The organism is Paenibacillus sp. NPDC057934, assembly GCF_042887565.1.
GTDB lineage: Bacteria > Bacillota > Bacilli > Paenibacillales > Paenibacillaceae > Paenibacillus_AQ.
Genome location: NZ_JBHVPB010000001.1, coordinates 1 through 115,343, shown reverse-complemented (window position 1 = coordinate 115,343; position 115,343 = coordinate 1). Strand labels below are relative to the sequence as shown.

The window sequence follows — 115,343 nt, the reverse complement described above, 5'->3', positions numbered from 1 at the left end:
TAATGCCAGTCGGCCTCGCCTTCGGTTCACTTCTGCAGCCGTAACCCTGAATGTCCATTGCTCGTGATGCCAGCAAATATCAGCCAGCGTCACTTCGGAAATTTGTTGTCCATCCATATATGTGCCGCTGGCGTTAATCCGCAACACTTTTAGCAGCCCCCGCCGATTCACTTCATTCTTCCAATAATCCGCGGTCAGGGAATTCCTCAGTTTGCTTGACTCTCCTGGTCCGGTCCATCTCCCCAAATCTCTGTCGTTCAGTGTAAAGATGATGTCAGTCGGCCATTTCTCGTTCACATGCGACGCCTCGGAGCCGATTTCCATGGAGATTTCAATCTCCTGCACCGCGATGTCCCTGAAAAGATAATTGGGCACTTTGTATTCCACATATCCCTTATCCAGCCACAGGACGCTAATATCAGCATGGCCGGGGTCTCTGAATCTTCGTGTATCATCATCACAGTAGCCTACCACTTTATCAGTGCCCATAATTCCGCAGCCAGGAGCGGCTTGCAAATCGGTGTAATGCCCGACAGGAACGGATACCTCGACGACTTTTCGAGCAACCGCACTTGCCCCCGTCAGTTTCACCAGAAAGTAGTTCGCAGACAGCGAACAATACTTATAGGTACCTCCGTCGATTCGTCTCATTTTGGAGCTGACTATGCCCGCTTTCTGCAGTTTGACTACATGAGAGCTGACAATTGCACTGCTAAGATGAAGCTCTGCAGCAAGCTCCTTGATATGCATTTCCCGCTCACCCAGCAAATCTACAATCCGCAGACGGACTTCGCTGGCAAGTGCTTCATACACCCGTAGGGATTGGGTATCTGTCGTTAAGTACATGTGAACACCTCCATAATCATGATGGTCATGAAATTATATATCAAGGAACAGAATAAATACATAATTTTGGATAAAGATTGGGAAGTCTCATAAAAAAAACAGGCACGGAGTGCTCCGGCCTGTTCTTGATATCACTTCTTACACCCACTGGATTACCTGACCAGCGTCTTGCCGTATCTTCACACGCGGATCGTTAAGCCGATAGCCAAACGCCACCATACAGGAAATGCCAAAGTGATCGGCATCCATAATCCCTTCTGCGGACAGGATTTCTTCAATCTTACGTTTGTGAAAGCCCTCAATGGGACAGGAGTCCACTCCGATTTGCGCTGCAGCCGTCATCATATTGCCTAGCGCAATATAGGATTGCCGGCACCCCCATTCAAATAACGCCCGTTCATTATCTGCCAGTTCAAAATCATTTTTCAGGAACGAGGCGTACTTGTGTTTCCTTCCCTCGAAGACCTCAGGTGGCAGGCTTTGAACATTTTGCATGAGTTCACTGAGATAATCGGAGTCAGACCGCAGATCTTTAGGCAGTCTGGACAAAATAAGTACGAAATGGCTCGCCGTCCGCAGCTGTTTCTGCGCTCCCCAGGCATTGTCATATAATTTCTCACGGATCTCTGGGTTCTGAACCACAACAAATTTCCATGGTTCAAAGCCAAAAGAGCTTGGGGACAATCGTCCAGTCTCCAATATAAATTCAAAATCCTCATCGCTTATCTTTTGATTGCTATCAAATTCTTTGGTCGCATGTCTGAAGTTGTAAGCTGACAGGATTTCTTTTATCACAGATGTTGTTTCCATTAATGATCCCTCTCTTCTTCTCATTGAATTGACGTATAACCGGTCACAGTTTTAATATTAAGTTATATACTTCGTTTTTATAAGTACGCACATTAATGTGGTGTAGTATATAAAATGATACCAAGGGGAGAATATCTCATGCCTAATCGAAAAAGCCGCTTTAGCGACGATATCTCACTGGACACAGGGCAGGCTTGTCCTGTAGAACATACACTGAATGTCATCGGTGGAAAATGGAAGGGAATTTTGTTGTATCATCTAATGGATGGGACCAAACGATTCAGCGAATTCCGCCGGATCTGTCCGGGAATTACCCAGCGGATGCTGACCTTGCAACTTCGTGAGTTAGAAGAAGACGGTGTAGTGCACCGTGAAGTGTACCATCAGGTTCCTCCCAAAGTGGAGTATTCGTTGACCGAATTTGGAAGAACCTTAACTCCGATCATCATGCTTATGAAGGATTGGGGCGAGGAATATAAAATAAAACAGCTTTCTACAGAAAGCTGTGGCATAGACACAGAAGCCGGCCAATAAGGCCGGCCTTTGTATATAGAAACTCAGGTTATTAAAAGCTTTGGGTTTCTTTTTTCTTTTTAGGCAAGAGCTAGAATGACCTCTACTAATTGCCGAATTAATTGCTGTAGCTCACTCGAGTTTTTTGCAACGATTTTGAACCCGCGCAAAGAGCTTGTTAAAAGGTAGGCCAACTGCTGTGGATCCAGCCCTTCACGTTCCTCATGGCGTTCGAAGTGTTCTTGTATCAGTGAAGCCAATACACCTTCAAATTTCTTATAGCTCATGTCTAACGCTTCGCGGGCAAATTCATAGGAGCTGTCCGAAATTTCCCTGATTTCTGGTGAATGCAGCGCCTGATCGAATATGTTGATCGCCCAAACCTCAAAAGCATAATAGATTTTTTCTTTGGGTGTCTCCCTCTGCATCAGCCCTTTTTGTATTTCCTCTATAAGGTTTTCCCCATTGAAAAGTATCGCGGAGTTAAAAACCTCCTCTTTACTCTTGAAAAATAAGTAAAGGCCCGCCCGTGAAATTCCAGCTGCCTGAGAAATATCATTCATTGATACACGCTTATACCCATATTTGTAAAATACCTCAAGTGCGGTCGAAATAATGTGAAGCCTCTTTTGATCGTCCATTCAACAATACCCCAGTCTTGATTTTCTTTAAGTTTATTATATAGACACTTTACAATATCTGTCCACTCGTTTATTATATACACATAGACATTTACCATATTTTGTCTAATAGTTTAGAGCTAGAGGTGTTAACTGGATAAATATTTTGGCAATATCCTTGTATTGAATACCTGCCAATCCTGCAAAATATATGATTTAAAAAGGAGAATACTAACAACATGAGTACAGAACAAAAGCCGCTGCAATCAGGTTTTGGATTTCATACTACTGCACAGGAAGCTTTAGCCGGGCGCGATCTCCACGGGAAAATTGCCATAGTAACAGGTGGCCACGGCGGGATTGGACTTGAAACGACAAGAGTACTCTCGAAAGCCGGGGCTACAGTTATTGTCGGGGCCCGTAATGTAGAGCAGGCACAACAGAATGTAAGTCAATTCAACAATGTAGATGTCCTTCAATTAGATCTTTCCAATCCAACATCCATTGATGCTTTTGCCGCCGAATTTCTAAAGTCGGATCGTCAGCTTGATATTCTAATTAATAATGCCGGTGTTACAGCTCCCCCAGAAATTAAAGATTTTCGTGGATATGACACTCAGCTGGCGACCAATTATTTAGGTCATTTCCAATTGACCGTTAGACTTTGGGAAGCATTGAAAAAATCAGGGAACGCTCGAGTAGTCTCTCTTTCCTCCATCGGTCATATGGATGGTCAGGTTGATTTGAGCGATCTTAACTTTAATACCAGACCCTATAACACAGACATTTCGTACGGACAATCTAAAACTGCAAGCTCGCTGTTTTCCATTGAACTTGATAAAAGGGGCAAGGAGCATGGCATCCGGGCATTTGCTGTCCATCCTGGAGGCATATTGACGGGTCTGACCCGCCATTTATCTGATGAGGTGCTCGCACTTTGGGGCGTTCATCGTGATGCTGCTGGTAACTTCATTTCACCTGAAGGGTTTAAAACCGTTGAGGAAGGTGCCGCCACAACTATCTTTTGCGCAGCAAATTCGATATTAGAAGGAAAAGGTGGCGTGTACTGCGAAGACTGTGATATAGCGGAGTTCGTCTCTGATGATTACAGTGAGCGTAAAGGCGTTCGCAATTGGGCAATTGATCCCGCCCTAGCCGAGTCGCTGTGGGAACAAAGTGAGGAGTTGCTTAACATCCCTCACGGCACGATCCCACAGGCTTGACATTAACTAAATATAGTTAACAAGGTACTCGGTCCCTTCTCATAGAAGGAGCTGAGTACCTTTTCTTGTGACATTCACTTAGGCTCCACCAAACACCCCCATAGATAACCACTGTACTGTATGAATATCCTCCTTCGTGCGAACACTAGGAACTCCATGCGGGATTTCACTCCAGCCACTGAATTATTCCCGTCGTCGGTATACACCAGGGGATACCCCGTAGCGCTCCCGGAACACCTTATGGAAATATGTATAACTGCCAAATCCGCATTCTTCTGCGATACGTTCCAGGGTGTAGTTGCTGTTATCCATAAGGCTCAGGGCCATGGCCAGACGGATTTGCTTGGCATATTGGATCACGGAATAACCAAACTGGGCCTTGAACAGATGTACGGCTCTTGTCGGACTGATCCCGGCATGGGAGGCTACATCTTCCAGACGAATGACGGAGGTAGCATGCTCTTCGATGTAACCTTTCATCTTGAGGGCAAGCAGTAGCGACGCGGACGAGGTCACAGGTGCCTCCTCAATGGCTCGGTCGAGCAGCAGACATAAAGCCTTGAATAAGGCCTCAAGGATTTCTGCGTTACCTCCGTCCAACCTTCTTTGTTCAAGGATAAGCTGCTGCCATACACTGTGTATTTTGCCGACATCAGCAATTCTGATCTTCTTCGGACGCTCGCGTTTGTTCCACCAGTAATCTACCCAGTCACCGGTACACATGACAAAATAATCGCCGCTGTGGCCCAACGGACTTTGTTTCTCTCCGATCCGCAGATCGTAGACCTCCCCCGGAGGGAATAAAAGCATGTCCCCAGGGAGGACCGTCACCATCTTGCCGTTGATCAGCGCTTCGGACTCCCCTTCTACCTGGAGCCGGATGATATAGGTTTCGAGACCGTTTCGGAATAACTGCCGAAAGGGCTGATCATGGCTAACGTAGGCGCTGAGCTGTATGTTTACGCCAATTTTTTCCATAGTCACTCCTCCTTTCTTCACACATTCATGACCAGATTGATGAGGTTATTAGCCATATTGTTTCTTCAAAGGAGGCCGGAATTCCTCCTATAATAAATTTATGAAATTACCTAGGAGGTTATCGTCACTATGAGCCAAGGAACTATTCGCGTCATCCAGACCGCTAAAGATACCGCAGATCGACTGACAGAAAAGCAAGCGCTTACGTTCATTCCTGACACCGAGGAAAAAGAAAACACGCTGATCAACATTTATGATGATCTTGAATATCAAGAAATTGAAGGCTTTGGCGGTGCACTTACCGAAGCTTCGGCAGTAACGCTGGCGAAGCTTAGCGAAGAGAACCAGAAGAAAGTCATTGATGCTTATTTCGATCGGGAGCAAGGCATTGGCTACACTCTGTGCCGCTCGCATATTCAAAGCTGTGACTTCTCACTAGGCAACTACACTTATGTAGAAGAGCAAGATGCCGAATTGACAACTTTCGATATTTCCCGTGACCACACGTCCATTATTCCGCTGATTAAGCGCGCTTCCAATGCTGTAGGTTCAGACTTCCGTCTCTTCTCCTCACCATGGAGCCCTCCAGCCTTCATGAAGACGAATGGCGAAATGAACAATGGCGGCAAGCTCAAACCGGAATACAGAGAAGCCTGGGCCAACCTTTTCGTTAAATACATCCAAGCTTATGCCGAAGAAGGCATCGATATCTGGGGAGTCAGCGTACAGAATGAAGCCAAAGCACAACAAATTTGGGATTCCTGTATCTACACCGCTGAAGAAGAAAAGGATTTTGTCCGCGATTATCTCGGACCTGCACTGGAAAAAGCCGGCTTGTCCCACGTTAAGGTATTGATCTGGGATCACAACAAGGAACGTGTCTATGATCGTGCCAAGGTTGCTTTTGAAGACCAAGCCGCATCCAAGTACATCTGGGGCATCTGCTTCCACTGGTACTCCGGAGATCACTTTGAAGCGTTGTCTGCGGTACATGACCGCTTCCCGGATAAGAAACTCTTCTTCAGCGAAGGTTGTCAAGAAGGTGGCGTTCACCTCGGTTCCTGGAAGACAGGCGAGCGTTATGGCCATGACATCATCGGTAACCTGAACAATTGGATGTCCACTTGGACCGACTGGAATATCCTGCTCGACGAGCAAGGTGGTCCTAACCATGTAGGCAACTTCTGCGACGCCCCGATTATTGGCGACACCGTACAGGATGAACTCATCTTTGAGAGCTCCTACTACTACATCGGGCATTTCAGTAAATATATTCGTCCAGGCGCCAAGCGCATTGGAAGCTCCAAGTACACCGATCATCTGGAGACAACGGCGTTCCGCAACCCAGACGGAACCATTGCCGTTGTCGTCTTGAACCGGACGGACAATGAGCTGCCGTTCACCCTCCGTTGCCGTGAACAGCTGGCTGAGACCTCCATTCCGGGTCATGCGATCCAGACTCTATTGTTCAAATAGTGAACAAGAAAACGGGTACCCTCCTTATGATTAGGACGGTACCCGTTTTCTATGTCGCTAGTGATACAGCAGCCAGGCCACCAGTGGAGCAGTGAAGGAACCTGCAATGGCGCATACGGTCATCGCTACCGAGCTCATGGACAAGGACTGTTCTCCATACTCCAGCGCCTTAGCCGTTCCCAGTGCATGAGAGGCCGTTCCTAGACCAATCCCAATTCCAATCTCGCTACGGACTCTGAACAGCTTCAGGATGTACGGACCGGCAATGGCACCGGTAAATCCAGCAATCATAACAAAGACAGACGTCAGGGACGACTCCCCACCCAAGCTGCCAGAGATCTGGATCGCTACTGGAGTCGTGATGGACTTAGGCAGAAGGGACAGAATATACTGCTTCGGAAAGCCCATTAGCAGAGCAAGCAGGATTCCACTGAACATGCCTACTAAGAGTCCAGTTAGCGTGCCTCCCAGAACCGCTGGAAGGTTACGACGCAGCACATGACGCTGGTTATAGAGCGGATAAGCTAAAGACACCACTGCGGGACCCAGCAGCTTGTTAATCCACTGTCCGCCGATCATGTAGGTATCGTAGGGAATTTCAAAGTACAACAGCAGGACGACGACCATGAACGTCGCCGTTAAGGCTGGCATTAGAACAGGGATGCGAAATCTTTTATAGATCAAGGCCATCACTACATATATGCTTACATTGAAAAATACAATTGCAATCGCAGTCAGAATCATCAAGCTTCCTTCCCTTTCTCTTCCGTACCTGGCAGGTTCCTTGGTACATCCATGCTCCATCTGGCAAACCATCTGCTGGAATGCGCCGCCGCACCGATTGTGACGGCCGTACTCAAGATCAGCACTACAATCAGCAGCAGCCCTTTTCCACTAAACAGACTCAAGTGATTGACAATGCCAGCTGTAGCGGGAATAAAAAACAAAGGAAGATATGCCAGGATCGCCGCAGACCCGTGCTCAATCCAGCGGACAGGCACAACCCGGCACAACAACAGAATAAATAGAAGCAACAGGCCGATAATACTTCCCGGTATGGGAAGATGCAAAAGCTGCTTCACAGCCTCGCCAGCCAGGGAGAATAAGTACAGCAGTACCACCTGAGCAATAATTCGCACAATCTTCATCAGACAAAAGTCCCTTCACAGTGTAAACTATCCTTATGTTATTGTAAAAAATGGACTCTATCAGACTAACAGAGATTTCATGATTTTTTCAATGTATAATATGAAACTCTGATGTATTTTCACTAAGTGCCGATTTTTGTTATAATCAATTCAATTCGTACTTATGAATTGAGACATAGAAGAAGGGGACGTTTGCATTGTCAAAAATAATCAAGACTTTAACCATTGCCGGTAGTGACTCCAGCGGGGGCGCTGGCATTCAGGCTGACCTGAAAACTTTTGAGGAATATGGAACGTACGGCTTCAGCGCGCTGACCACCATTGTAACAATGGACCCGGACAACGGCTGGCACCATAATGTCTATCCGGTGGATGCCGCTATCGTTGCCGAGCAGCTCAAAACCATTTTCGCTGGCGGTCCAGTTCATGCCATGAAGACCGGCATGCTGGGCAGTGTAGAAATCGTTAAGGTAGCCGAGCAAGCGATCCGTGAGAATCTGCAGAGCAATGTTGTCATTGATCCTGTTATGGTCTGCAAAGGTGAAGACGAGGTACTGAACCCGGAGAGCGCGCAAGCGATCCGCGATTTGCTGCTGCCTCTGGCCACCGTAGTTACACCTAACCTGTTTGAAGCAGGTGTATTGTCTGGTCTCGGCAAACTCACTACTATCGAAGATATGAAAGAAGCTGCACGATTGATCCACGGACTAGGTGCCCGCAATGTTGTAGTCAAGGGCGGTAAGGCGCTGGATGGCTCCAAAGCGATCGACGTCTTCTTTAACGGTACAGACTACACCGTCTTCGAAGCAGATAAAATCGAACCGGCGCATAACCACGGCGCAGGCTGCACCTTTGCGGCTGCGATTACCGGTGGACTGGCGAACGGCCTGACCGTAGACGAAGCGGTTGCCACAGCGAAAGACTTCGTCTCTGCGGCCATTCGCAACGGATTCGCGTTCAACCAGTACGTAGGACCAGTCTTCCACGGCGGCCACCGCCTGGAACAATAGGTCTCGCCCATCTGGCGAATAATCCTGTCATCCAAAAGAGCAGAGCCGACATCCTCGGCTCTGCTCTTTTTATACGGCTATAGCAAGCTGTTCAGCAGCTTTTAACTTGTTAACGAGATTGTAGACACCCTATCCGGCTAAATGTGCCCTACAGGCTATTTTCCTCAGGCTACCGTCCCCTCAGTTCTCCCTGACAGTCGTCTCGGCACCTTCACGTTCATTTACGAAGCTGAGATGGCTTCTCCCCCAACCACACATACTGTCCAACACCACAGCAATCGTCCTGCCATGCTCAGAAAGGCTGTATTCCACGCGTGGAGGCATCTCCTGATAAAAGATCCGGTCAATGAGCCCGTCCTCCTCCAGCTCCCGTAGCTGCTTTGTGAGCGTGCCTTGGGACACGTCCGGTATCCTCCGCCGCAGTTCCCCGAACCGCTGCGTCCCGTCCACCAGCAGCATGAACAGGATCAGCGGCTTCCATTTGCCCCCAATGACATCCAAGGTTGCCAGAACGCCTGTCAGTCTGGGTTCCTGCGAATTTCGTTTCATCATCATCACCTCTCCTGTTCTCTTCATCATACCTGTGACGCCCCTCCATTGCACGTCTCTCCTAAATAGTACGAATTTTCGTACCGGGTACGAATAAAGTGCGTACTGTGCAGCGCCGTTATTTTACCCAATAATAGAATAGAAACTAACATACGAATAAAGGAGAACAACCTATCATGTCAACTCTTACTTTACAAAATCAACGGGTCGTTATTATAGGAGGAAGCTCCGGGATTGGCCTCGCAACGGCCAAGCAAGCGGTGGAGCAAGGTGCATTCGTCGTTCTGGCAGGTCGGTCCTTGGACAAACTGGAACTAGCCAAGGAGAGACTGGGCGCAGACTCCGTGGAAATATACACATTGGATAACAAAGATGAGGAACAGCTGAAATCCTTTTTCGAGCAAGTGGGTCCGTTCGATCATCTGTTCACGCCTGGTGCCAGCTATGTCAGAGGGCCGATTACGTCAAGTGCGGAGGTTGCCCGCAGTTGTTTTGACGCCAAATTCTGGCCACAATACAATACTGTAAAATATGCTGCCCCGCAGATGCGCCCGAATGGATCGGTCGTACTGATGTCCGGTGCCTTTGGGCAAAGACCGCTCACAGATGGCGCTTCCTACGCTGCCTGCAATGGAGCCATCGAAAGTCTGGGTAAAGCACTGGCGGTGGAGCTGGCCCCTATTCGGGTCAATGTCATTTCCCCGGGAACGATCCACACAGAATTTAACTGGGATGGCGCCGAACAGGCAGTTCGGGATGAATCCTATAACGCCTATGCCAAAATCAACCTGCTCGGCCGGATCGGCACAGCCGCAGAAGCCGCACATACTGTCGTATATCTGATGACGAACGGATATACCACCGGCAGCACCCTGTTCCCAGACGGCGGCTATATTTTACGCTAATCTCCTAGCATACTCTCAAAATAAAAGGTGCCCCGAACAGCCAGAAAGCTAGCTAATTCGGGGCACCTTTTATGTATTTCCTGGATTACTTCTGTCCAGTCATGGCCAGATAGCTTGTCTCACTCACGACACGGCGTGCGGTAACATAACGATCAGCATAATACGATTCCGACAATTTGCTGATGCGAACGCCCTTGCTGCTGGAGGAATGAGCGAACTCACCATCACCGATATAAATACCCGCATGAGAAATTCCGTTACCGAGGGTATTAAAGAATACTAAATCTCCGACACGAAGATCTTCTTTAGCTACAGCTGTTCCAGCTTTAGCTTGGGACTGCGAGGTACGCGGAAGATCTCCGGCATTGAACTTATTGAATATGTATAAAATAAATCCGGAACAATCAAAACCCGCTGCTGTTGTGCCTCCCCATACATAAGGAGTACCAAGGAGTTGGTTCACTTCATTCTCGATCTTAACGTCACTGGCAAAGGCGGCTGGTGCTGCTGCAGTTAATAGAATAGCGGCTCCAAGTACAGAAACAATAAACTTCTTCAGACCGTGATTCTCCCTTCAAATGCCTACGGAGTTAGCTGAGGGTTCGGTTAAAGGTTTCCCTATATTCCCTTGCTTTCAGGAATAATTCACCCAGATGTGGTTCCCCCGTTTTCAACGATTGAAATTCGGCAACATTGATTAATATTTTGTAACTATTTGTATAGTAGTATAGATGTCCCCCTTCTGTCAATGCTATTTGATAGATTCATAACTTTATTTGCTCCCACATTCTTTCTACATATTTATAGATTATACTGCTATTTACCGGTTATTTTTCGCGGAATCGGGCCTGATATTTCTATCAATTCTTCCTCTATCGGTCCCGCAGGCGTACATGAATATGAAAGTAAAAGACTGGTAACATTCTTGTAATCACTGCGGGTAACTGTGGTTTGAGATTAATTAGATTATAATATCAGTTATTTTGTCACAACTATCTTCATTTCCAGGTTTTATAGGTGGCGACCTCTGATTCAGGGTACATTTTCGGAATAGCAAAAAGACGCTACAAGCACCAAAGAATTGGAATGATAGCGTCTTTTAATTACAAGTATAATCAATAACAGAAAGTTAGAAATCTTAAATCGCTATTACCAAGGCAGTTGCTGGTCTTGGTGATAGAACCCGCCTGTTGGACCATCGGCTGGCAGTGTAGCAAACTTAATACTGGTCAGACTTCCTTCTCTTTCATCCAAAGAGGCTTTCTCTCCTCCAAGTCCAGTGCGGACCCAACCCGGATGAACGGAATTCACCTTGATCGGCGTGTCCTTCAGTTCGTGTGCTAAATGAACAGTAAATGCATTCAAGGCTGTTTTAGAAGCATTATATGCAAATGTCTTCATTGAATAAATTGGAGCAGCAGGATCTGAATGGACAGTCAGAGAACCGAGAACACTGGACAGATTTACAATACGCCCTGCTTCAGATTTACGGATAAGCGGCAGTAACGTTTGTGTCAGCTGGATCAGTGAGAAAAAGTTAACATTAAACGTTTCTCTAAGTAGTTCAATTGGAAGTGTACTTGTACGGTTAACAACTTCGACTGATACACTTTCTTCATCCAGTAAGATCCCCGCATTATTAATTAATATATCTAGTTTCCCAAAGTTTTTCTCAATGTAGTCATACACGGTAGCATGATCTGAAATGGTATTCACGTCAATTTTTACGCTCACTACATCTAATCCTTCTTGTTTCAGTTCCGCTGCAACAGCTTGTCCTTTATCCGCATCGCGGGCGCCGATAATTACGGTAGCTCCCAATTTGCCAAGCCCACGAGCAGTTTCCACACCAATTCCACGAGTAGCGCCTGTAATCAATGCCACTTTTCCCTTTTGATCTTGTGTTGTCATATTGAATCCATCTCCTTTTATTTTCGAGAATGATCATTCTCAATATTATTAAAAAAATATCTATCTCACTTACGATCTGACATGCTAATGTTCCCGTCTCAAATGCATCATACCATATTGAGAACGATCGGTAAAGTATGAGAGTTCCGCCAATAGTCAATACGAAATAGCTAGAGCGGATCATGGGTTTTATCTCAGATTATATTGGGGTTCAATATGCATACTATCTGGCAGAACCTCTAGAACTGTAATTCACCCCACATGCGGCTATCCTTCCGCGAACGCTCCATATATCCGCTGGACAGCGCAATCCCCTACTCCCCTTCTCCCGCTTTTACTCTCCCCGGGTTATGAATCCTCTCTTTTCCGCGCATACTACTCTTACACATTCGATATGAATCACTGCGAGAGGAGAATGCTGTATGACGCAATTATTCCGTAATTCTCTGCCCGCTGGGGCGAGTCAGCCTGCGCCCGTGCTGCCTGTTCCTCTTTCTTTCAACCGGAACTGGCTACAGGATTTGGAGTCAAAGCTCGATAAAGGCGGACCCTGGGGCGACTGGCGACTATCTCAGCTGGCCGTGCAGGGCGAAGAAGCCGGTCTGGTAAGTAGCTTCGACGAGTTGCAATGTATGAAGCACTTGTCCGGACTGTCCCCGCTTCCCCACCAAATCGATACTGCCCATAAGGTGCTATTCCAAATGTCGGGACGAGCCATTCTCGCCGATGAGGTTGGACTTGGTAAAACAATCGAAGCCGGGCTGATCCTCAAAGAGTATCTCGTACGTGGACTCGTGTCCAAGGTACTGATTCTCGTTCCGGCCTCCTTAGTGCTGCAATGGGTTCGGGAGTTGAATGCCAAATTCGGCATTTCTGCCATTGCCCAGAAGAAAGCTTATTCCTGGGGCAACGACATTGTTGTCGCTTCACTGGATACCGCCAAACGTGATCCGCATAAAGAAGTGCTGATGAATAACGAGTACGACATGCTGATTATTGACGAGGCCCATAAGCTCAAGAATAAGAAGTCAACCAATTACCAGTTCGTACAACAGCTGCGTAAAAAATACTGTCTCCTGCTTACCGCTACCCCCGTGCAGAACGACCTCGGCGAGCTGTTCAATCTCATTACTTTGCTGAAACCGGGACAGCTCGGGAATCAGGGCGATTTTGCCACCAACTTCGTTGTCGATAAGCGCCAGCCTAAGAACGAAGAGCAGCTCCGCGGGGAGCTGTCTAAACTAATGATCCGCAACCGCCGCGGAGAAGGTCCAGTCAATTTTACCAAACGCAAAGTCCGTAATATCCCCCTGACACTGTCCGAAGAAGAGAAGCGACTCTATGACGGGGTCACTGCTTTTGTCAAAGACCAGTATCAAGAGGCTGGCGGCAATCTCAGTAGCATGCTCTCTCTTGTCACTCTACAGCGGGAGGTATGCAGCAGCCGGGATGCCGTCTTTATCACCTTGGTGAACCTGATCAAGAAATTGCCTGAGGATTCGCCTAAGCGTGATCGGATGATGGAGCTGCTCCAAACGATTCGTACAGTAAAAGCAAATACCAAGGCGGAAAAGACTCTGTCGCTGATCCGTGAAATGAACGAAAAGGTCATTGTGTTCACCGAATATCGGGCCACTCAGGAGTATCTGCTGCAATACTTCCGTGAGGGCGGGCTGCAATGCGTCACCTATTCCGGGGGTATGAACCGTGGCAAAAAAGACTGGATGATGGATCTGTTTCGTGGCCGCGCCCAGGTGATGATTGCCACCGAAGCTGGCGGCGAGGGCATCAATCTGCAATTCTGCCACCATATGATCAACTTCGATCTGCCATGGAACCCCATGCGGGTAGAGCAGCGGATCGGGCGTGTCCACAGACTGGGACAACAAAATGACGTGATGATCTATAACCTGTCGACCCAAGGGACCATTGAAGAGCATATCCTGCATCTGCTGCATGAGAAGATTAATATGTTCGAGATGGTCATCGGCGGACTTGACGTCATTCTGGAAAAGTTCGAGAAGAAAGAATCACTGGAGAAGAGTCTGTACAAGATTATGCTGGAATCGCAAGACGAGAATCAGCTTCGCAGTGGTCTTAACCATATTGGTGAGTCGCTAAGTCAATTGAATACCAGCATCAAGAAGGAAAGTGAGACAACCATATGACCCTCTCCCCACATCAAGTGCGCAAGCAGGTTATGGATTATCTTGAGGCCACAGACTGCTCGATTATTGAGACCTCTCCCCTGCATGTAACAGTCAAGCTCTCTCCCCGTGCAGATCAGATGCTCACGGATCGTCCCTATTATTGGGGCTTCGTAGAACGCACCGGGGTAGCACCCGAGACGCTGTCATTCACGTTCGTGTTCAATCCTGAACAATATGACAGTCAGGCTGAAGTCGCCTTGGCACCTCGAAGTCATGGATTAGGTAATCCGGGCTTAGTGAGAGCCGACATAGGTAATGGAATAACCAGCAAGCTTGGGGAAATAGAAGCGGCCACAGAACCTGCGGGCACTATTTCCGCAGGTTCTGTAGGATCTCCCGCACCTCCCGGCAATCCGCAGGACAGCATTTTGTCCCGCTACTTCGGCGTTGTACCCGCACTGCCCCGGATTGGCCCCGGCATGATCAGGCGCGAGGATGTTATCTATGGCAGCAAACGGCTGCGCCAGATCTGGAACGCTGCCCGCGAGGAAGGCAAATGCCTCTACCTGTTCGAAGACCCTGGGAGTCGCCAGCGAACAACCCTGTTCTCAGCGGCCTATGAGCCGTGGCTTGGAGTCTATTACAAAGTGGAGATGTCATGCGACCTGAAGCGTGAGGAGCTGCATTTTATGGGAATCTCTTTAGTCACAGGTGTCATCACTTATGAATTTGCCAGTAAGCTGTCACCACTCAAGCTGACCCCACGCCTCCCTGAGAATGTCCATGTTCAGCCGCTTGAAATGTCGGTGACGGCAGGCGCGGAACAGCTCGAGGCTAGTCTTACCGCTCGTCTTGCAGAGCTGGATTATAGCTGGGCGGAAGAAGCTCGTGAACGATTGCGGCTAGAGCTGGCTATCATCGACGTCTATTACGAAGAATTGCTCAAGGAACCGGATGAAGAGAAGCGTAAAGAGATCGAGGAGCAATATGCCCGGCGCCGGCAGGAAACCTCATGGCAATATGAACCTCAAATTGCAGTTTCTGCGGTGACCTATGGACTGTTTCATTTGCGGAAGACATAGAATGTGACCCAGCTCGCTAAAAGCAGGCAAAAAAACAGTGGAATTCCCGCAGCCGGCCGCGACAGCTTGCAACACTCTTTTTACAGCTTGTCCTTTACAATATCAGTAAGCCCATGGAGAAGAAAGGTGATCGGTGATATGAAAACATTCGTCCAGCGGGAACGCCGCCATAAGCTCCCCGCTCCCCTCCTGCTGCTGTTATGCCTGGGACTGGTAGCAGCAAGCTTTGGTTTCCCGTCGCAGCTCGCTGCGACCGGTAGCCGCATAAGCGTTGTGCAGGCTGTCTCCCAGGAGGTACCGCCCATCTTCCGGTTTCAGGAGTCTTCCGCTCCTGTAACTCTCGAAGATTTCGCCCAATCAAACATCATAAAGCTGGCAGAGCAAGCCCCCTTCAAGGAGTGGGCGGGTGCAAAGCCTCAATATTACCCACTGGGTCCCGGAACACATGGCTGGCTGGTCAATGTGATGAACGGTAAGCAGCGAATCGGTTATATGATTATCTCCGCCGCAGAGGACGGAGGCTATGTACTGAGTGAATACGGAGCCGGAACCTATGGTCTCCCTTACAGCTTGAGTGAACTGCACCGGTTATTGGTGCAGCAAGGACTTATTTCTTCTACTTATTCGGGTAAGCTGGAACTTACAGCATTGTATGCCCCCCTTCTACCAGTATGGAAGCTAAAGATCGACGGTAAGCTTGTCTTTATTGACGCCGCTACGCCGCAGGTCCTGCCCTGGACCCTGAGCCAGGCAGATAACGCACTCAAGAATACAACAGTCAGCGTAGAGGATGTGACCAGTAAAAAGGCCGCTGTCCCCCATATTCCTTACCGGAGCGGCGGAACGGATGATCCTTATGCAGATTTGCTATGGCTGACATCGCCCAAGCTGGACGTCAAGGATGCGGATAGTTTTACTGCCGAAATCTCTCCTGGCGTAAGCCTTGTCTTTCAGGCAGCGGGCCGCAATAACCTGTTCGGAGCTCCCTTTACGATTACAGGCTACCAGAACTGGCTGCCGACAGAGAAAACTACAGACGACAAGGCGGCTCTATACGCTGCTACCGGAGCAGGAGGCAAACGTTACTTGCCCTTGTCTGTATTGATTCAGAGCGGCACGCTTCATAAGTTACCCGGTAATAGTGCGGCGTCATTCAATTAGCAGCACGATGAAAATGTGAACATGAGAATATGGCAAATAACCTTCCAGCGCCTTTACTGGCACAAGGAAGGTTATTTTCTGTAGTATAGGCGTTGTATCAGAACTAGGCTAAGCATCATGCCCGTTAAGGGAGGATACGGATTCTTTTTCCTTTCGTGGCAAGCTGCCTCGCCAGATAGACCAACCCATAGGGATCATACCGAACCACTTCTCAGACCACGGCTGCTTCGCCATTTCTTTGTGAGAACGGATACTGCTGCGTGGGTCCTCGATAAATACGACTATTTTCTCGGTGATATACTTCACCAGTTCATCGCCGCCTGAAGCCATATTCGCCACCTCCTGCACTGTATTTCCTTGATCTAAGGGACACTACATTATAGCTATAGTGTGCTCCGCCGTCATAAAATCTAAACCCTGAGGAAGAGGGTCGTATAGCTTTGCCTTTAGCGGCACAATCTAACAGTGTAACCACTCCCAGATCTTTTTCCCATTTCAGAGTAAGGAGGCGTGTTTAGATGAAGTTGACCATCGGGCCGAGTCCCTCCAGGCTCCTACGCCGGATCAGTCTCTGCTGGGCGGCTGGAATACTGCTGCTGGCCCAAGGCTATGTGGGAGCCGAACCCGTGCATTCCACGCAGGAGCAGCATAATGATGAGCGGCACCACATGCTAGGTCATGGCCAGCGGATGATCCTGATCGATGCCGGGCACGGGGGCGTGGACGGCGGTACATCCCATGGAAAAATTCTCGAAAAAGATATTACACTGGATATCTCCCGCAAGCTGTTCTTGCTGCTGCGCAGCGATGGCTTCGATGCGATTCTGAACCGTAGCGGCGACTATGCGCCCAGTGATGAGAACCGCTGGCTACGCAGCTCCTCCCGTCATCTGCGTGATCTCGCCCAGCGCAAGGAATTGGCCGAGACGCTGCCTGCCAACGTTGTCGTCAGCATCCATATCAACTGGGCTTCTTCCCCTTCCAAGCATGGACCGCTAGTGCTGTATCGCCAGGAAGGGCGCAGCTTCATGCTCGCCAAGTCGATCCAGAGCCAGTTGAACCATCTGTATGGCACACAGACAGATTCAAGACCCGGCAAGCCCTTTTATCTGCTCAATAAAATAACCGCCACAACGGTAATCGTCGAGGCGGGTTTTATCAGCAGTCCAACGGACCGGGCGAAATTATGCAGCCCTGCGGGGCAGCAGGAGATTGCCGAAGCTGTAGCGAACGGCATTGCCGCTTATCTTATGGAAGTGTAGGCCGGGGAGCCCACTTCCATTCTTCTTTTACAAGATCGGAGATCCCAATAAAGTCGACCGTGTTCTTCATGTCTTCAATGCCGCCGCGAATCCCCGCTGCGGTATTTTTGCCTTGCACACCGACGTGCCCAATAGTTACACAGTAACGCTGATTCAGCGCCCGCTCCTGCACAAGATGCATCTGCTTTCGCACATGGCTGGCGGTATGAACATCATCCAGGAAAATATGGTTCTCCACACGAGGCAAACCGATCTCTTGTGCAACCTGGCCCACCACAGAACGGTAATTAGTCTTGCTGTCCACGAAGAATAATCCACGCTCCTTGCAGACAGCCAATATAATACCCATGATCCGGGGATCTCCCGTCACTTTTGAACCCATATGATTGTTGATACCGATAGCATAAGGAACATTTTCCAGTGCCGCCTCTACCTTCTGACGCACCTCCGCGTCGGTCATCTTCGCCAGCACTGCTCCTGGGCCCAGCCACTCCGGTCTGCCGCTCTTTGGCTCCATCGGCAGATGAACCAGCACATCATCTCCCCGCTTATGAGCACGCTTTGCGTCCTTCTGAGAGGTCGGCAGGAACGGCATCACCGCCACGGTGAGCTTAATCGGCAGGGAAAAGATCTCGTCCGTTCCCTTCATGCCGTTGCCGAAATCATCAATAATAATGGCTACCCGGCTGCGGGTCTGACGGGAACCCTTCGCCTCATTGCCCGTGGGTACAGTGCTTTTTGGACCGTTCACCGAAGCCTTCGGTTGTTGTCCATTGACCTCAGCAGCCGTACTATCCATAGTCTGTATTGCCTTAACGTTTAGCGCTTCGGCTGCTGATGCAGCATAGCTCCCAGATATCGTCAGGCATCCGGCGGACAGCAGCACAGCTATGTTTCTCCCCCCGGTCATGAGCCGATGACGCCATTGGTATTTCCTCATGCCCTCATCTCCTTCTCACTTTGAATTGTGTTCTCATTGTTTGAAGTTTGGAGGGCAATTATGTAGAAGTGACAATACGCAATAATTAACATTCGCTTTGCAAGGGTCACGGTCGAGCTTAAGTCAGAGTTGGATAACAGGAAAACATACCGTTAATTGCAGCCTCTCACCTTATTTGTAATAAATAAAGGGAATTTTTCCTGTTAAGAAGCCCTTTTAGCCCGTAATAGCCTAGTAATGAGGTGATTAACAGGATTTTTTCCAGTTATTTTTATAAAAGAGGTGGTTTGAACAAAATAACTGGAGCTATTCCCGTTATTCCAATGCCCTAACGAATGAAGTTGAACCTTAGGGTAAAAGTACGCTGTTATTTTAAACGTCTGAGTCATTTGCGAGGAATTTACGTTGTGTTGGTTTAATGTCTTATATAATACAATTGAATTCGATTGTTTTTTACCTTAATATTGAAAAAAATACCAAAATGAATCATCCTGAAAGGAATGGTCACAATCCTCGGATATCTGTTTATTTTTATAGCTAACTTCATATTCGCTTATTTTATTTATGATGATCCAAGCTTTGTTAAGCCTTTATTACATTCTATTAGTATCGTAATCATAAGTTTTATTATGGATCTAGTAAGCAAACGCAAAAGAGAAAAGCTCAATAAAGAATTATAAAACAAGTCTTAATAAAGATTAAAAGCATTTCCCCATAGATATCCATTATAATAAATACAGCTTCAAGCATACCGATCCCTTGCATTGGAGAATCTAAACCCATGGACATTGTTGCCGACATCACCAAAAGCCCGCTCAGACGGTCATTGTATCACTTCACCAGAGCCAGGAATCTGCAAGCTATCGCCCATTTCGATGCCCTGTACCCGCCATCCGTTATTGCGCCTCACCTGTCGAAAGGTAAGCGTCGCAGCGAGAAACATTCTACTCTGTTCAATGAACAAGCGGTCATCCTGAATGCTCATTTGCGCATTACCGACGAAGCAATGGACCCTGACACTACACCGGAGCAATTTAGAGCCTGTCTAGACCGTCATGTATTCCTCTGGCCTACCAAGCGCGATTGCCTGGCGATGCTCGGTATGTATTCCCGCCGGGAGCCTGACGAATCCTTTGCCATTCTCCAACTGGATGCCGCCGCACTACTGACGGATCATTTTGGCATCATTGCGCTGTCCAAATACGATTCCGGAAGTTCTCCCCGATATCCTCACCGGATGTCCTACCGGAAGTCCTGCAAAATGTTTCTCCCACTCAACCGCTTCAGGCAATCAACAGCCACTTTTGTTCCGGGTAAACCCTCCGAGATCAAAGAAGTTCTGGTCGCAGGTCCATTAACCCCACTTAGCAAATACTTGCAGACTGTTTATTGCACAGCAGAATCGCTGGTTCCACAGAGGTGGAAAGCCTTGGCGGAAACGCTAGCCGTACTGAATGAAGACAATAAATGATTCATACTACGGCGATCTCACTGCAACTAGCTCCACTTCTATGCTCAATTCGTGACACTTACCAGCAGAGCTCTGGCGACCTGAACGTCATCATCGGTCAACCACACTCTAACCGTAAAAGCAGTGCCTTGTTGTCCCATCAAAGAAACCAAATCCGCTGCAGAACCTTTCTCATATCTGGAAACCAGCTGATTTTTCACTGAACTTATATGTCTGATGAAGATTTTCGTTGCAGCATCCAGGGGGATGTCGGTATACAGCTCACTGGCCGGATTCTCCGCTTTCGAAGTTGATACCGTAGTTATATACTTAGGATTCTGATAAACTGTGATGGTACTTTGCTTAGCCGCTTTCAGATCACCGAACAGATCAGCTGTGCTCTCATCCAGTCCCGCCATAATTCCTTTGTTCTCATCTATATATTCAGCCTTCTGATTGCCGAACGGCAGGAGATTACGATCCACAATTCCAATCACCGCTATACCGCCAATTCCCGTTACAAGGAAAAAGACGACGACCGCATTCAGTATCTGCTCTCTCGAACGCGTCCTCCGCTCGATCCTTTTATACACAGCAATCCCAAGCATCCCTCCGAGTAGATTCAACAGAACATCGTCGATATCGCTGCTGCCGAGTGCCAATACATACTGAATGATCTCAAACGATACTGCCGTGGTCAGTAAGATGCCAATCTTGAATCGAAAAGAGCGCATTACACCCGTGTAAGATACAAAAACCCCCAAGGGAATAAACAGCGCAATGTTACCCAGAGTATTCGCCAGCAGTCGTTTCAACCCTATTGAATCATCGCTGAAATACGTTGTAATTATGTTATAGGGAATGAGGTTCACACTTCGCATCGACAATCCAGGCGTGCTGAAAATTGCTGTTACAGGGATCGTCTTGAATAGGATAAGGTTGATGGCTATCACAGCATACCCGGCAAATAACAGATAGAAAGCTACTTTCACTATGCTGTTTCTCCTCTGGATGTGTTCCATTTACACATTCCTCCCAAGTAAAATATGCTCCTTTTTTCACAAATACCTCTCCAACTCTTATCATAACTGCCCCTCTCTGTTTTGTAAAATATTCCATTATAAACAAAAAGAAGCGAGCCTCCTCTGAACAAGAAGTCTCGCTGCTTACTAGTACTACAGCCATTTGCCAATGGCCTCCTATTAAATTACAAATGCCGCTTCCGTATCTTTAAGATTACTTAAGAGTACTTTGACCTGGTCGGACATTTCTTTCATTTCATTGACCTGATTCATCTGGTTCTTGACGCTCTCGGAAGATAAGTATGTCTTCTCTGATGACTGCCGGGCAATCTCGGTCATCTGTACGATCGAAGCCGTCGCTTCTTCCGTTCCTGCAGAAATTTCCTGGGAGGCAGCGGATACCTCTTGAATACGGTTGAATACAGCTTCTATTTTACCCCGTATGTTCTTGAGTATGACTCCAGCTTCCTCTGTCAGTTGCATTCCGCCAGTAACTTCATCATTCACTGCCCCCATAGAATTCAGGGCGGCTTCAGATTCCGTCTGCAATGTATGAACAAGCCCGGAGATCTCCTCGGCCGACAGGCCAGTTTGCTCCGAAAGCTTGCGGATTTCTCCGGCCACTACCGCAAATCCCCGGCCAGATTCACCGGCTCTCGCTGCCTCAATGGCCGCGTTCAATGCGAGCAGATTAGTCTGGGAGGAAATTTGCCGGATAATCTGGAGGATCTCGTCAATTCTTTTGGTTTTATCAGTCAAGTTGTGCAGCACTTCGTTTAACTGGTTCACAGTAGATTTGATCCGACCCATCTGATGAACCGTCTCTTCGAGCGAAGTGTCGCCTTGCTGGGCCAGCGACGTTGCTTCTTCGCTGATTTCAGCTACACTCTGGGAAGAATCCGCAATCCGCTGAATACCCCCAGCCGCCTCCTCCATGGCATCGGCATTGTCCTGTGAGAGCTGCAATTGCAAGTTGCTGCCATCGTACAGCTCCTGAATACTGGCTGCAATCTCCTGCGCAGCGGCTTCGGTCGTTTCCGCGTTCACGACCAGCCGGTCCACCGCCCTACTGACCTGTCCGGTTCCGAAGCGTACGCTTCCAATCAGATGCGTCAAACTCTCAGTCATTTGGCCAAAAGTCTGGTACAGAAGGCCGATCTCATCCTTTCCCCGCTGCGCTGGAATTTCGATCCGCAGATTGCCGCGTGAAATCTCCGTCGCCAGCTCCATAATCCTACGGATCGGCTTCGAGATTTTCTGGTGAATAATAATATACTGGATCGATCCGAACACCGCCAGCAGGATCAGGCCAATGATCGAAGCATTGAACAATAGCTTGTCCGTTGATTCCAGTGCCCGTGTTAAGGAAAATACAACATCCACTACATAAGCGCCTTGATTATCAATATGTATTGGGGCGATATATTCGAGCTGTTCATTCTTATACAAGCTCTGCTCCTGATTATGACTTACAGTTTGCAGCACTTCTGGCGTGATATCCTGCCCCACTAGCGAAGTATCCTTGGCGGCAATGACCTTTCCACCTTCCACCGCCTCATAGATTTTCATCGATTTAATATCCGGCTGCATTCGCACCTGCTGCTCCAGATAGTTCTGCAGACTATCTTCGCTGGCCTGAATGACTGTACCGAAGGTCTGTACAATCGTCTGCGCCCGCTCCTTATTTTCATCAATAACCAGATTTCGGTTCTGTACATGCACAACAGTAATTATGATTATAACCATCAGTGCGAACATGATCAGCAGGATAAGGTTAAGTTTACGGGGCAGATTCCAGAACGGAAGCTTGATCTGGGTTGTCCCCTCAATCATTGGTTGGTTTATCTGTGTATTGTCCATCATTGTTCTCTCCCTTCCGAAATGCGGGTCAGGGGATAACGATTTTGACTTCAGTCCCTTGTCCGGGCGCGGAAGTGATCGTAACTCCGTAATTCTGCCCGTAATATAGCTTGAGACGTTCATCCACGTTGTGAATGCCGATTCCGCCCAGCTTGGATCGTACCTGTGGTACTGGCTCTTGTCCGGAAGCCCCAGTGTCGGCTTCAAGAATGGCAGGATCAAAGCCTGCTCCGTCATCCTTAATGATAAACTGTACGCTGCCTTCGACTGTCCTGCCACAGCTGATCTCAAGAGATCCCGGTCCGTTTTTCTCTCGTATGCCATGGTAAATCGCATTTTCAACCATTGGCTGCAAAATGATTTTGGGAATGATCAGATCCGACAAAGCGGGATCATACCGCAGTTCATATGACAATTTGTCGCCATACCGTTCTTTCTGGATGATCAAATACTTGGAAACATGCGCCATCTCTTTTTCAATCGTCGTGAATTCTTCACCGCCACTTAATGACAGTTGGAAGAATTCGGCGAGCGCCTTGGTCGTTGATATAACCCGCTCGGTATCCTGAAACTCCGCCATCCATACAATCGTATCCAGCGTGTTATATAGAAAGTGCGGGTTAATCTGGCTGTGCAGCACACTGAGCTCATGCAGACGCAGCGCTCTCTCCTTGGTCTCAATATCCTTTAGCAGTTGACGGATCTCTAGCACCATAGAGTTAAAATGCCGGGCGAGGCCTTGCACCTCTGTAACGCCGGTCTCAGGCACGCTGATGGCCAGCAGTCCGCTCTCTACCTGCTGCATCGCCTGCTCCAGCCGATGAATCGGCCGGGTCATGCTCTTCGCAATCCAGGGCGACGTTACCAAGATAAGGATCAGCAATGCTGCGCCGACCATAATAAACGACTTCATCAGCTGCATGCGAATCTGCTGCAAACCGTCCAAAGAACTGACGCCTACCAGGGTCCAGTCTGTCCCCTTCAGATGAGTCTGGTAGACTAGACGATTCTCCTTCAGATCATATCCCTGAGCCTGCCGACTCATGGCAATTAGCTGCTTCTGCTTGACGCCGTCCACAAAGTAAGAAACGTCCTTATGATAGACAATTTCATGATTGCTATTAATGATAAAAGCATACCCTTTGCTACCCAACTCCAAGCCGTTGAGATAGTCCTCAAGTCCCTTGTATTTGATATCCAGCAGCACGACTCCAAGATTCTGCCCACGCTCATCTTTGACCTCCTGACTCAAGGAAATCACCCAGTTATCCTTGTCCATAGAGAACTTCTGCATCCGTGCAGAGGTAAGCGCAGGAATGTTACTATGTATGGCAGCTACATACCATGGCTCTTCCATCATATCCGACGAACGCCTCATATTCAATTTTTGTTCATTAGATAGTACATAGCCATCCTTACCGATCACGATCACCGATTGAATAAATGGGTCCGAAATCAGCACATTCTGGATGAACTCAAGGACATCCCGCTCACCGGTCTTATTCTTTTCAGCCAGCGTCCGGACGGTCTCGGGATTACGGGCTAGCATCGTGGACAGTACGTTGAGACGGTCAATATACATCTCCACATACGTGCCGCCCTTGGCAATCGCCATCTGACTGGATTCCACGGACTGGTTCATCACCACCCTGGATATGCCGACATAAAGAACACTGCCAGTGATCCCGACCGTCAGAATGCTAATCAGTATGTAAATCCACAGAATACGAAATTGTAGCGAGCGAAAGAAAGGTTTCATTACTCTTTGATCCTTTCACGGTATTGCAGCGGCGACATGCCGAATTTCTTCTTGAAGGAAGAACTGAAGTAATTCGGGTTATCGAACCCTGCGTCCGCGGAAATTTCGTACACCTTTTTGTCCGAAGCCAGTAGCTGCAGCTTGGCCCGTTCCAAGCGAAGGGATACGATATAGTCCTGAAAAGACACCTTGAATAACTTTTTGAACAATGTACTCATATAGCCCGAACTGAAGCCCATTTGCTCCGCTAATGCGGTTAGTGAGAATTCCGGATTAGCGAGGTTGCTCTCAATCACCTGGGCCACATGCTGTTTTTCACCTTCTGGTTCACTGACAGGCACGGTTCCGGCCGTTCGCGACTGCATATCCTTGAGAAGGGTCAGCAGTTCAGTCTGCTGACCCTCATTCTTAAGTTTATTCACCAGTTTGCTCAGGACCTCGAACACATCTTTTCTAGAGACCGGCTTCAGCACATAATCATCGATTCCGATCTTCAAAGCAGTTACCGCATAATCATAATAATCATAGCCGGTAATCACAGCAATCTTGACGTCCGGCTTCAGCACCTTGATTCTTGTCGCAAAATCCAGCCCGTTCATACGCGGCATGTTGATATCCAGCAACACAAGATCCGGGAGCTGCTCCTCAAAAATCCGCAATCCTTCATCACCGCTCGCGGCTTCATGGATCTCCACAATATTCAGTTCGTCGAAAGGGACGAAACGCTTGATGCCGTTTCTTACCAGATCCTCGTCTTCAACGAGCAGCAGCTTATACATAACCTTTAGACTCCTTCATCCTCATTTAGCGACAACAATTAAATCTCCATACCCTTCCTTGTCCATGTCTGCCAGCGGAACGAAACGGATGGAAGCACTGTTGATGCAGAAGCGTTTGCCGCCCTTGTCTGCCGGTCCATCATCGAAGACATGGCCCAGATGAATATCGCCCGCCCGGCTCCGCACCTCTGTACGCGTCATCCCAAAACTGTGATCCTCGTCGTAGGTTACTACCTCTGGGATAATTGGCTTGGTGAAGCTCGGCCAGCCGCAGCCGGCATCGTATTTATCAGCACTGGCGAACAGCGGCTCACCTGTTGTGACATCCACATAGATGCCTGGCTCAAACTGATCCCAATATTCATTGGAGTACGCATGCTCAGTATCGGCTAGTACAGCTACTTGATACTGGATCTTGGTCAGCTTCTTTTTCAGTTCCTCATTGCTTGGTTTAGGATATTTAGAGGCATCAATGTGGATATTCACATCTTGCACCACGCTCAGATCAATGTGACAGTACCCGTTCGGATTCTTCTCCAGATAATCCTGGTGATACTCTTCTGCCAGATAGAAATTGCTTAGCGGAAGAGCTTCGGTCACGATTTTCTTGTCATATTTCAGCTGTTCCTTCGCGATTGCATCCTTAATCACGGTCAGATCCGCAGCATTGCTCGAATAAATCCCAGTCCGGTATTGAATTCCCTGATCATTGCCTTGCTTGTTGACACTTGTCGGGTCGATGACCTTGAAGAACGCCGCGATAAGCTGTTCGAGACTCACCCGCTTCGGATCATAGCTGACCTTTACCGTCTCCGCGAATCCTCTGTCTCCGCGAATCACATCTTCATAAGAAGGATTCTCTCCAGTACCGTTGGCATAACCGGATACAGCATCGCTAACCCCGTAAACCCGGGCCAGGTAAGCTTCTACACCCCAGAAGCAGCCGCCGGCAAAATAAATATCGCGCAGTTCGCTCCCCGAGTAATCCACATCCTTGTTCGGATTCGGCAGAGAAGCCGTTGTCGCTTTGCCTCCGCCTGCGGAAGCAATCCCTCCCGCTCCTTCAGTGATTAAATTATACGGCGTGCAAGCACTTAGTACCAGCAATAGCAACAGTGAACCTATCAGTCCTAGTCGTTTCATAATTCCCTCCCCTATCCTTCTGTTTTAATGTATGGATTGAAAAGTCTGGGCAATCACTTCATTGGTGTTATGTCCTGGTGCGCTTTTGACCAGAATGCCATCCGAACCGATATAATAGGAAGAGGGATATCCTCTCACACCAAATTTACGAGTCAAAGTACCCCCGTCATCCAACAGCACCTGAATATGGTCGTACCCTCGTTTAGAGAACCAATTTGTAAAATCCGCAGCCGATTGTTCTCCATTGTAACCAGGACTGACAATCGTCAGTACTTTATAGTCATGCTGTTCGCTCGACAGCTGATCCAGTTCATCCAGTCCAGCCAGACAAATAGGGCACCAGGACGCCCAGAATTTTACGTATACCTTCTGCCCTTTGAAATCAGCCAGGGACACTTCATTTCCCTGCAAATCTTTAAGCTTGAACGCTGGTGCAGGCTGCCCCTTGTTCACTGTCCCTCCGGCTACCGATGCTGAAGTGACACCCTCTCTACCATAAATACCAATTGCTCCGATCACCAGTAGGGCAGCTATCGCCACCCAAACCCATGTTTTTATCTTCCTCATGACGCCCTCCTCCTTCTACACTTGAAAATAGGTTGTAATCATGTTCAGCTTATTGCTGACGAGCAGTAGTCCCATCACAATTAATACGATGCCTGAGATGGCTTTCAATACGCGCATATGCTTGTAAAGCCGACGCACCTTTGTTAACAGCAGGCTGGAAAATATGGCCATTACCAGAAACGGTAACGCCAAGCCCAGGGTATAAATCAGCATGTACATGCCTCCCGTTCCCGCCGAGCCGCCACTTGCTGAAAGACCCAGCACAGCTGCAAGCACAGGACCGATACAAGGGGTCCAGCCGAAGCTGAACGTGAATCCAAGCAGAAAGGCGCCAGCGAATCCTTTTTTATGCTGCAAATCGGCGTCTATGCGCTTTTCCTTTTCCAGAAAAGAAAGCCTGATCACGCCCGTCTGGTAAATCCCAAACAGAATAACGACGATTCCGCAGACTGTAATGAAATACGAACTGCCCAGGACTCCGCCAAGCGCCCCTGCCCCAAAACCAAGTAGGACGAAGACTGCCGATAACCCAAGAATAAACATCAGCGTTCTACCTATAAGCAATGGAGAGACTGTCATCTTTCCCAGCTTCCAGGACCCTGCTTGGCCGCTACCCTGCTCTGAACTGCCAAGATAAGCCAGATACACAGGTAGTAACGGCAAAATACAAGGGGAAAAGAACGACAGTATACCCGCAGTAAACACACTTCCAAAATAAATTGATTCGGTCACCACTTTTGCCTCCTCACTGCAACTCCATTCTAGCCGTACTTCTAGTGTAGGTTAATCTATCCAGATATAACATCCAAGTTGATCAGCATTTTCTATAAAATAATCATGTGTTACAGTTCCAAACTTCCCCCTTCGTTCCTTCTCACTTATTGTTACTTTCTATTGTTCATCTTATATAGTGGGTTTGTACAAGCATAGCCAACGTAACATGCAAGAAGACCACTCACCGGATGAAGGATGAGCGGTCTTCTGCTGTAGCTGCTTAAGATGGAAGTCGATTACTTTAAGTCTCTTCTCCAGCGATCCCGACTTAAGATCCTTGCGCTGGCGCAGGGTGTGCCTCGACGTAGGCCAGAGCGTTGTAGACCAACTCCGCCGCTTCGGCGCGTGTGATCTTCTCCTGCGGCTTGAAATTGTTGTTCTGATCCAGCTTGGCAATCCCAAGCACAAGTGCACGCTGAACAGACCCGTCAAATGCAGTGCTGAGCTGAGCCTGATCGCCAAACTCCATCGGCTTGATTTTGATCATGGGCAGATTGCTGCTCGTCTCCATGGCCAGAATCAAATGGTGAGTAAACTCTTCCTTGGTCCATGCTGCTCCTGGGTTCAGATCTTTAGGCAGGTCAATGTTGTTGTTGGCGGCAATGATCAGAGTGTTAGCATACCACGCAGCATCATTTGCCTTAGGGAAATAATCCGTCGCATGCGGCTCTTTCACAAATCGCAACAGATCAATGTTCAAATCAAAGGCATTAACAAGAAGCTGAATTCCCTGAGCTGCAGTCAATGTCCCCTTAGGATCAAAGCGATCACTGCTGACACCCTGTATGTAGCCCTTCTGCTGCAAAGAGATAATCTTATCCTTGGCCGGTATATTCGAAAGATCGGTAAATGCCACCCCGGCAGCAAAGCTTTGTCCAGTAATCGTGAGGGTAAGTATAGCCGCAGCCCCAAGCATTGCAATTTTTTTGTTCATCATTGTTGTCACCTCGTCAGTAATTTAGAACGTTCCATCCCTACAGACGAGTGTTAGGAAATAATGTTGCAGCCGTTTAAGATAAACTGTTGAATAATATAGATAGTTTAATAGCAACCGTTAACTGAAAAACACATGTTGCAACCCTTGGCGCTGCCTATTAAAGCTGGCTTGCAGGCAATGTTTCTTTTGCATAGCGGTTGACTGGAACAGAGAGGCCCAAATGTCCCCGCAAGGTTGTGCTGTCATATTCCGTCCGGTAAATGCCCCGTTCCTGAAGAATCGGTACGACTAGCTCGACAAAGTCAGTTAGGCTGTCCGGCAGTGCAGGTGGGACGAATATAAACCCGTCGGCGGCCCCATTTTCGAACCAATACGTCAGCGTATCTGCCACTTGCTCCGGTGTTCCACGCAGGGACTCATCCGATGACACATTGCTGATTTTAGAGTAAAGCTCGCCGATCGTCAGGTCCTCTTCACGAATGATTTTTTGAATTCTATCAAAATCACTCTGGATGCTGTTCACTTCCCGCCAAGCCACCTGCGATGCAGGGGTATCCAGACTGTAGGCGGTAAGATCGACATTCCCCACATAGCCAGACAAGAATCGTAGCGCCTGCTCCTGTATAACCGTGGAGTCCAATAGCGCCGCCTTCTCGGCTGCCTCAGCTTCCGTCCGCCCGATAATCGGAGAGATGCCCTGCAGAATAAGCAGTTCATCCTCCCTCCGCCCATATTTGGACATTCGACCTTTCAATTCTTTGTAGAAATCTTTGGCTTCTTCGAACGATTTTTTGTGACTGAACACCACCTCAGCTGTTCTTGCAGCCAGTTCTTGCCCTGGTTCGGAGGAGCCTGCCTGGAACAGCACAGGATGACCCTGCGGAGTGCGTCCAATATTGAGCGGCCCCCTAACTTGGAAGAACTCACCTTCATAATTAAGCAGATGCACCTTCTCCGGATTATAAAATTCGCCAGTTTCCTTGTTACGGATAAAAGCGTCCTCTTCCCATGAATCCCATAAGCCTTTTACCACGTCGATAAATTCCTCTGCAACCTTGTAGCGGTCATCATGCAGGAGATGCTCCTTGCGGCTAAAGTTAAGTGCGGTGAGTCCTGTCGCATCAGCCGTGGTCACCACATTCCATCCTGCTCTTCCTCCACTAATGATATCGACCGAAGCGAATTGCCGGGCTAAATTATAGGGCTCGTTGTATGTAGTGGAAGCGGTGGCTACAACCCCGATATGGCTAGTCGCGCCCGCAATAGCAGTAATCAGGACAGTAGGGTCAAATCTATTTAGTATTTGTGAGTGTGAATTTTCGTCAACAGCCAAACTGTCAGCGATAAAGGCAGCATCAAACAAGCCTCTCTCCGCTTCCTGGGCGATTTTTTTATAAAAGCCTACATCAATACTGGCATCCGCTTGAGCTTGCGGCAGTCGCCACGAACCGATATGCATCCCGGTTCCGACAACATATAAACCAATTTTAATTTGTCTAGCGTCAGACATAGATTTCATCCTCTCCGTAATAGACCTGAATGATTGCAGATGGAACAAATTTCTTTAAACATAGTTTATAAATTGGTATACTCAGTTTTAATTTGAATTTATGATACATTAGTTTGTATAGGAAATCAATTCCTCTATTGAGCAACAAAGGATTGACATTCAAGGTAAAGCTGTTATGATTTTAATAATTCTCATATGTTTACTAGGAATTAATTATTATTTTCATTCAACTTTAGGAGGGTCTTTACAGATGAGTAAGAAAACAAAATGGGGTCGACTTTTATTAACAGGATCTATGGTATTGGCAGTTTTGCTGGTATCTGCATGCAGTAACAAGGGGTCAGGCTCTGCCAGCGAAGCTTCACTGAAAATAGGAACGACAGATATCCAGAGCGATTTGTGGAACTTTGTTCGAGATCAAGCCAAAGAAGAGGGATTGAAGATTGAAGTCGTCACCCTTTCTGGTCAAGTAGATATGAACCAATCCCTCGCGGATGGAGACCTCGAAGCCAACGCTTTCCAGCATATCGCTTATCTGACAAGCTGGAATGGTATTCACAATTCTTCTCTGGTGGCGGCGGATACGACGATTATTGCCCCCCTTGGCATCTACTCCAAGAAAATTAAGACTGTAGAAGAGATTAAAGACGGCGCCAAGATTGCGATCCCGAATGATCAGACCAATCTGGTCCGGGCTCTGAAGCTGCTTGAGTCGGCTAAGCTCATAAAGCTGCCTGAGAACTTCGACCTTGCCAAGGGCGGGGTGGATCAGATTGCAGAGAATCCTCATAAGCTCGACATTATTACAGCACAAAGCGGTATGCTTCCACGAGTGCTGGATGACGTTGACGCAGCCATCATTAATAACGGTGTAGCTCTTGAGGCAGGCTACAAACTGGATACCTCCCTATTCCATGAGAATGAAGAAGAGAGCGCCTATGTTAACGTGGTGGCAACGAAAGAAGACATTCTAAAAGACAAGGCAGATGCTTTCAAGAAGCTGAACACTGTGCTCCACTCTGACAAGGTCAAAGAGTATATTCAGCAAAGATATGAAGGAAACTTCATCCCCGTCACTCGCACCGTTAATGATGTTGTAGACACGTTTAATAAAGAAAACGGAAAGAAATAGCATAGTAGTTAAAGGATCAAATGTCCGATTTTCCGGATATTTTGATCCTTTTTCTTTTGTCCTCAGAGCACCCTTTCTAGAAAACAATAACTACATAACTCTGATTAAAATACAAAAAGTTCGTAAACTGCTAAAGAAGCAGATTTACGAACTTTAATGTATAGCTATGATGCGGTCGTGAGGACTCGGACCTGTTACTTCTTAGTAATCGTAAACCAATTCACATTTAAGCCGCCTATGGTTGGAAAAGCTAAAGCAATTTGCTGTTCTGTAGATGTTAGCACGACATCATGCGAGACGGTAGTCCAGTTCTGCCATCCTCCCGTAGCTGGAACTGTTATGGTACCGAATATAGCTCCTCCACCAGCCCGTTCAAATTGAATTTGACTGCCATTCGGGCTAGCTACTCTATAGCTGATCGTGTAAGTCCCGGGAGAAAGGGGCGTTGGCGTTGAATAAGTCATCCAGTCACCAGGGTCAATATATCCAACATTCTGCCCTCCACCAACGTCTGTTGTGTCTTGCTTCTGAACGCCATAACTGTCAATATAATTCTCCGCCTCAATTTTTATACTCGGTGTTTTCTCTTCGATTTTAATCCAGTTCAGATTAAACCCTCCAGAGGGAAACGATAATTTTAATAGCTGCTCTCCAGCAGGAAGACTTACATCATGGGAAATCGTGGTCCAAGTCTGCCATCCGCCTGTAGAAGGAACTTGGGCAGAACCAAATACCTGACCCGTAGTACCGTTCTCTGCTTGAATGGTCCCGCCGCCACTTAGACTAGCTACCCTGTAACTTACTTTATAGGTATTAGAAGAAGCTACATTGATGGGATAAGTCACCCAATCGCCTGGGTCGATCCATCCGACATTTAGGCCACCGCCTGTATCCGTAGTGCTCTGAGTTTGTACCCCAGACATGCTGGTATAATTCTCAGCTTCTATCGTCCCAGGCACACTAAAGGAGGTGCTAGGCTGTTGGCCGCCCCCCATCCATAAAAGAGCATTAACAATAAGTTTATTCTGCGTCTCATCAGAAAAAGTATAGGATTTCGCTGTGTTAGTTGCATAGTTCATATCATTATGACCCATATTGGCATACATCATTTTATAATTTTTATTGGACCAAACTATAGGGTAATAACCACTGTACCAAGATTGGTTGGGATCGGTGCCAAGAGGAAAACTCACAGGATCGATGGAGTATAGGATATCAATATTGGGTTTGGTACGCAAATCAACCGACCAGCTATACCATTCGCTTGCGGGGGTTTTGTATGTTGCTGGCATATTAAGAGTAGCAGGATGGGTACTGTTCTCGAGACGCAAAGTAGCTGGCGTTGGGAACCACGTGTTCGATTTAAAGGCTCCTGATCCTAAAAATTCGTTGTAGTACCAGTTCCATGACGAAGGATTCGTCGTGAAAGCGCTAACATGAAATCCCAGCCATCCTCCGCCATTTTTCATATATTGCTCAAATGCAGGTCTCTGGGCGGCCGGGGGTACATCATCTAAAAAAATAACAACCTTGTACTGAGAAAGATTCGAAGTATTAAGTTTACTCCAATCATTTGTTGACTCGTAAGAAAAATTGTACTTACTGGCAAGCTCGGGGAATCTCTGGTTTGCTTCTTTTACAAAGCTGATATGGGCTGCATCCCAAGTCCCGTTGTAAAAAGCTATGACTTTAAATTGCGGAGCGAGTTCTGCGGCCTTGATACCAGAAGCAAAAGAAGAACATATGAATATGAAAATCATACAGCTGGCAACGACCCTGGCTAACCACTTATTCTTTTTAGTTACTATGGACATTTTCCCTTCCTCCATTTCATTTTTCGTAGTACCCATTGAAGTTGTTACTCAGAGTGGCCCGTGCATAATGCACAACTTCAATTGGGTCCGCGATAAAATGATTTTATGCATTATTGAATTTATATATGATACAGAAATCACACTGAGCTTCCTAACGGGAACGAATCTTTCCCGGTGAAGCGCCGTAGTGGATTTTGAACAAATGATAGAAGTGGCTAAGATTATCAAAGCCTGCTTCATAAGAGATTTCCAGAATCGTCAAATTCGTGGTCAGCAAAAGATTTTTGGCATAACCGAGCCTCAATTGATTAATGTAAGCGGTCGGGGTCGTGTGGAGGTATTGCTTAAATACACGATTGATATGGCCAACACTATGATCGGAAATTACGTTCAAGCGGTTAAGGCCACCAGTAAAGTTCTCTTTCTTCTGCATCTCCATAAGAAGCGCGTTCAGCCACTGAGGAATCGCTTTCTGGTTCTGATCCTGATCATTGAAAAAGTAGTAGGTCAACGCATCCGTCAGAAAACTGCGCGCTAAAATCCTCGCCCTCTGCTTGTCTATACTCGTATACAGATGGATCAGCTTGCTCTTGTGGACGAGCGTCTCCATATCGAAAGTCGGCAGAACAACATAAGGCGGCATCTCCAGGCCTTTCAGCTTCCCGGCAAAGACGGAATTTTCAAAATAATGAAAAGCATCCTCCACCACTTCTTTATAAAAGTTAACATTAATAAATTGGCAGTCACTTTCCTCATAAAAGTCATACCAATGCAGGTCGTCCGGGCGGATGAACACCATCGTATTAGGCTCCAGAACCTGCGCCTCACCATTAATATGATGAACGCATTTGCCTTCTGTAATAATGAAAATTTCATAATAATCATGATAGTGCAGCGGTGTGGTGTGCTTAATCGAATATTCAATATGAAAAGTGGACTGTACCTGGGGGTCAATCAACGTTTCAGCTTTTAAAAGAGTAGCTTGCGTCACTTTTCCTCACCTCATGTTATGTTAATATAGCACAAAAAAAGATGAAACAATACAAGACTCTCGTGATATTCAGCTGATACTATATACCAATATAGCACAATAAAATTCTTAAAAAGCAGGTGGAATGCAGATGCAATTGTTAACACTTAGCGGTATATGGCAAATGAAAAAAACGAATGATGCGGAATGGATCAACGGTAATGTTCCCGGTTCTGTGTTTAATGATTTACTCCAGGCTGGCCAAATGGAAGACCCGTTCTTCAGAGATAATGAATATGACGCGCTGGAGCTGTCCAAATCCGATTTTGAATACGCCAGAGAGTTTTCAGTGGAAAAAGACCTTCTGGAGCATGATGTTGTCCTGCTGCGTTGCGAGGGGCTGGATACCCTATGTGACCTTTCTATAAATGGTACGCTTGTTTTGAAAGCGGATAACATGCATAGAACTTATGAGATTGACGTTAAGAATGTGCTGGTTCCCGGAAACAATGTGATCCATGTTCTCATTAAATCAGCAACCCTCTATGCATTGGAAAAAGAAAAGGAACAACATCTGTCCAGCTGCGCCGATGCCGTGCCGGGTATCTCCCATATCCGTAAAGCGCACAGTATGTTCGGCTGGGATTGGGGTCCGCAAATTCCCGATGCGGGGATTTGGCGGGACATCACCATTCACGGCTATGACAATGGGCGAATTGATGATGTATATGTGACCCAGACACATCACGAGAACAAGGTCAATCTGGATATTCAGGTAGATCTTCAGCATTGGTCAGACACTGAGCTTACCCTGCGGGCTACGCTAGAGTCCCCGGATGGACAAGTGTATGGACAGGAATTGCCTGTCAGCCTACCTCAAGCTTCCCTGGCACTGGACATTGCTGACCCGCAGATCTGGTGGCCGAACAATTATGGCAGTCAACCGCTTTACACTTTAAAGGTGCAGCTGTTCAAGGGGACTCAGGCTATTGATGACAAGACACTTACGATCGGTCTTCGCACACTAACCGTCAAGCAAGTCAAAGATACTTGGGGCGAGTCTTTCGAGTTTGAAGTCAACGGCCGAAGCATCTTCGCCATGGGCGCGAACTATATTCCGGAAGATAACGTCTTCGGGCGGATCAACTTCGAAAAGACAGAGAAATTGATTAAAAGCTGTGTCGAAGCTAACTACAACTGTATCCGTGTATGGGGTGGCGGCTATTATGCTGATGATTACTTCTATGATCTGTGCGACCAGTATGGCTTGATTGTGTGGCAGGATCATATGTATGCGTGTGGAAATTACGATTTTACCGACGAGTTCAAAGACAGCATCACGCTAGAAACGATCGATAATATGAAAAGAATCCGTCATCATGCCTCCCTCGGCTTGTGGAGCGGCAACAATGAACTGGAATACGCCTGGGCATATTGGGGCTGGGGCGAACGTTACGGCGATAAGCTGAAACAAGACTATCTCAAGCAATTCGAAGAGTATTTGCCAGAGTTGTCCAAATCGCTTGATCCGAACACCTTCTACTGGCGGTCCTCCCCTTCTTCCACGGGTAACTTTGATGACCCGAACAATGAGAACATTGGGGATATGCATTATTGGGATGTGTGGCACGGACGCAAGCCGATCACCGAATTCAGAACACTGTTCCCGCGCTTCATGTCAGAGTTCGGATTACAGTCGTTCCCGTCCTTAAAAACTGTGGAGTCATTCACGCTGCCTGAAGACCGGAATATTTTCTCTTATGTCATGGAGTCTCATCAGAAGAACGGTACCGGTAATGAGAAGATTCTGTACTATATCAGCGAATACTTTAAGTATCCGAAAGATTTCGACAACCTGCTGTATGTTTCCCAGCTAATACAGGCGGAAGGCATGCGCAATGGGATCGAGCATTGGAGAAGAAACCGCGGAAGATGTATGGGCGCGATTTATTGGCAGCTGAACGACATCTGGCCGGTAGCTTCCTGGTCCAGCCTGGACTATTTCGGCAGATGGAAAGCCGGTCATTATGCGGCCAAAAGATTCTTCGCGCCGATTCTGGCCTCTGCCTGCGAAGAAGGAACCACTGTCTCGCTGCATGTGACCAACGAAACCTTGAACGAAACTACAGGACACCTAAGCTGGCGTCTCCTGAATACCCGTTCCGAACTCATTCAGAGCGGTGAGCTGGCGGTATCTGTAGATGCTCTTTCCACGCAGGAGATCACCAACCTGGATTTCGGTTCTGTACTGGATACCAAGCAGAAGCTGAGAGAAAGCTACCTGGAATTCGAATATACCGTAGATGGTCAATCGGTCAGTGGAGGCACTGTACTGTTTGTTAAATCGAAGCATTTTAATTACATTGATCCACACATCAATACCTCTGTCGCTGAGACGAAAGATCAGTTCATCGTTGAAGTTAAGAGCGAGTCGCTCGCCAAATTTGTGGAACTTAGTTTAAGCGATGTGGACTCCCTTTGGAGCGATAACATCTTTGACTTGTCTGCTTCTGCCGTGAAAACCGTCACCGTCTCGAAAGACAGTCTGTCCGAGCCGTTGACGCTGGAAGCCTTTAAAGAGCAGCTTACCGTTCGTAGTTTGTTTGATACATTTGAATAACAATCATAAAGAGGCTCGTAAACGTCTGCAAAAGCAGGTTTACGAGCCTCTTGTTATGCTATGCTTCAGACGAAGCCTTTTCCCCATTGTTCGGTCTATTCGACACTAGTGATTACCGCCATAGTATATGACCATATTCATTTGGCACTTTGTATTTTCCCTGTTGAAATAAGAGTGTGGTCTGTCCGCTTTGAAACGGATAGCGTCACCTGCTTTAACTATATATTCACTTTCACCAACAAGTACCGCCATCTCCCCCTCAAATACAGTAATGTATTCTTCGGTCCCCTCCTGGTGCGGCTCGGAAATTAACTCCCCTCCCGGATCAATATCTACCGTGTAGATTTCGAATTTTCTTCCATCGTCATAAGGAAAGAACGGGTACAAGCGGTATTTTTCCTCTTCAGTAAGAGATTGAATATCCTCTTTAGCCACAACCACCGCTTCCGTTTGGGATTGATTGATCAGAGCAGTGAACGAAACCTTTAGCCCATTTGCAATCTTCCATACCGTTGTAATCGATGGATTGGACTCTCCCCGCTCGATCTGCCCCAACATCGTTTTACTTATTCCTGTCAATTCAGATACTTTGTCCAGGCTGAGCTTTCTCTGGTTGCGCAAAGCTTTCAGATTTTTAGCGAAGATCAACTGAATATTATCCAAAATACTCAACTCCCTGCTATTGTGCGTTATAACGTATATATTGTACAATCATTAAGCACAAGAGTGTTATGACGTACATTCTGTTCAATTGTAGCATATATTTGAGGAGTGGTTCCAAGCATGTCATTTATTCCGTTTTTGTCGTATGTCATCGTTACTACCTTTACACCAGGCCCCAATAATATAATGGCCATGTCCAATGCCAGCCGGATGGGCCTGAGAAAATCAATGCCTTTTATTTTAGGCGTCGGTGCAGGCTTCTTAGCCATTATGTTACTCTCCAGCTATTTCAACCTGGTATTATACCATTTTATTCCACGCGTAAAAGTTGGGATGAACATTTTGGGATGTCTATATATGCTGTACCTGGCCGTGAAAATTGTTAGAAGCAGCTTCCAGCAACGAGATGATTCTGCTCCCAATAACAACTCGTTTTTCTCTGGTTTATTGTTGCAATTCATTAATCCCAAAGTGATCCTGTATGGAATTACTGTCATCTCCACCTTTATCACACCCTACCATTACTCGAACTTCAAATTGATAGGCTTTGCTGCCTTTCTTGCTTTTGTAGGCTTTCTCGCCACCTTTAGCTGGGCACTGTTCGGCTCTCTTTTCCAAAGCTTTCTGCTAAAATATCAAAAAGCGTTTAATATTGTGATGGCTTTGCTACTAGTATATAGTGCTCTATCTGTGTTCAGGTGATGAGATGCTCCCCTGCACTTTGTGCCTTTTCGCCTCATATGCTATACTTTTGATAGGATATGTGACAGGGGGTTGTATAGACATGGCAACGCAGAATTGCTCATTAGCTAGGGTGTCCTCATGCAAAGCCTAATACTAGGGCGATACTTTGTGTGAGGTGCGATAGAACAGATTTCATCGCCCAAACTTAACATTATCGTTTCTAATAATGGGCTTTGCACCTTATATTTTCCCATTAAAAATAAGGGGCTGAAAGGCTATGAATACACCATTCATTAGAAACCACCAATATAACGTTATTAAGAAACAAAGTGAATTCCTTCAAAACACACTGCGAACCGTCGCAGACCGTAGAGTTTTGGAAACCGTAAGATTTCGTGCTGGAACAATCGTTACTGAAGCTTTTCCTTCTCTTACGCAGGAACAGCAGCAGATGCTGGAACAAATCTCGACCTTAGAGTCGGGCTATGATTTCCAGAGATATGTTAGCGCATTAGAGCCTTACCTAGAGTCATATCCGACGATTACGCTAAAACAAATTCAGAAGCTGTTCCCTAAGATTAAGAAACTAAAGACACCTGATCTGTCATCCATCGACTTTCGATTTGTGACTTATCTAAGCTGGGTAGATATCGCTACGAATAAATTATTCATTGTATATCCATTCGAAGGTCAGTTCATTGGGATTGAGGGAAGAATTACGCCGACCCATAAGAGCGGGTATTGCCTGTTCTGCAATCGGCATCAAGAACTTGCTTTCTTCTCGGTCAAGACCAAACCTGCGAACGCTTCGCCGGATAATTATTCTGCAGTTGGTCAATACGTATGTATGGACAACCATAAATGTAATGGGATCATCACCGATACAAGACCGCTGGAGAAGTTCATTCTCTCGGTTCGAAAATAACAACGAACCAAGAACCACACCGAGCATACGCTCGCATGTGGTTCTTGGTTTTTTACATATTCAGATGTTCTTGTGGGACGATCACTAGCCGCTTCCAGGCCTGCTTTCGCCATCGGTAGAACATCATTAAAGCCCTGATCCACTCATCAATCGCAAAGGCAAGCCAGATACCTACCAAGCCAAAATGCAGCACCACGCCAAATAGAAATGCCATCGGTACACTGATCCCCCACATCGAAATGATCCCGATGAGAACCGGAAACCGCACATCTCCTGCCGCATTCAAGGAACTGATCAGCACCATATTGCAGGCTCTGGCCGGCTCGAGAAGAATGGATAACAGGAATAATTTCTGGCCTAGTGAAATGATCCCGGCGTCTGAAGTAAACAATCCAAGTAGCGGACTTGAGATAAAATAGAGCAAAATACTTACAGCCGTTGTCACGAGTAGCCCGGTCTTTAAGCTTCGCAGCCCTGAACGGTAGGCATCCTCCTTGTGGTTTGAGCCGATTAAATGACCGACAATGATCTGGGTAGCCGTGCCGATAGACATTGAAAACACAAAAACGAATGAGGTTATATTCTGTGTATAGATCTTGGTCGTTAACGCTGCTACCCCTAGCACGGAAATAAAATAGGTAATCACACCCTGTGACAAATTATACGATATAGGTTCGCCTGCCGATGGAAGCCCCAGCTTAAACAATAGTCGAATATCTTCTTTCCGAAAGCTCTTTAGTGGAAGCAGCCGGACACGATGAGGCAGGCTGCGACTGCATAATATAAGCAATACTAGCAATGCGAACAACCTTGAGATCCAGGTAGAAGCAGCTACGCCTCCTACACCTAAAACCGGCATACCAAAGGGATGTTTAAGTACTATATACACCCCGATAATATTGATAACATTGCTAGCCAGGGACACCAGCATCATTTCCTTCACGATGCCGCGGCAGCGGAGCATGGTACCTAAGGTCATGTTAATGGCAACCATTAGCATCGAACTACCAACGATCGACAGAAAGACCTTGCCTTGCTCCATGATCCCGCCCGATAATTTGAACACATTAAGAAAAACACCAGGGCACAATAACAAAGTGATGCTTATGAGAAGGCCAAGAATTACATTAAGCGTAAGAGAAAGCGCACTTATTCTCTCCACATCCTGCAGCCTGCCTGCACCCAGCGATTGATTCAACACTACAGCAGTACCTACAGTCAGAAATCCAAAGAACATCCCGGCAATGGTCAACACCTGATTGGCCAATCCCACAGCCGTAACCGCTGTATCGGAGTAGCCGCTCAGCATCATCGTATCGACGATCCCAAGCAGCATTCCGAACAGGTTCTCCAGAAATATCGGCCAAGTCAGAGAAAGCAGACTATAACTCTTCAACCGATCTTTACGTTCATCCGGCAACGTTCAATTCCTTCCTTTCAAGCATTATTCTTTTATCGAACCAATCATCACGCCTTGGGCAAAATACTTTTGCAGCAGTGGATAAATCATCAGAATGGGTGTAATTACAATAATAATCGTAGCCATCTTCAAGGAAGTACCCGTAACCTGGATTTTATCAAGCATTTGCAATTGTGCAGGATTGCTCGCTTTCATTAAGGTATCTGACAGCGCCTGCTGTTTCGTCAACATCTCCTGCAGTACCGTAGAGAGTGGCTTTAAGTTGGAATCACGGACATAAAAGGCGCCTGTAAACCAATCATTCCAGTGCTCTACGGCATTAAACAATGCAATGGTGGCAAAAACAGGTTTACTGACCGGGACAATAATCCGAAAGAAAATGCCAAAGTCGCTGCAGCCGTCGATTCGTGCGGCTTCTTCCAGACCTTCCGGTGTCTGTTGAAAAAATGACCGCATAATCAACATGTTCCACACACTGTACAATGCCGGAATAATGTACACCCAGATACTATTCGTAAGCGAAAGATTCTTGAGCACAATATAATAAGGGATGATTCCGCCGCTAAACAGCATCGTGAAAAAAATCAGGAAGGTCAGCTGCTTGTGCCCCGGAAGAGTACGGCTTTTCAGCGCGTAGGCGGCCATAGATGTCAAGATCACGCTCAGAAAGGTACCTACTACCGTACGAAAGATAGAAATCATAAACCCATTCAGAATATTGGACTGGTTGAATACTTCACGGAAGTTCTCTAGTGTAAACTCTCTTGGCCAGAAATAAATGCCTCCCTTTGCCGCATCAGATCCCACGTTGAAGGCTAGCGCAAGTACATTAATAAGCGGCAATAGGATACTAAGACTCAACAATATCAATAATCCGTAATTAATCACATCTACTGTCTTTTCCATACCTGTGGAAAACATCGAAGCTTTCTTCATGCCATGTATCCCCCGTTGTCATACAGAATTAAAAGAGCAGCTGGGTTTTAGGGTCCTTACTTTTTTCCTCTAGTAGTTTGATGTAATCATCAAGCCCTGCAATCTGAAGCTGCTTCGCCGCAGCATCCAGTATCGTCTTGGCCTCTGTCATGTCCTTAGCATAATAAGCTCGAACCACACTCTCCTTGTACTTGTCGAGAGCCATGCTCAATTGATTCCCTTTGCTGAACTCTCCCAGGAAGGCAAGTGCTGAATAGCCGTCTTTCACTTTCGCTTGACTCCGTTTTTCGTCATATCCCCAGTATTTAGCGAGTTCAAGTGGTACTTTATCTTGGTCTGGAGTCTCATTGGCTCCGTAGGTTGCCTCACCAAAATCCTTGAGATCATCTACATCTGTACCCCCAAGAAACCAGCCCCAACCGTTACCGACCCCTGAAAATCCAAGCTTCTTTGCACTAACCGGGTCTTTTTGCAGCAGATCAAGCACTTGTTTCTTTGGCACCGGATTTCCTTGGGCATTCAAATCATAATCCCGGCCCTCAAGGCCATAATTCCAGAGCAGCTTACCTTCACGGGTAGCGAGGAAATCAGCCAGCTTCACAATATCCTCCGGATTTTTGGTGGCTTTAGGAATGGACCATGCACCGTATCCGCTTTTATAAGTCAGATCCATCTGATAAGGACCGTCTACCGAATTCAGCGGACCCAGCGGAACATACCGGCCATCCTTGTCTTCGTCAACGTAATTATGCATTTCCCCCACAATCGCGAAGGAATCATTAAGCACACCTTCTTTTACACGAGTCTCTTCCATTGTGTAATACTCCGGATGCATCAATCCTTCTTTTAGCAGCTTCTGCACAAATTCTACACGCTTTAGACCATAGTCTGTTTGACTCTCGTGCAAGATGTTACCGCTAGCGTCGCGCTTAAAGCCTTCACCGTTAAAGCCTGTCCATACAAGGTCGTTATATAACCCTTGTCGGTCAGAGCCTCCCCAAAAGGTCCGATTGGAAATACAGCCTTGCCGTTCTTATCTTTGAATCCGCCTGCCTTAATCTTCTCAGCCAATTCATAAAGCTGCTCAGAGGTTGTAATTTTACGCGGGTCTACACCAAGGGCATCGGCAATGTCTTTACGGATATACGGTCCCGAGATATATTTCCTAACCCCATATCCGCCTTCTCTTGGAATATTGATGTGCACACTATAAGCAGCACCGTTATATTCAGGCCGGAACATCACACCATACTTCGTATCAATAGGAAGATAGCTATCTTCAAGATATTTACTGTATACCTTTGTATTTTTCAGCATTGGAGCGACATCATAGAACATATCCTCCGAAGCTGCCTTGTTGATAAGCCCCATTTCCGGACGGCCGCTATCATTCAGATAGTAACCGATAAAGTCCGGCAGATCGCCTGAAGCCAGCCCGGCTGCCAGTGCTTTCGTAGAGTCGTCGAAGCCTACAGCCTGGATCTGCAGGTCGATACCTGTCATCTCCTTGAGCTTCTTCATAATGTCGGGGTTCATCTCTTCTGTTACATCGCTGCCCATGAAGATCAAGCCTTTGATTGTACGGTCCGCGATCCAGGTTGCAGGCTTTCCAGCCTTCTTGGCCGAATCGGTATCCGAATTAGAACTACTCTGAGAGTCATTCCCTCCGCATGCCGTTAACACCATTCCAAATACCAGTAGAAGCAGAAGCAAATTGGAGTAACTTTTCTTAATCATGGTTGATTTCTCCCTCTCCCTAGCTTGTCTATTGTGAAAGGCCAAACTGCAACGTCCGCCAGCTCACCATAATGAAGTTTCGAACCATTTACGAGATATCCGATTGACCACTAGTACTAAAATCAGACCGATAAAGCCTTGCATTAGACCCAGAGCTGTGCCGAATCCAAACTGTCCGCTCTCAAGTCCCATATGAATGAGGTACGTATCGAGAATTTCTGAAAGATTCATGTTGCCCGGTGTTCTCAGCAGGTAAATCTGATCAAATCCTGCCGATAAGATATTACCTAGAGATAGAATGAAAATAATCATGATGGTAGGACGGATACCAGGCAGCGTAATACGCCACATCTGCTGAAATCTCCCTGCGCCATCAATTTTTGCTGCTTCATACAAGGCCGGATTTATCCCCACAATAGCTGCAAAATAAATGATCGAGCTCCAGCCAATGTCCTTCCAGATATAACTCCAGAACATGACCGGATAGAACGCATTTTCCTTCATCAAAAAGAAGGTGCTCCCGTCACCGCCAAACCAAGAAATCACCTGATTAATCAGACCGGTGTCGGGTGAAAGAATCCGCTGTACCAGGCCGATTACGATAACCCAGGACAGAAAATGAGGCAGATAAGCGATACCCTGAAACACATGCAGCAGCCTCTTCCTCTTGATTTCATTGAGCATCACAGCGAGCAAAATCGGGAACGGCAGGGCCAGAAAAACCTTCATTAGACTGATAATGATTGTATTCTTAATAATTTGCAGACTAAACGGATCTTCAAAGAACATCTCAAAATATGTGAATCCAACCCATGGACTTCCGAATATTCCCTTGTTGAACTGATAGTCTTTGAAGGCCAGAACCACTCCGCCCATAGGAATATAAGAGAAAATAATGAAAAATGCGATACAAGGCAATAGCATCAGATAAAGCTGATAATGGCCAATCAACCGATTCCAGATCCGGGGCCTGCTGCCGTCAGCTCTCTCTATACCCTTACTTTTCATAGGAGCAGCCGATAGTTTCATATTCATGGTTCATTCTCCTCCTTACAGGCGCTTCTTCATTCAGAATGACCGGCGGTGATCCAAGTAATGCCTTGACGCTCCAATTCTTCCTCCCAAAGCGAAGGATAAACTTTGTCACTTACAATTACATCGATTTTCTCAAGTGAAGCCAAATGATAACTAGCCTGAATGCCTACCTTGCTGTGATCCGCCAGTACAATGATTTCTTTGGCGCTATTCATCACCATTCTAGATATCACAGAATCGTTCAAGTCATAATCGCTAATTCCAGTATCGATGGAAATCCCGCCTATAGAGATAAAAGCATGGTCCACATAGAAATTTTTAAGCATTTCCTGACACAGATACCCGCTTACGGAGCGTTGAAAAGGTGAGAGTTCTCCGCCCAGCAAGATAGCTCGGCCATGCACGAGCCCCTTGGCGATAGATTCGCAAAGCTGGTTAGCCACAGTTAATGAATTTGTAATGACGGTAATTTGCTTTTTACCTTTTAAGACTTTGGCCATTTCATAAATGGTGGTTCCTGTGTCCATAAAGATGGTATCTCCATCTTTAACCAGCTCTGCCGCCCTGCCCCCAATGATCTGTTTGGCCTCATAATTCATTATGCTGCGCTGTTGATACGGCGGCTCCCCACTTTCGTACTGTGTCTTGACACCTCCACCATAGACCCGTTTCAGCTTCCCCTCTTCCTCCAATTGGAACAGGTCCCGGCGAACAGTCTCTTGCGATACTTTAAGCTGTTCAGCGAGCACTGTTACCCTTACTTTTCCATGAGCATCGATTTGTTCGAGAATGAAGTCTCTTCGTTCCTCAGCCAACAATGACATCTGTTTCTATTCCCCTCTCCTGTACCCCTTACTCAAATGCAAATCTTGTTTTGAATGGAAGTGCCAACTCAAACTCGTCATACCGGCCGGTTAGAAACCGGTAATCCGGGTACTCTAAAGTCTCATAAACTCCCAGCGATGCTACCCATGGCGAGAAGCTTCTGAATCTAATCCTGTTATCCACCTCATCAAATTCAGCAAGCCGTAACCAACCATTTCCCCCTCTATAACGATCCTGGTAATTGACGAGGATCTGAATGACCTCTTGCCCACTGGCATTCTTACGCACCTGATGCACATTACCGTTAAAGTGTCCGTTCACGGTCATGAACACCTGATCGTAGGGATGTACGAGTTCCTTCCAGATCAAGACACCCTTCTCTGATAGTTCAGGAAGATTCATGGCCCTCAGCCGGGTCGTGTACATAATATCGTGCGAGACCAGGATGGTTGGATAATTCCGATGACTTTCGAGAATATCCCGGCACCAGTCCATGTCCTTCTCTAGATGTTCCATATCAACCATCAGCCATAAGTAGGTGTAGCTTCCTGCCGGTTTCAACCCATAAGAGCTGTAACGAGAGGGTGAAGCACCACGGTAGTAGCTTTTATCCTGAAATCGTTCAGGACCAAAATAGTGTAAATACGTATGATGCTCATCGTAATCGTGATTGCCCGCTGTCATCATGTAAGGAACCTTACCTTGATCAAGTATGGCAACGGCAGCCGAGGCACGCTTCCATTCGACTTCGACCTCACTGCGGTGTACCAGATCACCGACGAAGGCGGTCATAGCCAGCTGCAATTTATTCTCATGCTTAACAATCCAGGCTGTTTGGGCCTCAATCATCTCCGGGTTCAAATAGGTTTGCATTTGAGGATCGGGAATAAAGACAAAATGATAATTCTCTTCCCGCTGCAGCTCTGGCTCTCCCTCAAAGCTTCCTTCCAGCACTTGCTCCGCCTCCATCTTACAGAGCCAGTCGTCCGGATGGAGCGCTTCTCCTGTAACACGAATCTCTCTAATCGTCCCGGAGAAAAGGGTATCGATTCCTCCAGCCCATTCGGACGCGCCCACGTTCCAGCCTTTTCCCTTGGCCGCAGCGATTCCGGAAATGCCTTCCAAAGGGCTGTTATAATCACAGATGCCGTTCACAAATAACAGGGTACGGTGTGTATCATTGACAATCACTACATGATACCAATCTCCCGCCTCCAACTGGCGCGTCCAGTTCGTTGTCGAGGTGTGTACATTCTCCGGATGGCTGACCCACTGTATCTCCTTGCAGTTCGATACGGATAGAGTGGACAAGACCTCACGCTCACCGCTTCGCCCAAGTTCTGCTCCCTGCCCCTGGCGAGTCAATACACCCATCCAGCTGTGGTGAACTTCATCGAAAGGCTCGGGAAGACGAATAATCGCTTCGATCGTAAAGCCTTGTAACATGCTTTCCATATTCAACGGAGCCTCTTGCTCTGTCCAAAAATAATAACCGGAGCCCTTGGGAAGGCGATCATTGTGGAAAGCCAACCCTTCTGCTCCCTCTTCTGTTTCCCAGGTTAAAAGGTCAGAGGCTGTAACGGTATGCCCTGGCATCAGGTTTACAGAGGTAAGTAATAATCGATTTCCTTTACCGCTATAGTCTCGCAGAACAAGATTCTCCTTCAGCAGACTTCCATGCTCAACCCCATCAGGAGTAAACCGCCAGTGAGCAAGCGGCTCCACTGGACTTTCCCGCCGCTGCGTTCCCAAGGATCGTCCATGTCTTGTCACCGCGTCACCTCGGCTCGTTCTCCAAGCAACAGATCTTGTACCTCAAGCCAGTTATTCACCCGGGTATATCCCGTTTCAAAGATATTGTGTGCAGCACTGTAAAGGATGCCTGTCCCCTTGAATCGCTTTAGCTGCTTCACATTATCATCAATTAGATAGTCGGCATGAATAATGCTCTTATCTCCGCAGAATACAATATGATTGTCAGATATGAAGGAAAAATGCTCCTTAAGCCATTCATATTTCGCCCGGAACGACGCAGGAACTTCCATCGCCGCTGTGGCAATAAAAATCTCGTAATGTTTCTGCAATTCCCGAATAACCTCCTGACTGTCCGGTATGACACTCAACTGGCGAAAGAATTGCTCGGATTCATAGTAGCTTTCGATTTCTTCACGACGCTCTGGTCGAATGTTAACAAGGGTGGTTCCTTGCAGCTCTTCCAGTGTCACGTTATCACCGTGTTCTAGATTAAACAGCTCCAGATGTGAGATGGCGGTATCTGCCATGACTTCATCAATGTCTATTGCGATTCGCTTCATAGGTAGCTCCTTTTGTCCATGACCGTTTCTGTGTGTTTTTCTATTCAATCTCACAAATTCACAACAAATAAAAGAATATGTCACAACTTTAAAGGAGAAATATCAGCACAGAATCAACACTTCATTAAAAAAATGTAAATCAACAAAAAACAACCGCTCTCTCTTTTTACACAAAGAAAGAACGGATGTTTTCGGTTCGGTTAAAACAAAAAGCCCTTGAATCGTCGTAAGGACAATTTCAAGGGCTCATTATTAACTAACTATGATGCGGTCGAGAGGACTCGAACCTCCACAGTATTGCTACCACACGGACCTGAACCGTGCGCGTCTGCCAATTCCGCCACGACCGCATATTATGTAGTGATGATCTCAATCACCGATAAATAAGACTATACGCCTTTTTCGGATGAAATGCAAGTTTTTTTAAAAAAACTGTTGTTCTTCTGTGATAGTGTCATCCCATAACTGTTCTGAAATAATGTTACTATGAGACAGGAGACAATTACATTGAGAAGAGAAAAACTGAAAAAGATTCGTGTCGTGCAGAAAATAGTGGATGGACATATGACAAATAGCGAGGGAGCTATGACGCTGGGGATTTCCGTTAGGCAAGTCATTCGGCTAAAAAACAAATATAAAGCAGAAGGAGAACAAGGCATTGCCCACAAAAATCGGGGAAGGAAGCCATCACCGTCATTCGCAGGGCCTAAACAGCCGATCATAAAAATTAACCAATCGCTGTTGTATCACAGCGATTGGTTAATTCATCATTATCTATTTTATTTTTTCTATTGTTGCATCCAAGTTAGGAATAGTCACAGCCAATATTATATCCATATTCATCTAGATGCCAGCATTACGATTTTCTCCCCTACTAGGAGTTTGAAACCAGTCCATTTAAGATGAGCTGCCAAACGGCTTCAAATTGGGCATCAGAATCAGGCGTTCCCCACTCTGATGCATGTGAAGCATGATGAAAGCGTGTCGTAGCAATAAATACCCCCACGGCTGCCTGACGATCATCTTTACAAACAAAAGCTCCTGATAACCTACCATCCTCTATAATAGAAGTCAATTGCTCTATAAGTCTTTCATTATGAACCTCCAAAGCTCCAGGTGTCTCTACAACTAATCTCGCATACATTGCGAACAATTCAGGATCTCTTTGTGCATGATCACGTTTAAAATCCCGCAAGGTTTCCAGCCATCGATAAAGACGTTGTTCTGGAAGTATCTCCTTAGCGACGGCATCCTTTAATGGTTCAAATACACCTTGCATCCACCGTTCAACAACCGCTTTTCGTAAAGAAGCTTTACTGTCGTAATGTCTATATAAAGCCGCATGGCTTACACCAAGCGCGCGAGCAATATCGGACATATTTGCTTTGGCAAGACCAAACTTTCGAAGAACAGCCTCGGCCGCATCAAGAATTAAATCTCTAGATAACGTTTCTTCAACCAATGGGTAACACCTCCTTAAATCAGATCAGACCTCATCAAATTACATATTACGAATTACATCTATTGTAATATATAAAGATCATATCCACAATATATTGGAATAGTTGATGATATCTTATCATGAATTAAGAATACATTTCCTACGGTTTGACAACTGTGTGTTCAAACATTATATTCGTGCTTGCACAATCCGATAGTGCAGAACTAATTGTTTCTGCTACTTTAACAAGAATAGTCAAGTACGCACTAATTCCCTCAATACCGTATCAAGCGACGTTTGCCCCTTTCGGAATTCAACGGCCCCACCTTCAAAATCGATCCAACCCTCATTGAAACCATCAATCATGCGCATTCGCGGCATTGGATTCTTCATTCCCTGTGAACGGAATATTTCCTCCCAGCCCGCTCGCGGTACAGTTTCCATACGTACAGGATGGCCAAGCTCCCTACTGAAAATCGCCCCAATGTCATTCGATGAGTAGCGTTGCGGTCCCTCCAGTTCGACAATACGCGTACCGGTCCATGATTCACGAAGAAGCTCGGCTGCCACACGACTGATATCAATCGTCGCGATCATTGGAATCGGATGGTCGAGAGGGTTTAGAAATGAATGAATGAAGCCGTTCTTTGCTGCATCTACGTCCCAAGCAGCATTTTCCATGAACCAAGCCGCCCGGAGAATTGTAATTGGAATCGAAAGAGAGCGTAAACCATCTTCCATAATTTTGTGAATGTTCAAAAGATTAGGCTCCTGAACATGTCCCCCGACAGTCGACAGATAGACGACCTTACCTGGCCGAGCTACATCTATTGCAGTTCGTACCGCTTCAAGAATCTTATAGGCTTCCGGAAACTCATAGTCGTTTGATACCCCAGGCTCTGGATCATAAATCGGCGGCACCATTAAAAAGACACCCTCAGCTCCTGTGAATGCTTCAATAAGTGATTGTGCATCATCGATTGTAGCAATGGTGACTTCGCATCCTTTGTTCTCCCATGGCTCACCCTTTTCTTTGCTGCGAACAACAGCTCGAACAGGAAGACCTGCATCCATTAATGTACGAGCGACACCCCCGCCAACCTTACCTGTAATTCCCGTAATTGTATAGATAACAAACACTTCCTTTCCTTTGTATGATGGAATCATATCATATCAAAAAACAACATTCAAGTTACTTTTTTTATAATTTGTAACTTGAATGTTGTTTTTAATAATCGAATGGTATTTTGTATTTATGTACTTTAAAGGAAAACAAGTAAGCTGCTGTGAATAAAGTATTTCCATATCCGTCAATAACTACTCCTATTTTTAGTAGGCGCTTAGTCTAGTGAGGAGCCTCACGTAAATTCTTACATCCGTGAGTAAACGCTGGACAAGGCAAGCATCGCATTTATCCATCTACGGGGAAAAGCTAGGTGTGTTATGAATAACTCAGCGTCAAGTTATTGAACTATAGGCGCTTCTTTGTCAAGTTATTGAACTATAGGCGCTTCTTTGACTGTGGGTGAGCACAGTCAAAGAAGCAAGCCGTGTTATAGCGAGAAGTGAGAATCACTAGTGGTTTCCACATATCCCCACTTAAATCCATGAGGGGTTTGTAGGATTCGTCCGATTCCCGGAATGTGAGAAGCCATTAGACATGCAGACTCTGAAGCCGCACGTCCTAGCAGCCATTCCCGACTTTCTTTGGTTTGTTGCCTGTTGGCCCAAGACGCCAACCACTGACCATAGGCCACTTCGATCGGATGATGATACAGGTCACCAACAGAATACAAGGTCTCGCCTTTTGAGTGAAAGCGTACGATTTGATGCCCTTCTGTTTCTCCAGCAGCAGGATGGATACTTATCCCGGGAGCTACATCAAACTCTCCTTCAATGACTTGGAGTAAACCCAATTGTTCTAAAATCGGAAATGCGTTCGCTTCGTGCGTTCCTTTGTTTTGCATGGTCTGTTTTATATAGTACCAATCTAAGCCACTGATATAGTGTTTTGCATTTGGAAACGCAGGGATCCACTCCCCATTTTCAGACACCGTGACGCCATTAAAGTGATCCCAGTGGCGATGAGTTATAATGACATGGTCAACATCACCTGGTGAGACGCCTAGCTGTGTCATCTGGTCCGTCAAGCTTAGTGGTGGCTGGTATCCAGGTATTGCATAGATAGACTCGGGGCCAATGTCGTAAGAGCCCGCATCTACTAGCACAACCATATCGTTCATGCGAACAAGTAGATCTTGCATCGGAACTATCTTCTCGTGTGCAATGGCGGTCCGTACGTGTATCTCATCAGAGGTTCCTTTGGGACCACTCAACGACTCCCCCATCGGCAACGTTATATCACCGATATTAATAACATTCACTTCAAAATCACCTATTTTTCCCGACCACGCTGGGAAATACGAGGAACTGTCAGTCGTTTTATTCATCAATTATTACTCTCCTTTATTCAACTTAAGATTAGATGGTTCAATATTTATCCTCTCAGAAATCATTTTTTAAATACATTGTTATCATAAAAGATAAAGTGCACTTGAAGTCAAGACTTTAATAATCAACCTATATCTGTATAATTAAACTGAGAAACCCTTTGTTTTCGGCTATTTACTCATCGTTTATCTATAAAATCCAGATAACTTCGTTAGTACTATTGAAATTCTAATTAAAGTATACTTTAACATGAGAGGATGAACATTTGTTTATGATTACAATAAGAAAAGTTACTGAAATGACAGGAATAACAGCTCCTACACTTCGATATTACGAAAAGGAGGGGCTGTTTCCACATGTTAAGAGAAATGAAAATGGGAAAAGGTTATATGACGAAGAAGATTTAAGCTGGATACACTTTGTTACTGTTCTTCGAGCTACAGGAATGTCTATTGCTAAAATTCAGAGATATGTAAATTTATACAAAGATGGGGATTCAACAATTTCGGAACGAAAAATGATGATGCTCAATCATAAAAAAGATATAGAAGAAAACATGAAAGAGCTCTATTTTAACTTGGATAAAATAAATTATAAACTTGCTCTATATGATGTTTTAGAATCTCGGATTGAACGAACTATTATCAAAATTTGATCTAAAAAGAAGCATAAAATAAAACAATAGCTGCCAGATATTTGGATCTAAAATGTGGGTTTGTTAAATCATTTATAAGAACTCTTCCGAGGGTATTTCCACATATATCGCATACTTTTCGCTTTATTTCATGAACAGGCTTTGCTGCTCAAGAAAACAGAACGGCCTGAGCGAGAGCAAAAGAAAAAGGCGAGTTCTGCGTACCCACGCAAACCCGCCAACAATCATCCGTGGAAAGCCACGTATGATACCAACCTCTCTAAACGCAACACAAAACAAAGCGCATTCCAAGATGCTATGTATTCACAGCACAACCATTATTCAGAGGCCTCCTGGTAAGGGCGGCCTCCACTTCAACAAGTGACATTTTCACAGACGATTGACAGTTTTTTTAAAAAAACCTCTTTCACTTGCCCAGTGGTAATTAAAAAACAGATCATTCCCCCAGTTTTAAACCAAAGGAATGATCACAAACCCGCCCGTATCCGATATAGCTCTCCGCTTTAATTCCTTGCTTGGAGCCGTTGCTGAAACAACGCGATAACTGCGTCTATTTCTTCTGCTGTAGTATATCGACCCAGGCTAAACCGAATCGCCCCTAATCCCTCATAATCAGTGATACCCATTGCGCTTAATACCGGGGATAAGGTGGTGTTCCCTGAATGGCAAGCCGACCCGGTAGATGCTGCAATTTCAGGAAATTGCTTCAGGATCTCACTTCCATTCATCCCTAAGAAGCTGACATTCAAAGTATTCGGCAAACTCTGATGTGGATCGCCGTTGAACCGCACACTATTTTCAAAAATAGAGCGTAGACCTTCCTTCAACCTATCCCTTAGGTCACGGAGCGTATGGTTCATGGCATACTCTGCAGCCAGTTCGGAGGCTTTACCCAAACCCGCTATGTAAGGAACATTTTCAGTTCCAGCTCGCTGGCCCGATTCATGACCTGCACCTTGAATAAAGGATGAAATCGGGGTCCCTTCACGGATATAAAGGGCTCCAATTCCTTTGGGCGCATACAGCTTATGTCCAGCGATCGATAATAAATCAACGCCTAACCGATTGACGTCGATGGGGATTTTTCCAAATGATTGCGCGGCATCCGTATGGAATAGAATCCCCTGTGCCTTAGCAATTGTCGATATTTCCTCAATGGGTTGAATCGTTCCGACTTCACTGTTGGCATGCATAACTGAAATGAGGATCGTTTCCTTACGAATCGCACACGCAATCTCTTCAGGAGATACGCGCCCCTCGGCATCCACCTTCACATAAGTCACTTCTGCGCCAAGCGTTTCGAGAAAGGCACACGGATTTAAGATCGCTGGATGTTCAATCGCTGTTGTAATGATATGATTGCCGCGCTGACGTAACGCCAAGTACACCCCTTTCAGGGCATGATTATTAGCTTCCGTCCCGCCGCTTGTAAAAATCATTTCGTTGGAGCCCGCTCCTATAGCAGCAGCGACCCTGCCTCTAGCTACTTCAATGGTATCTTTAAGCGAAGCTGAGGCCCAATGTGTTGAAGACGGATTCCCGTAGTACTGTTGCAAATACGGCAGCATTTCTTGCAGAACTTCTGCAGCAATGGGGGTACTGGCGTTATAATCCAGATAAATTGGATTTACTGGCTTTGTTGCCATTCATATACCCCTTCCTCCATACGAAATGCTGTAAATCCCTCCTGCTGCATTTTTTCCACAGCCTGAGTTGAAAAAATGCAATAAGGTCCCCGGCAGTATGCCGCAATCCGGGTATCCTTGGGAAGACCTTGAAGATAAGTATCCAGTTCCTCCATCGGTACGGAAATCGCCCCAGGAATATGACCCACTTCAAACTCTTCTGCTGGACGAACATCTAGTAGAATAATACTCCCGTCTTCGACCTTATTTAATACCTCATTCAGTGAAAGTGTCTGTATTTCCTCAAAGTTGTTCATAAAATTCGTTTTAATCCGCGTAATTTCTGCAAGCTGGCTTTCGGATAAAAGCCATAAGGAATTTAAAAAGTCTAAAATTTCAGGGTTCGCCAATGAATAAATGACATACGTTCCCTGTTTGCTAAATTTCACCAACCTGGCATCTAATAACACTTGAAGATGGCGCGAAACGTTCGCTACACTCATCTCTGTTCCTTTGGCCAACTTCTCTACCGATTTGGGACCCTGAGATAATAAATGCAGCAGTTCCAGACGTTTATCACTAGACAGGCATTTCCCGATACGAGCAAATTGTCCATACAACTCATCCTTAAACGCTCTTGCCGACGGCTCTGAAGTCATCTCGCTCCCCCTCTATCATATTCAATAAATTATTTGAATTATAATAATGAGCCGTCTATTCGTCAAGGGGATTCTAAGAACTAATTTTCCGATCTCTCGCTGCACCCAAGCCAAAAATAAGGAGTAGCACGGTTGCTCCAACCAGAATCAGAAGCGGTGTAGTCCAGCTATGCGTCACATCATGCAAGTAACCGAAGAGCATCGGACCCGTTGCCGCCAGTAAGTAACCCACGGATTGAGCCATACCGGACAACTCTGCAGCCTGGTGAGCATCCTTAGTGCGGAGTCCAAAAAACATCATCGCCAAACCAAAAGCGAAGCTGGCGCCGATCCCCACTAAGATGACCCACAACGCAATTAAATGCGCGCTTCCATAGAGCAGACCGAGAATGCCAGACATAATAAAAATAAACGCTATGATAATAAGGGGACGCTGATTAGACATCCGTCCAGCCATAATCGGCACAATAAACGTAAAAGGAAGCATTGCGAGCTGCAGGATCGATAACAACCAACCGGATTGTCCTGAGCCGATGCCTTGCTGGAGGAGAATCTCTGGCAACCAGGCGATCACCACATAGAATACCATGGATTGCAAACCCATATACAAGGTCACTTGCCAAGCCAATCCAGAACGCCAGAAACTGACCTGGCCACCGTCCGCCGCGCCATTTTGAGGCGTTGTTGCCTCGTTCCCTTTATCCTTCCGCTTCCATTGTGGCAACCACATGATAATAGAGATAAAGCTCAGAACGCCCCAAATTCCAAGTGCGCCCCTCCACCCAAGTCCTGCATTAACAGCAAGTGGAATACTAATCCCGGAAGCGATGGCACTCGTCATATTCATCGAAATGGAATATACACCTGTCATCATCCCAAGCCGTGATGGAAATTCACGTTTAATCAGGCTGGGCAGCATTACATTACATACGGCAATAGCTAGCCCAAGCACAATAGTACCTGCATATAAAGTGATCACCCCGGGTACAGACCTTAATACAATACCAAATGTAAGACAAATCACAGCGGCCATAATCAACCGTTCCACGCCAAATTTACGACCTAACCGGGGAACCCATGTTGAAAATAAAGCAAACGCAAGTAAGGGCAATGTCGTAATCATCCCTGCCATTGTATTGGAAATCTGTGTACTGCTGCGTATAAGTCCTACCAGGGGACCTACCGAACTGAGTGGAGACCGCAGATTCGCCGCGATAAAAATAATTCCTATAATCAAGGTCAACCCCGCTGTGCGCCGGGCAGTTAGACTTGATTCTCTATTCAGTCTTTCATGAAGCTCATTCGATAAACCCATGCTGTAACCTCCTAATGTATTGTTGGCTAGATTCTGTAATCCAAAGAACTACATACATTATAATATACTTATAATAAAATAAAGTAAACTATAATATATTTTTAGATAAAATATAGCATACCAAAAACCCTCTATCTTCAAATAGATAGAAGGTCATTGTCGCTCTTATGAGAAAGTCACAGTCCCTGAAGACTACAAATTGTATTTTAAAATCATATGAAGAACTACTTCATCATCCGAGTGATTAACATAGGAATGCTTACCTTCTGCATTAAAACTGATGGAGTCATATTGATTCAGGGTATGCGCTTCTTCATTCACGTGAATGGTAATACTCCCGGACATGACGGTGACAATTTCTGTTGAGTATTGGTGATGTGGTTCCGGAAAGTAGGAACTATGCGGCTGCAGATAGGCCCGGCACATCTCAATTTCATTACTGGTGTTCTGAAAAATCGGCTCCACAATCCAAGTTTTCTGTTCACCCGTGATCCTTAAGCCCTGCCCAGCTCGGGATATTTGCGATTTATTCTCTGTTGAGAACAAAGACATGAGCGGAATCGAGAGGCTTTTAGTTATTTTCCATAACAGTCCAAGGGTTGGATTGGTCTCACCCCGTTCTATATTTCCAAGGGTCAGCTTACTCACCCCAGATAATTCAGATAGCTCCTCCAGACTCAAACGCTTCTCTTTGCGAAGTTTTTTGAGGCTACCGCCAACCTGTAGAACAATTTGCTTGGGATCATCAGCTTCCATATGTATTGTTCAACCTCTCTTTCATGTCATATGGGCATCTCTATGCCAATTCCTCATTCTATTCCACAATAGTGCTGATTTCCAAATGTTTAAGCGCATAATCAGTTGTCATTGTAATTTTATTTGGCAGATCTTGCATAGGAAACCACTGTACTTTCTCTAACGCGTGAGGCTCTTGATTTTGTACATCCCCAGAGACGATATTAGCCAAAAATGTTGGAGCTACATAGTGGACGTCTTCCGATGGAAGGATATGATTCGTCACACACAGTAATCGTTCAATTACGATTTCTAACCCTAACTCTTCTCGAATTTCACGTATTACCGCGTGTTCTATCGTTTCCATATAATCGACTTTGCCGCCTGGTAAACTCCAATGTCCGGCTTCAGGTGGTTTTTTACGTAAAACTAGTAAGATGCGATTGTTCTCATCTCTTATAACGGCTCCTACACCGACTCTTGGCCTTTTTTCTGCTTCCATGATATCTCTCCTATTCTTACATTAAGCTTATTATATCGAATTGCAGCATGATTAATTGGTCTGTTCGGATAGCGCTCCAAAATATTCTACAACGACCTCACGGAATTCTACAGCAACCCGTGTGATATAGCGACTCCTGTGCCATATTAAGGCTATTTCTCGCACCAATTCATGGTCCTCTATTTGCAGATATTTGATTCGTTCCCGTGAATTCCTTGCCGTGCTTGGGATGAAGGCTATGCCAATTTCCGCTTCCACAAGAGCGCTTAGCCTTGCAGGTTCATCTCCCTCGTACACATAATTTGGTACAAATCCAGCCGAGTTGCATACAGAGTCCACTAAATCACGAGTACCGTAACCTCTCTTCACACCGACAAACCATTCATCTCTTAGTTCTGTCAAGGATACACTAGTCCGTTCTGCCAGTCGATGTCCCATTGGAACAGCTATAAGGATGGGGTCGATGCAAACAATTTTACATTCAATATCATCTCCTTGTACAGGAGGTGAAGACAAGCAGAAATCAACCTCTCCTCTATGAAGAAGCGTCACCATTTCCTGCGTGGTCAGCATTTGCACATGAAATTGGATATTGGGCCGCTTTTTCCGAAACTCCCGAAGGATATGAGGTAGCGCACTTGCAGCCGTCACCGCTAATTCGAGCGTGCCATGTTCCGGGCTGGATAAATCACTAATCTCCTGCTTCCCTTGTTCTAATTCGAACAAAGCTCTTTCTGCACGGTGAAGGAATCTGCTTCCGAACTCATTTAACCTTAGCTTCCGCCCAATTCGATCGAATAGAGGGACCCCTAAATCCTCCTCCAAGCGTTGAATTGTTTTGCTTAATGACGATTGAGTAACATGCAGACTTCGTGCGGCTTCGGTCATATGTTCCAACCTGGCTACCGCGACAAAATATTGCAGCTGAAGCAATTCCATTCCGCGTCCTCCGTTCATTCCTTTCAGTCAATGAGATTATAGCATAGGATGCGTTGGAATGAATAATCAATTTCAAGTACGATTGCATTACTACGATTGGGAGGAACTTATAATGAGTGTTCGCAGCAAATGGTTAATGATTTCAGTTGGGCTAGGGATACTATTGAATCCATTAAATTCTTCGATGGTTTCTGTTGCTATTCCAAGTCTGCAAAATATGTTCCAGCTTGACTTCACCGGTGTTTCCTGGATTATTTTCGCTTTCTATATTGCAAGCAGCATCGCTCAACCTGTCATGGGAAAAGCCAGTGATTTATTCGGTCGCAGAAAAATATTCCTGGCCGGGCTTGTAGTATCCTTCATTACCTCATTATTAGCTCCGTTGTCACCTTCCTTCGGTTGGCTCATCGTGTTTCGTATTGTGCAAGCCATCGGAACTAGCATGATGGTTGCCGTCGGTATGGCCATTGTGCGAATTCATATTACAGAGAGACAAGCGACTGCGCTATCTGTTTTATCTATTTTCCTATCGGGGGCGGCAGCCATTGGACCCTTTATTGGCGGAGTCATCATTCATTGGTGGGGATGGCCCGCTATCTTTTTCGTCAATATTCCATTCGTGGTGCTCAGCTTTCTATTGTCTTGGTGGAATATTCCTAGGGACGAACCGTCAACCACTGTTACAACAGGCATGTCCTTTCGCAAATGGTTTGGTTTGATTGATGTGTCCGGTATCTTGCTCTTCACAGTGGGGCTGGTTGCGCTACTCTTTGGATTACTCTCTGCAAAATCATCTGAGCATATCTCATTAGAAAATGTTATGATCTCGCTGATCGGCCTCGCTCTGCTAGGAGCGTTCGTACGGCATGAGTTAAAAGCCAAGTCCCCTTTTATCCCTTTACGCACATTCGCCAAATATCCTATGATGACCTGGGTCTATATCGAATTCATGACCGTTAACGTACTTTTTTACGCTCTCTTTTTTGGGATTCCGTCCTACTTGCAAGTGATACGTCATGTCAGCGAGTTCCATACAGGGATTCTCATGCTAACCTTAGGTTTGTGCTCGCTAGTTGCTTCGCCAATAGCAGGACGATGGATCGATAAATCAGGACCAAGGCCGGCATTGCTGCTGTCTGCCATTCTGATGACATTGGGGTCGGTGTGGATCGTGACCTTGAATCCAACTTCACCGGTTATCAGCGTGTGTTTGGCTTTAGCTGCATTCGGCATTAGCAACGGATTGAACAATGTAGGACTGCAAGCAGCCTTGTTCCAAAGCTCTCCGAAAGAAATCATCGGTGTCGCCTCCGGATTATTTAATACATCAAGAAATTTGGGAGCCATTCTCTCTTCCTTGTTGATAGGGATCGTAATGGGAGGTAAATTCAACTTCGCGGGATTCCAAGTGCTGGGGATCATCCTCACGGTCATCGCATTGTCCTTGGTTTTCATGAGTCGGCGGCACCGGGCTCACTAGCTTGTTACTTGCAAACGGAGTCGCTTTAGAGGGGATTCTAGAATGAGTGGGACAAAAAAACAGGGACTTTAAATTACTCATGAGCAATTTAAAAACCCTGTTAATTCATTTAGATGATGCGATCGAGCGAACTCGGACCCCTCACCTTTGTCGCCAGATTTCGACCGCTAAAAGTGGTTTATAAAGAAGAAATCTGGCGACAACAGCGACCGGAAGTCCAAACATTCACCGTAGTGACGACCACGCCTTACGTTCTGATCTTATGTTCGTCTTATATAGTGAACAATGAGTCAGCTTTACAAAACTCTTTCTACTTGTCCCATGTGATGATGATCATGACGGGTCATTTCAACAATAAAGTCTTTTAGCACAAAAGGATTTCCATCTACGTCATTGTATACATTGGTGAAAGCTTCCTCTGGGATTGCCCGAAGATCTTCCAATACAGCTTCTCTTGAGGAGATTAAATCAACAAGAATTTCATCCTTTGTTTTGCTTAAAGCCCATTCCCCTGCTTTTCGATTGAACTCTTGGATCTCCTCACCATCGGATAACCCTAATGGACTATTATGCAAAATGGCGCGAGTAACCTCGTCATGAATATACTTGTCCCACAGTACAATATGGCCGACGACCTCCTTCACAGTCCACTTATCTGGACCCAGAGGTGTTAACCATGACTGTTCTTCATACTTATTAAGATTTTTTGCAAAGTTGATCCATTCTCCATACCCTAAAATAATCTCGTTTTTCGTGCTCATCTTAAACCTCCTGAATATATCTCTTACATCCTTTATTGGCTCTTGCCAGTGCACCATCATAACCCTTAAAGTGGACTTTAAGTCAATGTTATTTTCTGCAAACCAGAAAGAAAGGTCGAGTTCAGGTTTATTATCTGCTATATAAAAAAATATAATTTGACTTAAAGTCGACTTTAAGGCTTAACATTATATTGGATAACTACAGTCACAATCATCAGGAGATATTAACGGCATTCAATTTTGTTGAGAGAGGATGCGAAAGAATGGAACTACACGATAAGATTGTCATTATTGGGGTAACAGGTTACATCGGCGCATGGGTTGCCAAACAGTTAACAGATTTGGGTTATACGCAGATTGTCGGAACGTACCGAAATGAAGCAAAGGCTGGGCAGCTTCAAACACTATTGCCAAATGTGAACTTTTACAAAGCAAACCTGGGTGAAACAGAAAATTGGCATGAAGTTTTAAGTGGGGCCAAGTGGATTTTTAATCAGGGAAGTGGCTTCAATCCAAACGACAAATCGTTTAAAGATCGAGGCCGCACGAAGGAAAAAGGAATCCGCATGCTTTTACAAATGGCCGTTGATTCAGGCACTGTCAAAAAGATCGTGCACACCACTGCAGAGTCAACCATTGCTTATGGCAACGAAGACCTATCAAAAACGACGTTTACAGAAGATGACTGGACCAATGAAGACAGGGAAGGCTTGTTCGACCACAATATGGTTTCAAAAACGATGGAAGAAAGAGCAGCCTGGTCCTTTATTAACTCCCTTGAAAATACAACAAACATAATCATGACAACGATCCACCCTACGCATGTTATGGGACCAAGCTTTGTGCCATGGCACAATGATATGATTTATGCCATGCTTCGCGGCGATAGAGCTATGGCAGATTCGCAACTATATGGGGTGGATGTGCGCGATGCAGCGGCAATGAATATTGCCTTGATGAAATCGACTGCAGCAAATGGAAAGCGTCATTTCGCCTCTGCTTTTAAATCAACATACTCTACTCTCTTAAATTTGATTAAAGAACATTTTACAGATGAGCAGATTAAATCCGTGTTAGGTCATGCTGCGCGGATCATTCCTGGAGAAGAAGCGGCCGATCTATTGAGCCATTGTCATGCAACGTCATATTATCAAGACATGGTACCTCGTATGTTAAACCGCGTAGTGTACAAGACTAACTATCCTGACGCATATGCGTATAAGTATATAGAACCGAAGACTACAGTCATACAAGCTATGGAAAAAATGTTGCAGGATAAAAACGAAAGATAACATATAAACATAAATAAAAGTGTAGCCTCTCCATTATGGAAGGATACACTTTTTTTGTTCAAAACCGGAACTTAATAACAGCTATCATTCAATATAGCCCTTCAAAATAGGTACTATTTTTACCGCAAAATCCTCTGGCGACTCGGGCTTTCGCTTAAGATTCCAACGATACGTAGTGCCATATATGGACCAGGTCAACATGTTGGCCGCTATTTCCAATGTTTCTTGATCCGTACCCTCACAATCTTTGACCATCAACTGTAGAATAAAATCTTCTAATTGATTCTTCACATTTTTCTCTACTAGAGAAGCAACGGTATCATAATTCTTCATACAACGTTTATTCGAAGCCTCGTGATACTCGCATAAAGCGATAACTAGATTTTTCATTGTTTCTTCTGAAAGCCCAGCACCAGGATCAACTCTTCTATATACAAAATCCATAAAGGTACTAGATAAAAACCGATCAATAAGCGCATATTTATCAGTGAAATGGGCATAGAAAGTAGCTCTGTTGATGGTTGCCTGTTTCGAAATATCACTAACCGTTATGGAATGAAAGTCACGTTTGTGCAGTAAATGGTCAAATGCTTCTACGATGAGTTGGCGTGTTCTAATCACACGAGGATCAGAATGATTTATTTGCGTGGTTGGCATCTAACCCTTCTCCTCCCTATATGTAGCTTCTGTAATTATCAATTATAAACAACTGTCGCGTTAACAACAAGTGATCGCTTTTAAATACACATCTAGTGAGTCCTTTGCTTAAGCGACAAATCAGCGTTATTGTTGGTTGTACCAGCCCTGTTTAGCTATTAAACTTACAACTACAGCTTAAGTAACACGCGTTGCTTTTGTATGTAGAGCAAAGTCTCACAATAATGAAAGGGAGGGGAACACCATGTCCCACAATAATCAACCACTTACTCAAGTACCTGCCGTTTATCATAAAAAGATCGGTGAGGTTGCCGTTACCGTCGTTTCCGATGGCAATTCCACGCTTCCATTCTGGCCTTACTACGAGTTAGTAGAGGATAAAGGAAAAGAATTGCTTCAGGGCAATTTCGAGACTAGTCCGCTTGTGCTAAATACGAATTGCTTCATCGTTAATGTGAACGGTCGACTTACCCTGATCGATGCCGGTCTTGGCATGGGGGTAGGCGTTGTTCTGCAAAATATTAAAGCAGCAGGCGTAGATGTTAATGACATTGAAACCGTATTGTTGACACACATTCACCCCGATCATTCCTATGGTCTTATTCATACCGATGGCACGAAAGCTTTTCCAAACGCAGAGGTCGTCGTGCGGGATATCGAATATGCTTACTGGATGGACAATGGCAACATTAAGAATCCATTAGATGAAATCGAATCCGCTAATTTTAAAATGGCACAAGATGCGTTTGCACCTTACCAAGGGCAAATCCGCACGTTTACTAACACTGACAAAGAACCTGTTTCCGGTATTCAGGCGATTGAAGCACCAGGCCATACGCCAGGCCATACCGCTTATCTCATAGAATCGAATGGAGAGAAGTTGCTCATCTGGGGGGACATTCTTCATAATGCAGCTATCCAGTTGCTAAGACCCGAAGAAAAAATTATCATGGATGTTTTGCCTGAGTTGGGCGTTGAAACAAGAAAACGTATTTTGGAATTCGCCGCTACGGAAAAACTCCTTGTTTCCGGTATGCATCTTGATTTCCCCGGCTTCGGTCATATCCGTAAACAAGAAGATCACTTTGTGCATATTCCGGAAAAATGGCAACCGACATTGTAAGGAGGCTGCTTGAACGATAAAAAGAGGGGTACAGGTGCAACATGCCCTGTCCCCTCCTTTTTAACTAAATTTCTTAATATTCTTAACTTCTATCCAGTGAATATGATGAATATCCCCTCTCCTATCCCGAATCCTCCCTGTACATCCTGCTGTCCAAAGAAAATATAGTTTTAGACTACCTCCGTTATGTTTAACTATCGTTTCCCGTTAGGGTAATGAGAATCGGAATTTATTGATATAGCATTTCCCGCCCGCAGTTGAAGCTTTAGATGGGATCACGGAAGGGGAATGGCTTTGAAGAAAGGGGAACGCCTAAGATTTAATAAAGAGTCAGGTCCTACTCGGTTCATGCAAAATTGGGGTATAGATCGAAGAGAACAAATTGTATTTTTTATTCTCTTTGAATCCTAATTTTTGTGCCATTCGAAATGAAGGCACGTTCTGAGTATCGCAAGTCCAATTCGGTATTACACCTCGATTCAAACAATCCCTAATGAAATTTCTCGCAAGTTGAAAGCCAAAACCCTGACCTCGCGCTGATTTATTCACATGGATGGAGAGCTCTGCCAATCCGCCCCCAATAAATGCAGCATGACACAATCCTATCCCTTGTCCATCTGATGAGAAAGCGACCCATCCAACATCATGCTGTAGATATTTTTCTATACTTCCCCAAAGACCTTCTATCTCTCTACGTAGTGGTTCATACGACTGAAGCATCGCTGCATCCATTCTAAACATGCCTTCGTCATTTCCGACTAGTCCTAAACTTTCGAAAACATGACGGTCAAATTCAAATTGTGTCCTACTAACACAAAAAACCCTGTAACCGAATACGCGAAAAATGATTTCATCCCATGATTCGGAGGCGGTTGACCAGAATAATCTAAAGTCATTGGCTGAACCATTTACGAAAAAATGATCTCTCATCGTAGAAATAAATCCTTCGTTAAACGCTTTATTAACAGCATGACCAATCAAACGTCCCCCGATAAAATCGCTGGACATTACAGCGGCACACTGAGGATGATCTTGGTTATCTACATAGACGATTCCATCAATCGTTTCTTCTAAAATTGAGAGTGGAAAGGGCGTAAATGCCGATTCCGCCCCAGATAATAATCCCTTAACAACATGATACCGATCTCTTTCAATGCGAATAAAAGACATTTAGGCACTCCTCCGTTATGGTTAAAGTGACGCATACAAGAAGGTTTGTTTCGTTTCGAACAGGGGCCGTCTGCGGCAGCCCCAGCACTATAGTTCCCAGTTAGTTGAATGTCCGTACTGTTTTTTGCTGTACGGCTTTTAGTGAATCTTCAGTAGGTTTTCTATTTTTCTTAGCCATTTAAGCTTATAAAAGTTTCCCATTAGCGTAATAATCTACGGAGAAATTCAAGTTTTCTGGAAGAAAGTAGAATAAAAATAGCCCAATTATTATCGTTGGGAGCACTAGAATAAAATACTTCTTCCTATGCACCTTCATACCCTCCCTTTTTCGTGTCCCTTTACTTCAATAAGGATGTGCTTTAAAAGTAATCGGGGATACCAAATGATATGGAGTCGATATCATTTTCTTTTGAGTAATACATACAAACACTGTCTTTATATTTTTGACTATCATTAGGTAGTACAATAAAACCCAATTCTTTGTAAAATTCTATCCCAATATCACTATAAAGGAAAAAGTCGTTACACTTTTCTTCCTGTTCAATTATCTCCCCAAACATCATAGCCCATCTCATAAATCTCTATCATTTCCTCTTTTATTGCTTCCCTAATTTTTTTCAAAGTACCTCTCCTTTTTTTTATGCGGTTACATTTTTTTCGACATTATGCTTATCAAGACCTCTATTCCTCGCGTTACCAAATAGTGAATATGCGCCCCTATCTAACGCCTCTCCCATTCATGCTATAATAATCTTCATAATTTCATTCGTTTTTTCTCCACCTGTCCTTTATCTCAGCCCTGTAAGATGACTTACATCGGCATATGAAAAGGAGAATTACAGATGGATAAGAAAATAATGAGTGTAATACTGTTGGCGTTTTGTTTAGTTTGGTTAGGATGGGGAATCGTTTGGTCTGGATCGAACGGGCAGACTACTTCACTAAATATAAATGGTTGGGAAAATAACAGACTAATTGCTCATGCTTTGGGCGGGATACAAGGCACGAGTTATACGAACTCTTATGATGCATTTATAACGAACTACAATAAAGGATACCGCCTGTTCGAAACAGATTTGTTGCTAACAACAGACGGTGAGCTTGCCGCCAGACATGACTGGTCCAAAAGACTACAGCCAAATCTGTCTGGTCAGACTGGTCATTCCTTAACGAGTTCGCAATTTGAAAGTTCACCTATAGACGGCAAATTCCAACCGCTTCTATTTAAAGATATCCTTCATTTAATGGAGAAATATCCTGATTTTTATCTCATTACAGATACGAAGGAAATGAACAAACAGACGATTCAGCGGCAATTTTCTACTTTAGTTAAACAAGCCGAACAAGTTGATGCATCTCTCCTGAATCGAATTATTCCTGAAATCTATAGTCCGGAAATGTACGATACTGTCATGAACATCTATCCTTTTCCCAATAAAATTTATTCCCTGTATCAATCCGGAGCTTCGGCTGCAAGTATTGTGGATTTTGTAAAGAAAAAACATATTTCCGTGGTGGCCATGCCCACCTACCGTGTGCTCATAAATCCTAATCTGGTCTATGCATTAAACCAACTAAATGTACAAAGCTACGTCCATACCGTTAATAATCTAGGCGCTATGAAATTAATGTCTCAACTAGGCGTACACGGGTATTACACAGATTTAGAAACACCCCCAAACACGCTGGAGGATACATTTTCCAAGCCTACTAAGCTGGTTTTCGGAAAATACATCCAGGAAGTACTGGGAACTATAAGTAGCATAATAATGAAGGTGGCAACATAATGGCGATTAATAATATTCTTATTGTGGATGATGAATTGGAAATCAGAGAAGCGCTGGTCATTTATTTGAAAAGCGATAGTGTGGATGTGTTTACAGCGTCCAATGGGTTAGAAGCTCTTGAAATATTAGAAAAAGAAATCATCCATCTCATTCTCATGGATGTCATGATGCCACAAATGGATGGAATTAAAGCAACATTCAAAATTCGCGAAAATAAAAATATACCGATTATTCTACTCTCCGCCAAATCAGAAGCGAACGACAAAATCATAGGGCTTAATGTAGGCGCCGATGATTACATTACAAAACCATTCGATCCGATGGAGCTGGTCGCAAGGGTCCGGTCTCAGCTCCGAAGGTTTACCAATTTGGGTTCTTTTCAAATGAGTGCGGGCGAGGAAATTATCCAGGTACGTGGCCTTGCCCTGAACAAAACTTCAAAAACCGTTGAAGTAGACGGCGAAGATGTCCGGCTTACCCCTAAGGAATATAAAATTCTGGAGCTGCTGATGGAGAACAAAGGAAGAGTCTTTTCCATTGAAGAAATTTACGAGAGCGTATGGAACGAGCCTATCTACGCATCTGATAATACGGTCGCTGTACATGTAAGAAACATTCGCGAGAAAATTGAGATTAATCCCAAGGATCCGAAATATTTAAAGGTGGTGTGGGGAATTGGGTACAAAATCGAGAAAAAATAACTGGATTAGCGCCTTATCTCTTGATCTTCGCGTCATATTAAGTACGGCAATTTTATGGATAGCGCTTCAACTAATTAGGTTCTACCTCGGGTGGTTCTACTGGGACTCTCTTACTTATAGGCTGTTTAGCTATTCTTCAGCTGCTATTCTTGTCCTGATTCTTGTAGGCCAAGGCTACTTCTTCTTTGTTAAAAATGCTCCCAAGCAGGTCAGCATAGTGTCCATTTACATGGACCTTCTTAGGAAGTATGTTCAAGTCTGGAAAGGCATTTCCGTAGATAGCCGAATTACACTGAAAATGTTTGTTTTATTCCTGTTAACAGCTATCGCAGGTATTTCAGTTTGGCGGCTTATTACCTATCCCCCACGATTTGAATTGTTTGTGTGGATACCCTATATCATTTTGTATATTTTGATTGTCATTCCGTATAGTTTACACAAACTCACTCAGTTGATGCAGATTGTTAACGGCACGAAAGAAATTGCCCAAGGTAACATTCAATCCACAATTCCGGTTCAAGGAGAAGGCGTGTTTCCCAGACTAGCAGGATACATTAACAACATGAAGGTCGGATATCAAAACGCACTGGAGGACCAAATAAAAAGTGAGCGTTTAAAAACGGAGCTGATTACAAATGTATCTCATGACTTAAAAACCCCATTAACATCTATTATCAACTACATTGATTTGTTAAAAAAAGAACAACTCGAGTCTGATCGAGCCAATTCTTACGTTGATATTCTAGACCGTAAAGCACTACGGCTCAAACTATTAATTGAAGACCTATTTGAAGTATCTAAAATGACCAGCGGCACGGTTGAACTGGATATTCAAACTATCGATGTTGCAACATTATTAACACAGGCGATTGCTGAATTCAGCAGCAACTTGGGAACCTCCCTTGAAGTTAGAGAAAAAATAGCCAAACCTCATATTTATGCCGACTTGGACGGAAATAAAATCTGGCGGGTGTTTGAAAATCTGATTGGTAATGCCAAGAAATACTCCCTGCCAGGTACAAGAATTTACATTTATCTAGACGAATCTGAACATCGTGTTCTGCTTAAAATCCAAAACACGTCTTCTTATGAAATTGACTTTCCCGCTGACGAATTATTTGAACGCTTCAAAAGAGCAGATGAGTCACGTCAAACCGAAGGCTCCGGGCTTGGTCTGGCTATTGTGAGAAGCATTGTTGATCTGCATGGCGGTGACATCAAAATCGAAATCCATGGAGATCAGTTCAACGTTCTACTTGAGCTATCCAAAACGAGATTATAACTACAAAGCATTAAGCCCTTTCACTCCCATTAGGAGTTGATTGGGCTTTTTTGTTTCTATATAAGACAAGTGCGAGAAGGAACGAAGGGGAAGGTTTGAAACTGTAGGAGCGTTAGCGCTCGCCTTTGTCGACAGATTTCAACCGCTAGAAGCGGTTCAATTAAAGAAATATGGCGACAACAGCGACCGGAAGTCCAAACATTCACCGTAGTGACGAACAAGCCTTATGTGAGATTCTTAAGTTCGTCTTATATAGATATCAAAAAACTTCAAAGAAACTTTAGATTTCCCCTTAATTGATCTTTATTTTTATTGCTTATGATAGAGGCACCAACGAGAAAGAAGGATAACACTATGCACAGAAACCTCCATGATGCCTTTCTATTTTTTTATAAATTTCTTCGTATGCCCATGCAGATTGGCAGTATTACCCCAAGCTCAGCTTCTCTGGCCAAAAAAATGATAGAATACGTACCCTGGCAACAAGCAACGGCAATCGCCGAGCTTGGGGCTGGCAGCGGCGCGATTACGCAATACATAACGTCTGCTAAGTCAAAACACACACAAGTTCTTCTATTTGAGAAAGATGCTGAATTGCGCCAGAAACTGATTGAGAGATACCCGGGATTTCCATGCTATCCCGATGCCAGTCATCTGGACATTGCCCTACGCCAACAAGGACTTGAAGACGAGAAGTTGGATTGCATATTAAGTGGTCTGCCGTTTTTTAATTTTCCGCAACAGCTACGCGATATTCTAATGGAACAGATTAGTGCAGCTCTGAAGCCCGGCGGACTGTTCATTGCTTTTCAATACTCCCAACAAATGAGAAAACAGCTGCACCAGCAGTTTGAGATAGAGCATGTACATTTCGTACCTCTTAATATGCCCCCTGCCTTCGTCTACGTCTGCCGGAAGAAAGCGTCTCCTCTTGCTTCAGACTCACATTCTTTAGTAAAAGGAGCGACCTGTATATGAACTATGACACGCTTATATCGCTTATTGGGCAGTTTGGCTATGCCGCTTTATTCCTTGCCCTTTGGTTCGGGATCATCGGTTTACCCTTCCCCGACGAAGTTATCGTCATGACCGGGGGCAGTGTTACCTCAAACGGCGTCCTCCATATGTTCCCTGCTTTCATTGTTACCTATTTGGGAGTCATCTCGGGGTTATCGCTTGGTTATGTGCTTGGCCGCCTGCTGGGGGCCCCTGTACTGGATAAACTTCGACGTAAAAGGAAGATGGATAAATACCTTATATTCTCGGAAAAATTAATTCAGAAATACGGCAGCTTCTCACTCTGCGTAGGTTACTTTTTCCCGGTCATCCGGCATATCCTCCCCTATCTTATGGGACTCAATAAAATGTCGTTCCGTCGCTACGCCTTACTCTCATACACAACCGGGCTTGTGTGGACGACGATTTTTTTCATACTGGGGCGGAGTGTAGGTAGCCATGTCGAGGAAATCGGTCATTTGGTTTACCGTGACGGAATCTGGGTGCTCTCAGCGCTATTTGTTGCTCTAGTCCTGTATCTCATCATCCGTGTTGCTTATACAAAACGAAAGAAAAACATGAAGTCTGAATAACTGGCGTGCTAATGTCCTTTGGTACGCTTCTAACTATCACATATACAAAAAAGTTCATAAGCTGCTGCAAGAGCAAACTTATGAACTTCTTATTTACATATTGTAGATACTTAAATCATGTTGTCTGAATTTATTCGCTTCGAAATTGTTAATCCACTACATCGTTATCGTCGCTTTCCGCACATGATCATCCGTTTTGAATGGGTAGAGTATTCGGAACCATCATAATCTCCATAAAGAGCTGTCATTTCAAATCCTACCTCTCTAAAAGCCGCCTGAAACCAAGACAAATCATACAACTTAACCTGCTCTGAATAATGCCGGTGAGGCTTATCTTGAGGAATGATGCTGATATTCTTTTTCACTATATTATTATCAATGATGCGACTCTCACTAATACCCCATCCTGTTTCTGTATCCACCCTAAACGACTCAGGCACAAGTGTACTTCGCACATATTCTGGATTTAAAAAGTCGATCAAGAACCTACCTTCTGGCTGCAGTACACGGTGCATTTCCTGCAACGCTTGCAAGTTGTCTGCATCAAGATCAAAATACCCAAAAGAAGTAAATAAATTAACTGCCACCTCAAACTCTCCATTTTCAAACGGTAACTCTCTCATATCGGCGCGCTTCCAAGCTACTTCTCCTTCTGTATCATGATCTTGCGCCTTCTGCAGTAATTCTTCCGATAGATCTATCCCCGTCACCTTACAGCCTAGTCCGGCGAGAGACAGGGCATGTCTTCCCATTCCACATCCAACATCCAGCATCTTGGTACCTTGTGTAACTTGTAGCCAGCGCGCCATGTTTACCACTTCACGATAGGCATTTTTCCAATCACGATGCTTATATACAACCAAATAATCAGTCCCAAAACTACGTTCATACCATTGGCTCACGTTCAGCGCCCCTACAATTTGTTGTTGAGCTTTGAGCTCACTAGATTTTAAAACAATGAATTTATATAAAATCTAGCCTCTAACGCCGCTTCTCTACTAGTTTCAGGTTATAACTTAGACTTTCGAGTGTGACTGAAATTAATCCCCTCATATAATGATCACGCGGATGATCTAACATAATAATTGTTGGCATATGTTCTTGAGGTATCACTTCTAAGCAGAGTTGGTAGATCCCTTCTATATATTCTTCCTTCGCTAAGTCTCCGGTCAAAGCAACTGTATCTGGGTTAATAACGGTAATCAAAGACATCATCGTTTTTGCCGCTATCGGATAAAAGGTACTTTGATTGTGCAGCTGAATAAGTTGGTCCTTACGTGAGATACCGAAAGGTAGAAATGAAGTCTCTCCCGCAAATTGAGTAGCTCCTCGGTGAACATGTCCACCAATCATCATACCTGCTCCAGGGATGTGATCTCTTGGAAAATTCAACACCACAATCGTTTTATCTTCATCATAATTTTGCTCTCTGAAAAAACCATAAACCGTATAGTTCATATCTTTGTCGACGATAACCTCAATCTCATACTTCTCTTCTAACTGTGCTGCTAAGGGTACATTAACTAACTCTGGAATATCACAAACGTTGATAACACCTTGATGGACTACTCCCGGTATCCCAATACCAGCTGCCTTAATTTCGGGATATTCTGTAATGAGGGATTGGAATAATTGATCTATGGCAGTAGCGTCTGCCAATTCAACATTAAAAAATCCATGATCTACTGTATCTCCTGATAAATTGGCAACCGTGTAAGCTAAAGCTTGTTGACCCCCTTCCGAAATAGCAGATATACAAGCTATATAAGCAAAATCGGAATTGTATACAAAGCTCCTTGCCGGCCTCCCCCCACTCAGTTGCTCCATTTCCGTTTCAATTACTTCGCCTGTTTCGAGAAATTCTTTTAGAATATTGCTACAGGTAGTAACACTTAAGCCGGTTGCGCTCGCAATCATCGACTTCGTTCCGACTCTCATTATTTTTAAAGATTGTTTAACAAGTTCCTGGTTAATTTTTTTTACATGAATCGTATTATTCGTTATCTGACTAATTGTAAACACCCCTTTAAATACATACTCTAATGCTGATGATCTCCCTCAATTGGTTTTGCAGCATGTGACAATAAACCTGCAATCGTTACCCCTATTAGCACCACAAGTAAAGCACGGAGTAATCCAACAGATTCACCTATTACTCCCAAAATAGGCGGACCGATAAGGAATGCAGAATAACCAAGTGTAGTAACAGCACCGACCCTGGCAGCAACTCCGCGGGGATTATCCCCTGCGGCAGAAAGACCTACCGGAAATCCAAATGCAGCACCAAGCCCCCATAGCACAACTCCTATAGCAGCCTGCGCATAGCTTTCTCCAAATATAACAATGAGTAATCCTACAATTGCAAACAATGCGGATGCCCGAAGTACAGTAACTCTTCCGAACCGATCGAGCAACATGCCACCGATTGCCCGTCCAATTGTCATTGCCGCTACAAACAGTCCAAAAGCAAATGATCCAGCCGCAGGTGTGACTTTGTAACCATCAACGATAAGCAGTGGAAGCCAGTCATTCGCAGATCCTTCCGCAAAAGCCATTCCCAAAACTACAATACCGATAAGTATTGTACGGGGCTCTTTCCAAACGGCCATGCGTTCCTTTGCAGTCATTGGGGGTTCACCTGAATCTTCCTTGTTATCCTGACCCGTTCCAGCAGGGACTAGACGGTATAGATAAATAGTCGAAACTACGATGATAATAGCAGCTAATGACAGGTGAACATGGATAGGAATATTCGCATTAACTGCAAGCGATCCGGCAATAGCTCCTAGGAAAGTACCTGCACTAAATGCAGCATGGAAGCCCGTTAATAGTGATTTCTTGGTAGCATGCTCGACCGCAGTACCTTCCACATTCATCGCTACATCGCATATTCCGTTCCCGAAGCCAAAAATGGCCAAGCCCAAGAACACAATAATCCCTAGTGGAAGCCATGATCCCCCTATTCCTACTGTAAAAAGTCCAATAGCACTGACAACCAATCCAGTTACCATGACAAAACGTCCTCCATAACGGGCAATAAGATGACTTGCGCCAAGGAGCCCCAGAATGGAACCTGCAGCCAGACCAAATATAATCCAACCCATCTGATTTGTAGTAGCGCCCAAAGTATCGCGGATTGTTGGTGTTCTTGATATCCATGATGCTGTGGAGAATCCAGGAAGAGCGAAAAAGAAATAAGTAGCGATACGCCATAAGTGAATTTGTCGAGTATTTAATGAATGTGTCATATAGGGCTCCTTATAATTGCTTGATTTCTTAGTTCACTTTAATGTTCTTGTAAAACTTGATCGATGAGATATTTGTGATATTATAGTAGTCGAGAGCATTGTGACACCACTTTTGAAAACTCTTGTTATAAGTAAAATATAAAGATGGCGATACTATATGTCAAGTTTAGTTTTGATAAGACTACAGTTTCAGAATAGAAGCATGCTTCTCAAGAGGTCGTCCAAAATAGAATTCAGGAGGAATAAAAATGGATCAATCCTATTTCAAAAATTACAAGTGGTTGAATGAGGGAAACATCAAGTTTGACGGGGATAAAATTATAATAGACGCACCAGCAAAAACTGATTTTTTCTGTAACAATGGTGCAATTGGAGAAGAAGGAATAACACCTGAGAATCTAACCAACGCACCATTCTTTTATACCGAAGTATCTGGGGATTTTGTGATGAAGGTAAAGGTAAGTCACGATTTTAAAGATATTTATGATGCTACTTCCATTATGGTCATGAAAGATTTAACAGTTTGGGCCAAATCTTGTTTCGAGTTTACCGATTTTAATACGAATGCTGTTGTGAGTGTCGTAACTAACCAGACATCGGATGATGCAAACGGCTGTAATATTGATGGCAATGAGGTATGGTTACAGCTCGCAAGATCTGGTAATTCCTTTGCCTTTCATTATTCCATAGATGGGGAAAAGTATGATATGATGCGCTTCTTTAACCTCCCTGTTGAGGAAACAGTAAAGGTAGGATTATTAGCACAGGCACCTACAGGACAGGGTGGAGAAAGAATTTATGAAACTTATTCATTAGAGCATCGAACAGTTAAAAACATCAGAGTAGGAGAATAACGTGTTAAAACCCGGAGAATCCTTGTAGAATAAAGGTTTCACCGGGTTTTTCATTTACTTACAAAGAATTAATAAAATGAATATATTCTTGAGCGCTTAATTCAACTTCTTGATCTAATGGACTATATTCCGCTCCATAAAATGCGTAAAAAGGTCGATAGTCAGCTTGCGTATAAAGAATAGTAACTTCAAAAGGACGTAATACTTCACTTAAGGTGTAAGTGTATCTGCCTGTAGACGAATAATCTTTCGATTTAATGCCGGCTGTGACCGCCAGGCTTATTTTCTTATCCTTGAGCTTATCTCCACCTCTGCCATAAGCCCATCCATCTGCAAGTACTTCATCCAGCCATTTCTTTAGAAAAGGTGGACAATTAAACCAATAAACAGGGAATTGCAAAATTAAATTATCATGAGCTTCGATCAGCTCTTGTTCCCTCTGAATATCAATTTTCTCATCTGGATATTCTTTGTAAATCTCATGTATAGTAATCTCTTCAGGATGCTTTCTCAGCTCTTCTAGCCATCTTTTATTAATCGTTGAACTTTCTATACTAGGATGCGCTATAACTATTAATGTTTTCATAAAACTACCACTCATTTCTTCTGAATATTATTTTCGGTTCGAAATCGAGTATATATCATGGGAATTATTAAAGTAAGTATGCACTTTTAGGTAAGTAGTGAACCTTTTAGAGAGTGTTGTAGACAAAAAAGTATATAAAAAAGCGACCTGCTCGCGGATCGCAAATTTTTCAGCCAATATAATTTACTTAATAGGGTTGCCTAGTTTTTTAAGATACTCAATGTTTTGAATGAAATTGTTCCAATACGTCTTTTTAGCTCATTGTCCCACATAACTTTATGTTCAGCTAACCCATAAATAAATAGCCTGTACACTTTTACCAAATGAAATAAGCTTGCAAACTACCCTAAGGGTAAGTTCACAAGCTTATTTCATTTAAACTATGATGCGGTCGAGAGGACTCGAACCTCCACAGTATTGCTACCACACGGACCTGAACCGTGCGCGTCTGCCAATTCCGCCACGACCGCACATTATGTACCGACGATCATTACCGTCTGTACATAAGACTATACGCCTTTTTCAGATAGAATGCAAGGATTTTTTTAGTTTTTTATTAAACGGAAGAAATAATAGCAGGCCCATCACACAGGTGATCACTTCGGTAACCGTCATAGACCAGATGACGCCGTGCAGTCCGAACATGGAATGTAACAGGACGATGACCGGTATATACAAAACACCTTGTGTGATAGACATAATCATCGTTGGCAGCCCTTGACCCGTGGCTTGAAATACACTAGTGAATAATCCTGTAAATCCATTAAATAATGCAGATATGAGCATTGCAACTACAATATAGGTCCCTAATTTCAGCACCTCTGGATCACTGGAGAAGAACTGGATAACCGGCTCTCTGAACAGATACACCAGGCCCACGAATAGTATCGCGATCCCGCCAATATAAAGTGAAGCATAGGTGAATCCTGTTTTGAATCTGCTAATATTTTTACTGGAATAATTATAAGCGAAGAATGGAATCAGACCTAAGAACAATCCCATGGCGAGAAATTCTGGCACCTGGGCAATCCGTAGCGCCAGACCGAAACCGGCAACAACGCTGTCTCCATATAGTATGGAGTAGTTATTCAACAAAAGTGTGCTCACAATAAGAAAACCAGCTTGCAATAGCTCGGAGACCCCGATTTTGTAGATTTCCAACTGATCCTGAATGGAAATTTTAAAAGACTTCAGAAACCCTCGAAGATGCTCACTCTTCTTTTCCAAGTAATAGATGTAATAGATCACGGACCCTGCATTGGCCAGAACCATTGCCAGCGCCGCTCCAGCTACATGCCATTTCAACACCAGAATAAATAACGGGTCAAAAATCAGACTCAGCGCCGTACTAATAAATATGCCGTACATCGACTCCTTGGAGGCCCCTTCCGACCGCACTAGCTGCTCCAATGCAAAATTAAGAACAACGACGAATCCTCCGGCAAACAGAGTCAAGACATAGGTTTTAGTATAGGCCAATGTGGCAGCATCCGCACCAAGTAATTGGACGATGGGATTCACCAGCAGAAAAGCAAGGAGAGCAATCAGGAGGCCTGCAATAATACTGCTATAGAAAGTATAGCCAGCAATTCGCTTCCCTTTCTCCGTCTCTTTCTCCCCTGCCAAGCGCGTAACAAAGGTTCCTCCGCCTACCCCAAACACATTGCCAATGGCCATCAGCACAGTGAAAATCGGCAGGCCCAGGGTGATAGCTGACAACATGCTTGTATTATGCAGCAGGCCGATGAAATAAGCATTAATCACATTGTAAATTGTACCGACTGACATCCCGATCATCATGGGAATGGACAAATGGGTGATCGCTTTACGCACAGGTGCAGTTTCAAGATAATATTGATTGTTCTCCATTTCGTTCGCTTCTTTCTTTATAAGATCTTTAACTGTTAGAATTCTATCTTTATTCATAATATAATTGTTAGAACTCGAATTGTCAATGATCTATCAATGAACGATTTTGGGCAAACAAAAAGCCCGTACGCTTCTATCGCGTGCCTACGGACTCTCACTATGCCTTGCTTAATCAGACTATGGATTGTTTATGTTGTTGGTTTTCTCTGCTGGTTTGACGATGAAGGTCCCTTTATAATTCTTGGCCGGGATTTCAATCTCATAAGTACCCGGCTGAGGGTTGCTGAGCAGCAAGATATTCTCTCCCTCTTTCAGCTCTGTGTTAAAATTCAAATCCTTCGAAACGAGCGTTAACCCTGTTCCTGCAGACGCTTTGACATCTACTATGGCCTTGATCATTTTGGCGGCAATAAATTCGGTAGTCTTAGGCGTAATCCCCGCTTCTGACACCTCGATCGTAGCCACCTGCATATCGTTCTCCTCATCAAATACTGCAGTCTGCGATAGGGGCTGACCAATGGAGCCTACAGCAATTCGGTCATATTGTAGAAGCAGGCCTCCCACAACAATGATCGTCACTGCTGCTAGCAGAATGGTACTTGTATAGTTAGGCTTACCTGCTGCTTTCTTGGTCGTGTTTGCTTTCTTCGTTTTTGGGCGCGGCTTGCTGTTCCATACATCGCCTATTTTTTGCACGAGGAAGGCACACAGAATGAACAGAACGACCCCAGACAAAACGATTCGTCCAGAAGTAAAGAATAAACTTCCTAGCACAGTTCCTACAGTACCACCAATCACACCGGAGAGGATACTATTAATCACAGATTGCCGACCGAATGGAAATCCTAGAGCCGCTCCTGCAACAGCAGAGAGCAATGCGCAGATCAGTATGGACAGACCCAGTCCTAAATCAAAGGTTTGGGCCCCAATAACCCCGGCTGCAAGTCCTGCAAGAAGGGCAAACAGCGAAGCTAGCAGCATACCGCCCTCCCCAGTTAACCCGTTCTTTCTTTGCACCAAAAAATAAATATGGTAAATCGTAATCAGCAGAATCAACACAAGACCGCCTGTATTCAGCAGCATAACACATTCACTCCATCTTTAATCTATTCTTGCACTATAGACTCACAGCTTAGAGGCAAAATCCCAGTCTGGATAAATATAAGGAATTTCTGGTCCAGTCGAAGGGGTAATATCCGTGACCATGATTTTAATTTCAGTCTGTCCATGATGGGTTGTCTTATTAATGGTTCCTGTGAGTTCCACCCATGTGTCATTGGCAAAGCTGCTCGCGTCCGCACTCTCGGCAACAATCCCGTAAGGAGTAATATCAGCGATACAATGCGTCATAGCCATCCTATTGATGATAAACTGGTTCCCTTGTAATTCATCTTCCCGAGAGATAAAGCCCTTGATCTTAATCGTCTTGCCTTCAAAGTTATCTGCAAAAGAATTCAGCGCTTGCAGCCTCTCAATAAACCACTGATCCTTCATCTCGATGATATCTTGCTGATACAAGAGCATCCCTAGCTTGGCATAATCCCGATTGTACTTGTCCGATATAAACCGTTCTTTTAGTTCCTGAGATTCCGTTCCAACAAGCCCAGCCAAATCCTCAGGGATACTGCTGCTGGCAGTTGTGCCACTTAATTGAAAACCGCCATTCTTAATAAGAGCGCCGGCAAAAGCCTGGCTTGGCAGAAATGCACCCAGCATTAGCGGCAAAATAAATAAACCATACATAATCACATTTTTCAAGATTGATTTGGAAGGCTCATGGCTGTGCCCATGATCATGACTATGATCGTGGCCATGGTCATGACCATGATCGCAGCTACAAGCAACCATAGGCTGAGTACGGGAGCGAATTAGAACGTAAAGTTGAAACAGGGTGAACAGGAATAGACCAGCAGCAGCGAGCTCTGTGTATTTTACCAGATGCGGTGCGATATAAAGCAGAATTTCACCCGTGAGAGCCAGATAAATCATGTAACCGGTGAATCCCATAAGGATAAGCAGTTTTAATGAATCATGTACCAACATGCGTGTTTTTCCCATTTCGGCTCCCCCCTCCTATTGCAGCAGCAGTTTCTCAAGCAGCCAAGTCCCAGCATAGACGAATATAATCACCATCACGCTATACACGACAACAAACCGGGATTTGAACACAGCTGTCATCATCAGCACACCCTTCAAATTAAGCATTGGGCCAAGCACCATAAATGCAACGAGCGCTCCCCCGGAGAAGCTAGTCGTGAACGATTGCGCCACAAATGCATCCGATGTCGAACAGAGTGACAGCACGAAGCCCAGCCCCATCATTAACAGATTCGCACTTCCCTGTCCATGGCCTAATGCTGCCAGGCTTTCCTTGGGAACGAAGGTCTGCAGCAGACTAACCAATAATGCGCCGAACATCAAATATTTTCCCATATCAAAAAACTCGCTGATCGAGTGGTGCATCACTTCCATCATCCGTGTTCTGAAGGAAGGACGGGCAACTGTAGTCTTCCCCTCCGCATGAACATGATGTTCATGACCGCCATGTGAAGTGGCATTACTGTGCCTCAACTGATCCGGATGTACGAAACGATAGACAATCAGTCCCATGACAAGGGCCACCAGAAAAGCTAGTCCCATACGGGAAAAGGCAAGTTCCGGCCGGTTGCGAAATGCCGTGAAGGTTGACCAGAAGACGATCGGATTCAATATAGGCCCTACCGCAATAAAAGTGGTTGCCACATATAATGGCATTCCTTTCTGAATTAAACGACGAACGGCTGGGACCATCCCGCATTCGCAAATGGGAAAAATGATACCGATCACGCTTGCTGTGATAATTCCTAGAACCGGATTGCGGGGAATCATTCGCTTAATGGTCCCCTCTGATACAAAAACCTCCAGCAACGCTGAAATAATCACCCCGATGAGAATAAATGGCATCGCTTCGATAATAATGCTGACAAACATCATTTTAAATAACTGTAGCTTGGCATTTTGCAGCAGCGCTCCAGGTTCTTGAGTAGAAAAGAAGTACAGAATGAGCATCGTCACCAATGAGAGTCCCAGCACGATGTAACTATTCCACTTGGATGACTTATTTCGCATTACCGTCTCTTGCACTTTAGCTTCACCTTTTTTCGTTCATGAATTAGAAGAACAAGCGTTGAACCAGCCAAATACCACCAAGTGCAAAGGCCAATGTTGAGCACCCCAGTACCGCCCGCCTCGAATATTTCCAACGATGCAGCAGTGCCAGAAGCGGCAAAAGGATAGCGACCAAGATGAGTTGAACAGTCTCAATGCCAAGGTTGAAGCTAACTAGATCAACGGCAAGCTCACTTTTTACAAGGTCCATTTCTTTTAGAATATCAGCAAAGCCCATCCCGTGAATCAGTCCGAACAGGAAGGTCAATACCCAACGGTAGCTTACACGCTCACGGACCATGTTATCAATAGCAACAAAACAAATGCTAAGCGCAATCGCTGGCTCCACAATGATAGAAGGAACATTGATGATGCCAAGCACGGTCAAGGTTAAAGTAATACTGTGGGCAACGGTGAAGGCAGTGATCATCGCTGCATACTGCTTGAAGGTTTGTCTGGCAATCAGTAGCGAGAACAGGAACAATAGATGATCATAACCAGACAAGATGTGGTTCATACCCAGTTTGAAAAAAGATACCCACCCAGAAACGGACTGCTCAGCATCTTCGTCAGTTGTCTGTGCCGTTGAGGATGAATTGTCAGCAGCACTAGACTGTATCTGTTCACCATCCTGCTGCAAATTTGCATATTCTGTATCCGTGAGCTGCATTGCCCATACCCGGCTGCTGCCGGATAAAGCTGCAGTGCTCTTTTGTTGGCCATAATTGATCGTGATCAGATCTACATAGTTCTCAGTAGCCTTATTATTCATGTACAACCGGTCAGTCAAAGATATGGACTGGGCCGGCGACACCGGTGAAAATTTAATTTTGATGATGGCTTTAGTGGCATCACCTTTTCGATCCATAACCACACTTTCCACTTGTGTCCATGCCTGTGGCTCGTTATTTATTTTCAAAGTAATATCCTGCTCAAGGAGCTTAAGGAATTGATCTTTGATAGCTGCGAATTCCTGTTCATCCAGCATTCCATTTTGATCTGTATCGCCACCAGCCAGTTCGATCACAGACAGCTCATCAATTGCATAAGTCATTTCAGTGTAGGACTTGTTCAGATTAAGCGTTGTGTAGCTGGCACTATATGCATGCGCATCGGCTTGCTGATTAAACGGAAGTATTAGCAGTATTACTAACGAGAGACAGATGAATAATTGACGTACGCTTTGAAGCCTGGGCATGATTTTCCTCCTCTTAAATAAACAGGATGCCATTCAAAAGAAGGGCATCCTGCTTTCCATCCTGTGCCTCTATAATAATTAGTTGTTCAGTAGATTATAGATGACTTGCGCCGCTTCAGCACGGGTTGTGATTCCTTTCGGATCAAACTTGCCAGCCGCACGTCCTTGAATCAACTTGTTCGCTGAGGCCGCATTAACAAATGGTACGGCCCAAGCAGAGATTTTAACCTCGTCGGTGAATGAAGTAGGATTACTTACAGTTACTTGACCATGAACCACTTCATATCCCCGCATCAACATGGTGACCATTTCCTCACGGGTAATTTGTGCATTGGCATCGAAGAAGGTCTGGGTCTTGCCTTGGACAATGCCCGCTTTGACAGCGATAGCTACGGCCTCGGCATACCAATCACCGTCCTTCACATCTGTAAATGCCAAGGTTCCTTTATCCGTCAGGTGAAGTGCCCGGATAAGCATCGCAGTGAATTCGGCACGAGTAATCTTACGCTCCGGCTCGAATGTGCTGTCGCTGGTTCCGTTCACCAGTTGTTTAGCTGTAAGCTCTTTAATCACGTCTGCCGCCCAATGTCCTGCCGGAACATCCACGAATGACTTGGTATATTCCAGAACGGCATATTTACTAAAGTGAGTAATCTCGGCTGTCATATACCCGTTGGCATATGTGCCTCCCACATACTCAATTGATCCGCCATCAGAAATATAGAAGATTCCTGCCAGCTTAGGATTCGTATCTGCCGCAACCTTCAACTGGATCGTAATTGGCTGATCGAATTTCGACAGATTCATCGACTGGCCGCTCGCTGTCTGAATCGAAAGAGTCAGCTCATAGATATCGCTGCTCAGTTTCAGGCCTGCATGAGCTGTTTGACTGCTGCCGTTGATTATGCCGACTGCTGTTTGATTACTCAAAGGCGACAGCTTCAACGTAACCGTACTGTTCTGCTGCTCTTCTGTCGACAGCTTGCTGAACAGCTGCTTCAGCAGCTCAGACGGAACGGTTAACGTAATTGCGTCAGATTTGATTTGCAACGCATTTTGCTTAATCAGATCTGCTGTATTTCCTGGAAGACTTATTTCCGTCGTTTTCGCTGGAACTTCGACGGTCGTAACCCCGTTTGCACTATTGTTTAGGTCAGCGGAGGATACTTTGTAGCTGGAGCTAGCGCCAGAACCATTGTCAACAACATTACCAGGAGTGGTGTTGCCGCTTGATCCATTCGAGCCGCTGCCATTGCTTCCTGTGCCAGGGTTGCTGCCGCTGTTGTTGCCGTCATTGCCGTTATTACTTTCATCTCCGCCGGAGGTGCTCGGTTTAGTTACAATCACTTCGCTCGTTGCTTGGAATTTACCATCCTCAGTCGTTACTTTGATGGTTGCTGTTCCTTCCGCAATAGCAGTAACTTTACCGCTGGCATCCACAGTTGCTACTTTGCTGTTGCTCGTGCTCCACGTTACAGCTTTATTACTTGCCGTATCAGGAGTTACAGTCGCCTTAAGCTCGTCGCTTTCGCCGACTTTCAAGTTCAGCGTTGTTTTATCCAGAGTCACTCCCGTTACTGGAGTATTTTCTCCACTGGAATCCTTCGGTGATACCGTCACTTCGCTCGTTGCATGGAGTTCGCCATCCTCAGTTGTTACTTTGATGGTGGCTGTTCCTTCTGCAATCGCAGTAACTTTACCGCTGGCATCCACGGTTGCTACTTCAGCGTTACTGGTGCTCCACGTTACGGATTTATTGCTTGCCGTATCAGGAGTTACCGTCGCTTTAAGCTCGTCGCTTTCGCCGACTTTCAGACTCAATGCTGCTTTATCCAGCGTCACTCCCGTTACTGGAGTATTTTCCCCACTGGAATCCTTCGGTGTTACCGTTACTTCGCTCGTTGCTTGGAATTCGCCATCTTTAGTCGTTACTTTGATGGTGGCTGTTCCTTCCGCAATCGCAGTGACTTTACCGTTGGCATCTACGGTTGCTACTTCAGCATTGCTGGTGCTCCACCTTACGGTTTTATTGCTTGCCGTATCAGGAGTTACGCTCGCCTTAAGCTCATCACTTTCGCCGACTTTCAGGTTCAGCGTTGCTTTATCCAGCGTCACACCCGTTACCGGGGTATTTTCTCCACTGGAATCCTTCGGTGTTACCGTTACTTTGCTCGTTGCTTCGAATTTACCATCTTCAGTCGTAACTGTAATGGTTGTTGTTCCTTCCGCAATAGCAGTAACTTTACCGCTGGCATCCACAATTGCTACGTCAGCGTTGCTTGTGCTCCACGTTACGGTTTTATTGCTTGCCGTATCAGGAGTTACGGTCGCCTTAAGCTCATCACTTTCGCCGACTTTCAGATTCAGCGTTGCTTTATCCAAGGTCACTCCCGTTACTGGAGTATTTTCTCCACTGGAATCCTTCGGCGATACCGTCACTTCGCTCGTTGCTTCGAATTTACCATCTTCAGTTGTTACTTTGATGGTGGCTGTTCCTTTGGCTATAGCAGTGACTTTACCACTGGCATCCACAAGTGCTACGTCAGCGTTGCTTGTGCTCCACGTTACGGTTTTATTGCTTGCCGTATCAGGAGTTACCGTAGCTTTAAGCTCGTCGCTTTCGCCAACCTTCAGGTTCAGCGTTACTTTATCTAGGGTTACACCCGTTACTGAAGTACCCTTCGGTGTTACCGTTACTTCGCTTGTTGCTTGGAATCCGCCATCTTCAGTCTTGACTGTGATGGTGGCTGTTCCTTCCGCAATAGCAGTGACTTTACCGCTGGCATCCACAGTTGCTACTTCACTGTTGCTTGTGCTCCAAGTTGCAGCTTTATTGTTCGCCGTAGCAGGCTCAAATACCGCTTCAAGCTGTCCGCTCTCACCGACTTTTAAGTTCAGTGTAGCTGGTTTCACTGTCACGCCGGTTACTGGGATGTTCGTTTTGTCCACGATCAGTTCCTTCGTGTCACGAACACGGATCCGGTCTCCCTTGGAGTACTTACCACTCAAGCCCGTGGCCAGTAGCGTATCTCCAACTTTGATCGATGCAACTTCACCAGTCTTGTTAACGATATACCCGTCTATAAATACAGTAACGGGTCCAGAGCCGTCATTGAGGATATACGTGCTCTCATCAACAATATCAACTACCTTAGCTTTCACCTGTACAAGCTGTCCTTGGTATTCATCTGAGACAGAAGCAGATGTACTTACCAATTTGGGCTCAACTGGTGGCCCAGAGCTAACCTTTACAATGCTATTATCGAATCTGTCAAAGATAAGTTCCTTTTCATTTTCGAACGAACCGATTTTTCCGTAGACACGTACTGTGTCTCCAAGTTGAAGCGCGCCGTCTGGAACATCATTGAAGGCTACAACGCCGCCCGTTTCATCCTGAATAAAGGCTGAATCGTAGAAGGCAGTCGTCGTGACTTTACCTTGGATTACAACATTTGTTTCTTCTGGAAGCTTACGAACCTCCGCGATTGGGGTTACCTTGGTTTCACGATTAGCCAGCCAATTAACAACCTTCAATGCGAATGGAGCATTGTTGGTAGGTCCGTCGTTCTGGGTCATCTGCTTGTCATTAAATATGTTCATACCCGCTACAAAAATGCGGCCCTTGCCGAGTTGCTCAGAAGCTACGAGCGGGATCTTACTACCACCTTTTACGTCTAGCAGAGGTGGACCATTCTTACCGTTAGCTGTTTGCACATTATACTGAACGGTATCAGGTTTCAATTGAGGTGAATCCTGGAACGTCGATTCATTACCACTAGCCAGGACAGTCACTGTACTGCTATTGGCAAGCGGAATTTTATTTCCTGAACCGTCACTCGCTGCTAAACTCGCACCACTGTAGAAATCCAGTAATGAGATGAAGTCCGTTAGTCCGTTGCTTACCGGATTTAAGTGAAGACGTACTGAGAAGTTAGAGGTCAATGGAGTCGACCAGAAATTACCTGCTGGTGTCTCATCAAACACTCCGTCGTTATTGACCAGAATGCTCGAACCTACACCCTTCAACAGAGAGTTCACGGTCTGCTGTGTTCCACCGAAATTACTCTTCTCCGTTAGCAACAGAGAACCGCCGCGATCAACGAAGTTCTTGATGATAGCAATCTCACTCGCAGAATATTCAGTGCTAGGGTGAGTTACCATCAACACGCCTACATTATTCAGAATCTGATCAGACAAAGTCGTAGTATTTTCTACAACTGTATAACCCTGTTGCTTAAGCTTCAGCGTCATATCTGTCAGGTTCTTAGCGTAGGTACCCGTATCCGTTGATGTGTTCTCATTCTTATGAGTCGCATCGATCATCAGCGTGATGCCAAGCGGAGCTTTAACATCAACCATCTGTTCATACTTGTTATCACCTAGGTCAATGCCGTCACTTGACGCTAACACGACAATCAGCTTGTGATTACCTGCTACAGGATTTGCCCAGACGACACTTGCATTAACATTTTGATTGGAATCTAGCGAAGGAATTTCTGCATCTCCAATCAGATGTGTTGCATCAATGCTGTCATAGTAGAAATGCGCGGTAATATTCCTCAGGTTAATCGTACCCATATTGGAGATTCCTGCTTTCAGGGTTACCGGATTACCTGCGATTGCCGCTCCTTCTACGATGGACAGATCGTTCACTCTTACAGCCAACGGATCTTCTTGCGACCAGATTGGGGAAGAATAGGTTCGATCACCATCTTTTTGTGTAACTCGAACAACGAACCACTGCTGTCCACCCACAACATTGACACTAGGATTCCAGCTGAAGGAAGTGGAATTGTCCTTAGGAACATAACTTTCAATTACTCTTCCGCCGTTCGTTACTAGTTCAACCTTCGCGATATTATCGTCTGAAGGTGTCTTGATGTAACTGTATTTTGGATCGGTAGCACTCTCTAGAACCGGATCACTACCTTTGATGTCAAACTGCAGACTCTTCGAATCTACTGTAGACCCCATGTAGTAACCGTTCGCCAGTACATCCAGGGAGAAATTCGGATCCTCACTGAAGTAGACGCGCATTTTACGCATAGCCTCCAAGAGAGATTCCTGAGACAGATCGTTAGCTACGATAATCGTCCGCTTCTTTGTTTTTCCCCAGGTTCCATCGTGGTTATCTTCCCCATAGGTTGGAGCCACGTGCCAGCCCAAATCAAGCGCGCTGAAAAATTTATTCTCAGCATTGACATAAGAATAGTTACCGGAACCATTCCCTACTTCAAGCATTGTGAAAAGCCTATTGACATTTTTATCATAAGGAATGAAATTGTCAAAAGCATTTGCAGACATAGCCGGGTGGTTAAACTGCGCCACAATATTGTCATAGGTCAGTGTCCACGCATAATAACTTTGCAGGTTTTGATACTTACCGCCATTTTGAACGCGATCGATAAAGTTGGTTGTTCCAAACACGTTGGAATGTCCCCAAGTGGTCGATGTCATTTCAAAGGCAGGGAACACGACAAAGCTGCCATCCTTGGTGTATTGATTGGCCAAGTTTTTGGTCAACTGCCAATCCGAGCCACCTTTACGTTCCGGCATACCGTTATGATCAACCGTGTCTGTACCAGTCAGACTAGCGTCGATATCATGCGAATGATCGGAGAAAGCAAAGTAATCATAGCCATAAAACTCCGCTGCTTTCAAAGCATCTTCAGGAGATCCTTTGGCATCATGGGATATATTCGTATGGTTATGTGTCGTTCCCCGGTAATGATTACCGCCTGTAAATCTTTGAATAATCTCGAACATCCATGTCTTTGACGAAGGGTTGCCCAGTTTATCCTTCGCACTAACCACAACGGTGTGTTTACCCACAGCCAAATCATCTTCACTGGTCAGTGTAAGCTTGATTTGGGTTTCGGACTTGACAGCTTTGGCTGTGAAATCCTTACCGTCAATAGAGATACTCAGTGAGGAGACATTCACTCCATTCGGGTCGTCCAAATCTAAGGATATAACCGGATGGTTAGTCTCAATAGTATCCATATTAGCCGGAAGCTCATTGGCATACTCTGGACCATCTGTATCCTCAACAATCTCTACCGCGTTAGGGGTAGCTACATCACCAGATTTGCGAGGCTCTTGTCCAGCACTTTCAGCCACAATATAATAGTAAATTTTGGATGTCTTCACATTCCCTTTATCAATCTTAACGTTGTAATTGACTTTGTCGGCCGATTCCATAGGAATGGATTGGTACGACGATTCCCCTTCATTTTTATAATAAAGAGTCACCAAGTCTGCATACTTAGCCGAAGCTTTGATCGACACATCCAGACCGGTATAAGCCTTAGTCAAAGGAACGTGATTAAACTGCAAATCCCCCTTGATATCGGCGGCATTTCTCGGCAGGATAAAGTATCCACTTGTGTAAGGCGGAGTTAATTTCGATTGACTGGCAATACCCGTGAAGTTATAGGCGTCTCCCAGGGACAAAGCACTATTGATATCAATCCCCGTAGATTTCATAATCTTCACGACAGCTGTATTCCCCTCATCATCAGCAACCGTAACATTAAAGTCAGGTCCTTCTGATGGAATATTGGTTACCTTACCTCTGAAGGAAATCAGTTTGCCTTCAAGTGCCTCAGCCTTCTCATAGACACTCATAGCGTCCAATTTGACGGCAGTTGCAGCTGGCACAACCTCCATACCCTCATTCGTGATCGTTCCGGCAACCAGTTGAGTCGCCCCGGCAACAAACACCAGCTTACCGGCAACCTTTACTTTAGTGCCCGGCGCGATGGAGGAAGAGTCCTGAGCGCCAATGACTTGAAGTCCGCCTGTTGAATCTTGCACGTAAAAGCTTGTTTTCTCTGCTCCCAAGGCTTGGTTAGCGGAGGTCACAATACCTTCAATGGTCGCTTCGTATCCCAAATTCAGCAGGAATCCCTTGTCATCGTTAGCACGAAGAGCTGAGATTGGAAGCACTGCTGACGGATTGCTTGCAATATCGACACGCGCATAGGCGCTGTCTTTAGGTGTCGGCTGGGACGAATCCTTATAAGTTACATATACCGTTTGGTTTGTCCCCGCGTTAGGGATATTCAGTGCAAAGGCACCATCCGCTCCCGCAGTAACTTGTCCAGCAAGCGTCAAAGTTCCGGTGTTCAGGAAATATGCGCTTACCGATGATGCAGCCGTTACTGCACCCGCGGTGCCTGTTACATTTCCAGCTCCGCCTGCATTCACAAAGCGAATTTTGGAAGCATCCGGTGAAATCATAGATTTCGAAGTTCTAATCACGATCTCGTCCGGACTAGCGGTACTGCTCGGAGAGTTCAATACGAAATCATTCAAAGGGTTCTTCGTAAAGTAACCATTGCGCAGACCAAAAACTCCTCGCGGATCGGAACCAAGGTCCGTCTTGCGAAGCAACGTCCCGCTCGAAATACTGGTGGTGAAGAACGGCGAGCCCCAATGATCTGTTTTCATGTTGAAGCTTGGGTTCGTTCCATTACCGAAAGCAACAATGTCGATGGCTTTCGGATCATCTTGACTGCTTATTGAAGTCGTGCTGTTCGTAATGGCCAAAATACCACCAGTAGATGCACTTGGATTAATCGTTGTTGTCTGATCCTCTTTAACCGGCAGATCCTTACCTGTTGCACCCGTGCTGCCTGCAACAAGATAATATCCGTGAGCTTTGATGATACCAGTCAACTTCGTTCCCGCGCTAAAGCTTGTCCCAGTAGCGGAAGTATAACCGATGGCCCACAGATTGTTGAAGTTAATATCCTGATCGGTAGTGTTGTACAGTTCAAAAAACTTTGTTTTGTAGAAAGCGCCACCATTACCGCCACCTACATAGATTTGACTGAAAACAACATCGCCAGGCTTATAGTTGCTTCCTGAGAAACTAACGGCGATTTTATTACTCGGGTCCTTCCCATTTTCTTGAGCCACAATGTAAAAGGAGGTTTTCGAAGCGGCATTGATGAACGAAAGCGCAAACGATCCGTCCGCATTAGCTGTCGTCGTTCCCGCAAGTGTGTCATCCGAGAAATAGAACTTGACGGATGAGCTGCCAGCTACGGCACCCGCAGTACCCGATGCATTAGTCAAGGTAGACAAGGTAATTTTGGAAGCTACCGGATCTGCCGTTTTGGCTGTAGTCACATTCACCGATGACGTAGCGGTAAACCCACCATCTTGTGAAGTAACGGTGATCACGGCTGTTCCCTGTGCATTAGCCTTCAACTTTCCTTGAGGATCAACAGTCACAGCTGCTGCGTTCGAAGAAGTCCAGGCTACTTGCTTGTTGGCAGCAGTTGAAGGCTGAATCGTTGCGAGCAATTGATCAGTGGCTCCAACTGTCAAGTTAACATTGGTCTTATCCAACGTTATGCTCGTTACTTTAACGGGACCAGCGGTTACATTGACCTCTGCCATAGCTCGGAAGCTACCGTCAACAGTGGTAACTGTAATCGTGGCATGTCCTTCGTTCACCCCTGTTACAACGCCATTATCCACTGTCGCAACCGTTGCATCACTGGAGGTCCAAGTGACGGAACGCTCGGTTGCGTTCGCTGGCTGGACCGCCGCTGTCAACGTTCCTTTACCACCTGTAGAAAGAGCAAGCGTACCCGTGTTCAGTGCAACGCCTGTTACGCTGACAGGACCCGCTGGCTGCTGCGAACCTTTAACAACAATATCCGATATCCGGCTATTGCCATTCACAGGAGCTGTTGCTCCTGTATTATTAATCGCTGCTGAAGAGTTGTTTAACCAACGGATATATACCGTAGGCTGATTCTCTACGGCTTTTGGCAGATCAAAATCTTTTTGCGCGATTGTACTGGTTAAGATATATGTTTCGGAAGCATCAAAGAAATCCGTGCCGTTGAGACTATATTGAATCTTAAAATCTCTTGGCCCAGTGCTCGTACCATACTGTTTGGAAGAGAGCGTCAAGTCATAGTAGCCTAATGTACTCAGCTGTGCCTCCCAGTATTCTCCGGAGGCCCAGCCGTCTTTGTATATCGTGTTACCTGTTGCTGAATAAGTAGCTTTTCTATCACTACTTAACTTCAGCTTGGCAGTATTAATATTGGAAGCAATACCGCTAGCCGCTGTATCCAAATTAGTCGCTGAGAAGGTCCAGCCGGCAACAACCTCCGGCGCTACTGGATCTGCTTTGACTACCCCACTATTCGGCAGGACGGTTACAGCTAGAATCATCACAATTAAGGCAGCGCTGATCCATTTCCTGTACTTACTCATTAAATTAAACACTTGAGCAAAACCCCTATTCTTAATGTCATATGTAGCTAAATAACTTTTTGCAAATGATGATTCTCACCTTAACACCAAGGGGTTATACGATTGATCAATAAGCATCCCTCTTCCTGCTGTTGTAATCGGTCCAACTGCATCCGCACAATTCAGCCGACATTATTAATTATATTAACTTTTGTAAGTGATATATTAAATTATTGTAACCTCAATGTAAACAGAAAAAATCTAAACAGAATAGAAAGGGACATCTAATATTTTCACGATGTTTATGGAATAATGATCCATAAAGCCTTCTGCGAGCAAAACACAAAAAGGTGAAGCCTGGGAATCTGGCGATCCTCTTGCTCCACCTATTTTGAACTTATGAAAATATCTCACAATTATAGTCTGTTTCTTGCATAGAGCTCACGAGAAGAAAATGCAAGACTAAGAATTACAAATAATAGCTGGACTGCTAAAGCAAGAATAACCCCCTTCAGGATTCCCCATTGAAAAGTTTCACTCACCGCAATCAATGCTCCCCCTATTCCAATACTTAACCCTGGGCTGAACGCATCGGTAAATTGGATATTAGCGGATACCTCACCCTCTTTTCCAGCTTCGACCTGCTGCAAGGCCATAGCTCCAGTCGTTGGATGCGCCAAACCGATACCAAAGCCAGACAGGATCTGAGAGAATATAGCGAGCCATATGCCGCCCCAAGATGAGGCGATAGCTACTATTACCATAGCAACCCCAATAATCATCACACCAGTACCAATTACAACGCGCTTCTGTCTTCCTGTTCCCCGGTCGTTTGCGTCTAATTTTGCTTGCAACCAGGCTGCTGCTGACCAACTCAACGCTCCAGCTGCAACAATTAATCCGGCAAAATGAGCGGACAAGCCTTTTACTTCCGTCAACGCTAAAACTACATAGCTTTCTGTTGCAAAGTAGGAGGCTACGAACAACCCTCTGACAACAATCGTGGTTGGCAAGCCCCGCTTTAACTTCATTGTCCCTTCCGGCAGCAGCTTCCGCAACGGTTGAATCATGATGGCGATTCCGGCTAATGCGAGGAGAATTCCCTTCCATTCCGTCACCGAACCTAATCCGCTCAGCAGCATTCCCGTACCGACGGCCAACAGTACAGCGTATCCTTCCTTTTTACCATTAGAAATTTCCGCTTCCCGATTGACCTGAAATTTGCGGAAAGTAGGCAGCGTCAGAGCAACCGCCAGAACGATAAAAGGAATGACCAGCCAGAATACAAATCTCCAAGATAGATACTCCGCTACTAGCCCTGCCACATAGGGACCGATTAATGCCGGTAGGATATAGGCGCTAGAGAATGCTGCAAGAATTTTGGTTCTGATCTCATCGGGATAACCTAACGAAATGCTGTAATACACACAAGTGACGATGGCCCCTGCACCAAAACCTTGAAACGCTCTTCCTACAATTAAAACAGGCATATTCCATGCTGTCGCCGCAATCACAATCCCAAGCACAAAGAATACAAACGATATAATGAATGACGCATAAACGCCTCTTCTATTGATCTGCTGTCCCATGACCATTGTTCCGATAATTTGCGATAACAAAAAGGTACTGAATATCCAGCCATACAAATGCAGCCCTTGCAATTGCCCTGCCAGATTAGGTGCGATAGTTGTAATTGCCAATCCTTCAAAAGCAACGGTAGTTACAGCAATGATAATACCAATGGTTAATGCCCGATAAGGGGCATCGAAGATTCCTGGCTCTTTTTTGTTCGTTTCCATTCTGTTCTCCTCCATTTAGTTGTCTAGTCATTAATTGCTATGGCAAGTATATAGGTGAAAAAAAGGAACTTACAAGTAGAAACGGCTTTGCCGTCCGCTAAGGGACGGTATCCGTTTATAAGTCCTTTACATTGTTATGCATAACCGCCAGCACTCTTCTGAACGTCTCTACCTCTTCTTCCGTCAGACCCTCGACCGTTTTACGGTATGCCTCAAGTGAAGGCTCTATGATCTCACCCTCTACCTCCCGGCCCTTATCCGTTAGATAGACTCGCAGTGCCCGGCGATCCAGCTCATGAGTTACCCGATGAACGAATCCCTTCTTCTCCAACTTGAATAGCATACGCGCAACATTCGTCTGATCCTTCTGCAGCCTTTCGGCAAGCTCCTTCTGAGTAATGCCTTCCGTCTCCCACAGAACCACTAGAATCTCCCATTGCTCTACTGTGATATCAAAGGGATTAACAACTTTCTGATAATAGTTATTCAGCTTTAATGCGGCCCGCTGCACAACAACGCCAATATACTTTTCTAATTGCACAATGCTGCCTCCAATATAGTAGACATGATTATAGTTGCTATGACCATTATATTTTCACTTTAATTTTCTGTCAATCGGCACACGCTATAAAAAAAACCGCTTCAGCATCAGCTGAGGCGGGCATGCATCAATCCTATTTTTTTAGCAGCAAATAAGCGAAATAAGGTACCCCGATTAGTGATACCATGACGCCTGCCGGGAGACCGTCGGGGTCGACCAGGTTTCGCCCAACCGTATCGGCCAGCAGCAGCAGCCACCCGCCAAGCAGCACCGCTACAGGAATGAATAATTGATTACGCGGTCCAACCAGCGCTTTGGCTATATGCGGAGCTAACAGACCGATGAAAGCAATCCCTCCGGTGACCGATACTGCAGATGCCGCCGCAGCGACAGCAACCACGATAAGAAGCAGACGCTCCCGATCCAGATGGACACCAACGCCAATCGCCGAAGCTTCGCTCAAGTTGAGTAGATTAAGCTGCCTGGATTTGAACAGTGTAAACGGAATAAGCAGAATTAGCCATGGGAGAAGTGCCCATATAAACGGCCAATCCGTCCCCCAAATGTTCCCCGCGATCCATTTCGCAATGAAATCCACCTTAGAGCGTTCGGCCGAAGAAATGATTACAATCATAATCCCTGACAAAGCCAAAGAGAAACCTACCCCAACCAATACCAGACGAGTCGGATCAAGACCTCGGGACCGGCTGTAAGAGAAAAGATAAATGAGTGCGGCTGTGATCAACGCCCCGAGAAACGCCACAAGCGGCAGTATATATACATATGATCCAGCTTTGACCGGGAAATACAGGAAGAAGATCGCAATAGCTACACCTGCCCCGGAATTAATCCCAATAATGCCCGGATCTGCCAGATCGTTGCGGGTAATACTTTGCAGAATCGACCCAGATAACGCCAAGGCCATCCCCGATAGCAGCGTGATCAAAATTCTCGGCAGTCTGACAGAGAACAGGACAAAATCCTCTTTGAACGTGCCGTGACCCGATAAAACAGGGATCAATCTGTTAAAAGACAACGACGAATAGCCTACCCCCATACTGATTACAGCGGTCAGGACAATAAGCCCCAGACTGATCAACACAATAAGACGTTGTTTACGAACAAGAGCGGACAATGTCATGAGAGCGCTTTGCCTCCTTTACGTACGACAAACAGGAAGAAGGGTAAGCCCACCATCGCTACAATAGCTGCCATCGGTGTCTCATAGGGCGCATTTATAGTACGGCCAAGCGTATCGGCCAACAGCATAAAGCTAGCACCAGCGAACACGGAAAACGGCAGGATGTACCGGTAATCAGTGCCAACAATCATGCGGACAATATGTGGAATCATCAACCCTAGGAAGGCAATGTTACCAACAAGCGCTACCCCTGCCCCCGTCAACAGAACGACTAGCGTAAAGAGTATAAATTTGACCCGCACAAGCTTTTGCCCCAGACCCATCGCAATCTCATCACTCAGGCTTAGAATAGTTAAATGATTGGAGTACATAATCGCCACCACAATTGCAATCACAATAACAGGAGTGATTACCTGTAGCTGTCCCCATGTCGTGCCGATCAATCCCCCAGCGGTCCACATGGAGACGTCCTTGGATATTTTGAAAACAATACTGATGCCATCTGCAATGGCATAAAGAAAGGCGGAAATGGCTGCTCCCGCCAGCACGATACGGATCGGAGACAGCTTTCCTTGACGCATGGAGCCCAGTCCAATGACTAGACCTGCACCTAATGCAGAACCAATAAAACAAGCCAACATAATTCCGAAGTATCCCACTCCCGGAAGAAACGCAAAGGTCACAGCCAGCGCCATATTCGCACCGGAGGTTAGACCGAGCAGGCCAGGATCCGCAAGCGGATTACGGGTTACCCCTTGCATGATGGAGCCGGATACCGCAAATGCGGCACCGACCAGCATCGCAGCCAGTTCACGTGGCATACGAATTTCACGCAGGATGAGAACATTTTCACTGGACGCACCCGAAGAAGTTAGCGCCAACCATAGATCATGCAGCGTTGTTTCCTTAGCTCCCAATACCATCGAAATAGCGAAGGAGACCACGAGCACCAGCACACTGCCAAGGAGCTTATAGAAATATGGGACTGAACGTTGTTTATCTCTCATGGGTTACTTGTTCAAGAAGCTTTTGATAAAGAAGTCCAGTTGATAATCAAGGCTCAACGGGTCATTGAAGTAGAACGATTTGGCATCCACTTCGTAGACATGATTATTTTTCACAGCGGGAAGGTTCTTGTAAGTTTGGGTATCCTGGAAGCTGTTATCCTCATCCGCATTTTTACTGAAGATAATATAATCACCAACATAATCCTTCATGACTTCCGTAGACAATGCCAAATATCCGTCTTTCGCTGTTGCTTCTATGGTCTTCTCAGGTAGACTGAAGCCAAGATCACCGTATAGAAGCTCAGTACCACGTCCAAAGTTGTATCCATACACGTACAATTGTTTATTGAAGGTTTCGATTACCGTAACGGTTGCGCCTTCGCCAACCTTCGCTTTAATTTCTTCGCCGGCTTTTTCGGAACGTGCTTTGAACTCATTCACCCAGGTCTGTGCTTCTTTTTCTTTATTCAATAATTTCCCCACTTCAAGCTGCTGTGTCAAATAATCGACCTTAGCATATGTAAAAGTGACGGTTGGAGCAATCTGCTTGAACTTGTCATAGTTTTGAATATCGCTTAGACCGATTATGAGATCCGGCTGCAGCTCAATAATCTTCTCAAGGCTTTCATCCGTAACAGCCTCAACATCTTTCAGCTCATCTTTAAATCTTGGGTTCTCTTTGGACATCTCGTCCACACCTACCACAGGCACACCGAGCGCCATTACATTTCCGGTTAAGAATCTAGTTAGTACAACTACGCGCTGCGGATGCGAAGGAACTTCCACAGAGCCGTTCTCGGATTGATACGTAAAGGTTCCCGCTGACGCTGCGTTAGAGGACTGGGACGCCTCAGGAGAAGCATTATTTGTGCTCTTTTCAGCATTATTGGTTTGGTTGGCACCACAGGCGCTCAGAATAACTACTAAAGATAAGATTACCGGTACGAAAAGCTTTTTCATCGGATGACTCTCTCCCTTTTTTATAATGACTATGTACAATGAATATTCTCATTGATAATGAGTTTCATTTTCATAACCTATTATAGTAAGCCTGATTTCGCTAAACCATGGCTTATTGTTGGGAAAGAAGCTTGGACTATTGAATGCGGGTAAATAATTCCACTGCACGTTGCAACTGTAGGCGAATAGAAACAGGGTTATACGGAATCCATTCGTCGATGTCCAGATGATGTACTTTATCGTTCCGAACAGCCGAAAGTCCCTTCCAGTATGAGGACTGAAGAATAACATCGGCATGGGCGAAAGAACCTTTTGGGTCTGGAAATACAAAAACAAGCAAGCGATCACCCGCATAATCAGCAAGCTCCGCCAGCTCAATAGGAATAGAATGAAATTGATTACCCAGCCGTTCTATCTCCTGTCCGATTTTGGCCGGGGGCTTCAGCCCAAGTGAATGATACATCACATATCCTACATTCCGGGCGCCGTATACCTGGATCTGCTCCGGACGCAGAATTAGAATCGTGAGCGTTTCGTTGGCAACCGCACTTTCTTGTACCCGTAGACGAGCTTCCTGTTCCTCCTGCTCAAACATCGCCAGCCAATCTTCTGCTCTTTCACTCCGCTGGGTAGCCTGCGCAATAAGGCGGAAATGCTCCTTCCAGCTTAGCTCCATCCAAGATATTTCTATAACTGGCGCTACCGCGCGCATATGCCCGAGATTCAAGCCAAATCTGTGCAAATGTTGCTGTGCCGCAATAATTAGATCGGATTTTGTCTCCAGTAACACCGAATTAAGCTGCTCAGGAGAAGCATCTGCACTGATAAATCTCATGTTCTGCGGTTTCTCGAGTTCGGCAATATTCACATATTCACCGTTATCTGCAATGCTCACAACAGGTTCCAGTCCAAGTAGCAATAGATGACTGGCATAAGGGGTCAGCACTACAGCTACACGCGGCGGGGAGGAACGACGGTTATAAGTAGAAGGGGCTGCACCGGTCTGGCGCTTGAAACGGCGACTCAGGTAAAATTCATCCTTATAACCTACCTTTTGCGCAATCTCCCGGAGGGTACCCGAACCACTGATTAACAATTCGATCGCCCGGTGAACGCGTAAGCGAGATAAATATTCCTGAGGGGAAAATCCAGTCAGACGTTTAAATAATATAGAATAATGGGAACTGCTGATGCCGGCCAGCGCTGCCAGCTGTTCTCGCGTTATTTTTTCGCTAAAATGGTTCTCCAGGTAGGCAATGCTTCGATCCATACTCGGCTGGTCATTGACCGCATACTTCGCATCCTCCCGCTCCAGCAGCTCCGCAATAATCTGATGAAAGACAATCTGATTCTTCACATGCCTGACTTCATGGACCGGTGAACGGTAAAGATAAAGCTCTTCAACCTTACCCACAATATCAGGTTCGCAAAGAAAGAAGTGAAGATTAGACCCACCCAGTACCTCGCTTCTTCGCACCATAGAACTTGCAGGCGGAGACGTCGGTGGCTCCCAGATGCCAATGGAAAGCTTGTACGCATGAAGTGGCTGAAGGGAATTTGTAACTAATACCGCATGAACTTGAGCCGGAATCAGCATGATGCTTCCTTCTTGCAGCTCAAAGGTCTGATCATCCAGCCGCAGTACTCCCTTGCCGCCTGCGACAGCAATCAGCACTGTAAATTCCTCATGGATCTTATGCATGGGCTGATTAGAAGTTCCGTACAACGAAAGAATCTGGGCAGCCGTATATATAGGAAAGTGAGACTCCGCCCACTCCGAATTAACGTTGTTCAAAACAAAGCCTCCATTACCATCATGATATGTGGGGCTACTCGCCCCTGCATCATTTTAAGCCATATACACCTGATAATGAAGCATTAAATCTTTTCCATCCAAATTAGACGTAGAGTTCGCGTATATTCAGCTTAAATCCAATCGAAACAATAACGAATTCCTGTCCGGATATTCATAGATTACAGGCAGTTCGGCTTTGGGGATTTCCTTGAAGCCGTTCTTTCTATAGAATTGATGCGATCTGTCGGCTGTGGAAGGGGTATCTAGCAGAACTGTCTGCCCCCCTTGTTGCTTGGCAAACGCTATAAGGATTTCAAACAATGCTTTTCCAATTCCCAGTTCCTTGCCACGATACTCGCTGTACACGAAAAACTTCTTCAGAATGAACACCTCGTTCGTCTTCCTCATAAGTCCGATGGAACCGATCACCCTGTTATTCTGATCCACAGCGACCCAGAACCCGCCTCCAGCCTTGAGGTAGCAATCCGGGATATCCAGAATATCACTTTGCTCTTCGATCGAGATCCCCAGGTTATACTCATCATTCTGCACACCCAGCACAAGATCAATAATCTCCTGCTTATAACGTTCCTCATAGGTTGTAATCATTACTGTCACTCCTCCTGCACTCTACTCAAATTAATATCTCTCCACTTCTCCACCTTACTGGATTTTCACTTATCAGTAAAATTGAAATATATGAAATGAACTATTGATAAAAATGATATAATAGATCTGCAATATTCATTAAGGATGGTGAGACTATGGAAATTCGTCATTTGATTACTTTTACAAAAATCATAGAATACGGCAGTTATACCCTTGCTGCAGAGCATCTGGGATACACTCAGTCAACTATCACATCGCATATTCAGAACCTTGAGGCACATGTTAACGCCCCGCTTTTCAATCGGATTGGTCGCCGAATGGAAGTGACAGAAACCGGAAATAAACTCCTGAGATACGCCAATGAGTTGCTGCGAACTTATGAGAAGATCGAGAATATAGCCAATGAGCAGAGCATGACCGGTGAACTTAAAATTGCTGCCCCTGAATCGCTAACTGTGTATCGCTTAGAACCGATTCTAAGGGAATACCGAAAAAGCTACCCTCAAGTCACTATTAAACTGACCAATGCGACTTGCGGAGATAATAAAAAAGCACTGCTCGCCGGAGAAGCTGATCTCGCGTTTATGATGTGGCCGGACCTGCGGGAGACCGATCTTATCGTGCATACTTTACTAGAGGAACCGATTGTCCTGGTTGGAAGCAGCGATCACTCCCTGACCACTTTGGACGAGCAATATCATCACCAGACTCTGGAGGAATGCCTAATCGCCAACGAGAAGGATTGCAGCTATCGTACGATGTTTGAGGGATATTTAAGGGAAAGAGGTATCTTACCCTCCCACACCATGGAGCTTTGGAGTATCGAGGCAATGAAGAGATGCGTAAGCAGTGGTTTGGGGATTGCGTGTCTGCCGCTCGTGACCGTTGAGAAGGAACTAGAAGAGAATTCGCTCAAGCGAATACCCTGTGAAGGGGATTTTAACAAGATTCATGCCCATATGGTCTATCACAAAAACAAGTGGCTCTCCCCGGCCCTAGCCCAGTTTATTGAAATTACTTTGGAGCATGCCAAGGGATGGTCACCACATGCTGTCTAATGGAATAGAAAGAGGGCTGCTCCCATAAGCCAATTACATGACTCATAGAACAGCCCTGACATACTTGTCTAAAACGCTAGCTTAAAACAGTTGCTGTCTGTATTGCTCAGGCGACATGCCGATGAATTTCTGGAAGGCACGGTAAAGCTGACTTGGACTTGCAAAACCAACATCCAGACTAATGTCAGTCACGGTATGTCTGGTGGAGCGAAGCCGCCGCTTAGCCTCGTCGATCCGGATTTTCAGCATGTACTGGTAAGGAGAACGTCCAATCAGTGCTTTGAAGGAACGGATAAAATGATATCGGCTCATGCCGGCGATTCCGGCAAGCTCTTCTATAGAAACTGGCTTCATATAGCAATCCTGCATATACTGCAGCACCCGAACCAAATGCGGGTCCTCGCAATCCAGAAGCCCTTTCTGTACGTTAGGATTGGAATTCTTCTGGTGATTCCCCCGCAGGGTGCGGAACAAATAGTTTATGATCTCCAGTTCCGTCTCTTCGATGAACTCCGCCCCTATCCCGTCATTCGAACATAGAGCCACACTCCATTTGCGGTGCTGCCGTAATAGTTCATCCCCATTCACACGCTGCTGTATAACAGGCTCCCACGGGCAGTCCAGTTCCCAAATCTCCATGAAATCCTTCAACTGGATAACAACCACACCCTCCCCGTCCCTTATTTCAAAGGCATGACTGTCATTAGGGGACTTGATCAGTGCCTCCCCTCTCTCCAGCTGGAAGGAATTATTCTCCAAGTCGAAAGCGCAGGAACCGTACACAGGCACGGTGATCTGGTACATATTATGATGGCGATGCTTTTCGTTAACAAAACTATTCTCAATTCTCCACAGTTCCAGCCGTGGAGTTGTCATGTGTATCTGCATGGTCACTCACCCGAGTTCAGTATAGCAAAAAATGCTCAAAAGAAAAGCATCAATCGCGACGACAGATCATCCATCAGTGCGCTAAGCTACCGAATAAGACAAACAAGCAAAGGATGATTCTTATGAAAACTGTCTCAAGCCCTGCCCTGGCAGCGGCCCGTTCGTACTCTGCGTACGCTTTGATCGGTGTCACGGTGGCCCACCTGCTAAATGATGCGATGCAGTCCGCCGTTCCCGCTGTTTTCCCGTTGTTGCGGCAAACTCTCGACCTAAGCTTCGCCCAAGTCGGCTGGATTGCCTTCATGCTTAACGTAACCGCCTGCGTACTGCAGCCGTTCATCGGGAGCCTAACGGACAAACGTCCAATGCCGCTGCTGCTGCCCGGGGGAATGCTGTTCTCATTGATCGGCATCATTGGTATGGCCTATTCGTCCCATTTTGCCGGGTTGCTGATTTCAGCCATGCTGCTCGGCATCGGCTCCTCTGTGCTCCATCCGGAATCCTCTCGCGTTGCCCATCTGGCTGCTGGCAAGAGCCACGGCATGGCTCAATCTGTTTTTCAGGTTGGCGGCAACACCGGACAGGCACTGGCTCCGCTTGCCGTTGGCTTTCTGGTTATGCCCTATGGAACAAGAGGACTTATCATGTTCGCATTCGCTGCTGTCCTCGGTATCTTTCTGCAATATGCCGTCAGCCGCTGGTATAAGCAGCAGCTTGTAGCACCGAAGACGGTTCAAACGGCTGCAGCTGCCGTTCAGCATCCCCGTGGCTTCGTCGCATTGGCGATCAGCTTGCTGATTGTGCTGCTCTTCTCTAAGTTCGTATATATCGCCAGCATGACTGGATACTACTCTTTCTATTATATGGATCGTTTTCATCGCCCGTTTGAGGATGCGCAGATTCCATTGTTCGCCCTGCAATTTGCCGGAATGCTCGGTACCCTGCTCGGCGGACCACTCGCCGACCGGTTCGGACGCAAGAAGATCATCTGGTTCTCCATTGCCGGTACAGCTCCCTTTTCCCTCCTGCTGCCGTACGCAACGCCATTCTGGTCCGTCATACTCTGCGGTCTGATCGGCGCCATCCTGATGTCCGGCTTCTCCGTCATCATCGTGTATGCACAGGCACTGCTACCCGGTAAAATCGGCACCGTATCTGGCTTGTTTTTCGGCTTAGCCTTCGGCCTGGCTGGACTCGGTTCAGTCATTATGGGCTGGCTGATCGACCTGACAGACGTCTCTTTTGTCATTCAGATATGTGCTTTCCTGCCGCTGCTGGGGCTGCTGGCTATGTTCTTGCCATCCGACAATAAGCTCGCGGGGAATGCCCGCGGATAAGGCTGTCTTAATAACCACCTTGGCATGTACTTGAATACGAAAATAGCATCGAACGCTGCTGGAATAAACAGTTTTCGATGCTATTTCTGTAGTTGGTCTTACTACTTGCTGCCTGTAACCGCAGCTACAACATCATCAATGACGTTGCCTTCCGCAATGGGACCGCTAGACATCCAACTTCTCGCCGACACCTTAAATACGTGATTTTGCTTAACAGCCGGCATCGCCTTCCAAAGTCCCAGCTTCTCAACCTCTGTAGCAGCAGCGGCTTCTTTATCGAATTCTTCCTTCGTACTGATAGAGCCACCATACATGGCAAACACATAGTCTGCGGTTATGGAAGGCAGCTTCTCCAGCGAGGTATTAATCCCCCAATCATCCGTTGCGGCCTTCTTCAATTCCTCAACGCTGGCATCGGGGTCTAACCCCAGCTTCTCGTAGACCAGTGGGGCAAAGCTAGGAAAGAACACTTGCAGGTCCTTGTCTGACGGACGCATATAGACTACTGTTTTATTAGCTCCAACTGCGGAAACAATGGTTTCCTTGGCTTGCTTAATTTTATCGTCATTGGCCTGGATCACAGCTTGTGCTTTATCTTCGAGGCCAGTTATTTTTCCGATCTCGGTGATCGAGGACTTCCAATCATCTGGCGTATAAGGAACTGTCGGAGCAATTTTGCTCAGCTCGTCATATCCACTTTGATCGGTAAAATATTGCTGGAGAAGTATAAGATCTGGTTTCGCCGCCAGAATCGCTTCCAGGTTCGGCTTCATATCTGCGGTTCCCGACAGTGGAATTCCCAATTCTTTGAGCTTGTCTTCCAGATAATAGCCGTCGAATCCATAGGCATAGACCATTGGAACCCCCAATGAAAGGGTGATATCTTCAAGCCCAATCACAGCGACGCGCTTCGGGTGAGTTGGAACTTTAGTCTCCCCATAGGCATGCTTGATCGTTAACGTCTCAGCGGCTTCCGTCTGCGACGAATGATGTCCCTGTGCTGAATCAGAAGCATCCGTAGAAGCTGCTGCTTTCTCATTGGCCCCCGTATTCGTGTTATTCCCACAAGCGCTAACCAATAAGGTCAGCAGCAGTATGATCATTAGCCCTGCCATGTTCCGAAAGCTGCTTGGACCTTCAAGGACACCTCGTCTTGTCCCATTGGATCTCTCTGTTTGATGCATCGTATTCCCTCCGTTACTGTAATTAATAATGATATTGATTATCATTATCGACTAGGACATTATACAACACACTTACAGCAACGGGAATATGAAAAGATGCTGACTTTTCTCGGGCTACAGTGCACGAAATAGTTGTTCAAGCTCCTGCAATAAATCATAATGCCTATTGGCTGTATACTCTAGAATCGGCTCAGCCAGCCACGCTTGCCCCGAAGTCTGATAAACATTACCATTCCGGACGGCCTTCAGGTTTCGCCAAAGTTCAGACCGCTGAAGCCGTTCCCACTTCATTAGCGATTGCCCATCCTTCATTACGTTAACTAGCAGCATATCCGCTTCGAATGACGCGAGCTGCTCTGCTTCAACATATTCGGTAAATTCGATGTGTTCCGCGCCCCTTGCACAACGGATCTGCAAATCGTCGTACAAGACCGTACCTGCACGTTGTCCCCAAACCTCGAATCCCCGTGGCAAAATATTTAGAATAAGCAGGCCTCTTTGCCTGAACGAATAAGGAATATTCCCCCGAATGACTTCAACTTTCTTGTCGTAACGGGCAAGCCAGCTCTCTGCTTCCTTTTCCCGGTCCAGAAATTCGGCAGTTGATTGCAAATGCTCTCTCCAGCTAACAGAATGCCAGGGTAGGAACAATACAGGTGCTATCTGCTGGAGCTTCTCTTTCTCCTCATCAGGAACCATTTCGTCTAGTGCAATAATCACATCAGGCCGAGCCCTCCATAGGGCTTCTCGATTGAATTCGTAGTCATGTCCCAAAGGCACCTTAATGTCAAAACGGTATTTCTTGCGGTAATCATCACTCCAGGTCTGATCGATTGGAGCAGCGTACGGAATGATCTGCAAACTGAGCAGTTGCCCGATATTAGGCCAGCTATATGCAGCTACTTTGCAAGTTCGATTAGCGGTATAGATACTTGGCGACATTCCAACATGCTTTTTAAACTGGCTGCTGAAATACTGCCGATCCCTGTAACCGACCTCTTCCGCAACTTTTTGCAGAGAATGACCTTCGTCCAGCAAGCTTTTAGCCTGATTCATGCGCAGCTCCGTCAGATAATCCATCGCGCTTTGACCGAATCGATCTTTGAATGACCGCATGAAATAATACCGGCTCATACCAGCAAGCTCAGACAAGTGGTCGACTGTGATTCCTTCTCGGAAATGACCATTTATATACATGCGCACTTGATCCAGCGCTGCTTCATGTTGGCCTTGGTTCTTGAACAACAGATGCAAGAGCTCCTGAAATCCCGCCTGACTGACGAAACGGTCCGCGGCATCGTCCGTATGCCAGTGAATGATTATTTTCTCACAGAGAGACAGTAGCAACGTATCTGCATTCACGCTCACCCGGGCCAAATCCGGCAGTATATGTCCCTGCTGAGCACCATATCTTTCAGGAGTATCCGTTTCTACATGAAACCGATATAGCACTTGATCCTCATCTGCATCGTGAGTAGATTCCACTCGTTGTCCCGGCCTCACGATATATACGGTATGCGGGGTTAGCGGGTACAACATGCCGTTAATAACGATATTGCCCTGCCGCTTGGCAGCAACAATAAGCACATAAGTAGGCGCAGTTTCATACAACAGATGGTAAGTCGAACGCTCCGTTTCTCGGAAACAATCATCCAACCTGAACCAGACGCGACTAAGCAGTTCTTTATGTTGTGGCCCTTCTTCGCGTTCCTGAAGCGGAGTCATCTCCACCCTCCCTTATTTTCGTTATACCTGCTGTTCTGATTATGCAAAAAGCTCCTGAATTGTCACAAGGACGAATTCAAGAGCTTATTGATTACTAATTTGATGCGGTCGAGAGGACTCGAACCTCCACAGTATTGCTACCACACGGACCTGAACCGTGCGCGTCTGCCAATTCCGCCACGACCGCATATTATAAAGTCCAGTTTCTCTTGGACACAAGAGATATCTTACCATGCGAATATGATCATCGTCAACTACTTTTTCAAAAATACTGTCACCCAACATTTTCTGTATAATTATTGCTTTTATTAGTGGAAAAGATGTATAATGAGAACAAAGGTTCGCATACTATAAATGAGGTGATTTATAATGGCGACTACTAAGAGTAACAACTCCAATTCAATCGAAGAAATTACCAAAGATGAACTGTCCCTTGTGAGAAGCTATCTGCTGCTAACATTTATCCATAAAGTATTTGAACGCGATTGCCGGGTTATCGGCAAGAGCGGGCTGTTCAAGACTCCTCAGCTCTATGTAGAGCTTGTATCCGGTGGTGCCAAGAAGGCCTCGATGATGCTGCAGGAGGTGAATCGTGAACTGACTTCCCGCCATTTGAAAATCAGCACCGTCCGTCAGGATCAACGTGGTGTAGAAGCACAATACAATTGCAGAGGGTATATTGGAGAGATGAATATTCTCTGGCCAGGTTTTCGCAGAGAGATGATGCTTCGTATGCGTGCCTATCTCGGCCTTCCTACGGACTCCTCCATTCTCTCCCAAGAAGAAAGTGTCGTGCAGTTGGCTTTATCTATATAATCTCCGTGGAATTCTTCGAAACACAGAACAGCTCCCTGCCAGAATGAATGGCCAGGGAGCTGTTTAGATTATGCATTACTATATATGATCAGGATCTCTTCTCGGTTCTTTGGCAGGCTGAATCAAGTAATTCCGATCAAGCTTGACCACATTTCTGTTAGGTCGGCGAATCATCACTTGAGACTCGTCCCACGCCAGTACGATTCCTCTAATGTCGTTACTGGCAATGCCATCGCGTACCACTCGTACTTTCTCACCCGATATACGGTAGGCATTTAGCTGTTCATCGCTAATCATGATCATTCCTCCTTCTACTACAGCTTATCCGAATTCCTCTCATAACAAAGACCCAAATGAGAATTCACTTGGGTCTCCTGATCGTAAATCCGTTATTCCTGTGTCTGTACCTTATATCAGCGCTTCATTCTTCTCAAACCAGAAATCGAGAACTTTAGCGGACATCACACGTTGCTCCAAATACTCTACCTGATTCGCCGTAAACTTCTCTCTCCAGGCGTAGGTCAGTTCTTCACACAAGCTTGTAATGGTCAACAGCTCTGACCAAGCCACATAGCGTTTGTACCAAAAAAACTGAGGATGTTCAATCATATAGGGGTACAGATCGTCAAACTCCGTATGTTTGCAGTCCAGCGCACGCTCGAAGTGATCCTTGGCCTCGGTTAATTTATCAATAAAAAATTGCTCTGTCACCGGTTCTTTCCCCATTGTGACGCCTCCTCTCCTATGTCTAAGCTTTATTATAAAGGAAAAATCATAGGGTGAAAAGAAGTTGTTTGGAAAATAGGCTTGTGTTTTCTTTCCACTGCCCTTTAATCTTCGAAGACAACCGTTCCTTCATTTAAGGAAGAAATCCGGACTAGGGATTCCAGACGGATACCTTGTTCGCGGATGGTACGCGCTCCTGCCTGGAAGCTCTTCTCCACAACGACCCCAAGTCCGACCAATTCTGCCCCGGAACGTTGAATAATTTTGATCAATCCCCGTGCTGCATCTCCGTTAGCGATGATATCATCTATAAACAGAATTTTATCCTCCGGAGAAACAAATTGACGGGACAGCATAATGTCCGTAACGATTCCCTTGGTAAATGAAGGGACTCTCTCACACAGCGCATCGGGATCGGCCAGCAGTGTTTTTTTGCGGCGTGCAAAGACGAGTGGTACATTCATAACCAGCGCGGTAGCAAATGCCACGGCAATTCCGGAGGACTCCACGGTTACTATACGAGTAATCCCGCTATCGCTAAATCTCCGGGAAAACTCCCGTCCCATCTCCATCGTCAGCTCAGGATCTACCTGATGATTCAATAGCGCATCCAGCTTAAGCACCTGATCCGAAACGACGATACCTTCCTCCAAAATCCGCTTTTTCAACACTTCCATGACTTTGAACCTCCAATACACTTATATAATCCATATCTTCCAGCGAAATCCACACAAAGGAATCCGTCAGAAGTCATGTCCTTCTGTTCCCCATCATAACCTGTACTATACAGAGTACACAAGGCAATCCTGCAATCCGCTGCACCATCACCGTTCCAAAATAACCACTCTCAAGGCACCTCTGCTGCGATACATCATTCAAGCACCTGACAGAGGATCCCAAAAACAAGGAGGAAAGCTGTGAAAACCCATCTTCGCACCTTACAGATCGCATTCACTTATATTGGTACTATCGTAGGGGCTGGATTTGCCACCGGGCAAGAAATCCTCCGCTTCTTTACCCGTTACGGCCATTGGGCGCTGATCACGATCCTGTGCTCCACTATACTATTTATTTGGCTTGGCACCAAAATGATGGTGCTCGCCCGGCGGATCCGCGCGAATTCCTATGAGGATTTTAACCGCCACCTCTTTGGCGAGCAGACAGGCAGTATTATCAGCCTGTTCACCATGGTGATTCTGATCGGCGTAAACAGCATTATGCTTGCCGGTGCGGGAGCCATTTTCCAAGAGCATCTGGGCTTTCATTATCAGGCTGGACTAATCCTCACTATTCTAGGATCTTATCTACTGCTGACTCGGGGCATCTCTGGCATCCTCCACATGAACAGCACAGTTGTTCCACTCATGCTAACTCTTTCACTGATTATTGTAATCAATACGATGCATCAACCGAACGCTGAACATTTTTTGTTTCTCCAGACGGACAGCAGCACTTTTTCTGCCTGGCTGTCTCCATTACTGTATACGGCGTTCAACCTCGGGATGGCTCAGGCCGTTCTTGTACCGCTTGCCCGGGAGACTGAAGACGAAAAGGCGCTACTGCGGGGCGGTATACTGGGCGGGGCTGGAATAGGCCTGTTGCTGCTGGCCGCGCATTTTGCCATGAGCTCGCAAATGCCCGGGATCATGCAGTATGAAATTCCAATGGGCAGTATTGCTTTCCGGCTTGGAGCCGTGGTTCAAACGATTTATCTGCTATTAATCTTCCTTGAAATCTTCAGCACCTTCGTGGCGGATATTTACGGTGTTACCGCACAACTAAAACAGAGGTTACCCTTATCCCAAGACGTAATCATCGCTTTACTCATGCTAACCTGCTACCTCTTTAGCCAATTTGGGTTCAGTTCTCTCTTGTCTGTGTTTTATCCCATTTTCGGCGGCTTAGCACTCGTATGGGGATTCAAGCTAATTCGCACCCCCATCTCTCCGCCACCAGAAGGACCGAAGTCCGAATCTGGCAGAGATGAGACTTCTGTAACCAAGTTGAAGCCCGCTTCGCGAATTACACGGAAATAACAGCAGCGGAAGGAATCAGCAGCCCCACAGCTTCTGCGACATGACGGTGACAGGTCATCATTACGATTTGTCGGTTGGCCGACAGCTCGCCAAGCAGTGAGAGCGCAGCATGCAGCCTCTGTTCATCAAAGTTAACGAAAAGATCGTCGAACAGTAGAGGAAGACAGGCTTGCCGAGCCATCGTCTCCGCCAGCGCCAGCCGCAATGCCAGATAGAGCTGCTCCGCAGTTCCGCGGCTTAGCAGTCCGCTATCCAGTAGCCCCGCTGTCCGATGCTCCGCTTTGAGCTCTTTATGGCCCAGTGTCATTACCACTCTGAGGTACTCTCCTTCAGTCAGCTTGTTGAAATAGACCGAGGCCAGCCGCAGCACCTGCGGCTGTTTCTCCTGCTCATAGATTCTCCGCGTCCTGCCGATAAGTTCCGCAGTAATTGCGGTCACTGCATACTGCCCTGCAATGAGACGAAGCGCGGACCGTTGTTCCTCCAACTGCTGGAGAACCGTGTCCTCCATACAGCGTTCCTTCAAATACTCTCTCTCCTGAAGCAGCTTGCCTCGCCGCTGGAGGAGACTGCTCCACTCTTCTTCTGACGCTACAGCCTGTTCTTCTGCAGCGGATCGTTCTTGCTCCAACGCAGAAGCATCCAACGTATCCAGTAGAGCAAGCAGTCCCTTAGTCCCTGCTTGGTTCCAGCCGCCGAACATGCCCAGTTCCCATTGGCGAATATTCCCTTCCAGCTCCCCCCGGCGCTGAACAGCAGCCGAGCGGTGCAGAAACTCCTCGCTGTCCTCAGCGCCTCCTTGCTCCAAAAGACTTAGGCGGCGCTGATTCAGCCGCTCCAAATGCAACTGGGCCTCTTCATATTCTCCCTCTGCCGATCTCAGCCTGGAAGTCAGGTTTTCCAGTCGCAACAGCTCTGCTTTGAGCCCGTCCCAAGCGAGCTTCCTGGCTTCAAGCCAGCCGGGAATCATCCGGGCCAATTCTTCCCGCTCTCTACTCTTCGATCCCGACATCTCGGGCTGCGAAGCAGATGCGGCGACTTCTTCTATGGAAGATCCCGCTTCTTCCATGAGGGCCAATACTTCATCTTCGAAGGCTACACACTCCGCCTCCAACTGTGCAAGCCGCAGCCGCAGCTTGCTCTCCTGTTGAAGCAGTTCATTCCCCTGCTCCACAGCACTGAAGATCTCCGGCAAGCCTTCCGGCGACAGACCCTCCGGCAGCTTGTGGCTTCGCAGCCAAACCTCATATTGGCCCGCCGTCTCGGTGAAGGCCACTTCCTCCTGGCGCATCTCAGCGGCGAGCGCCTGCTCCTGCCCGGCAAGGCTATCCATCTCGGTGCGGCAGGCCTCGCGCTCATCACTAGCGCGATCCACTTTCTGCCGCCAGGCGGTCCAGGCATCCATGAGCCTGCGCAGCTCCTTCATGCCCGCCTCCAGCCCGCCTGCGTCAGGGCTGGCAGGGCCTCCGGACGACCTGAGCAGCGGTCGTCCTGTTGGGCTGCTCTCCGGCTCCGCCCCGGAGAGCAGTAGCCCCCGCAGCCGCAGCATCTCGGCGGCTGCATCTCCGCCGTCCCCGCCATATCCTGGCGGGGACGCCTTACGCCGGCCCGCTCCGCGGAGGCCGGCCCACAGGGCCAGATCGGCCGCGCCTAGCAGGCCGATCGCGATCCAGGCGCTGACCGGCGGTGCCCCGGTCAGCCACAGCGCCGCGGGCAGCAGCGCGGTCAGGGCTGCGCTGGCCAGCAGCAGGCGCCGGTAGAGCGAAGCTATGCGGGCCCGCATGGCTTCATCGCTCCCCGCGCCGTGCTGCAAGCCGTGCAGCTTCGCCTCGCGCCAGCGCTCCGCAGCCTGCTGCAGCTCATCCCAGAGCTGCAGCACCTCCCGTGCGCTGGCTGGTCGCAGCGCGGCGAAGGTCTCGGCGCCTGCCGCTTGCTCGCGCGCCAGGGCCCGCTCTGCGGCCTGCAATGCTGCTGCCGCAGTCGCAAGCCGTGAACGCAGCGCTTGGCGTGCTGCGCCCTGGGCTTCCATGCGGCGATCATAGCTCGCGAACGCCGCTGCGTAGCGCCGCGCCGCCTCCCGGTCGCCCGCCGCACCGGAGAAAGTCGCCAGCTCCGCTGTCGTCCACGCAGGGTCAATGCTCCGCAAGATACGCTGTACATGCCCCAGCAACCCATCAAGCTCCCCTGCAAGCCGCTGGCGCTCTAGACGACGGTCCTCATAGATGCTGTGGCGACGGTCCAGCCGCTCCAGCGCCGGACCTTGGGCTACCAGCACAGGGTCTGGGGGATTCTGTTCCAGTTCTGCTGTCAGTTCCGCTTGTAGCCGCTCAATCCGTTCGGCAGCTGCTGCCGCGCTTCGAATCTCAGCTTCCAGCTCCTGAAGGCGAGCCGTCCCCTCCTCCGGAAAAGATTGAATTTGCGGCAACCCGGCAAATTCCAGACGAGCAGCGCTCCATTGCAGCCATACATCGCGAATTTCTAGCGCCTTGCGCAGCATGATCAATCTGGCGCTAGTGGCATCACGGCCTTCCTCGACCTTGGCTAATTGGGCTTCCGTCTCCGCCAGTGCAAACGTATTCTCGTTGTAACGCGGGAGATAAGAGCGGCTATCCGCCATTTGCTGCTCCAGCTTTTCGATCGATTGCAGAATCTTCGCCGCTTCCTGAACCTTGCCCCTCGGCTTATAGAGCTTCTCCGCGTCCTGCACCAGCCGGCGCTCCGCCCGCATAATTTCACCACCGCCGCCCATACCTGCATGGAACAAATAACTGCTCATCTCATCCGACTGCAGCGCTGCCAGTTCCTGCAGCTCGTCCAGCGACACCGCAAACAACTGGCGGAACATGCTGCGGGAGACACCACCGAGCAGATAACGCTCTAGTTCAGCCTGACCTAGCTCTTCGGTCGTGCCGTCTGCCCGACTTACTGTAACATTCAGCTTCTCTCCCCGTCCTTGTCCCTCTCCACCGCCTGCAAAACGACGGATTTGCCACAGTCCGCCTTCCCGATCCCGCGCCTTAAGCACTCCACCATGGACCCCGCCATGCAGAGGCTCGTAACGTTCTGCGGGATTACTTCGTCCAGGAATCCCGTAAAGCATCGCACGGATGAACTGGAGTGTCGTGCTTTTCCCAGCTTCGTTCTGTCCATATAGCACCGTAACACCAGCGTTCAGTGCCAGATCACGACCCTGAATCCGGCCGAAGCCGCTGATCTGCAATTGCTCAATCTTCATCATATCGCCCTCCGTCAGGCTGTTTCCGCAAGTCACTCTCTGCCTCCCCGGCACCTTCCAGTCCACTCAGCAAAGTAATGCCCAGCTCTGCCGCACCTCTTAGCCAGTCCAGTTTCTCTTTCTCGCTGACCTGTGACAATAACCGGCGCAGTTCACGGTTCTCCATTAATGGCGCAATTGCGCTGCTGATTATATCCTCCAGTTCTGCCCGTGAACCTTCACCTTCATCCTTTTCAGCTAGTCGGAGCATTTCGCCCAGAAAGCTATCCTCCTGAAGCAATCGGGACCGGTCTACTGCAAGTCCAGATTCCACAGCAAAACCTTCTGTCCAAACCAGACCCGGATATTCCTTCCGCTCTGCCCGGAGCGCCTCGCGCCGCTGAAGTTCGCTCAGTAAATCCCCAGCGGCTCCTTTTTCAGCCAACAGACGATGTACGTTGCCTCGGCCCGTAAGCCGGAACCGGACGACAGTCATTAGATGCGGGTGTGCCTCCCGGATGTCTTCAATCCTCCGTTCTACCGCCTCGATCCACTGTGCTTCATGTTCCAGACCGTCGATAGTCAACTCTGTCACCTGCCAGCGGACAACATCCAGCTCGTGAAAATTCAGCTTCGCTTCTCCGTTCTCCCTCACATCAACCACATAACAACCCTTTGGCCCGGTCTCCTTGACACTACGTCCTTGAATATTTCCGGGGTAAACGATATAAGGCTTTTCATATAAAATGCTGCGCTTATGAATATGGCCCAGCGCCCAATAGTCAAACCCTTGACCGATCAAATCCTTGCGGCTGCAAGGAGAATACGTCTCATGCTGGAGATCGCCGTCCACATTCCCGTGCAGTAAAGCAATATGAAACAGCTCACTAACCGGCTTCCGCCGAAACTTCACCGCTGTATTTTCGATAACCTTCGCCGTAGGATAAGATATACCGCTTACAACAGCGACTTCTTGGCCGTCCCTACGGCGATAGGCTGTGGCATATCCTGGTGCATCCCCTCCGAATACCGTTACATGTTCCGGCAATTCGGCAGCCAGACGCGGGCCATCCAGCGGATCATGGTTCCCGTGAATTAGAAATACAGGGATTCCCTGCTCTCCTAGCTCCTTCAGGGCCTCCTGGAACCGTAGCTGTCCTTGCAGCGAAGCATCCGACACATCATAGATATCCCCGCTGATGACGACAAAATCAACATGTTCCTTAATCGCTAAACAGATAAGCCGCCCGAGGGCGGCAAAGGTAGACTCCCGCAAATGGGAGCGGACAGCAGCCGGCAAATGAGCCAAACCGGCAAAACGACTATCCAGATGCAAATCCGCAGCATGCAGAAACCGGAAAGGGATCATGACGCTCAACCCTTCTTTCCGGATTGATGCTGCAAATAGGTTTTTTTGAGTTCATTGGCAACCCTAGTAAGGGAGTAAAGGCTTTTAGCCTTATCCCAGGCGGACCGTGACAGTTCATAACGGTAGGCTGGATCGGCAATCACTTTTTCCAAGGCGTCCGCGAGTGCGATGTCATCATCAGGGTTAACCAGCAGTCCGTTCACACCATCCTCAATCTGTTCCGGGATACCGCCCACATTAGTGCCGACCAGAGCCAGACAGCTTAGCGCAGCTTCCGCAAAGACAGAACCGAAGGCTTCCGCACGAGAAGGCAAAACAAAGATATCAAAGAAGGGCATAAATTCCTCGGGATGAAGCGTATACCCATAAAAAATCGTCTCATTATAGATACCAAGCTCCTGAGCCAGCTTCTCAAGCTCAGACCGGGAAGGACCGTCGCCGATAATATGCAGTACATACTCATGCCCGCGCTTCTTCAGCTCGGCGCAGGCCTGAAACAGCGTATCTATCCCTTTCGCTGGCACCAGACGAGTGACAGTAACAAGTTGGGGAATATTATTCTCATGCGGCACCGGCTTGAATCGCTTCTCATCGAACCCGTTTGGAATAACCCCCACACGGGCAGGCTCATCCAAATACGGCGACAGATAATCGGCGAAAGAGCGCGATACGGTCATCAGACGGTCACTGACATGCTCCAGCTCCCGATAGATAGACACCAGAAACTGATGTTCCAGCCCGCCTTCAGCAATGATTCCGTTCAGGATCAGTTCCCGCTCATAGCTGGAGTGCAGGGTCTGGATCAACGGAACGTCCGGGTAGACCTGCTTCATCGCCAGTCCCGCTATGGGGTGATGCGCATGAATAAGATCATATTTTTTGCTTAAACGAAGCTTGGTCCACCATAAATAATCACGATAGGTTTGGATATATTTTTGCACAATATGACTTTCGCCATAACGTGTCCAATCGAAGGTTTCGAACACAACTTCCTCATGTCCTTTTCCGCGTATCCGTTTGGGCAACCAGAACAAATCCATCTCCCAGCGGCTGGAGCGGAACCTTTCCTGTAGATATGGAATCATAGAAGATACCCCGCCGGGCTGTTCCGGCGGAAAGAAGAGCGCTTGCAGCAAATTCATAGGTCTATCCCCTTTACTATTGCCCTGATTACGGTGAGACCCGGCAATTGTGATATAGTTATTCATATGTAGACTTTCCAGATAAGGACATCATGTCTGGGGGTTTAATGATTCATACTTTGATTTTATCGGTATCATCATGAAACAGCAACTGACAAAAAGGAGAATGACGTATGATGGAAGAACGGCTGCCCGCCGCTTTTACCGCAATAATGAGAGACATGCTGGGACAAGAGGCGGACGCTTTTCTGAAAAGCTACACTGCACCGCGCAGCCAGGGTCTGAGGTTCAATCGGCTTAAAAGCGGGACGCCCGCAGGCCTGAGCGCCGCTGAGAACACTGTTTTTATGTTTGGACTGGAACCGATACCCTGGTGTTCTGAAGGATTCTATTATGAAGATCACTCCCGTCCAGGCAAACATCCTTATCACGCCGCCGGACTATATTACATACAAGAACCCTCAGCAATGTCCGCCGCCGAATTGCTGGCCCCACATCCTGGGGAGACTGTATTGGATCTTGCAGCAGCACCAGGAGGCAAGACCACCCATATCGCTGCCCTGATGCAAGGCCGGGGCCTGCTTGTCTCCAATGAGATTCATCCTGAACGGGCCAAGATTCTGGCCGAAAATGTGGAACGACTTGGCATTGCACACGCACTTGTCACCAACGCCTCCCCAGAGGAATTAGCCCGGCGCTTCCCAGAGACCTTCGACCGAATCATGCTGGATGCTCCATGCTCCGGCGAGGGCATGTTCCGCAAGGATGCCGGCGCCATTGCCGAATGGTCACCAGATCACGTAGAGATGTGCGCATCCAGACAATGGGACATTCTGCAGGAAGCCTATATTATGCTTAAGCCCGGCGGCTATATGGCTTACTCCACCTGCACCTTTAACCGCAAGGAAAATGAAGACACCATCGAACAAATCCTGGACAGTTACCCCGATATGGAACTGGTAACCTGCAAGCGGCTATGGCCTCATTTGGAAAAAGGCGAGGGACATTTCGTAGCACTCCTCCGGAAGCTGGAAGATGACGACGATACAGTAGTGGGAGTGGAGCCTAAGCGTAATAAGCGCAGCAGTGGGAAAAATAAGAGAAGTCCGGGAATCGCCTCCTCAGCCAAAGAGGCTTTGGAGCAATTTAAAGCTTGGGCCAAGACGGAACTGCCCGGATTTAAGGCTCAAGGCGTTCCGCTCCTCTTCGGTGAATCACTTTATCTGCTTCCCGAATCTTTTAATGACATAATGCATCCGGGATTGCTTGATGGACTGAGAGTCCCCCGAGCCGGGCTGCATGTTGCCCACATGAAGAAAAACCGGATCGAGCCTGCCCATGCATTAGCCATGTCATTACAACAAGGACAGGCTGCACGTGGTTATAACTTGGCCGCGGACGGTCCTGAAATCAATGCCTGGCTACGCGGTGAAAGTTTGTCCGTCCCCGCCGGGCTGCACGGTTGGACGCTGGTAACAGTAGATGGCCTCCCGGTCAGCTGGGGCAAAGCCAGCTCAGGACAGCTTAAGAACCATTTTCCCAAAGGTCTACGTAGCCTATAGCCTATATTGACAAGCAATGGGCCTATGACCAGTTCATGAAGTCCTCCCCGGCATATGATGTCATTATCCCAAACACACCGAGTGTATAACATCGGCATTGGGAACAAGATCAGACCTAAGGGAGGAATTCAGTTATGGGCGCAGGTTACGGAGGTTTTACTTCAACAGGAGCAATTTTGGTGCTTTTCATTCTGCTCGTTATCATTTCCCGTTCGTTGTTCATCTAAGGTTTACTGACTTAAAGCATATACACAACAAGCAGCTGTGCCGTCCAATTGAGGATGATGCGGCTGTTTTATTTTTTGGCTTAAATTGCATAGGCCTTAGAGTATTTTATTCCCCGAAAAGACCTGACTTTATATAGATTCATTAAAATAACAAACAAAGCATAAAATGAGGGTTTAAGATAATCATTTCCGAAGTGCAATTAACGACATTTTTGTATCCTAAATTCTCTGCAGCTAAGGGTTAGCGGGAATTAAGGTCAATATTGTACCTTAAATCTTCCTAATACCCCGCACAGCTTACTTTTTCGAAAAATAAGATACAATTTGAACTAGACTAAAAAGTGGACACGGTAAATCCAACCCATAGATAATAGAATAAACTCCAGAAGAGGTGGTAGCCGTGGCAGAACGGAAGCGATATAACCAACAGTTTAAAGAAGAAACGGTAAGATACATTCAGG

At 46.3% G+C, this 115,343-nt stretch carries 100 protein-coding genes, 3 tRNA genes, 3 pseudogenes and 1 riboswitch (1 of these 107 running past the window's edge); of the genes and pseudogenes, 32 read left to right on the top strand and 74 right to left on the bottom strand.

The genetic code is table 11. The features are described from left to right. Positions 1-846: the 5' portion of an ArsR/SmtB family transcription factor gene (locus tag ACFVRY_RS00525; protein ID WP_387495905.1), read on the bottom strand. 60 nt of this gene lie to the left of the window's left edge; 846 of the gene's 906 nt are visible here — the first part of the coding sequence; the start codon lies at positions 844-846; its stop codon lies beyond the left edge, outside the window. A 138-nt stretch (positions 847-984) separates the two neighbouring features. Beyond that, positions 985-1,656, bottom strand: coding sequence for an NAD(P)H-dependent oxidoreductase (locus tag ACFVRY_RS00520; RefSeq protein WP_387495902.1), 672 nt, complete (start codon positions 1,654-1,656; stop codon positions 985-987). A gap of 138 nt (positions 1,657-1,794) precedes the next feature. Between ACFVRY_RS00520 and ACFVRY_RS00515 the strand changes: the two genes are divergently transcribed. Then, positions 1,795-2,190, top strand: coding sequence for a winged helix-turn-helix transcriptional regulator (locus ACFVRY_RS00515; protein ID WP_387495900.1), 396 nt, complete (start codon positions 1,795-1,797; stop codon positions 2,188-2,190). Positions 2,191-2,249: 59 nt separating this feature from the next. On the opposite strand, the gene ACFVRY_RS00510 is transcribed toward ACFVRY_RS00515, so the two are convergent. Continuing rightward, on the bottom strand, positions 2,250-2,810 hold the full coding sequence (locus tag ACFVRY_RS00510; RefSeq protein ID WP_387495898.1) for a TetR/AcrR family transcriptional regulator: 561 nt from the start codon (positions 2,808-2,810) through the stop codon (positions 2,250-2,252). A gap of 218 nt (positions 2,811-3,028) precedes the next feature. Here ACFVRY_RS00510 and ACFVRY_RS00505 point away from each other — a divergent pair, with 218 nt between their 5' ends. Further along, a complete protein-coding gene (locus tag ACFVRY_RS00505; protein WP_387495896.1) occupies positions 3,029-4,012 on the top strand; it encodes an SDR family NAD(P)-dependent oxidoreductase in 984 nt (327 codons plus the stop codon). Between the two features lie 183 nt (positions 4,013-4,195). Here the strand turns inward: ACFVRY_RS00505 and ACFVRY_RS00500 are convergent, their stop codons facing one another. After that, the gene (locus ACFVRY_RS00500; RefSeq protein WP_387495894.1) at positions 4,196-4,990 is read right to left on the bottom strand and encodes an AraC family transcriptional regulator; all 795 of its coding nucleotides are present in this window, start codon (positions 4,988-4,990) and stop codon (positions 4,196-4,198) included. A 129-nt stretch (positions 4,991-5,119) separates the two neighbouring features. Here ACFVRY_RS00500 and ACFVRY_RS00495 point away from each other — a divergent pair, with 129 nt between their 5' ends. Continuing rightward, positions 5,120-6,466, top strand: a complete 1,347-nt coding sequence (locus ACFVRY_RS00495; RefSeq protein ID WP_387495892.1) for a glycoside hydrolase family 30 protein — start codon at positions 5,120-5,122, stop codon at positions 6,464-6,466. A gap of 57 nt (positions 6,467-6,523) precedes the next feature. Here the strand turns inward: ACFVRY_RS00495 and ACFVRY_RS00490 are convergent, their stop codons facing one another. Both ACFVRY_RS00490 and ACFVRY_RS00485 read right to left on the bottom strand, forming a co-directional pair. Next, a complete protein-coding gene (locus ACFVRY_RS00490; RefSeq protein WP_387495890.1) occupies positions 6,524-7,210 on the bottom strand; it encodes an LrgB family protein in 687 nt (228 codons plus the stop codon). Beyond that, a complete protein-coding gene (locus ACFVRY_RS00485; protein ID WP_387495887.1) occupies positions 7,210-7,614 on the bottom strand; it encodes a CidA/LrgA family protein in 405 nt (134 codons plus the stop codon). Before ACFVRY_RS00485 ends, ACFVRY_RS00490 begins: the two co-directional genes overlap by 1 nt. Before the next feature lie 197 nt (positions 7,615-7,811). Here ACFVRY_RS00485 and thiD point away from each other — a divergent pair, with 197 nt between their 5' ends. Then, positions 7,812-8,624: a bifunctional hydroxymethylpyrimidine kinase/phosphomethylpyrimidine kinase gene (gene thiD / locus ACFVRY_RS00480; RefSeq protein WP_387495885.1), complete on the top strand. Its 813-nt coding sequence runs from the start codon at positions 7,812-7,814 to the stop codon at positions 8,622-8,624. A gap of 180 nt (positions 8,625-8,804) precedes the next feature. Here the strand turns inward: thiD and ACFVRY_RS00475 are convergent, their stop codons facing one another. Then, a complete protein-coding gene (locus tag ACFVRY_RS00475) occupies positions 8,805-9,176 on the bottom strand; it encodes a winged helix-turn-helix transcriptional regulator (RefSeq protein WP_387497703.1) in 372 nt (123 codons plus the stop codon). A gap of 173 nt (positions 9,177-9,349) precedes the next feature. On the opposite strand from ACFVRY_RS00475, the gene ACFVRY_RS00470 reads away from it, so the two are divergent. After that, positions 9,350-10,078, top strand: a complete 729-nt coding sequence (locus tag ACFVRY_RS00470; RefSeq protein WP_387495884.1) for an SDR family oxidoreductase — start codon at positions 9,350-9,352, stop codon at positions 10,076-10,078. A gap of 85 nt (positions 10,079-10,163) precedes the next feature. On the opposite strand, the gene ACFVRY_RS00465 is transcribed toward ACFVRY_RS00470, so the two are convergent. Continuing rightward, entirely contained in the window at positions 10,164-10,637 is a 474-nt protein-coding gene (locus ACFVRY_RS00465) for a C40 family peptidase (RefSeq protein WP_066371380.1), read from the bottom strand. 4 nt (positions 10,638-10,641) lie between these two features. Next, positions 10,642-10,778, bottom strand: a riboswitch (cyclic di-AMP (ydaO/yuaA leader). Positions 10,779-11,227: 449 nt separating this feature from the next. Then, positions 11,228-11,989, bottom strand: coding sequence for an SDR family oxidoreductase (locus ACFVRY_RS00460; RefSeq protein WP_387495881.1), 762 nt, complete (start codon positions 11,987-11,989; stop codon positions 11,228-11,230). A gap of 422 nt (positions 11,990-12,411) precedes the next feature. On the opposite strand from ACFVRY_RS00460, the gene ACFVRY_RS00455 reads away from it, so the two are divergent. The 3 genes from ACFVRY_RS00455 (at position 12,412) to ACFVRY_RS00445 (ending at position 16,382) form a co-directional block, all read left to right on the top strand. Beyond that, complete coding sequence (locus tag ACFVRY_RS00455; protein ID WP_387495879.1) at positions 12,412-14,157, top strand: DEAD/DEAH box helicase; 1,746 nt, start codon at positions 12,412-12,414, stop codon at positions 14,155-14,157. Further along, positions 14,154-15,221 (top strand): YqhG family protein, encoded by a 1,068-nt coding sequence (locus ACFVRY_RS00450; protein WP_387495877.1) that lies wholly within the window; start codon positions 14,154-14,156, stop codon positions 15,219-15,221. The genes ACFVRY_RS00455 and ACFVRY_RS00450 overlap by 4 nt, the downstream gene beginning before the upstream one ends. A gap of 138 nt (positions 15,222-15,359) precedes the next feature. Next, complete coding sequence (locus ACFVRY_RS00445; protein WP_387495874.1) at positions 15,360-16,382, top strand: hypothetical protein; 1,023 nt, start codon at positions 15,360-15,362, stop codon at positions 16,380-16,382. 108 nt (positions 16,383-16,490) lie between these two features. On the opposite strand, the gene ACFVRY_RS00440 is transcribed toward ACFVRY_RS00445, so the two are convergent. Then, the gene (locus tag ACFVRY_RS00440; protein ID WP_387495871.1) at positions 16,491-16,712 is read right to left on the bottom strand and encodes a YqzE family protein; all 222 of its coding nucleotides are present in this window, start codon (positions 16,710-16,712) and stop codon (positions 16,491-16,493) included. Between the two features lie 188 nt (positions 16,713-16,900). Here ACFVRY_RS00440 and ACFVRY_RS00435 point away from each other — a divergent pair, with 188 nt between their 5' ends. Next, positions 16,901-17,644 carry an N-acetylmuramoyl-L-alanine amidase family protein gene (locus ACFVRY_RS00435; RefSeq protein ID WP_387495868.1) on the top strand — a complete coding sequence of 248 codons (744 nt, stop codon included), beginning with the start codon at positions 16,901-16,903 and terminating at the stop codon, positions 17,642-17,644. Here the strand turns inward: ACFVRY_RS00435 and ACFVRY_RS00430 are convergent. After that, entirely contained in the window at positions 17,631-18,584 is a 954-nt protein-coding gene (locus ACFVRY_RS00430) for a divergent polysaccharide deacetylase family protein (protein ID WP_387495865.1), read from the bottom strand. The genes ACFVRY_RS00435 and ACFVRY_RS00430 overlap by 14 nt on opposite strands. Positions 18,585-19,365: 781 nt before the next feature. Between ACFVRY_RS00430 and ACFVRY_RS00425 the strand changes: the two genes are divergently transcribed. Next, positions 19,366-20,055 (top strand): DUF7002 family protein, encoded by a 690-nt coding sequence (locus ACFVRY_RS00425; RefSeq protein WP_387495862.1) that lies wholly within the window; start codon positions 19,366-19,368, stop codon positions 20,053-20,055. 44 nt (positions 20,056-20,099) lie between these two features. Here the strand turns inward: ACFVRY_RS00425 and ACFVRY_RS00420 are convergent, their stop codons facing one another. The 9 genes from ACFVRY_RS00420 to ACFVRY_RS00380 form a co-directional block, all read right to left on the bottom strand. Then, positions 20,100-21,026, bottom strand: coding sequence for a VanZ family protein (locus tag ACFVRY_RS00420; RefSeq protein ID WP_066371416.1), 927 nt, complete (start codon positions 21,024-21,026; stop codon positions 20,100-20,102). Positions 21,027-21,236: 210 nt separating this feature from the next. Next, complete coding sequence (locus ACFVRY_RS00415) at positions 21,237-22,919, bottom strand: methyl-accepting chemotaxis protein (RefSeq protein WP_387495858.1); 1,683 nt, start codon at positions 22,917-22,919, stop codon at positions 21,237-21,239. 25 nt (positions 22,920-22,944) lie between these two features. Beyond that, entirely contained in the window at positions 22,945-24,675 is a 1,731-nt protein-coding gene (locus ACFVRY_RS00410) for a cache domain-containing sensor histidine kinase (RefSeq protein ID WP_387495855.1), read from the bottom strand. Continuing rightward, on the bottom strand, positions 24,675-25,454 hold the full coding sequence (locus tag ACFVRY_RS00405; protein WP_387495852.1) for a response regulator transcription factor: 780 nt from the start codon (positions 25,452-25,454) through the stop codon (positions 24,675-24,677). Before ACFVRY_RS00405 ends, ACFVRY_RS00410 begins: the two co-directional genes overlap by 1 nt. 21 nt (positions 25,455-25,475) lie before the next feature. Then, positions 25,476-26,597, bottom strand: coding sequence for a peptide-methionine (R)-S-oxide reductase MsrB (gene msrB / locus ACFVRY_RS00400; RefSeq protein WP_387495849.1), 1,122 nt, complete (start codon positions 26,595-26,597; stop codon positions 25,476-25,478). 24 nt (positions 26,598-26,621) lie between these two features. Beyond that, positions 26,622-27,164: a TlpA family protein disulfide reductase gene (locus ACFVRY_RS00395; RefSeq protein WP_387495846.1), complete on the bottom strand. Its 543-nt coding sequence runs from the start codon at positions 27,162-27,164 to the stop codon at positions 26,622-26,624. Positions 27,165-27,179: 15 nt separating this feature from the next. After that, positions 27,180-27,896 carry a cytochrome c biogenesis CcdA family protein gene (locus tag ACFVRY_RS00390; protein ID WP_387495843.1) on the bottom strand — a complete coding sequence of 239 codons (717 nt, stop codon included), beginning with the start codon at positions 27,894-27,896 and terminating at the stop codon, positions 27,180-27,182. 310 nt (positions 27,897-28,206) lie between these two features. Beyond that, positions 28,207-28,875 carry an S-layer homology domain-containing protein gene (locus ACFVRY_RS00385; protein WP_387495840.1) on the bottom strand — a complete coding sequence of 223 codons (669 nt, stop codon included), beginning with the start codon at positions 28,873-28,875 and terminating at the stop codon, positions 28,207-28,209. 157 nt (positions 28,876-29,032) lie between these two features. Beyond that, entirely contained in the window at positions 29,033-30,385 is a 1,353-nt protein-coding gene (locus ACFVRY_RS00380; RefSeq protein WP_387495837.1) for an LLM class flavin-dependent oxidoreductase, read from the bottom strand. Between the two features lie 250 nt (positions 30,386-30,635). Between ACFVRY_RS00380 and ACFVRY_RS00375 the strand changes: the two genes are divergently transcribed. Beyond that, a complete protein-coding gene (locus tag ACFVRY_RS00375; protein WP_387495834.1) occupies positions 30,636-31,517 on the top strand; it encodes a MetQ/NlpA family ABC transporter substrate-binding protein in 882 nt (293 codons plus the stop codon). Between the two features lie 194 nt (positions 31,518-31,711). On the opposite strand, the gene ACFVRY_RS00370 is transcribed toward ACFVRY_RS00375, so the two are convergent. Further along, positions 31,712-33,331, bottom strand: coding sequence for a carbohydrate-binding protein (locus ACFVRY_RS00370; RefSeq protein WP_387495831.1), 1,620 nt, complete (start codon positions 33,329-33,331; stop codon positions 31,712-31,714). Positions 33,332-33,482: 151 nt separating this feature from the next. Further along, positions 33,483-34,322 carry a helix-turn-helix domain-containing protein gene (locus tag ACFVRY_RS00365; RefSeq protein WP_387495828.1) on the bottom strand — a complete coding sequence of 280 codons (840 nt, stop codon included), beginning with the start codon at positions 34,320-34,322 and terminating at the stop codon, positions 33,483-33,485. A gap of 130 nt (positions 34,323-34,452) precedes the next feature. Here ACFVRY_RS00365 and ACFVRY_RS00360 point away from each other — a divergent pair, with 130 nt between their 5' ends. Further along, the gene (locus ACFVRY_RS00360; RefSeq protein WP_387495825.1) at positions 34,453-36,921 is read left to right on the top strand and encodes a beta-mannosidase; all 2,469 of its coding nucleotides are present in this window, start codon (positions 34,453-34,455) and stop codon (positions 36,919-36,921) included. A gap of 105 nt (positions 36,922-37,026) precedes the next feature. On the opposite strand, the gene ACFVRY_RS00355 is transcribed toward ACFVRY_RS00360, so the two are convergent. After that, complete coding sequence (locus tag ACFVRY_RS00355) at positions 37,027-37,587, bottom strand: helix-turn-helix domain-containing protein (protein ID WP_387497701.1); 561 nt, start codon at positions 37,585-37,587, stop codon at positions 37,027-37,029. A gap of 117 nt (positions 37,588-37,704) precedes the next feature. Between ACFVRY_RS00355 and ACFVRY_RS00350 the strand changes: the two genes are divergently transcribed. Then, positions 37,705-38,286: a LysE family transporter gene (locus ACFVRY_RS00350; RefSeq protein WP_387495822.1), complete on the top strand. Its 582-nt coding sequence runs from the start codon at positions 37,705-37,707 to the stop codon at positions 38,284-38,286. 259 nt (positions 38,287-38,545) lie between these two features. After that, a complete protein-coding gene (locus ACFVRY_RS00345; RefSeq protein WP_387495819.1) occupies positions 38,546-39,193 on the top strand; it encodes a FusB/FusC family EF-G-binding protein in 648 nt (215 codons plus the stop codon). A 52-nt stretch (positions 39,194-39,245) separates the two neighbouring features. Here the strand turns inward: ACFVRY_RS00345 and ACFVRY_RS00340 are convergent, their stop codons facing one another. From ACFVRY_RS00340 to ACFVRY_RS00300, 9 genes are all read right to left on the bottom strand, one after another. Beyond that, the gene (locus ACFVRY_RS00340) at positions 39,246-40,613 is read right to left on the bottom strand and encodes an MATE family efflux transporter (RefSeq protein ID WP_387495816.1); all 1,368 of its coding nucleotides are present in this window, start codon (positions 40,611-40,613) and stop codon (positions 39,246-39,248) included. Positions 40,614-40,637: 24 nt separating this feature from the next. Then, positions 40,638-41,549 carry a carbohydrate ABC transporter permease gene (locus tag ACFVRY_RS00335; protein WP_387495813.1) on the bottom strand — a complete coding sequence of 304 codons (912 nt, stop codon included), beginning with the start codon at positions 41,547-41,549 and terminating at the stop codon, positions 40,638-40,640. A gap of 28 nt (positions 41,550-41,577) precedes the next feature. Beyond that, the gene (locus ACFVRY_RS00330; RefSeq protein WP_387495810.1) at positions 41,578-42,456 is read right to left on the bottom strand and encodes a type 2 periplasmic-binding domain-containing protein; all 879 of its coding nucleotides are present in this window, start codon (positions 42,454-42,456) and stop codon (positions 41,578-41,580) included. Next, positions 42,426-43,286, bottom strand: coding sequence for a type 2 periplasmic-binding domain-containing protein (locus ACFVRY_RS00325; RefSeq protein ID WP_387495807.1), 861 nt, complete (start codon positions 43,284-43,286; stop codon positions 42,426-42,428). Before ACFVRY_RS00325 ends, ACFVRY_RS00330 begins: the two co-directional genes overlap by 31 nt. 63 nt (positions 43,287-43,349) lie before the next feature. Further along, a complete protein-coding gene (locus ACFVRY_RS00320; RefSeq protein WP_387497699.1) occupies positions 43,350-44,315 on the bottom strand; it encodes an ABC transporter permease in 966 nt (321 codons plus the stop codon). A gap of 35 nt (positions 44,316-44,350) precedes the next feature. Beyond that, positions 44,351-45,145, bottom strand: coding sequence for a DeoR/GlpR family DNA-binding transcription regulator (locus ACFVRY_RS00315; RefSeq protein ID WP_387495804.1), 795 nt, complete (start codon positions 45,143-45,145; stop codon positions 44,351-44,353). A 28-nt stretch (positions 45,146-45,173) separates the two neighbouring features. Continuing rightward, positions 45,174-46,898 carry a LamG-like jellyroll fold domain-containing protein gene (locus tag ACFVRY_RS00310; RefSeq protein WP_387495801.1) on the bottom strand — a complete coding sequence of 575 codons (1,725 nt, stop codon included), beginning with the start codon at positions 46,896-46,898 and terminating at the stop codon, positions 45,174-45,176. A 17-nt stretch (positions 46,899-46,915) separates the two neighbouring features. Further along, positions 46,916-47,461: a 5' nucleotidase, NT5C type gene (locus ACFVRY_RS00305; protein ID WP_387495798.1), complete on the bottom strand. Its 546-nt coding sequence runs from the start codon at positions 47,459-47,461 to the stop codon at positions 46,916-46,918. A gap of 266 nt (positions 47,462-47,727) precedes the next feature. Continuing rightward, positions 47,728-47,811, bottom strand: a tRNA-Leu gene (locus ACFVRY_RS00300). Positions 47,812-47,968: 157 nt separating this feature from the next. Here ACFVRY_RS00300 and ACFVRY_RS29380 point away from each other — a divergent pair. After that, positions 47,969-48,151 (top strand): annotated as a pseudogene (locus ACFVRY_RS29380) (helix-turn-helix domain-containing protein); the annotation flags it as partial. A 184-nt stretch (positions 48,152-48,335) separates the two neighbouring features. On the opposite strand, the gene ACFVRY_RS00290 reads toward ACFVRY_RS29380, so the two are convergent. From ACFVRY_RS00290 to ACFVRY_RS00280, 3 genes are all read right to left on the bottom strand, one after another. Further along, positions 48,336-48,923: a TetR/AcrR family transcriptional regulator gene (locus tag ACFVRY_RS00290; protein ID WP_387495792.1), complete on the bottom strand. Its 588-nt coding sequence runs from the start codon at positions 48,921-48,923 to the stop codon at positions 48,336-48,338. A gap of 234 nt (positions 48,924-49,157) precedes the next feature. After that, complete coding sequence (locus ACFVRY_RS00285) at positions 49,158-50,069, bottom strand: NmrA family NAD(P)-binding protein (RefSeq protein ID WP_387495789.1); 912 nt, start codon at positions 50,067-50,069, stop codon at positions 49,158-49,160. 386 nt (positions 50,070-50,455) lie between these two features. After that, the gene (locus tag ACFVRY_RS00280; RefSeq protein WP_387495786.1) at positions 50,456-51,352 is read right to left on the bottom strand and encodes an MBL fold metallo-hydrolase; all 897 of its coding nucleotides are present in this window, start codon (positions 51,350-51,352) and stop codon (positions 50,456-50,458) included. A gap of 272 nt (positions 51,353-51,624) precedes the next feature. On the opposite strand from ACFVRY_RS00280, the gene ACFVRY_RS00275 reads away from it, so the two are divergent. Together ACFVRY_RS00275 and ACFVRY_RS29375 are read left to right on the top strand one after the other, a co-directional pair. Beyond that, on the top strand, positions 51,625-52,008 hold the full coding sequence (locus tag ACFVRY_RS00275) for a MerR family transcriptional regulator (protein WP_387495783.1): 384 nt from the start codon (positions 51,625-51,627) through the stop codon (positions 52,006-52,008). A gap of 126 nt (positions 52,009-52,134) precedes the next feature. After that, positions 52,135-52,347, top strand: a pseudogene (locus tag ACFVRY_RS29375) (ISNCY family transposase); the annotation flags it as partial. 164 nt (positions 52,348-52,511) lie between these two features. Here the strand turns inward: ACFVRY_RS29375 and ACFVRY_RS00270 are convergent. The 6 genes from ACFVRY_RS00270 to ACFVRY_RS00245 form a co-directional block, all read right to left on the bottom strand. Beyond that, positions 52,512-53,654, bottom strand: a complete 1,143-nt coding sequence (locus tag ACFVRY_RS00270) for a cysteine desulfurase family protein (protein WP_387495780.1) — start codon at positions 53,652-53,654, stop codon at positions 52,512-52,514. Beyond that, positions 53,636-54,292: an ArsR/SmtB family transcription factor gene (locus tag ACFVRY_RS00265; protein ID WP_387495777.1), complete on the bottom strand. Its 657-nt coding sequence runs from the start codon at positions 54,290-54,292 to the stop codon at positions 53,636-53,638. The genes ACFVRY_RS00270 and ACFVRY_RS00265 overlap by 19 nt, the downstream gene beginning before the upstream one ends. Before the next feature lie 73 nt (positions 54,293-54,365). Next, positions 54,366-55,607: a CynX/NimT family MFS transporter gene (locus tag ACFVRY_RS00260; RefSeq protein ID WP_387495774.1), complete on the bottom strand. Its 1,242-nt coding sequence runs from the start codon at positions 55,605-55,607 to the stop codon at positions 54,366-54,368. A 192-nt stretch (positions 55,608-55,799) separates the two neighbouring features. Continuing rightward, complete coding sequence (locus ACFVRY_RS00255) at positions 55,800-56,369, bottom strand: helix-turn-helix domain-containing protein (RefSeq protein WP_387497697.1); 570 nt, start codon at positions 56,367-56,369, stop codon at positions 55,800-55,802. 52 nt (positions 56,370-56,421) lie between these two features. After that, positions 56,422-56,844: an NUDIX domain-containing protein gene (locus ACFVRY_RS00250; protein WP_387495771.1), complete on the bottom strand. Its 423-nt coding sequence runs from the start codon at positions 56,842-56,844 to the stop codon at positions 56,422-56,424. Positions 56,845-56,895: 51 nt separating this feature from the next. After that, positions 56,896-57,783, bottom strand: coding sequence for a LysR family transcriptional regulator (locus ACFVRY_RS00245; protein ID WP_387495768.1), 888 nt, complete (start codon positions 57,781-57,783; stop codon positions 56,896-56,898). A 112-nt stretch (positions 57,784-57,895) separates the two neighbouring features. On the opposite strand from ACFVRY_RS00245, the gene ACFVRY_RS00240 reads away from it, so the two are divergent. Next, positions 57,896-59,263, top strand: a complete 1,368-nt coding sequence (locus tag ACFVRY_RS00240) for an MFS transporter (protein ID WP_387497695.1) — start codon at positions 57,896-57,898, stop codon at positions 59,261-59,263. A 296-nt stretch (positions 59,264-59,559) separates the two neighbouring features. On the opposite strand, the gene ACFVRY_RS00235 is transcribed toward ACFVRY_RS00240, so the two are convergent. Continuing rightward, positions 59,560-60,024, bottom strand: a complete 465-nt coding sequence (locus tag ACFVRY_RS00235; protein ID WP_387495766.1) for a DinB family protein — start codon at positions 60,022-60,024, stop codon at positions 59,560-59,562. A 263-nt stretch (positions 60,025-60,287) separates the two neighbouring features. On the opposite strand from ACFVRY_RS00235, the gene ACFVRY_RS00230 reads away from it, so the two are divergent. Continuing rightward, positions 60,288-61,316 carry an NAD-dependent epimerase/dehydratase family protein gene (locus tag ACFVRY_RS00230; protein WP_387495763.1) on the top strand — a complete coding sequence of 343 codons (1,029 nt, stop codon included), beginning with the start codon at positions 60,288-60,290 and terminating at the stop codon, positions 61,314-61,316. Positions 61,317-61,400: 84 nt separating this feature from the next. On the opposite strand, the gene ACFVRY_RS00225 is transcribed toward ACFVRY_RS00230, so the two are convergent. Beyond that, on the bottom strand, positions 61,401-61,973 hold the full coding sequence (locus ACFVRY_RS00225; protein WP_387495761.1) for a TetR/AcrR family transcriptional regulator: 573 nt from the start codon (positions 61,971-61,973) through the stop codon (positions 61,401-61,403). 244 nt (positions 61,974-62,217) lie between these two features. Between ACFVRY_RS00225 and ACFVRY_RS00220 the strand changes: the two genes are divergently transcribed. Then, on the top strand, positions 62,218-63,096 hold the full coding sequence (locus tag ACFVRY_RS00220) for an MBL fold metallo-hydrolase (RefSeq protein WP_387495758.1): 879 nt from the start codon (positions 62,218-62,220) through the stop codon (positions 63,094-63,096). Between the two features lie 330 nt (positions 63,097-63,426). Here ACFVRY_RS00220 and ACFVRY_RS00215 read toward each other — a convergent pair whose 3' ends face one another. Together ACFVRY_RS00215 and ACFVRY_RS00210 are read right to left on the bottom strand one after the other, a co-directional pair. Then, on the bottom strand, positions 63,427-64,266 hold the full coding sequence (locus ACFVRY_RS00215) for a GNAT family N-acetyltransferase (protein WP_387495755.1): 840 nt from the start codon (positions 64,264-64,266) through the stop codon (positions 63,427-63,429). A gap of 359 nt (positions 64,267-64,625) precedes the next feature. Next, positions 64,626-64,841 carry a hypothetical protein gene (locus ACFVRY_RS00210; protein ID WP_387495753.1) on the bottom strand — a complete coding sequence of 72 codons (216 nt, stop codon included), beginning with the start codon at positions 64,839-64,841 and terminating at the stop codon, positions 64,626-64,628. A gap of 267 nt (positions 64,842-65,108) precedes the next feature. Between ACFVRY_RS00210 and ACFVRY_RS00205 the strand changes: the two genes are divergently transcribed. From ACFVRY_RS00205 to ACFVRY_RS00185, 5 genes are all read left to right on the top strand, one after another. After that, complete coding sequence (locus ACFVRY_RS00205) at positions 65,109-66,053, top strand: phosphatidylinositol-specific phospholipase C/glycerophosphodiester phosphodiesterase family protein (RefSeq protein ID WP_387495750.1); 945 nt, start codon at positions 65,109-65,111, stop codon at positions 66,051-66,053. Next, the gene (locus ACFVRY_RS00200; RefSeq protein ID WP_387495747.1) at positions 66,053-66,754 is read left to right on the top strand and encodes a response regulator transcription factor; all 702 of its coding nucleotides are present in this window, start codon (positions 66,053-66,055) and stop codon (positions 66,752-66,754) included. The genes ACFVRY_RS00205 and ACFVRY_RS00200 overlap by 1 nt, the downstream gene beginning before the upstream one ends. After that, a complete protein-coding gene (locus ACFVRY_RS00195; RefSeq protein WP_387495745.1) occupies positions 66,729-68,036 on the top strand; it encodes a sensor histidine kinase in 1,308 nt (435 codons plus the stop codon). Before ACFVRY_RS00200 ends, ACFVRY_RS00195 begins: the two co-directional genes overlap by 26 nt. A gap of 354 nt (positions 68,037-68,390) precedes the next feature. Further along, positions 68,391-69,014: a class I SAM-dependent methyltransferase gene (locus tag ACFVRY_RS00190; RefSeq protein ID WP_387495743.1), complete on the top strand. Its 624-nt coding sequence runs from the start codon at positions 68,391-68,393 to the stop codon at positions 69,012-69,014. Then, positions 69,011-69,625, top strand: coding sequence for a DedA family protein (locus tag ACFVRY_RS00185; protein ID WP_387495741.1), 615 nt, complete (start codon positions 69,011-69,013; stop codon positions 69,623-69,625). The genes ACFVRY_RS00190 and ACFVRY_RS00185 overlap by 4 nt, the downstream gene beginning before the upstream one ends. 164 nt (positions 69,626-69,789) lie before the next feature. Here the strand turns inward: ACFVRY_RS00185 and ACFVRY_RS00180 are convergent, their stop codons facing one another. From ACFVRY_RS00180 to ACFVRY_RS00170, 3 genes are all read right to left on the bottom strand, one after another. Next, entirely contained in the window at positions 69,790-70,527 is a 738-nt protein-coding gene (locus tag ACFVRY_RS00180) for a class I SAM-dependent methyltransferase (protein WP_387495738.1), read from the bottom strand. 79 nt (positions 70,528-70,606) lie between these two features. Further along, positions 70,607-71,647, bottom strand: coding sequence for an ROK family protein (locus ACFVRY_RS00175; protein WP_387495736.1), 1,041 nt, complete (start codon positions 71,645-71,647; stop codon positions 70,607-70,609). 17 nt (positions 71,648-71,664) lie between these two features. Beyond that, positions 71,665-72,873 (bottom strand): MFS transporter, encoded by a 1,209-nt coding sequence (locus ACFVRY_RS00170; protein WP_387495734.1) that lies wholly within the window; start codon positions 72,871-72,873, stop codon positions 71,665-71,667. 248 nt (positions 72,874-73,121) lie between these two features. On the opposite strand from ACFVRY_RS00170, the gene ACFVRY_RS00165 reads away from it, so the two are divergent. Beyond that, entirely contained in the window at positions 73,122-73,727 is a 606-nt protein-coding gene (locus ACFVRY_RS00165; RefSeq protein ID WP_387495732.1) for a DUF1349 domain-containing protein, read from the top strand. A gap of 58 nt (positions 73,728-73,785) precedes the next feature. Here the strand turns inward: ACFVRY_RS00165 and ACFVRY_RS00160 are convergent, their stop codons facing one another. From ACFVRY_RS00160 to ACFVRY_RS00085, 16 genes and pseudogenes are all read right to left on the bottom strand, one after another. Next, on the bottom strand, positions 73,786-74,313 hold the full coding sequence (locus ACFVRY_RS00160) for an NAD(P)H-dependent oxidoreductase (RefSeq protein ID WP_387495730.1): 528 nt from the start codon (positions 74,311-74,313) through the stop codon (positions 73,786-73,788). 209 nt (positions 74,314-74,522) lie between these two features. Further along, positions 74,523-74,609 (bottom strand): annotated as a pseudogene (locus ACFVRY_RS00155) (winged helix-turn-helix transcriptional regulator); the annotation flags it as partial. A 90-nt stretch (positions 74,610-74,699) separates the two neighbouring features. Beyond that, a tRNA-Leu gene (locus ACFVRY_RS00150) sits at positions 74,700-74,783 on the bottom strand. Positions 74,784-74,835: 52 nt separating this feature from the next. Continuing rightward, positions 74,836-76,182 (bottom strand): MATE family efflux transporter, encoded by a 1,347-nt coding sequence (locus ACFVRY_RS00145; protein WP_387497693.1) that lies wholly within the window; start codon positions 76,180-76,182, stop codon positions 74,836-74,838. 177 nt (positions 76,183-76,359) lie between these two features. Next, positions 76,360-77,265 (bottom strand): cupredoxin domain-containing protein, encoded by a 906-nt coding sequence (locus ACFVRY_RS00140; RefSeq protein WP_387495727.1) that lies wholly within the window; start codon positions 77,263-77,265, stop codon positions 76,360-76,362. Positions 77,266-77,307: 42 nt separating this feature from the next. Further along, positions 77,308-78,240: a TIGR03943 family putative permease subunit gene (locus ACFVRY_RS00135; RefSeq protein WP_387495725.1), complete on the bottom strand. Its 933-nt coding sequence runs from the start codon at positions 78,238-78,240 to the stop codon at positions 77,308-77,310. Between the two features lie 15 nt (positions 78,241-78,255). Then, the gene (locus tag ACFVRY_RS00130; protein WP_387495723.1) at positions 78,256-79,305 is read right to left on the bottom strand and encodes a permease; all 1,050 of its coding nucleotides are present in this window, start codon (positions 79,303-79,305) and stop codon (positions 78,256-78,258) included. Between the two features lie 28 nt (positions 79,306-79,333). Further along, the gene (locus tag ACFVRY_RS00125; RefSeq protein ID WP_387495720.1) at positions 79,334-80,527 is read right to left on the bottom strand and encodes a HupE/UreJ family protein; all 1,194 of its coding nucleotides are present in this window, start codon (positions 80,525-80,527) and stop codon (positions 79,334-79,336) included. A 78-nt stretch (positions 80,528-80,605) separates the two neighbouring features. Further along, the gene (locus tag ACFVRY_RS00120; RefSeq protein ID WP_387495717.1) at positions 80,606-89,767 is read right to left on the bottom strand and encodes an Ig-like domain-containing protein; all 9,162 of its coding nucleotides are present in this window, start codon (positions 89,765-89,767) and stop codon (positions 80,606-80,608) included. Between the two features lie 395 nt (positions 89,768-90,162). Beyond that, positions 90,163-91,545, bottom strand: a complete 1,383-nt coding sequence (locus ACFVRY_RS00115) for an MFS transporter (protein ID WP_387495714.1) — start codon at positions 91,543-91,545, stop codon at positions 90,163-90,165. A gap of 115 nt (positions 91,546-91,660) precedes the next feature. Beyond that, a complete protein-coding gene (locus tag ACFVRY_RS00110) occupies positions 91,661-92,086 on the bottom strand; it encodes a MarR family winged helix-turn-helix transcriptional regulator (protein ID WP_387495711.1) in 426 nt (141 codons plus the stop codon). Between the two features lie 133 nt (positions 92,087-92,219). Next, positions 92,220-93,227, bottom strand: a complete 1,008-nt coding sequence (locus tag ACFVRY_RS00105) for a FecCD family ABC transporter permease (protein WP_387495708.1) — start codon at positions 93,225-93,227, stop codon at positions 92,220-92,222. Beyond that, positions 93,224-94,234 (bottom strand): FecCD family ABC transporter permease, encoded by a 1,011-nt coding sequence (locus tag ACFVRY_RS00100; protein ID WP_387495705.1) that lies wholly within the window; start codon positions 94,232-94,234, stop codon positions 93,224-93,226. Before ACFVRY_RS00100 ends, ACFVRY_RS00105 begins: the two co-directional genes overlap by 4 nt. 3 nt (positions 94,235-94,237) lie before the next feature. Further along, complete coding sequence (locus ACFVRY_RS00095; protein WP_387495703.1) at positions 94,238-95,194, bottom strand: iron-hydroxamate ABC transporter substrate-binding protein; 957 nt, start codon at positions 95,192-95,194, stop codon at positions 94,238-94,240. A gap of 136 nt (positions 95,195-95,330) precedes the next feature. Next, complete coding sequence (locus tag ACFVRY_RS00090) at positions 95,331-96,989, bottom strand: helix-turn-helix domain-containing protein (protein ID WP_387495700.1); 1,659 nt, start codon at positions 96,987-96,989, stop codon at positions 95,331-95,333. Positions 96,990-97,115: 126 nt separating this feature from the next. After that, entirely contained in the window at positions 97,116-97,598 is a 483-nt protein-coding gene (locus ACFVRY_RS00085; RefSeq protein WP_387495697.1) for a GNAT family N-acetyltransferase, read from the bottom strand. Between the two features lie 155 nt (positions 97,599-97,753). Between ACFVRY_RS00085 and ACFVRY_RS00080 the strand changes: the two genes are divergently transcribed. Continuing rightward, a complete protein-coding gene (locus tag ACFVRY_RS00080; RefSeq protein ID WP_387495694.1) occupies positions 97,754-98,656 on the top strand; it encodes a LysR family transcriptional regulator in 903 nt (300 codons plus the stop codon). Between the two features lie 81 nt (positions 98,657-98,737). Here ACFVRY_RS00080 and ACFVRY_RS00075 read toward each other — a convergent pair whose 3' ends face one another. Continuing rightward, positions 98,738-99,544 carry a helix-turn-helix domain-containing protein gene (locus tag ACFVRY_RS00075; RefSeq protein ID WP_387495691.1) on the bottom strand — a complete coding sequence of 269 codons (807 nt, stop codon included), beginning with the start codon at positions 99,542-99,544 and terminating at the stop codon, positions 98,738-98,740. Between the two features lie 122 nt (positions 99,545-99,666). Between ACFVRY_RS00075 and ACFVRY_RS00070 the strand changes: the two genes are divergently transcribed. Further along, positions 99,667-100,881 (top strand): MFS transporter, encoded by a 1,215-nt coding sequence (locus ACFVRY_RS00070; RefSeq protein ID WP_387495689.1) that lies wholly within the window; start codon positions 99,667-99,669, stop codon positions 100,879-100,881. 101 nt (positions 100,882-100,982) lie between these two features. On the opposite strand, the gene ACFVRY_RS00065 is transcribed toward ACFVRY_RS00070, so the two are convergent. The 3 genes from ACFVRY_RS00065 to ACFVRY_RS00055 all read right to left on the bottom strand — a co-directional run bounded on the left by ACFVRY_RS00065 (position 100,983) and on the right by ACFVRY_RS00055 (position 103,977). Then, entirely contained in the window at positions 100,983-102,065 is a 1,083-nt protein-coding gene (locus ACFVRY_RS00065) for an ABC transporter substrate-binding protein (protein ID WP_387495686.1), read from the bottom strand. Between the two features lie 114 nt (positions 102,066-102,179). After that, positions 102,180-103,790 (bottom strand): ABC transporter substrate-binding protein, encoded by a 1,611-nt coding sequence (locus ACFVRY_RS00060; RefSeq protein ID WP_387495683.1) that lies wholly within the window; start codon positions 103,788-103,790, stop codon positions 102,180-102,182. 103 nt (positions 103,791-103,893) lie between these two features. Further along, positions 103,894-103,977, bottom strand: a tRNA-Leu gene (locus ACFVRY_RS00055). A gap of 182 nt (positions 103,978-104,159) precedes the next feature. On the opposite strand from ACFVRY_RS00055, the gene ACFVRY_RS00050 reads away from it, so the two are divergent. Further along, on the top strand, positions 104,160-104,606 hold the full coding sequence (locus ACFVRY_RS00050; RefSeq protein ID WP_387495680.1) for a YhjD family protein: 447 nt from the start codon (positions 104,160-104,162) through the stop codon (positions 104,604-104,606). Between the two features lie 78 nt (positions 104,607-104,684). Here the strand turns inward: ACFVRY_RS00050 and ACFVRY_RS00045 are convergent, their stop codons facing one another. The 3 genes from ACFVRY_RS00045 to ACFVRY_RS00035 form a co-directional block, all read right to left on the bottom strand. Then, positions 104,685-104,903 carry a hypothetical protein gene (locus ACFVRY_RS00045; protein WP_387495677.1) on the bottom strand — a complete coding sequence of 73 codons (219 nt, stop codon included), beginning with the start codon at positions 104,901-104,903 and terminating at the stop codon, positions 104,685-104,687. A gap of 111 nt (positions 104,904-105,014) precedes the next feature. Further along, on the bottom strand, positions 105,015-105,332 hold the full coding sequence (locus ACFVRY_RS00040) for a hypothetical protein (protein WP_175374381.1): 318 nt from the start codon (positions 105,330-105,332) through the stop codon (positions 105,015-105,017). Between the two features lie 104 nt (positions 105,333-105,436). After that, positions 105,437-106,009, bottom strand: coding sequence for a xanthine phosphoribosyltransferase (locus ACFVRY_RS00035; RefSeq protein WP_387495674.1), 573 nt, complete (start codon positions 106,007-106,009; stop codon positions 105,437-105,439). Between the two features lie 240 nt (positions 106,010-106,249). On the opposite strand from ACFVRY_RS00035, the gene ACFVRY_RS00030 reads away from it, so the two are divergent. Next, a complete protein-coding gene (locus tag ACFVRY_RS00030) occupies positions 106,250-107,368 on the top strand; it encodes a YkvI family membrane protein (protein ID WP_387495671.1) in 1,119 nt (372 codons plus the stop codon). Here the strand turns inward: ACFVRY_RS00030 and ACFVRY_RS00025 are convergent. From ACFVRY_RS00025 to ACFVRY_RS00015, 3 genes are read right to left on the bottom strand one after another with little or no spacing between them, the layout of a single operon-like run. Then, positions 107,355-110,639 (bottom strand): AAA family ATPase, encoded by a 3,285-nt coding sequence (locus ACFVRY_RS00025; protein WP_387495668.1) that lies wholly within the window; start codon positions 110,637-110,639, stop codon positions 107,355-107,357. The two genes, ACFVRY_RS00030 and ACFVRY_RS00025, sit on opposite strands and share 14 nt — an antisense overlap. Next, positions 110,593-111,951: a metallophosphoesterase family protein gene (locus ACFVRY_RS00020; protein WP_387495665.1), complete on the bottom strand. Its 1,359-nt coding sequence runs from the start codon at positions 111,949-111,951 to the stop codon at positions 110,593-110,595. Before ACFVRY_RS00020 ends, ACFVRY_RS00025 begins: the two co-directional genes overlap by 47 nt. A gap of 5 nt (positions 111,952-111,956) precedes the next feature. Further along, a complete protein-coding gene (locus ACFVRY_RS00015) occupies positions 111,957-113,093 on the bottom strand; it encodes a glycosyltransferase family 4 protein (RefSeq protein WP_387495662.1) in 1,137 nt (378 codons plus the stop codon). A gap of 173 nt (positions 113,094-113,266) precedes the next feature. Between ACFVRY_RS00015 and ACFVRY_RS00010 the strand changes: the two genes are divergently transcribed. Both ACFVRY_RS00010 and ACFVRY_RS00005 read left to right on the top strand, forming a co-directional pair. Then, positions 113,267-114,655 (top strand): RsmF rRNA methyltransferase first C-terminal domain-containing protein, encoded by a 1,389-nt coding sequence (locus ACFVRY_RS00010; protein WP_387495659.1) that lies wholly within the window; start codon positions 113,267-113,269, stop codon positions 114,653-114,655. 134 nt (positions 114,656-114,789) lie between these two features. Beyond that, positions 114,790-114,882 (top strand): YjcZ family sporulation protein, encoded by a 93-nt coding sequence (locus ACFVRY_RS00005; RefSeq protein WP_217492820.1) that lies wholly within the window; start codon positions 114,790-114,792, stop codon positions 114,880-114,882. The last annotated feature ends 461 nt before the right edge of the window (positions 114,883-115,343 follow it).

Excerpts from the sequence above, each read along its gene's own strand:
- ACFVRY_RS00520 (WP_387495902.1), bottom strand. The coding sequence starts at position 1,656 with ATGGAAACAACATCTGTGATAAAAGAAATCCTGTCAGCTTACAACTTC.
- ACFVRY_RS00515 (WP_387495900.1), top strand. The coding sequence starts at position 1,795 with ATGCCTAATCGAAAAAGCCGCTTTAGCGACGATATCTCACTGGACACA.
- ACFVRY_RS00510 (WP_387495898.1), bottom strand. The coding sequence starts at position 2,810 with ATGGACGATCAAAAGAGGCTTCACATTATTTCGACCGCACTTGAGGTA.
- ACFVRY_RS00505 (WP_387495896.1), top strand. The coding sequence starts at position 3,029 with ATGAGTACAGAACAAAAGCCGCTGCAATCAGGTTTTGGATTTCATACT.
- ACFVRY_RS00500 (WP_387495894.1), bottom strand. The coding sequence starts at position 4,990 with ATGGAAAAAATTGGCGTAAACATACAGCTCAGCGCCTACGTTAGCCAT.
- ACFVRY_RS00495 (WP_387495892.1), top strand. The coding sequence starts at position 5,120 with ATGAGCCAAGGAACTATTCGCGTCATCCAGACCGCTAAAGATACCGCA.
- ACFVRY_RS00490 (WP_387495890.1), bottom strand. The coding sequence starts at position 7,210 with ATGATTCTGACTGCGATTGCAATTGTATTTTTCAATGTAAGCATATAT.
- ACFVRY_RS00485 (WP_387495887.1), bottom strand. The coding sequence starts at position 7,614 with ATGAAGATTGTGCGAATTATTGCTCAGGTGGTACTGCTGTACTTATTC.
- ACFVRY_RS00475 (WP_387497703.1), bottom strand. The coding sequence starts at position 9,176 with ATGATGAAACGAAATTCGCAGGAACCCAGACTGACAGGCGTTCTGGCA.
- ACFVRY_RS00470 (WP_387495884.1), top strand. The coding sequence starts at position 9,350 with ATGTCAACTCTTACTTTACAAAATCAACGGGTCGTTATTATAGGAGGA.
- ACFVRY_RS00460 (WP_387495881.1), bottom strand. The coding sequence starts at position 11,989 with ATGACAACACAAGATCAAAAGGGAAAAGTGGCATTGATTACAGGCGCT.
- ACFVRY_RS00455 (WP_387495879.1), top strand. The coding sequence starts at position 12,412 with ATGACGCAATTATTCCGTAATTCTCTGCCCGCTGGGGCGAGTCAGCCT.
- ACFVRY_RS00450 (WP_387495877.1), top strand. The coding sequence starts at position 14,154 with ATGACCCTCTCCCCACATCAAGTGCGCAAGCAGGTTATGGATTATCTT.
- ACFVRY_RS00445 (WP_387495874.1), top strand. The coding sequence starts at position 15,360 with ATGAAAACATTCGTCCAGCGGGAACGCCGCCATAAGCTCCCCGCTCCC.
- ACFVRY_RS00440 (WP_387495871.1), bottom strand. The coding sequence starts at position 16,712 with ATGGCTTCAGGCGGCGATGAACTGGTGAAGTATATCACCGAGAAAATA.
- ACFVRY_RS00435 (WP_387495868.1), top strand. The coding sequence starts at position 16,901 with ATGAAGTTGACCATCGGGCCGAGTCCCTCCAGGCTCCTACGCCGGATC.
- ACFVRY_RS00430 (WP_387495865.1), bottom strand. The coding sequence starts at position 18,584 with ATGAGGAAATACCAATGGCGTCATCGGCTCATGACCGGGGGGAGAAAC.
- ACFVRY_RS00425 (WP_387495862.1), top strand. The coding sequence starts at position 19,366 with ATGGACATTGTTGCCGACATCACCAAAAGCCCGCTCAGACGGTCATTG.
- ACFVRY_RS00415 (WP_387495858.1), bottom strand. The coding sequence starts at position 22,919 with ATGATGGACAATACACAGATAAACCAACCAATGATTGAGGGGACAACC.
- ACFVRY_RS00410 (WP_387495855.1), bottom strand. The coding sequence starts at position 24,675 with ATGAAACCTTTCTTTCGCTCGCTACAATTTCGTATTCTGTGGATTTAC.
- ACFVRY_RS00405 (WP_387495852.1), bottom strand. The coding sequence starts at position 25,454 with ATGTATAAGCTGCTGCTCGTTGAAGACGAGGATCTGGTAAGAAACGGC.
- msrB (WP_387495849.1), bottom strand. The coding sequence starts at position 26,597 with ATGAAACGACTAGGACTGATAGGTTCACTGTTGCTATTGCTGGTACTA.
- ACFVRY_RS00395 (WP_387495846.1), bottom strand. The coding sequence starts at position 27,164 with ATGAGGAAGATAAAAACATGGGTTTGGGTGGCGATAGCTGCCCTACTG.
- ACFVRY_RS00385 (WP_387495840.1), bottom strand. The coding sequence starts at position 28,875 with ATGATGAACAAAAAAATTGCAATGCTTGGGGCTGCGGCTATACTTACC.
- ACFVRY_RS00380 (WP_387495837.1), bottom strand. The coding sequence starts at position 30,385 with ATGTCTGACGCTAGACAAATTAAAATTGGTTTATATGTTGTCGGAACC.
- ACFVRY_RS00375 (WP_387495834.1), top strand. The coding sequence starts at position 30,636 with ATGAGTAAGAAAACAAAATGGGGTCGACTTTTATTAACAGGATCTATG.
- ACFVRY_RS00370 (WP_387495831.1), bottom strand. The coding sequence starts at position 33,331 with ATGTCCATAGTAACTAAAAAGAATAAGTGGTTAGCCAGGGTCGTTGCC.
- ACFVRY_RS00360 (WP_387495825.1), top strand. The coding sequence starts at position 34,453 with ATGCAATTGTTAACACTTAGCGGTATATGGCAAATGAAAAAAACGAAT.
- ACFVRY_RS00350 (WP_387495822.1), top strand. The coding sequence starts at position 37,705 with ATGTCATTTATTCCGTTTTTGTCGTATGTCATCGTTACTACCTTTACA.
- ACFVRY_RS00345 (WP_387495819.1), top strand. The coding sequence starts at position 38,546 with ATGAATACACCATTCATTAGAAACCACCAATATAACGTTATTAAGAAA.
- ACFVRY_RS00335 (WP_387495813.1), bottom strand. The coding sequence starts at position 41,549 with ATGAAGAAAGCTTCGATGTTTTCCACAGGTATGGAAAAGACAGTAGAT.
- ACFVRY_RS00325 (WP_387495807.1), bottom strand. The coding sequence starts at position 43,286 with ATGATTAAGAAAAGTTACTCCAATTTGCTTCTGCTTCTACTGGTATTT.
- ACFVRY_RS00320 (WP_387497699.1), bottom strand. The coding sequence starts at position 44,315 with ATGAAACTATCGGCTGCTCCTATGAAAAGTAAGGGTATAGAGAGAGCT.
- ACFVRY_RS00315 (WP_387495804.1), bottom strand. The coding sequence starts at position 45,145 with ATGTCATTGTTGGCTGAGGAACGAAGAGACTTCATTCTCGAACAAATC.
- ACFVRY_RS00305 (WP_387495798.1), bottom strand. The coding sequence starts at position 47,461 with ATGAAGCGAATCGCAATAGACATTGATGAAGTCATGGCAGATACCGCC.
- ACFVRY_RS00285 (WP_387495789.1), bottom strand. The coding sequence starts at position 50,069 with ATGATTCCATCATACAAAGGAAAGGAAGTGTTTGTTATCTATACAATT.
- ACFVRY_RS00280 (WP_387495786.1), bottom strand. The coding sequence starts at position 51,352 with ATGAATAAAACGACTGACAGTTCCTCGTATTTCCCAGCGTGGTCGGGA.
- ACFVRY_RS00275 (WP_387495783.1), top strand. The coding sequence starts at position 51,625 with ATGATTACAATAAGAAAAGTTACTGAAATGACAGGAATAACAGCTCCT.
- ACFVRY_RS00270 (WP_387495780.1), bottom strand. The coding sequence starts at position 53,654 with ATGGCAACAAAGCCAGTAAATCCAATTTATCTGGATTATAACGCCAGT.
- ACFVRY_RS00265 (WP_387495777.1), bottom strand. The coding sequence starts at position 54,292 with ATGACTTCAGAGCCGTCGGCAAGAGCGTTTAAGGATGAGTTGTATGGA.
- ACFVRY_RS00260 (WP_387495774.1), bottom strand. The coding sequence starts at position 55,607 with ATGGGTTTATCGAATGAGCTTCATGAAAGACTGAATAGAGAATCAAGT.
- ACFVRY_RS00250 (WP_387495771.1), bottom strand. The coding sequence starts at position 56,844 with ATGGAAGCAGAAAAAAGGCCAAGAGTCGGTGTAGGAGCCGTTATAAGA.
- ACFVRY_RS00245 (WP_387495768.1), bottom strand. The coding sequence starts at position 57,783 with ATGGAATTGCTTCAGCTGCAATATTTTGTCGCGGTAGCCAGGTTGGAA.
- ACFVRY_RS00240 (WP_387497695.1), top strand. The coding sequence starts at position 57,896 with ATGAGTGTTCGCAGCAAATGGTTAATGATTTCAGTTGGGCTAGGGATA.
- ACFVRY_RS00235 (WP_387495766.1), bottom strand. The coding sequence starts at position 60,024 with ATGAGCACGAAAAACGAGATTATTTTAGGGTATGGAGAATGGATCAAC.
- ACFVRY_RS00230 (WP_387495763.1), top strand. The coding sequence starts at position 60,288 with ATGGAACTACACGATAAGATTGTCATTATTGGGGTAACAGGTTACATC.
- ACFVRY_RS00225 (WP_387495761.1), bottom strand. The coding sequence starts at position 61,973 with ATGCCAACCACGCAAATAAATCATTCTGATCCTCGTGTGATTAGAACA.
- ACFVRY_RS00220 (WP_387495758.1), top strand. The coding sequence starts at position 62,218 with ATGTCCCACAATAATCAACCACTTACTCAAGTACCTGCCGTTTATCAT.
- ACFVRY_RS00215 (WP_387495755.1), bottom strand. The coding sequence starts at position 64,266 with ATGTCTTTTATTCGCATTGAAAGAGATCGGTATCATGTTGTTAAGGGA.
- ACFVRY_RS00210 (WP_387495753.1), bottom strand. The coding sequence starts at position 64,841 with ATGAGATGGGCTATGATGTTTGGGGAGATAATTGAACAGGAAGAAAAG.
- ACFVRY_RS00205 (WP_387495750.1), top strand. The coding sequence starts at position 65,109 with ATGGATAAGAAAATAATGAGTGTAATACTGTTGGCGTTTTGTTTAGTT.
- ACFVRY_RS00200 (WP_387495747.1), top strand. The coding sequence starts at position 66,053 with ATGGCGATTAATAATATTCTTATTGTGGATGATGAATTGGAAATCAGA.
- ACFVRY_RS00190 (WP_387495743.1), top strand. The coding sequence starts at position 68,391 with ATGCACAGAAACCTCCATGATGCCTTTCTATTTTTTTATAAATTTCTT.
- ACFVRY_RS00185 (WP_387495741.1), top strand. The coding sequence starts at position 69,011 with ATGAACTATGACACGCTTATATCGCTTATTGGGCAGTTTGGCTATGCC.
- ACFVRY_RS00170 (WP_387495734.1), bottom strand. The coding sequence starts at position 72,873 with ATGACACATTCATTAAATACTCGACAAATTCACTTATGGCGTATCGCT.
- ACFVRY_RS00165 (WP_387495732.1), top strand. The coding sequence starts at position 73,122 with ATGGATCAATCCTATTTCAAAAATTACAAGTGGTTGAATGAGGGAAAC.
- ACFVRY_RS00160 (WP_387495730.1), bottom strand. The coding sequence starts at position 74,313 with ATGAAAACATTAATAGTTATAGCGCATCCTAGTATAGAAAGTTCAACG.
- ACFVRY_RS00145 (WP_387497693.1), bottom strand. The coding sequence starts at position 76,182 with ATGGAGAACAATCAATATTATCTTGAAACTGCACCTGTGCGTAAAGCG.
- ACFVRY_RS00140 (WP_387495727.1), bottom strand. The coding sequence starts at position 77,265 with ATGCTGCTGAATACAGGCGGTCTTGTGTTGATTCTGCTGATTACGATT.
- ACFVRY_RS00135 (WP_387495725.1), bottom strand. The coding sequence starts at position 78,240 with ATGGGAAAAACACGCATGTTGGTACATGATTCATTAAAACTGCTTATC.
- ACFVRY_RS00125 (WP_387495720.1), bottom strand. The coding sequence starts at position 80,527 with ATGCCCAGGCTTCAAAGCGTACGTCAATTATTCATCTGTCTCTCGTTA.
- ACFVRY_RS00120 (WP_387495717.1), bottom strand. The coding sequence starts at position 89,767 with ATGAGTAAGTACAGGAAATGGATCAGCGCTGCCTTAATTGTGATGATT.
- ACFVRY_RS00115 (WP_387495714.1), bottom strand. The coding sequence starts at position 91,545 with ATGGAAACGAACAAAAAAGAGCCAGGAATCTTCGATGCCCCTTATCGG.
- ACFVRY_RS00105 (WP_387495708.1), bottom strand. The coding sequence starts at position 93,227 with ATGACATTGTCCGCTCTTGTTCGTAAACAACGTCTTATTGTGTTGATC.
- ACFVRY_RS00100 (WP_387495705.1), bottom strand. The coding sequence starts at position 94,234 with ATGAGAGATAAACAACGTTCAGTCCCATATTTCTATAAGCTCCTTGGC.
- ACFVRY_RS00095 (WP_387495703.1), bottom strand. The coding sequence starts at position 95,194 with ATGAAAAAGCTTTTCGTACCGGTAATCTTATCTTTAGTAGTTATTCTG.
- ACFVRY_RS00085 (WP_387495697.1), bottom strand. The coding sequence starts at position 97,598 with ATGATTACAACCTATGAGGAACGTTATAAGCAGGAGATTATTGATCTT.
- ACFVRY_RS00080 (WP_387495694.1), top strand. The coding sequence starts at position 97,754 with ATGGAAATTCGTCATTTGATTACTTTTACAAAAATCATAGAATACGGC.
- ACFVRY_RS00075 (WP_387495691.1), bottom strand. The coding sequence starts at position 99,544 with ATGCAGATACACATGACAACTCCACGGCTGGAACTGTGGAGAATTGAG.
- ACFVRY_RS00070 (WP_387495689.1), top strand. The coding sequence starts at position 99,667 with ATGAAAACTGTCTCAAGCCCTGCCCTGGCAGCGGCCCGTTCGTACTCT.
- ACFVRY_RS00065 (WP_387495686.1), bottom strand. The coding sequence starts at position 102,065 with ATGCATCAAACAGAGAGATCCAATGGGACAAGACGAGGTGTCCTTGAA.
- ACFVRY_RS00060 (WP_387495683.1), bottom strand. The coding sequence starts at position 103,790 with ATGACTCCGCTTCAGGAACGCGAAGAAGGGCCACAACATAAAGAACTG.
- ACFVRY_RS00050 (WP_387495680.1), top strand. The coding sequence starts at position 104,160 with ATGGCGACTACTAAGAGTAACAACTCCAATTCAATCGAAGAAATTACC.
- ACFVRY_RS00045 (WP_387495677.1), bottom strand. The coding sequence starts at position 104,903 with ATGATTAGCGATGAACAGCTAAATGCCTACCGTATATCGGGTGAGAAA.
- ACFVRY_RS00040 (WP_175374381.1), bottom strand. The coding sequence starts at position 105,332 with ATGGGGAAAGAACCGGTGACAGAGCAATTTTTTATTGATAAATTAACC.
- ACFVRY_RS00035 (WP_387495674.1), bottom strand. The coding sequence starts at position 106,009 with ATGGAAGTGTTGAAAAAGCGGATTTTGGAGGAAGGTATCGTCGTTTCG.
- ACFVRY_RS00020 (WP_387495665.1), bottom strand. The coding sequence starts at position 111,951 with ATGATCCCTTTCCGGTTTCTGCATGCTGCGGATTTGCATCTGGATAGT.
- ACFVRY_RS00015 (WP_387495662.1), bottom strand. The coding sequence starts at position 113,093 with ATGAATTTGCTGCAAGCGCTCTTCTTTCCGCCGGAACAGCCCGGCGGG.
- ACFVRY_RS00010 (WP_387495659.1), top strand. The coding sequence starts at position 113,267 with ATGATGGAAGAACGGCTGCCCGCCGCTTTTACCGCAATAATGAGAGAC.
- ACFVRY_RS00005 (WP_217492820.1), top strand. The coding sequence starts at position 114,790 with ATGGGCGCAGGTTACGGAGGTTTTACTTCAACAGGAGCAATTTTGGTG.